At 41.2% G+C, this 115,343-nt stretch carries 87 protein-coding genes and 8 pseudogenes (1 of these 95 running past the window's edge); 62 read left to right on the top strand and 33 right to left on the bottom strand.

The features are described 5' to 3' along the window. Positions 1-5,755, top strand: the 3' portion of a protein-coding gene (locus AY606_RS13810; RefSeq protein WP_067869866.1) for an ESPR-type extended signal peptide-containing protein. 5,744 nt of this gene lie to the left of the window's left edge; the window shows 5,755 of its 11,499 coding nt (coding positions 5,745-11,499); the start codon falls outside the window, past its left edge; its stop codon occupies positions 5,753-5,755. Positions 5,756-6,409: 654 nt separating this feature from the next. After that, positions 6,410-6,845 (top strand): annotated as a pseudogene (locus AY606_RS16925) (IS3 family transposase); the annotation flags it as partial. 405 nt (positions 6,846-7,250) lie between these two features. Here the strand turns inward: AY606_RS16925 and AY606_RS13800 are convergent. Together AY606_RS13800 and paaZ are read right to left on the bottom strand one after the other, a co-directional pair. Then, positions 7,251-8,690 carry a spinster family MFS transporter gene (locus AY606_RS13800; RefSeq protein WP_067869863.1) on the bottom strand — a complete coding sequence of 480 codons (1,440 nt, stop codon included), beginning with the start codon at positions 8,688-8,690 and terminating at the stop codon, positions 7,251-7,253. 189 nt (positions 8,691-8,879) lie between these two features. Beyond that, positions 8,880-10,994: a phenylacetic acid degradation bifunctional protein PaaZ gene (gene paaZ, locus AY606_RS13795; protein ID WP_067869860.1), complete on the bottom strand. Its 2,115-nt coding sequence runs from the start codon at positions 10,992-10,994 to the stop codon at positions 8,880-8,882. Between the two features lie 261 nt (positions 10,995-11,255). Here paaZ and paaA point away from each other — a divergent pair, with 261 nt between their 5' ends. The 17 genes and pseudogenes from paaA to AY606_RS13710 all read left to right on the top strand — a co-directional run bounded on the left by paaA (position 11,256) and on the right by AY606_RS13710 (position 28,154). After that, entirely contained in the window at positions 11,256-12,200 is a 945-nt protein-coding gene (gene paaA / locus AY606_RS13790) for a 1,2-phenylacetyl-CoA epoxidase subunit PaaA (protein WP_067869857.1), read from the top strand. A gap of 31 nt (positions 12,201-12,231) precedes the next feature. Further along, positions 12,232-12,522: a 1,2-phenylacetyl-CoA epoxidase subunit PaaB gene (paaB, locus tag AY606_RS13785; RefSeq protein WP_067869854.1), complete on the top strand. Its 291-nt coding sequence runs from the start codon at positions 12,232-12,234 to the stop codon at positions 12,520-12,522. A 17-nt stretch (positions 12,523-12,539) separates the two neighbouring features. Beyond that, on the top strand, positions 12,540-13,295 hold the full coding sequence (gene paaC, locus AY606_RS13780) for a 1,2-phenylacetyl-CoA epoxidase subunit PaaC (RefSeq protein WP_067869851.1): 756 nt from the start codon (positions 12,540-12,542) through the stop codon (positions 13,293-13,295). 28 nt (positions 13,296-13,323) lie between these two features. Continuing rightward, positions 13,324-13,824 (top strand): 1,2-phenylacetyl-CoA epoxidase subunit PaaD, encoded by a 501-nt coding sequence (gene paaD / locus AY606_RS13775; RefSeq protein WP_067869848.1) that lies wholly within the window; start codon positions 13,324-13,326, stop codon positions 13,822-13,824. A gap of 75 nt (positions 13,825-13,899) precedes the next feature. After that, complete coding sequence (locus AY606_RS13770) at positions 13,900-14,958, top strand: 2Fe-2S iron-sulfur cluster-binding protein (protein ID WP_067869845.1); 1,059 nt, start codon at positions 13,900-13,902, stop codon at positions 14,956-14,958. Positions 14,959-14,998: 40 nt separating this feature from the next. Beyond that, the gene (locus AY606_RS13765) at positions 14,999-15,769 is read left to right on the top strand and encodes an enoyl-CoA hydratase-related protein (RefSeq protein WP_067869842.1); all 771 of its coding nucleotides are present in this window, start codon (positions 14,999-15,001) and stop codon (positions 15,767-15,769) included. Beyond that, positions 15,769-16,560: a 2-(1,2-epoxy-1,2-dihydrophenyl)acetyl-CoA isomerase PaaG gene (gene paaG, locus AY606_RS13760; protein WP_067869839.1), complete on the top strand. Its 792-nt coding sequence runs from the start codon at positions 15,769-15,771 to the stop codon at positions 16,558-16,560. The genes AY606_RS13765 and paaG overlap by 1 nt, the downstream gene beginning before the upstream one ends. Positions 16,561-16,581: 21 nt before the next feature. Then, positions 16,582-17,652: pseudogene (locus AY606_RS13755) on the top strand (acetyl-CoA C-acyltransferase); the annotation flags it as partial. Positions 17,653-17,712: 60 nt separating this feature from the next. Beyond that, positions 17,713-19,005: a phenylacetate--CoA ligase PaaK gene (gene paaK / locus AY606_RS13750; RefSeq protein WP_067869836.1), complete on the top strand. Its 1,293-nt coding sequence runs from the start codon at positions 17,713-17,715 to the stop codon at positions 19,003-19,005. Between the two features lie 62 nt (positions 19,006-19,067). Beyond that, on the top strand, positions 19,068-20,009 hold the full coding sequence (gene paaX / locus AY606_RS13745) for a phenylacetic acid degradation operon negative regulatory protein PaaX (RefSeq protein WP_067869833.1): 942 nt from the start codon (positions 19,068-19,070) through the stop codon (positions 20,007-20,009). Positions 20,010-20,069: 60 nt separating this feature from the next. Then, entirely contained in the window at positions 20,070-20,669 is a 600-nt protein-coding gene (locus tag AY606_RS13740; RefSeq protein ID WP_067869830.1) for a DapH/DapD/GlmU-related protein, read from the top strand. 707 nt (positions 20,670-21,376) lie between these two features. Continuing rightward, positions 21,377-22,372 (top strand): putative oxygenase MesX, encoded by a 996-nt coding sequence (locus AY606_RS13735; protein WP_067869826.1) that lies wholly within the window; start codon positions 21,377-21,379, stop codon positions 22,370-22,372. Positions 22,373-22,421: 49 nt separating this feature from the next. Continuing rightward, the gene (locus AY606_RS13730; RefSeq protein ID WP_067869823.1) at positions 22,422-23,450 is read left to right on the top strand and encodes a methionine synthase; all 1,029 of its coding nucleotides are present in this window, start codon (positions 22,422-22,424) and stop codon (positions 23,448-23,450) included. Between the two features lie 90 nt (positions 23,451-23,540). Further along, positions 23,541-24,035, top strand: a complete 495-nt coding sequence (locus tag AY606_RS13725; RefSeq protein ID WP_067869820.1) for a flavin reductase — start codon at positions 23,541-23,543, stop codon at positions 24,033-24,035. 975 nt (positions 24,036-25,010) lie between these two features. Beyond that, positions 25,011-26,234, top strand: a complete 1,224-nt coding sequence (locus AY606_RS13720; protein WP_067869817.1) for an efflux RND transporter periplasmic adaptor subunit — start codon at positions 25,011-25,013, stop codon at positions 26,232-26,234. Continuing rightward, positions 26,231-27,454: an ABC transporter permease gene (locus AY606_RS13715; RefSeq protein WP_081408415.1), complete on the top strand. Its 1,224-nt coding sequence runs from the start codon at positions 26,231-26,233 to the stop codon at positions 27,452-27,454. Before AY606_RS13720 ends, AY606_RS13715 begins: the two co-directional genes overlap by 4 nt. Then, the gene (locus tag AY606_RS13710; RefSeq protein WP_067869814.1) at positions 27,447-28,154 is read left to right on the top strand and encodes an ABC transporter ATP-binding protein; all 708 of its coding nucleotides are present in this window, start codon (positions 27,447-27,449) and stop codon (positions 28,152-28,154) included. The genes AY606_RS13715 and AY606_RS13710 overlap by 8 nt, the downstream gene beginning before the upstream one ends. A 579-nt stretch (positions 28,155-28,733) precedes the next feature. Here the strand turns inward: AY606_RS13710 and AY606_RS13705 are convergent. Then, positions 28,734-30,149 carry an aspartate ammonia-lyase gene (locus tag AY606_RS13705; RefSeq protein ID WP_067869811.1) on the bottom strand — a complete coding sequence of 472 codons (1,416 nt, stop codon included), beginning with the start codon at positions 30,147-30,149 and terminating at the stop codon, positions 28,734-28,736. Positions 30,150-30,283: 134 nt separating this feature from the next. Here AY606_RS13705 and AY606_RS13700 point away from each other — a divergent pair, with 134 nt between their 5' ends. After that, positions 30,284-31,180 carry a LysR substrate-binding domain-containing protein gene (locus AY606_RS13700; RefSeq protein WP_067869808.1) on the top strand — a complete coding sequence of 299 codons (897 nt, stop codon included), beginning with the start codon at positions 30,284-30,286 and terminating at the stop codon, positions 31,178-31,180. 277 nt (positions 31,181-31,457) lie between these two features. On the opposite strand, the gene AY606_RS13695 is transcribed toward AY606_RS13700, so the two are convergent. After that, entirely contained in the window at positions 31,458-32,756 is a 1,299-nt protein-coding gene (locus AY606_RS13695; RefSeq protein WP_067869805.1) for a dicarboxylate/amino acid:cation symporter, read from the bottom strand. 331 nt (positions 32,757-33,087) lie between these two features. Beyond that, a pseudogene (locus AY606_RS16920) lies at positions 33,088-33,399 on the bottom strand (epoxyqueuosine reductase QueH); the annotation flags it as partial. A gap of 379 nt (positions 33,400-33,778) precedes the next feature. On the opposite strand from AY606_RS16920, the gene AY606_RS13690 reads away from it, so the two are divergent. Next, a complete protein-coding gene (locus AY606_RS13690) occupies positions 33,779-34,621 on the top strand; it encodes an alpha/beta hydrolase (protein ID WP_249409260.1) in 843 nt (280 codons plus the stop codon). A 41-nt stretch (positions 34,622-34,662) separates the two neighbouring features. On the opposite strand, the gene AY606_RS16805 is transcribed toward AY606_RS13690, so the two are convergent. Beyond that, positions 34,663-34,971: a DUF202 domain-containing protein gene (locus AY606_RS16805; RefSeq protein ID WP_067870072.1), complete on the bottom strand. Its 309-nt coding sequence runs from the start codon at positions 34,969-34,971 to the stop codon at positions 34,663-34,665. An 8-nt stretch (positions 34,972-34,979) separates the two neighbouring features. After that, on the bottom strand, positions 34,980-35,336 hold the full coding sequence (locus tag AY606_RS13680) for a YidH family protein (protein WP_067869802.1): 357 nt from the start codon (positions 35,334-35,336) through the stop codon (positions 34,980-34,982). Between the two features lie 171 nt (positions 35,337-35,507). On the opposite strand from AY606_RS13680, the gene AY606_RS13675 reads away from it, so the two are divergent. The 3 genes from AY606_RS13675 (at position 35,508) to AY606_RS13665 (ending at position 38,758) form a co-directional block, all read left to right on the top strand. Beyond that, positions 35,508-35,999: a cupin domain-containing protein gene (locus tag AY606_RS13675; RefSeq protein WP_067869799.1), complete on the top strand. Its 492-nt coding sequence runs from the start codon at positions 35,508-35,510 to the stop codon at positions 35,997-35,999. Positions 36,000-36,248: 249 nt separating this feature from the next. Beyond that, entirely contained in the window at positions 36,249-37,325 is a 1,077-nt protein-coding gene (locus AY606_RS13670) for an MBL fold metallo-hydrolase (protein WP_067869795.1), read from the top strand. Continuing rightward, positions 37,322-38,758, top strand: a complete 1,437-nt coding sequence (locus tag AY606_RS13665) for an MFS transporter (protein WP_067869792.1) — start codon at positions 37,322-37,324, stop codon at positions 38,756-38,758. Before AY606_RS13670 ends, AY606_RS13665 begins: the two co-directional genes overlap by 4 nt. A 234-nt stretch (positions 38,759-38,992) precedes the next feature. On the opposite strand, the gene AY606_RS13660 is transcribed toward AY606_RS13665, so the two are convergent. After that, on the bottom strand, positions 38,993-39,976 hold the full coding sequence (locus AY606_RS13660; protein ID WP_067869790.1) for an AraC family transcriptional regulator: 984 nt from the start codon (positions 39,974-39,976) through the stop codon (positions 38,993-38,995). Positions 39,977-40,456: 480 nt separating this feature from the next. Between AY606_RS13660 and AY606_RS13655 the strand changes: the two genes are divergently transcribed. Beyond that, positions 40,457-41,455 carry an AraC family transcriptional regulator gene (locus tag AY606_RS13655; protein ID WP_067869787.1) on the top strand — a complete coding sequence of 333 codons (999 nt, stop codon included), beginning with the start codon at positions 40,457-40,459 and terminating at the stop codon, positions 41,453-41,455. Positions 41,456-41,526: 71 nt separating this feature from the next. Here AY606_RS13655 and AY606_RS13650 read toward each other — a convergent pair whose 3' ends face one another. The 7 genes and pseudogenes from AY606_RS13650 to antA form a co-directional block, all read right to left on the bottom strand. Continuing rightward, positions 41,527-42,870: an MFS transporter gene (locus AY606_RS13650; RefSeq protein ID WP_067869784.1), complete on the bottom strand. Its 1,344-nt coding sequence runs from the start codon at positions 42,868-42,870 to the stop codon at positions 41,527-41,529. Between the two features lie 19 nt (positions 42,871-42,889). Further along, positions 42,890-43,311: pseudogene (locus tag AY606_RS16915) on the bottom strand (OprD family outer membrane porin); the annotation flags it as partial. Further along, positions 43,304-43,543, bottom strand: a complete 240-nt coding sequence (locus AY606_RS16910) for a hypothetical protein (RefSeq protein ID WP_067869775.1) — start codon at positions 43,541-43,543, stop codon at positions 43,304-43,306. The pseudogene AY606_RS16915 and the gene AY606_RS16910, both read right to left, overlap by 8 nt. A 469-nt stretch (positions 43,544-44,012) precedes the next feature. After that, entirely contained in the window at positions 44,013-44,933 is a 921-nt protein-coding gene (catA, locus tag AY606_RS13635; RefSeq protein ID WP_067869772.1) for a catechol 1,2-dioxygenase, read from the bottom strand. A gap of 106 nt (positions 44,934-45,039) precedes the next feature. Beyond that, on the bottom strand, positions 45,040-46,071 hold the full coding sequence (antC, locus tag AY606_RS13630; protein WP_067869768.1) for an anthranilate 1,2-dioxygenase electron transfer component AntC: 1,032 nt from the start codon (positions 46,069-46,071) through the stop codon (positions 45,040-45,042). A gap of 11 nt (positions 46,072-46,082) precedes the next feature. Continuing rightward, a complete protein-coding gene (antB, locus tag AY606_RS13625) occupies positions 46,083-46,574 on the bottom strand; it encodes an anthranilate 1,2-dioxygenase small subunit (RefSeq protein ID WP_067869765.1) in 492 nt (163 codons plus the stop codon). A gap of 2 nt (positions 46,575-46,576) precedes the next feature. Then, on the bottom strand, positions 46,577-47,992 hold the full coding sequence (gene antA, locus AY606_RS13620) for an anthranilate 1,2-dioxygenase large subunit (protein WP_067869762.1): 1,416 nt from the start codon (positions 47,990-47,992) through the stop codon (positions 46,577-46,579). 1,027 nt (positions 47,993-49,019) lie between these two features. On the opposite strand from antA, the gene AY606_RS13615 reads away from it, so the two are divergent. The 6 genes from AY606_RS13615 to AY606_RS13590 all read left to right on the top strand — a co-directional run bounded on the left by AY606_RS13615 (position 49,020) and on the right by AY606_RS13590 (position 64,253). After that, entirely contained in the window at positions 49,020-49,499 is a 480-nt protein-coding gene (locus tag AY606_RS13615; protein ID WP_249409259.1) for a hypothetical protein, read from the top strand. Between the two features lie 42 nt (positions 49,500-49,541). Further along, complete coding sequence (locus AY606_RS13610; protein ID WP_067869759.1) at positions 49,542-52,379, top strand: DUF11 domain-containing protein; 2,838 nt, start codon at positions 49,542-49,544, stop codon at positions 52,377-52,379. Positions 52,380-52,495: 116 nt separating this feature from the next. Next, positions 52,496-58,486: an SdrD B-like domain-containing protein gene (locus AY606_RS13605; protein WP_502692130.1), complete on the top strand. Its 5,991-nt coding sequence runs from the start codon at positions 52,496-52,498 to the stop codon at positions 58,484-58,486. A gap of 3 nt (positions 58,487-58,489) precedes the next feature. Continuing rightward, complete coding sequence (locus AY606_RS13600) at positions 58,490-59,563, top strand: OmpA family protein (RefSeq protein WP_067869753.1); 1,074 nt, start codon at positions 58,490-58,492, stop codon at positions 59,561-59,563. Positions 59,564-59,567: 4 nt separating this feature from the next. Next, positions 59,568-62,471, top strand: a complete 2,904-nt coding sequence (locus tag AY606_RS13595; protein WP_067869750.1) for a DUF11 domain-containing protein — start codon at positions 59,568-59,570, stop codon at positions 62,469-62,471. A gap of 558 nt (positions 62,472-63,029) precedes the next feature. Continuing rightward, positions 63,030-64,253, top strand: a complete 1,224-nt coding sequence (locus AY606_RS13590; protein WP_067869747.1) for a tyrosine-type recombinase/integrase — start codon at positions 63,030-63,032, stop codon at positions 64,251-64,253. Between the two features lie 498 nt (positions 64,254-64,751). Here the strand turns inward: AY606_RS13590 and AY606_RS13585 are convergent, their stop codons facing one another. Continuing rightward, on the bottom strand, positions 64,752-64,973 hold the full coding sequence (locus AY606_RS13585) for a hypothetical protein (RefSeq protein ID WP_155858214.1): 222 nt from the start codon (positions 64,971-64,973) through the stop codon (positions 64,752-64,754). Positions 64,974-65,301: 328 nt separating this feature from the next. Here AY606_RS13585 and AY606_RS13580 point away from each other — a divergent pair, with 328 nt between their 5' ends. The 5 genes from AY606_RS13580 (at position 65,302) to AY606_RS13560 (ending at position 70,942) form a co-directional block, all read left to right on the top strand. Beyond that, the gene (locus AY606_RS13580) at positions 65,302-65,694 is read left to right on the top strand and encodes a DUF4440 domain-containing protein (RefSeq protein ID WP_067869741.1); all 393 of its coding nucleotides are present in this window, start codon (positions 65,302-65,304) and stop codon (positions 65,692-65,694) included. A gap of 603 nt (positions 65,695-66,297) precedes the next feature. Then, positions 66,298-67,650, top strand: coding sequence for a spinster family MFS transporter (locus AY606_RS13575; protein ID WP_067869738.1), 1,353 nt, complete (start codon positions 66,298-66,300; stop codon positions 67,648-67,650). A gap of 97 nt (positions 67,651-67,747) precedes the next feature. Continuing rightward, positions 67,748-68,737, top strand: a complete 990-nt coding sequence (locus AY606_RS13570) for an AraC family transcriptional regulator (RefSeq protein WP_067869735.1) — start codon at positions 67,748-67,750, stop codon at positions 68,735-68,737. A gap of 101 nt (positions 68,738-68,838) precedes the next feature. Further along, complete coding sequence (locus tag AY606_RS13565) at positions 68,839-69,945, top strand: NAD/NADP-dependent octopine/nopaline dehydrogenase family protein (protein WP_067869732.1); 1,107 nt, start codon at positions 68,839-68,841, stop codon at positions 69,943-69,945. Position 69,946: 1 nt separating this feature from the next. Then, complete coding sequence (locus AY606_RS13560) at positions 69,947-70,942, top strand: 3-hydroxybutyryl-CoA dehydrogenase (protein WP_067869729.1); 996 nt, start codon at positions 69,947-69,949, stop codon at positions 70,940-70,942. Between the two features lie 66 nt (positions 70,943-71,008). On the opposite strand, the gene AY606_RS13555 is transcribed toward AY606_RS13560, so the two are convergent. Beyond that, positions 71,009-71,476, bottom strand: coding sequence for a MarR family winged helix-turn-helix transcriptional regulator (locus tag AY606_RS13555; RefSeq protein WP_067870068.1), 468 nt, complete (start codon positions 71,474-71,476; stop codon positions 71,009-71,011). A gap of 145 nt (positions 71,477-71,621) precedes the next feature. Between AY606_RS13555 and AY606_RS13550 the strand changes: the two genes are divergently transcribed. The 8 genes from AY606_RS13550 (at position 71,622) to AY606_RS13515 (ending at position 79,052) form a co-directional block, all read left to right on the top strand. Further along, the gene (locus AY606_RS13550; RefSeq protein ID WP_067869726.1) at positions 71,622-72,734 is read left to right on the top strand and encodes an amidase; all 1,113 of its coding nucleotides are present in this window, start codon (positions 71,622-71,624) and stop codon (positions 72,732-72,734) included. 18 nt (positions 72,735-72,752) lie between these two features. Further along, positions 72,753-73,919, top strand: coding sequence for an acyl-CoA dehydrogenase family protein (locus tag AY606_RS13545; RefSeq protein WP_067869723.1), 1,167 nt, complete (start codon positions 72,753-72,755; stop codon positions 73,917-73,919). Positions 73,920-73,949: 30 nt separating this feature from the next. Further along, positions 73,950-74,477, top strand: coding sequence for a nuclear transport factor 2 family protein (locus tag AY606_RS13540; RefSeq protein ID WP_067869720.1), 528 nt, complete (start codon positions 73,950-73,952; stop codon positions 74,475-74,477). A 30-nt stretch (positions 74,478-74,507) separates the two neighbouring features. Continuing rightward, positions 74,508-75,785 carry an aromatic ring-hydroxylating oxygenase subunit alpha gene (locus AY606_RS13535; protein ID WP_067869717.1) on the top strand — a complete coding sequence of 426 codons (1,278 nt, stop codon included), beginning with the start codon at positions 74,508-74,510 and terminating at the stop codon, positions 75,783-75,785. Between the two features lie 10 nt (positions 75,786-75,795). Next, a complete protein-coding gene (locus AY606_RS13530; protein ID WP_067869714.1) occupies positions 75,796-76,281 on the top strand; it encodes an aromatic-ring-hydroxylating dioxygenase subunit beta in 486 nt (161 codons plus the stop codon). A gap of 9 nt (positions 76,282-76,290) precedes the next feature. Continuing rightward, the gene (locus AY606_RS13525) at positions 76,291-77,028 is read left to right on the top strand and encodes an SDR family NAD(P)-dependent oxidoreductase (RefSeq protein ID WP_067869711.1); all 738 of its coding nucleotides are present in this window, start codon (positions 76,291-76,293) and stop codon (positions 77,026-77,028) included. 34 nt (positions 77,029-77,062) lie between these two features. Beyond that, complete coding sequence (locus AY606_RS13520) at positions 77,063-78,019, top strand: PDR/VanB family oxidoreductase (protein WP_067869708.1); 957 nt, start codon at positions 77,063-77,065, stop codon at positions 78,017-78,019. A gap of 76 nt (positions 78,020-78,095) precedes the next feature. Beyond that, positions 78,096-79,052 carry a p-hydroxyphenylacetate 3-hydroxylase reductase component gene (locus AY606_RS13515; RefSeq protein ID WP_067869705.1) on the top strand — a complete coding sequence of 319 codons (957 nt, stop codon included), beginning with the start codon at positions 78,096-78,098 and terminating at the stop codon, positions 79,050-79,052. A gap of 116 nt (positions 79,053-79,168) precedes the next feature. On the opposite strand, the pseudogene AY606_RS16180 reads toward AY606_RS13515, so the two are convergent. Further along, positions 79,169-79,333: pseudogene (locus AY606_RS16180) on the bottom strand (penicillin acylase family protein); the annotation flags it as partial. A gap of 625 nt (positions 79,334-79,958) precedes the next feature. On the opposite strand from AY606_RS16180, the gene AY606_RS13510 reads away from it, so the two are divergent. From AY606_RS13510 to AY606_RS13485, 6 genes are all read left to right on the top strand, one after another. Then, on the top strand, positions 79,959-81,101 hold the full coding sequence (locus AY606_RS13510) for an ABC transporter substrate-binding protein (RefSeq protein WP_067869702.1): 1,143 nt from the start codon (positions 79,959-79,961) through the stop codon (positions 81,099-81,101). 95 nt (positions 81,102-81,196) lie between these two features. After that, positions 81,197-82,234, top strand: coding sequence for a branched-chain amino acid ABC transporter permease (locus AY606_RS13505; RefSeq protein WP_067869699.1), 1,038 nt, complete (start codon positions 81,197-81,199; stop codon positions 82,232-82,234). Beyond that, positions 82,231-84,033, top strand: coding sequence for a branched-chain amino acid ABC transporter ATP-binding protein/permease (locus tag AY606_RS13500; RefSeq protein WP_067869696.1), 1,803 nt, complete (start codon positions 82,231-82,233; stop codon positions 84,031-84,033). The genes AY606_RS13505 and AY606_RS13500 overlap by 4 nt, the downstream gene beginning before the upstream one ends. Continuing rightward, on the top strand, positions 84,030-84,803 hold the full coding sequence (locus AY606_RS13495; RefSeq protein ID WP_067869693.1) for an ABC transporter ATP-binding protein: 774 nt from the start codon (positions 84,030-84,032) through the stop codon (positions 84,801-84,803). Before AY606_RS13500 ends, AY606_RS13495 begins: the two co-directional genes overlap by 4 nt. Before the next feature lie 25 nt (positions 84,804-84,828). Further along, entirely contained in the window at positions 84,829-85,821 is a 993-nt protein-coding gene (locus AY606_RS13490) for a ketopantoate reductase family protein (RefSeq protein WP_067869690.1), read from the top strand. Positions 85,822-85,833: 12 nt separating this feature from the next. Beyond that, complete coding sequence (locus AY606_RS13485; protein WP_067869687.1) at positions 85,834-86,580, top strand: class II aldolase/adducin family protein; 747 nt, start codon at positions 85,834-85,836, stop codon at positions 86,578-86,580. Positions 86,581-86,866: 286 nt separating this feature from the next. Here the strand turns inward: AY606_RS13485 and AY606_RS13480 are convergent. The 4 genes and pseudogenes from AY606_RS13480 to AY606_RS13465 form a co-directional block, all read right to left on the bottom strand. Further along, positions 86,867-87,201: pseudogene (locus tag AY606_RS13480) on the bottom strand (alpha/beta hydrolase); the annotation flags it as partial. A gap of 119 nt (positions 87,202-87,320) precedes the next feature. Beyond that, entirely contained in the window at positions 87,321-88,241 is a 921-nt protein-coding gene (gene catA / locus AY606_RS13475) for a catechol 1,2-dioxygenase (protein WP_067869684.1), read from the bottom strand. Positions 88,242-88,365: 124 nt separating this feature from the next. Beyond that, positions 88,366-88,656 (bottom strand): muconolactone Delta-isomerase, encoded by a 291-nt coding sequence (catC, locus tag AY606_RS13470; protein ID WP_067869681.1) that lies wholly within the window; start codon positions 88,654-88,656, stop codon positions 88,366-88,368. 15 nt (positions 88,657-88,671) lie between these two features. After that, positions 88,672-89,781 carry a muconate/chloromuconate family cycloisomerase gene (locus tag AY606_RS13465; protein ID WP_067870066.1) on the bottom strand — a complete coding sequence of 370 codons (1,110 nt, stop codon included), beginning with the start codon at positions 89,779-89,781 and terminating at the stop codon, positions 88,672-88,674. Positions 89,782-89,886: 105 nt separating this feature from the next. On the opposite strand from AY606_RS13465, the gene AY606_RS13460 reads away from it, so the two are divergent. Next, complete coding sequence (locus AY606_RS13460; RefSeq protein ID WP_067869678.1) at positions 89,887-90,804, top strand: LysR family transcriptional regulator; 918 nt, start codon at positions 89,887-89,889, stop codon at positions 90,802-90,804. A 286-nt stretch (positions 90,805-91,090) separates the two neighbouring features. Continuing rightward, positions 91,091-92,356 carry an OprD family outer membrane porin gene (locus tag AY606_RS13455; protein WP_067869675.1) on the top strand — a complete coding sequence of 422 codons (1,266 nt, stop codon included), beginning with the start codon at positions 91,091-91,093 and terminating at the stop codon, positions 92,354-92,356. 751 nt (positions 92,357-93,107) lie between these two features. Here the strand turns inward: AY606_RS13455 and AY606_RS13450 are convergent. After that, a complete protein-coding gene (locus AY606_RS13450) occupies positions 93,108-93,785 on the bottom strand; it encodes a type 1 glutamine amidotransferase domain-containing protein (RefSeq protein ID WP_067869672.1) in 678 nt (225 codons plus the stop codon). Between the two features lie 184 nt (positions 93,786-93,969). Beyond that, the gene (locus AY606_RS13445) at positions 93,970-94,854 is read right to left on the bottom strand and encodes a LysR family transcriptional regulator (RefSeq protein ID WP_067869669.1); all 885 of its coding nucleotides are present in this window, start codon (positions 94,852-94,854) and stop codon (positions 93,970-93,972) included. A gap of 176 nt (positions 94,855-95,030) precedes the next feature. Here AY606_RS13445 and AY606_RS13440 point away from each other — a divergent pair, with 176 nt between their 5' ends. From AY606_RS13440 to AY606_RS13415, 6 genes are all read left to right on the top strand, one after another. Then, positions 95,031-96,560 (top strand): CoA-acylating methylmalonate-semialdehyde dehydrogenase, encoded by a 1,530-nt coding sequence (locus tag AY606_RS13440; protein ID WP_067869666.1) that lies wholly within the window; start codon positions 95,031-95,033, stop codon positions 96,558-96,560. A gap of 11 nt (positions 96,561-96,571) precedes the next feature. Next, the gene (mmsB, locus tag AY606_RS13435) at positions 96,572-97,462 is read left to right on the top strand and encodes a 3-hydroxyisobutyrate dehydrogenase (protein ID WP_067869663.1); all 891 of its coding nucleotides are present in this window, start codon (positions 96,572-96,574) and stop codon (positions 97,460-97,462) included. An 86-nt stretch (positions 97,463-97,548) separates the two neighbouring features. Then, the gene (locus AY606_RS13430) at positions 97,549-99,198 is read left to right on the top strand and encodes an AMP-binding protein (protein WP_067869660.1); all 1,650 of its coding nucleotides are present in this window, start codon (positions 97,549-97,551) and stop codon (positions 99,196-99,198) included. Positions 99,199-99,257: 59 nt separating this feature from the next. Further along, positions 99,258-100,385 (top strand): acyl-CoA dehydrogenase family protein, encoded by a 1,128-nt coding sequence (locus AY606_RS13425; RefSeq protein WP_067869657.1) that lies wholly within the window; start codon positions 99,258-99,260, stop codon positions 100,383-100,385. Positions 100,386-100,404: 19 nt separating this feature from the next. Next, the gene (locus tag AY606_RS13420; protein WP_067869654.1) at positions 100,405-101,178 is read left to right on the top strand and encodes an enoyl-CoA hydratase; all 774 of its coding nucleotides are present in this window, start codon (positions 100,405-100,407) and stop codon (positions 101,176-101,178) included. Between the two features lie 20 nt (positions 101,179-101,198). Continuing rightward, the gene (locus AY606_RS13415; protein WP_067869651.1) at positions 101,199-102,227 is read left to right on the top strand and encodes an enoyl-CoA hydratase/isomerase family protein; all 1,029 of its coding nucleotides are present in this window, start codon (positions 101,199-101,201) and stop codon (positions 102,225-102,227) included. 536 nt (positions 102,228-102,763) lie between these two features. On the opposite strand, the gene AY606_RS13410 is transcribed toward AY606_RS13415, so the two are convergent. Next, positions 102,764-103,549, bottom strand: a complete 786-nt coding sequence (locus tag AY606_RS13410; RefSeq protein ID WP_067869648.1) for a MipA/OmpV family protein — start codon at positions 103,547-103,549, stop codon at positions 102,764-102,766. A 53-nt stretch (positions 103,550-103,602) separates the two neighbouring features. Continuing rightward, positions 103,603-104,205 (bottom strand): GTP cyclohydrolase II, encoded by a 603-nt coding sequence (gene ribA / locus AY606_RS13405; RefSeq protein ID WP_171255421.1) that lies wholly within the window; start codon positions 104,203-104,205, stop codon positions 103,603-103,605. Between the two features lie 677 nt (positions 104,206-104,882). On the opposite strand from ribA, the gene AY606_RS13400 reads away from it, so the two are divergent. After that, the gene (locus AY606_RS13400; RefSeq protein WP_081408413.1) at positions 104,883-105,146 is read left to right on the top strand and encodes a TIGR03643 family protein; all 264 of its coding nucleotides are present in this window, start codon (positions 104,883-104,885) and stop codon (positions 105,144-105,146) included. A 334-nt stretch (positions 105,147-105,480) separates the two neighbouring features. On the opposite strand, the gene AY606_RS13395 is transcribed toward AY606_RS13400, so the two are convergent. Next, positions 105,481-107,883, bottom strand: a complete 2,403-nt coding sequence (locus AY606_RS13395; RefSeq protein ID WP_067869642.1) for a membrane-bound PQQ-dependent dehydrogenase, glucose/quinate/shikimate family — start codon at positions 107,881-107,883, stop codon at positions 105,481-105,483. 242 nt (positions 107,884-108,125) lie between these two features. Here AY606_RS13395 and AY606_RS13390 point away from each other — a divergent pair, with 242 nt between their 5' ends. Further along, positions 108,126-109,403, top strand: coding sequence for a carbohydrate porin (locus AY606_RS13390; RefSeq protein ID WP_067870062.1), 1,278 nt, complete (start codon positions 108,126-108,128; stop codon positions 109,401-109,403). 117 nt (positions 109,404-109,520) lie between these two features. On the opposite strand, the pseudogene AY606_RS16905 reads toward AY606_RS13390, so the two are convergent. From AY606_RS16905 to AY606_RS13380, 3 genes and pseudogenes are all read right to left on the bottom strand, one after another. Continuing rightward, positions 109,521-109,668: pseudogene (locus tag AY606_RS16905) on the bottom strand (IS5/IS1182 family transposase); the annotation flags it as partial. 217 nt (positions 109,669-109,885) lie between these two features. Further along, positions 109,886-111,265 carry a heavy metal sensor histidine kinase gene (locus AY606_RS13385; protein WP_067869638.1) on the bottom strand — a complete coding sequence of 460 codons (1,380 nt, stop codon included), beginning with the start codon at positions 111,263-111,265 and terminating at the stop codon, positions 109,886-109,888. After that, entirely contained in the window at positions 111,262-111,933 is a 672-nt protein-coding gene (locus AY606_RS13380; protein WP_067869635.1) for a heavy metal response regulator transcription factor, read from the bottom strand. The genes AY606_RS13385 and AY606_RS13380 overlap by 4 nt, the downstream gene beginning before the upstream one ends. Positions 111,934-112,052: 119 nt before the next feature. Between AY606_RS13380 and AY606_RS13375 the strand changes: the two genes are divergently transcribed. Both AY606_RS13375 and uraH read left to right on the top strand, forming a co-directional pair. Next, positions 112,053-112,550 (top strand): GlcG/HbpS family heme-binding protein, encoded by a 498-nt coding sequence (locus AY606_RS13375; protein ID WP_067869633.1) that lies wholly within the window; start codon positions 112,053-112,055, stop codon positions 112,548-112,550. A gap of 33 nt (positions 112,551-112,583) precedes the next feature. Further along, entirely contained in the window at positions 112,584-112,982 is a 399-nt protein-coding gene (gene uraH, locus AY606_RS13370) for a hydroxyisourate hydrolase (RefSeq protein ID WP_067869630.1), read from the top strand. Positions 112,983-114,222: 1,240 nt separating this feature from the next. On the opposite strand, the gene AY606_RS13365 is transcribed toward uraH, so the two are convergent. The 3 genes and pseudogenes from AY606_RS13365 to AY606_RS13355 form a co-directional block, all read right to left on the bottom strand. After that, the gene (locus AY606_RS13365; RefSeq protein ID WP_067869627.1) at positions 114,223-114,459 is read right to left on the bottom strand and encodes a VF530 family protein; all 237 of its coding nucleotides are present in this window, start codon (positions 114,457-114,459) and stop codon (positions 114,223-114,225) included. 263 nt (positions 114,460-114,722) lie between these two features. Then, on the bottom strand, positions 114,723-114,941 hold the full coding sequence (locus AY606_RS13360) for a hypothetical protein (RefSeq protein WP_067869624.1): 219 nt from the start codon (positions 114,939-114,941) through the stop codon (positions 114,723-114,725). A gap of 34 nt (positions 114,942-114,975) precedes the next feature. After that, positions 114,976-115,260: pseudogene (locus tag AY606_RS13355) on the bottom strand (phage/plasmid replication protein, II/X family); the annotation flags it as partial. Between the last annotated feature and the right edge of the window lie 83 nt (positions 115,261-115,343).

The following is a 115,343-nucleotide window of genomic DNA, read 5'->3' as shown; positions in this document are numbered from 1 at the left end:
TGTAGGAGGAGGTGGTGGTAGCGGTAATGTCGCTGGGAATGTCAGCGTAACGTCCACAAACGATATTGAAGCAGTTGATGATAAAGGTAATCTGCTGACAAGCATTTCAACACTTGGCAATTCATCACATGGTATAGCCGCTGAATCTATCGGTGGCGGTGGCGGTGACGGCGGCTTCTCAGGCAGTTTTGCGGTCAGCGGTTCTTTAAATAAATCTGCACCAGCAGTTGCATTGTCTATCGGCGGTCAAGCGGGTAATGGCAATAGATCTGGAGACGTGACTGTTAAATCTGTCGATAATATCTGGACGGAAGGTGTTGGCTCATCCGGCATTTTAGCGAAATCCATTGCTGGCGGCGGCGGTGATGGTGGTTTTGGACTGTCTGTATCAGCCAGTGCTAATGTATCTCAGGATAAAAACGCACTGGGTGCTTCATTGGCTGTAGGTGGATTTGGCGGATCAGGCAATGCGGCAGGCAAAGTCAATGTAGATTCAGAAGGCTTTATCACGTCTAAGGGTGACTACAGTAATGGCGTGCTGGCTCAATCGATTGGTGGTGGTGGCGGTAATGGCGGTATGGCTGTTTCAGTCAATGCAATGCTGGCGCAAAATGGCATGGGACTGTCTGCAAGTGTAGGTGGCTGGGGCGGTTCAGGAGGAACAGGCGGCACTGTGGATGTCCTGCGTATGGGTAACATCCATACAGAAGGCAACAGAGCGGCAGGCATTCTGGCTCAGTCTATTGGTGGCGGTGGCGGTAATGGTGGCAACAGTTACAGCGGCTCAGTGTTTTTGGATGGGGCAAAAGGGACAGATAAAACGACCAATATCACTGCATCTGTCGGCGGTTTTGGCGGCAGTGGTAATACCTCTGATATTGTGACTGTAAACAACATTGGCAATATTTATACGTCGGGCATGTTGTCCAGCGCGATTCAGGCTCAGTCCATTGGTGGTGGTGGCGGTAATGGCGGAAATGCCAGCACGACAACATTGAAGCTTGAATGCGGTGATTTATGTAAACCGGATAATTCAGGCAATACAAACACGTCATCAGGTACAAATAATTCGGGTGCAAATCCTGCTCCAGTTACGAAAAAAGATACCAATATTTCCTTCAGTGTTGGCGGCTGGGGTGGCACAGGCAATGACGCCGATGATGTCAAGGTGATCAGTTCCGGCTTGTTGGCAACTTCAGGTTTAGGCTCACATGGTATCTATGCTCAGTCCATTGGCGGTGGCGGTGGTGACGGCGGCAGTTCTGTTGTCGAATCAAAGAAATTTAATCTTTCAGATGCTGAACTGGTCAATAACAAGCTCACTTTTGCATTAGGTGTGGGGGGATATAAGGGTTCGGCCGGAAAATCTGGCGATGTGCATGTTGAGCATTCGGGTGTAATCGTTACAGAAAAGGACAATTCAAAAGGTATTTTTGCTCAAGCGATCGGCGGCGGCGGCGGTAATGGCGGTGATACATCAGGGGCAACGGTTGGCGTTGGTGGCGGTGCGCTTCAAGAAGAATTAGCTGTCGGTCTAAGCACACTGGCAGGTATATTCGGTCAAGAATGGGATACCACGAATTTGGAGGGTGCAGCAGGAAATGCTGGTTTAGTCAATGTCATCACTAAACAGACTCAATTGACTGGCGATATTCAAAATATTATCTACACCAAAGGTAGACGTGCGGATGCCATTTTCGCGCAATCTGTCGGCGGTGGCGGTGGCGTTGGCGGTACAGCATCTGCAAAACTTGCCATTGGTGGCGATGGCGGTGCAGCGGGCAATGGTGGCGTTGTTAATGTGACCAATGCCTTGTCGCTTGTTACTGAAGGTTTATTTTCACGCGGTATCTTTGCCCAGTCTATTGGTGGTGGCGGTGGTACTGGCGGAGATGTAGAAAATAAAGCTACAGTTGGTATTGGCGGTTCAGGTAAAAATGCAGGCAATGCGGATACAGTAACGGTCAATAATGATGCAGTGATTTTAACGCAGGGTGATGGTGCTCAAGGTATTCTTGCCCAGTCTATTGGCGGTGGTGGCGGTACAGGTGGCTCCGTTGAACAGGCAACAATTGCAATTGGTGGTGGTACTCTCACAAGTGTACTTGAGCAAATTAATGCCGCTAAATTGTTAGGCACAGAAGTCTTTGTAGCAGCCACGGGCGGTCATGGAGATACTGTAACTATAAATAACAGTATTAATGGCCATATTGTCACTAAAGGCAATAAAGCATCTGCAATTGTTGCACAGTCTATTGGTGGTGGCGGTGGTGTTGGCGGTAATGCGTCAGGTACGATTTCGATTGGCGGTTTTGGCTCGGCTGCGGGCAATGGCAATGATGTTGTATTAGACAACAAAGGTACTTTAGAAACTTACGGTAAAAATTCATCGGCGCTTGTTGCACAGTCCATTGGCGGTGGTGGCGGTGAAGGTGGTTCTAGTGACGGTGGTGTTGATAAAAAAGATAATACGACCATAATCAAAGAGGCTTATGTTGCAATTGGCGGCAATGGCGCACATGCTGGAAATGCAGGAAATATCACGATAACAAATGCTGCAGAGCTGATTTATACCGAAGAAGAAAATTCTAAAGGTATTTTAGCGCAGTCTATTGGTGGCGGCGGCGGTCAGGGGGGGGCAAGTTATGGTATTGATATCACTGGGACTATTGGTGGGGCTACAGATACAGTTAAGGAAAAACTAGGATCTTTAGGACTGGGTAGTGGAGCAACAGCAAGCGTCATTTCAGCAATGACATCTGTAACAGGTCTTGTACAGACTGCGCAAAATGTAATCTCAAGTCCATTACAAAGTTATTTTAATTCATTGAAAGGAAAAATAGCGGGTGGTGATGCATCGAGTGTAATTGTTAAAAATATGGATAAAGATAGCCGTATTGTGACCAAAGGAAATGGTGCAGATACCATCGTTGCTCAGTCCATCGGTGGTGGTGGTGGTACATCGGGCAGTGCTTCAGGAATTCTGGTGGCAGGTGCAGCACAGGGTGTTCAAGGGAATGCTGGAACAGTCCATGTTGAAAATAATGGTTGGCTTATTACAAAAGGTGAACATGCAGCTGCGATTGTTGCGCAATCGATTGGTGGTGGTGGTGGCTTGAGTAGCGGTCTGGATCAGACAGCGGCTTATACCGAATTGGGTGCTTCAGGTGCTTCAGGTCTTGGTGATACTGTATCTGTGAATAATGCCGGTACTATTTTGACTGCAGGACGCTTGTCACAGGCTATTGTTGTGCAGTCTATTTCTGGCGGCGGTGGTGCGGTCGGTTTAAGTGAGCAATTATCGCTGGGCGGAACCAATACATCACAAAGCAATGCTAAAGATGTATCTGTAAATAATTCTGGCTATATTGGAACTGAAACGGATGGGTCATCAGCGATTGTTGCGCAGTCAATCGGTGGCGGTGGCGGTTTTGCAGCGGGCACGCAACAGGTTTTAACTTCTGGGCAAGGCTCTGGACATAGCGGTAATATCTCGATTACGAATGTGGCTGCTTCTGGGGCTCCATCAACAGGAATATACACTGCAGGCAAATATGCACACGGTATTATGGTGCAGTCTATTGCTGGCGGTGGCGGTTATGCCAACCTGATGGATAAAAATGGAAATCTGACAGGTTTCTTTGCCGGTACCGCTGGCGGTAACGGCCAAGCAGGAAATGTAAATATTGTTCAACAAGGCAATATATCGACTTTAGGTGAAGGTTCATACGGCATTTTTGCTCAGAGTGTAGGTACTGAAAATGGTAATCTCAGTATTAATGTTGGACAAGACAGTGTTCTTGTTGGCGGTAAAGGTGCAGGTGCCGCTATTGGTATGTTTGATGGGCGAAGCAATCTGCTAACAAACGCTGGTTATTTGACGGGGTACGGGCAGATTGACGGACTTTATCTTGATAAAAACCTACAGCTTACGGCATCAGGATGGCTGGATGCTAATGCTGTGAATGCAGGTGTTGGCGATGATCAGGTGGTCAATAATTCATTTATGACCGGATCGATTTGGCTGGATGCTGGACAAAATAGTTTAACGAATTCATTAAATGCATGGCTGGTTACAGGACAGATGATCCAAATGAATCTTGCTGGCGCTTCAACTTTAGGTGATGTTGTTAACCAAGGTAATTGGGCTGTTGGCGGGATAAATCGTGTAGATGCAACATATTTAGACGGTAATTTCACTCAAGCCAATACGGGGGTAATGTACTGGGATTATAATTTGAATCGGTCTTCTGTTCAGCCAATAGCTACCTCGCAAGTGCGCAGTTTACTAAGTGGGTCATCATCTAGTCTGGGTGCATCGGATATTATGAATGTAACTGGAACGGCAACTTTAGGTGGAAGCGTCGCTGTTAATTTGCTGAACCCAAATCTAGTCACCCCAGGGACATTTGATCAAACTATTGTAAATGCCCAAAATGTTGTGGATACAGGATTCACAGTGGATGCTGTTCCATCTGCAGTTGCACTATTTAATAAAGTGGTGACCAATAATTCCTCCGCTATACGAGCAAACATTGATTTCGCACGGACTGCATTAAGTGAAAATGGTCAAAACTTAGGGCAAGCTATTAATGCAATTCAGTTAGATCAGACCAGTACAGCATTTGGACCAGTTGCAGCTGCATTATTATATCGCCCAGATATCACTGCTTTACAAACGGCTTATGATTCAATCAGTGGGGAAGGGAATGCTGCAATTCTGCAAACAGCATTTACCCATACCCAAGGGTTGATGAATGATATTTCGGTTCAATCGGATTACTGGCGTTCGCGCTCTAATTATGCAAAAAACAATAATGTATATACGGTAATTTGCGATAAAGCGACAGCAGATGGCGAGCAATGTATTGATGACAGTCAATGGCGCGTATGGATTACCGGTCAGAATGGCACAAATGAAATTTATCGTGATGATCATACTGGTGCTGCAGCTTATTCTGCAGATAGTTATAGAACGGTAGCTGGTTTGGATTATGCTTTAAATAAAAATATGCTGCTGGGATTGGCTTTTGGTTCATCAAAAACACAGTTTAATGTTGAAAACCGTGCAGCCAGTGGTTTAGTAGAAAGCAATAGTTTAGCTTTGTACGGCAGCCAAGATTTTGAAAAACTGTATTTAAAAGGCGCTTTAAGCTACGATTGGTTGGATGCAAATACCACACGTTTTGCCATGGTTGAGGGGGCAGCAGCGCCAATTGTTCCTGTAGCTGGTGTTTCTAATAATCTACAGGCCGATTTTGATGGCGAAGTGATGAATGGACGTTTAGAAGTTGGCTATAAAACCAATTGGAAAAAAATCAATATTACGCCGTTCGCAGGGGTTCAAGTTTCTTCAGTGAAAGTTGATGAGGCACGAGAAAAAGCAACGGAAACTGATGATTTACTAGCATTGGCATATAGTAAAAACGATGCATATTCTGTTCCAGTCTTTGTTGGAGCACAGTTTGATACGATGTTTATGTTTAGTGAAGGCAGTATTCAGCCATATGCAAAACTGAGTTTTGCGCATGATTTTTCGACCAGGCGTCAAATGGAAGCCAGTTTTGTTTCTGCGCCAGGGTATAAGTTTGAAGTACAAGGAGCTGTGCCTGATGCAAATACGATGGATATCAATCTTGGTTTTAAGATGACTTCTATTACCAACTTAGCATTTTATGGTCAGTTTAATGGGCAATATTCAGAAAATGGTGCTAAAAACGAAGGTGGTACTTTAGGTTTAGAGCTCCATTGGTAAACTTAGAATAAAGAATTGGTTAAAAAAGGCAGATGCTTAGACACCTGCCTTTTTATATTTATAACTTTTTAAGTAAATTCATCGAAAGATAGCTTTCATTTTTTATTAGAGGTGCTTCAAAAAATCATTCTTGAGGCAATTTTATGGGCAACAGAGATGAATCTGAATGTAATGATTTTTATAAAATGCTAAAAACAAATATTTTTGATCCTAAATATTGTATATTTTTGAAGTGTTATTCTTATCCATAGATCCAAGATATTTATGTGACATAACCCGAATCCTGTTTAAGCAATGCTTCTCTAATTTGAATAATTGGCTTATTCTGATGACAAAACTGATAAGCACATGTTGAACCAATTCATAAATGACTGTTTTGGCAATCTTTCCTCAAGGCAAAGTGTAAAGCATGTAATGCGAAGTGATGTAGAGCAATGAGATAAACCATCCCTTGGTAACAACGTAACTATCTAAAGAGATGACTTTGATTCTATTTTAATGAAAAGAAGAAAGCTATTGAAGTTATTGAAACATGAACATTTATACCAAATCGGAATAAACATAATTTCCGAAACTTTTAATGGAGAAGAGCATATTCTTAAACGTTTGTGGCTGTGTTTCAAAAACTCCCAATAGGTTGCTTCGAATTTTTGCAAAAGTCAGCTTAAACAGACTGAAGATGAACGGAACATCTTAAAGTGAAAGCACTGCTTTCACGCCGTTTTGCAAGCCTGCCTGAGTAAAGTATCAGTTTATCCTTCAATATAGATTAAAACGATGTGTCGGGTTCTTAAGATTGCTGTGCTGGCTGTTTACCTAGTTGCATGAACCCGAATCAGGCAGGACTATTGCAGACAAGCGTTTATTACCGCTTATACGTTCTTCTTAGGATGCCAGTTATGGCATCTACGGTTATCGTCGCATCACCCTGGATCTTAAAGAGCCAGAGGAAAGCTGCGGACCTAATCGTGTGCTGAAAATCATGAAGAACATTGGTATTGCTGCTGTTCGAGGCTATAAGCCGCATAAAAGCTATGGTCGTGGTCATCCTCAGATTGTGCCACCAAATCACTTAAATCGAGAGTTTGTTGCCTGATACCTATTGGGTGAGGCAGCGTCAAAATGAGGCTGTTTCATGTCTAGGATGCGGGGAGCATCCAGTAATTATTGCTGCAGGTGGTCACGCTTCTAGGGGAAGAAGATGCCAAGGTGTTAGAAGGGTATAAAGGATGGCATGACCTGAGAACTGAAGTGGCAGAGTTGATGTGGATAGGATGAGGGCTGAATGCTGAAGAAGCCTTTGGAATAGTATGGTTAGATTTGCTGCATTTAAACGAGTTATGGAGGTTTTTAGTTTTTGCACGAATCTAAACAAGGCCAGAACCAGGGGCTATTGAGAAGTAACTCTTGTTAATGCTCAACAGCCCCTAAAAATTTAATATTTAAGGCATCAAAATTGGAGCCAAGAAAGTTTCATTGACATTGATGCGGCATTTTATTCAGCCAGTTGCTCCACTTTCATACTCTCACGGTAATATTGACAGCCCTTATACAATAAGAAGGAACCAATAACTCCAGCCACTGCATTCACAATTGAAATAGAATTTCCCACCATTACGGTGTTTTGAAAGTATTTATCAGTAATTAAAGCAACCGCGGTGGTTCCTATTCCAAGGGCAATCATATTTGAGATAAGCAGGAATTTGGCAGAAACTTGTGCACGTAGTTGGTTTGGTGTCAGCATTTGAGTTGCGGCTGCAGAGGCCGGAATCGGGAAGGTTGAGAAGAACATAGCCACAGAGATCAGGGCAAATGATAAATACATGTTGTCGACCTGGGTAAACAATACACTTGGAACAATCAAGGCCGCACAGCCGATTGCACCGGCACGGATAGCAGCATCACTGTATCCACGTTTAGAGAAGAAGTCGATCAGCCAGCCACAGAACAAGGCACCCGAAGTATTGGCCACTAAAATGATGCTACCTAAGATATAACCGGTCTGGCTGGCATCAAGGCCGAAGTTACGCATGTAATAAGCAGGTGCCCAGCCCAGAAGTGAATACAACATCATGGTATAAAAAGAAAAACCAATAAAATGACAGAAAAAAGTCTTCTTATGGGTCTTGATAAAGCCAAGCGAGTTCTTGAAGGAAGCCTTAATCACCTGACCGTCTGCACCAACTTTCATCCCCTTACGCGCAGGTTCACGCACCGTCAGAACCATGAGGAGTGCAAGCAATACACCGGGTAAGCCCACAATCATAAAGGTGAGTTGCCAAGTCTTCACTTCACCAATCACCGGTAAGGCCACGAAACTGATATCTTTTAACAGTCCAATCACATAGCCGCCAATCAGGAAAGCTAAACCCGAACCAATAAAGGCGCCAATCGCATATACACCGAGTGCACGGCCCAATTTCTCCTTGGGAAATAAATCGGCGACAATCGAATAAAATGCTGGGGAAAGTGCGGCTTCACCTGCACCCACACTCAAACGTGCCAGAAACATTTGAATGAAGTTTTTACTGAGTCCGCAAGCAGCGGTTGCCAGACTCCAGAAAGCAATACCGGTTGCAATAATTTTAATCCGGGACTTTCGGTCAGCGAGCGCGGCAATCGGAAGACCCATAATGGCATAAAACAACGAGAAGGCGAGTCCTTGCAACAGGCTAAACTGAGTATCACTGATCATTAAGTCGACTTTAATAGGCTCAATCATTAACGATAAAATTTGACGGTCTACAAATGACAGAATGTAAGCCAGCATACAGATCACCACGACATACCATTGATAGGTACTGCTTTCTTTGGGTGGCTGAATCTGTTTAGAAACCGGCGATACTGTTTCTACCGAGCTAGGCTCAAAACTTTGATTTTCACATTCAAGCGTCCTTTCAACTATTTCTATTTCCATCGACTTATCATTCATCATGCAACATCCTATGTTGATTGTTTGAGATATTTTGATACTTGTAATATTGATATTGTTTTATTGTGTATCGTATTTTTTAATCTAGAGTTTAAATTTCTTTTCGTCAATCAATTTCTATAAAAGGATACATATAATTTAAACTAATAAAAAAAAGGAATCATAATGATTCCTTTTTAGCTAATTTAAAGTTTAGGCTTCACGTTCAACCAGGGTCAAAATATCATAAGTCGCGACCAGCTCATTGCGCTGATTTTTGACTTTAATATCCCAGACCACCACACCATGGGGCTTCTGTGCCGGATCACGCAATGTTTTAGGCGTTTTCTGCTTACAGGTCAGTTCAACCTGCAGGGTGTCGCCAATTTTCACCGGTTCGACAAAGCGCAGATTGTCCATGCCATAGTTGGCAATGACCGGACCTGGAGCCGCATCGACAAATAAGCCGGCTGCAGCAGAAACCACGAAATAGCCATGGGCGACACGTTCACCAAATAGCGATTCCGCAGCAGCGATTTTATCCATATGCGCATAGAAGAAGTCACCGCTCAGACAGCCAAAGTTGACCAGATCGGCTTCTGTAACGCTACGTCTTGCAGTCAGCAAACGTTCACCAATACGTAATTCATCAAATGATTTTTTGAAAGGATGTACTCGGTCTTCAAAGACTTGAGCGCCGGCAGTCCAGCTATGACCCACTTGGGTCATGGCATTTGGCGAGCCTTGAATCGCAGTACGTTGCATATAATGTTTGACTGCACGTAAACCGCCCAATTCCTCACCCCCACCGGCACGACCCGGTCCACCATGAACCAGTAAAGGTAATGGAGAACCATGTCCGGTACTTTCTTTGGCACTTTCTGCATCCATAATATGCACACGGCCATGCCAAGGCGCAATTTTGCTCAGCAGCTGTTCGATGTTTTCATCGGTATTTCTTACGATGGAGGCGACCAGACTACCTTCGCCACGTGCCACCAGCTCAGCAAGTTGAACCAGACCGCTATAAGGCATTAAGGTGACGACAGGGCCAAATGCTTCTACCTTATGAATATGCTGTGCCTGTTCGGGCGCTGTGCAGACTAAAACCGTAGGTGGGTAGCAGGCTGATTTTTCAGGATTTTCGACCTGAAGAATAAAGTCCTGCCGCAAGTGACTACCAAATACAATCTCTGCATCCTGGCTGAGCTGTTCAACTTTTGCAGCGACATCATGTTTCTGTTTAACGCTGGCCAAAGCGCCCATGCTGACGCCTTCTTGAGCGGGATCGCCCACCACGACTTTTTTTAGTTTTTCAATCAGTCTGGTCTGTACGGTATGCAAAAGTGCGGCGGGAACAAAGGCACGACGAATTGCGGTACATTTTTGTCCGGCTTTGCTGGTCATTTCCCGGAAGACTTCACGGACAAATAAATCAATGCTTTCGTCATTGGCCTGTTCGGTCAAAATCGCGCTGTTGACCGAGTCGGCTTCCATGGTGAACGGAATCGAGTAGGCATTTAAGTGTGGATGAGAACGCAGTTTTTGCCCGGTTGAAGCAGAACCGGTAAAGGTCACAGTATCTTGAGGATTTAAATGATCAAACAAATCATAGATCTGACCGCAAATGAGTTGCAGTGCGCCTTCCGGCAAGAAGCCGCTTTCATGAATGGCTTTGACCACGGCATGGGTCAGCTCGGCACCTTCAGTGGCCGGTTTAACAATACACGGCACGCCCGCTAAAAGAGCAGGTGCGATTTTCTCCAGCATGCCCCAGATTGGAAAGTTAAAGGCATTGATATGGACGGCGACACCGGCTTTGGGACTGAGAATATGTTTCGCGCCAAAGCTGCCTTGCTTGGACAGAGGAATCCATGCATCTTCAACCCATGCGGTTTCATCACTCAGTTCACGGCGCACCAAACTCGAATAGGCATATAAGGTCCCAATCCCGCCTTCAATATCAATCCAGGCATCTTTACGGGTACAGCCTGTCGCCTTGGCCAGCTGGTAAAACGCTTCTTTGCGTTGCATCAAATACTGTGCCACTTGCTTTAGTGCATCGGCACGTTGATGGAAAGTCCATGTGGCAATCGTTGCGCCTTTTTGTTTGGCATACTTCACCACGGCCTGGGTATCGATACCCTGACTACCGACCTGATAAACCGCTTCACCGCTAATGGCATGATAAACCGTACGTAAATCAGCTTGAGCTGTGTATTCCTGACCATAGATCAGTGAGCTTAAGCTTTTGATGGCAATAGGATTATTTTGTGACTCAGTATCTTGATCATCCATTGCGCTTGAGTAGCTATCTAACTCTAACATGGTAAAACTCCATTTATGATACGGTTTAAAAAGTATTTTAATTTTGATGTTTCATAATTTGTGATTAAAAAGCTGAAATGTCAATCACAAATATGTGTTTAAGCAGGATGAGTAATAAAATAAAAAATATATTTATATAATAAACAATGGCTTATACAAAATAGACTTTTAAAATTAAATGATACCAATAAATATATATTGATTTTAATTATGTATCGTTTTAATTTGAATGTATCAACACTTGGGATAAGTGAGGCAACAATGAATCATCAACAACAAATTTTTGATCAAAAGATTGTAAAGGATATTTCTATCGAGCCGAAGGACTGGATGCCGGATGCTTATCGTAAGACCTTGATTCGTCAGATTGGTCAGCACGCACACTCTGAAGTGGTGGGCATGTTGCCCGAAGGCAACTGGATTACTCGTGCACCGACCTTGAAACGTAAAGCAGTGCTGATGGCGAAAGTCCAGGATGAAGCCGGTCATGCTTTGTATCTCTATAGTGCTGCAGAAACTTTGGGTGCGGATCGTGACGACATGATGGATAAACTGATTGCCGGTCGCATGAAATATTCATCCATTTTTAACTATCCAACCCTGAGCTGGGCCGATGTTGCAGCGATTGGCTGGCTGGTGGATGGGGCAGCGATTGTTAATCAGGTTGCGCTGTGTCGGACTTCTTATGGTCCTTATGCACGTGCCATGGTGCGCGTCTGCAAGGAAGAGAGTTTCCATCAGCGTCAGGGCTTTGAGGCCATGATGCAATTGGCCAATGGTACGCCGGAACAAAAACAATTGGCACAGGATGCAGTGAATCGTTTCTGGTGGCCGGCACTGATGATGTTTGGTCCAAGCGACGATAATTCACCGAATAGTGCACAAAGTATGCAGTGGAAAGTGAAGTTGTTCAGCAACGACGAGCTCCGTCAGAAATTTGTCGATAACACCGTATCGCAAGTCTTGCAGCTGGGGTTAACGGTTCCCGATCCAGACCTCAAGTTTAATGAAGCAACTGGACATTACCAATTTGGTGAAATCAATTGGGATGAGTTTTTTGCGATTCTTGCAGGCAAGGGACCTTGTAACCACGAGCGTATTGAAGCACGCCGCAAAGCGTGGGAAGGCGGCAAATGGGTACGTGATTCAGCAGCAGTCTATGCGAAAAAGCAGCAGCAACAGTCAGCCGCACAAAAAGTTGCTTAAAACAGTTTGATCAATATAAGGAAATTTGCTCATGAATAACAAAAACAACTGGTCACTTTATGAAGTGTTTGTGCGTAGTAAACAGGGTCTGAGTCACCGTCATGTCGGCAGCCTGCGTGCATCGGATGAGGAAGTCGCATTACAAAATGCCCGCGATGTGTATACCCGCCGCAATGAAGGTATCAGTATCTGGGTGGTTAAATCAGAATTGATTACCTCTTCACAACCGGATGAAAAAGCAGAATTTTTCGAACCATCGATGGACAAGGTTTACCGTCATCCAACCTTTTATAACATTCCGTCTGGCATCGAGCACATGTAAAGGAAAAGGTGAAGATTATGACAAATCAAGTATTGGCAGAATTTCTTTTACATATGGGTGACAGTCAACTGATCCTGTCACATCGTTTGGCAGAGTGGTGTGGTCATGCACCTGAACTGGAACTGGATATTGCCTTGGCCAATATTGGACTGGATTTACTCGGTCAGGCACGTACTGCACTCAGTCTGGCGGGTGAAGTAGAAGGGCAGGGCCGTGATGAAGACAAGCTGGCTTATTTCCGTACTGAGCGTGAATACCGTAATTTGCTGCTGTGCGAACAGCCGAATGGTGACTTTGCCCAGACTTTGGTGCGCCAGTGGTTGATGGATCACTACCACGCTTTATTGTTTCGTGCCTTAAGTGAAAGCCAGCATGCTGAGTTGGCTGCCTTTGCAGTGAAGTCACTCAAAGAAGTGAAATATCACCAGCGTTTTTCTACCACTTGGATGGAGCGCTTAAGTTTGGGTACAGCAGAAGCGCATGAAAAAACCCAGCAAGGTTTAAACCAGTTATGGCGTTTTACCGCGGAACTTTTTGTATTGACGGCTGAGGAAAAACAGCTGGTCGAGACTGGAGTAATTCCAGAAATTGAAACCTTAAAAGCACAGTGGCTGCAGACGATTACAGCCGAATTAGCCCGATTTGAATTAAGCCTGCCAGAGCTGGGCGCTTATCGTAGTGGTGCTAAACAGGGTTTACATACAGAGCATCTTGGTTTTGTTTTGGCCGAACTGCAATACATGCAGCGTTCATATCCAAACATGAACTGGTAATTTGACACAATCACAGGGAGTGAGTCGCATGAATCTGATTCGACACGTAGAAGATCAATGTTGGGACGTTTTGCAGCAGGTTTCTGATCCAGAGATTCCAGTATTGTCAGTGATTGATCTGGGCATGATTCGTGGCGTCGAGCTGAATCAGCAGGATGAAATTGTGGTGCGACTCACGCCGACCTATAGCGGCTGTCCGGCCACCGATGTATTAAAGGCAGAAATTACCCAGGCTTTCGAGGCGAACGGTTTGACGCCAGTCAAAGTGATTGTGGACCTTTCTGAAGCTTGGACCACGGACTGGATGAGTGAATCGGGCAAACACAAATTACAGCAGTATGGTATTGCACCGCCGCAAGGCCAGTCACATAGCTGCGGTACGCATGTCGCTTTAACAGATGGCATCACCTGTCCACAGTGCTTAAGTCACAACAGCAAATTATTAAGTGAATTCGGTTCGACCGCCTGTAAAGCTTTATATCAATGTCGGGACTGCTTAGAAACTTTTGACTATTTCAAATGTATTTAATTGTAACGATTGCGCGGTGGGCAGGGTAAACCAATAACAAGCCTGAACACCGCCAGCTAAAAGAAGGATTTTGCCATGAGCCAATTTATACCGTTAACCATTAAATCGATTCAGCCACAAACCGAGCAGGCGATCTGCATTGCCTTTGATCTCGAGCCTGAGCAGAAAGATGCTTTTCAATATCAGCCGGGTCAGCACCTGACCATTCGTCATTTAACCGATGACGGCGAACTGCGCCGCTGTTACTCCATTTGTAGTGATACTCAGGAAGACATGAGTATTGCGATTAAAAAAATTGATCAGGGGCAGTTTTCAACCTGGGCCAATGCGCATCTCAAAGCGGGCGATGTTGTAGAAGTCATGCCACCACAAGGTGTGTTCTTCCAAAAAGCAGCCAAAACGGGTGGCCAGAATTATTTAGGCTTTGCAGCAGGCAGTGGCATTACGCCGATCTTGTCGATTGTAAAGTCGGTGCTGAACGGTCAAGCGGAAGCAACATTCACCCTAGTATATGGCAACCGTTCCTGGAAACAGACCATGTTTTCTGAGCAGATCATGGACCTGAAAGACCGTTTTAAGGAACGTCTGCAACTGGTGAATATTTTTTCCCGTGAACTGAATGACAGCGAGATCTTTAATGGTCGGATCAATGCGGATAAATTGCAGCAGCTGTTTCAGGCCAATCTGATTTCAGCCGACACTGATCACTGTTTTGCCTGTGGTCCTGAAGAAATGATGGCAGCGGTCGAAACGGTATTACCGACCTGGGGCATTCAGCCCAGCAAGATTCACACTGAACGCTTCAATACCGGTACTGCACCGCGAGCAAGTGCACAGCAAATTGAAAGCCGCAGTGAAGAACGCGTCAATATTATTCTGGATGGCCGTGAGCTGATGGTTGAAGTATCCAAACAGGATGACAGTATTTTAGATGCTGCGCTACGTGCCGGGGCAGACCTGCCATATGCCTGCAAGGGCGGGGTCTGTGCAACCTGTAAATGTAAGGTGTTAGAGGGTCAGGTTGAAATGGCTGTGAATTACAGTCTGGAGGAAGATGAACTCCAGAAAGGTTATGTGCTGAGCTGTCAGGCACGCCCGATTACAGCCAATGTACGCCTGAGTTTCGATGAATAAAAGCTGAATTTACAGCACTGAGAACAGCAGGAGTTCAAGGATGACCTACATTAAAACCAGCTCACCCAAGCCAGGTGTGGTGCTGATTGAGCTGAATCGCCCGGAAAAGCGCAATGCTTTAAACAATGCCACCTTGCAAGACATTGCAGCCTGTTTACAGAACTTGGAAACAGATGCTGCGGTGAAGGCCGTGGTCATCACCGGAAATACGCAATGCTTTGCAGCCGGCGCTGATTTAAATGAGCTGGCGCAGTTAGATGTGGTCAGCATCCAGCAGGATCAGCGCCCGCTGCTTTGGAAAAAAATTGATGAATTTTCCAAGCCTTTAATCATGGCCGTGAATGGCTATGCCTTGGGTGCCGGTTTTGAACTGGCTTTGCATGGCGACATGATCGTCACAGGTGAGAATGCCCAGTTTGCCTTGCCTGAAATAGCTTTGGGGATGCTGCCAGGTGCGGGTGGCACACAGCGTCTGGCCCGTCTGGTCGGGCAGCAATTGACGATGCGCTGGGCCATGACCGGTGAAATGATTTCGGCACAGAGCGCATTGCAACAAGGTATTAGCAGCCAGGTCTGTCCGCCAGCTTTAACCGTGCAATACGCACTGGAACTGGCAGGAAAAATTGCCAAGCAGGCACCGCTGGCCATTCGTGCCATCAAGCAATCTTTAAAGTCGATTCATGAAGTGACTTTAAGTCAGGGACTTAAATTAGAGCGTCAACATTTTGTCTGGCTGGCTGCAACCCAGGATCGCCAAGAAGGCATCAATGCATTTTTAGAAAAAAGAAAACCAGAATTTAGAGGTGTGTAATGGAATATCAAACAATTATTGTCGAAGAAAAAAATGCAGTGGGCTACCTGACCTTTAACCGTCCCAAACAGCTCAACAGCTTTAATGAAACCATGCATCAGGAAGTCTCCAAGGTCATCAAGACCTGGGCCAAAGACAGTCAGATTCGTACCGTGGTGATTTCAGCTGAAGGTCGCGGTTTCTGTGCCGGTCAGGATTTAAATGACCGTGTGGTTGATCCGAATGCTGAGGCACCGGATTTAGGCCTGTCGATTGAAAAATACTATAACCCTTTGATCAAGCTGATTACCGAAATGCCAAAACCGGTGATTTGTGCGGTGAATGGTGTGGCAGCAGGGGCCGGCGCCAACATTGCCTTGGCCTGTGACATTGTGATTGCAGCAAAATCAGCCTCGTTTATTCAAGCCTTTTGCCGGCTTGGTTTGGTACCTGATTCAGGCGGTACCTGGTTCCTGCCACGTCTGGTTGGCCGTGCCCAAGCGATGGGACTTGCCATGCTCGGCGATAAAATTCCGGCTGAGCGCGCAGTGCAACTGGGTATGATCTGGCAAGTGGTTGAAGATGAACAACTGCAAGCAGAAGCGAAAAAATTGGCAGAACATCTGGCACAGCAACCAACCTATGGTCTGTCACTGATTAAAAAAGCCATTCATGCTGCAGCTGACAATAATCTGGATCAGCAGCTCATTCTAGAGCGTGATTTACAGCGTTTGGCCGGTCGGTCGAGTGACTATAAAGAAGGTGTACAAGCCTTTATGCAGAAACGTACGCCTGAATATAAAGGATGCTAATTCATGCAACAGCTCAATTTAGAACAAATAAAAGTTGCTGTGGTCGGTGCTGGGACCATGGGGATTGGTATTGCGCAACTGGCAGCCATGCATGGGCATCCGACCTATGTGTTTGATGTCGATCTCAGCAAAGTTCAGCATGCCTTATGTGCCTCAGGTCTGGATGCGATTGGACTTGCAGCACGCGCTATTAAATCGGGCGAAGCACAATTTGTTTTGGCCGGTGGGGTAGAATCCATGAGCCGGGCGCCTTTTGTGCAATCCAAACCCACCACAGCCTTTAGTCGTAGCCCTGAAATTTATGACACAACAATCGGCTGGCGTTTTATCAACCCAAAATTTAAAGCACAGTTCGGGGTCGACAGCATGCCAGAAACGGCAGAAAACGTCGCTGAAAAATACCAGATTAGCCGTGCAGATCAAGACCTGTTTGCCTATCACAGCCAGCAGAAAACAGCAGTAGCACAGCAAAACGGTATTTTTGCCGAAGAAATTCTGCCGGTAGAAGTCAAAGGTGCGAAGAAAACTACGCTTATCATTTCGCAAGACGAGCACCCGCGAGCAGAAACCACCCTGGAAAATTTGGCAGCTTTAAAAACCCCATTTCGTAAACAAGGCGGTTCGGTCACCGCCGGCAATGCTTCGGGTGTCAATGACGGCGCAGCTTGCGTATTGCTCGGCAATCAGCAGTTTGCCGAGCAATATGGTTTGAGCCCGAAAGTCAAAGTGATCGGGATGGCCAGCGCCGGTGTTGAAGCCAAATATATGGGCATTGGGCCAGTGCCAGCCGTACAGAAAGTCTTAAAGCAGACCGGACTGAGCTTAGAGCAAATGGATGTAATCGAGCTAAATGAAGCTTTTGCTGCGCAGTCACTTGCCGTGATTCGTGAACTGGGTCTGCCAGATGATGATTCGAGAATCAACCCGAATGGGGGAGCCATTGCCTTGGGACATCCTTTAGGGATGAGTGGCACGCGTCTGGTGATCACAGCCATGCATGAACTGAAACGTCGTAAGGGTAAATATGCACTCTGCACCATGTGTGTGGGGGTAGGACAGGGCGTTGCCCTGATTCTAGAAAATATGGATTAAGCACATCATTCAATTAATGAAATAAATCGTGGTCAGGATGACTGCGTCAGGAGTAAGAAGATGAATAACAATGCAATGGAAAAAATTGAAACGGTATCGGTGGATGAGTTACGCAGTGTTCAGCTTCAGCGTATGAAAAAGACCCTACAGCATGCATATCAGAACAGTCCGGTTTATAAAAAGAAATTTGATGATGCGGGTGTGCATCCGGATGATTTCAAATCACTGGAAGACCTGGCTAAATTTCCGTTTACCACCAAACAGGATTTACGCGATAACTATCCCTTTGGCATGTTCGCTGTACCCCAGGAACAGATCGTACGTGTGCACGCATCTTCTGGCACCACCGGTCAGCCTACCGTAGTCGGTTATACCCAAAATGACATCAATACCTGGTCAGATGTGGTGGCACGTTCTCTGCGAGCCGCCGGTTTGACCCGCAAAGATATTATTCAGGTGTCTTATGGTTATGGGCTGTTTACTGGGGGTTTAGGTGCACATTATGGCGTTGAACGCCTGGGCGCAACCGTAATTCCGATGTCGGGTGGTCAAACTGAACGTCAGGCGCAGCTGATTCATGACTTTAAGCCAACTGCACTTATGGTCACGCCATCTTACTGCCTGAATATTATTGAGGCGCTTGAGAAAAAATTCGGCACGGCAAAAGACTGTTCAATCAAAACTGGCGTATTTGGTGCAGAACCATGGACCAATGAAATGCGTAAGGAAATTGAAGAGCGTCTTGGTATTGATGCTTTGGATATTTATGGTCTGTCAGAAGTCATGGGACCCGGCGTGGCGATGGAATGTCTGGAATCCAAAGATGGTCCGACCATCTGGGAAGATCATTTTTATCCGGAAATTATCAATCCTGAAACCGGTGAAGTGCTTGAAGATGCTGAACTGGGTGAGCTGGTCTTCACCACCATTACCAAAGAAGGTATGCCGGTGATCCGTTATCGTACCCGTGACCTGACCCGTTTATTGCCAGGCACAGCCCGAACCATGCGCCGAATGGATAAAATTGTGGGACGCAGTGATGACATGATGATCATCCGCGGTGTCAATGTATTCCCCTCGCAGATTGAAGAGCAGATTTTAAGAATCCAGCAGCTCATCCCGAACTACCAAATTCAGATTTGTAAACATGGACATATGGATACGTTGCATATCCGTACCGAAATGCGTAAAGATAGTAGCGATATTATGGCGCATCAACTGGCGACCCAGCTGAAGGGCCAGATTAAAACCATGGTGGGTATTAGTGTGAGTGTGGAAGTGCTACCAGAAGGCACCCTGCCACGCTCTGAAGGTAAGGCACAGCGTGTATTTGATATCCGAAAGTCTGCATAAGCTCTACTGGATGATCGGTCGATGACTTATCATCCAGTTTTTAAAAGGTAAAGTTAAACGAAATGAATCCGAAATTAAAACAAATCATCGATGACTTTATTGGTAATGAAGCATTGAGCGGGACTTCATTAATCATGACCATTTTTGGTGACTGTATTTTTCACCGCGGTGGTATTATCAGTCTGGCCAGTTTAATCCAGTTGATGGATGTATTTGGTTTTAACGAGAGATCCGTTCGTACTGCGGTATTTCGCCTGGTTCAAAATGGCTGGCTGGTCTCGGAGAAAATTGGCCGCACCAGTTATTATCGGGTGACTGAAAGCAGCCGTCAGCGCTTTATGATGGCAGATCAAAAAATTTACAGTTTTACTCATCAGGAATGGGATCAGAAATGGGATCTGGTGCTGCTGAGTTCGGTCGAACTGGAAAACAAACTGCTCCTAAAAAAAGAACTGGAATGGTTAGGTTTTGCCAATATTGCCAGCAATGTCATGGCCTATCCGGGCTGTGATCACAACAAACTGCAAAACTTGCTGTTAAATTTAAAAATGACAGAGCAGGTGGTGGTGTTTAAGGCAGAAACTTTACTGTTATGGCAGGAATCTTATCCAACCGTGAAACGCATGGTAGAGACGAATTGGCCGGTTCAGGAGTTGCATCAGCGTTATGAAAAATTCATCGGGGTGTTTAGGGAATTTTTTCATTTAGTGGAAAATGAAGATGAGCTCGATCCGGTACAGGCCTTTCAACTACGAATTTTACTGATTCATCAATATCGTCGCATTTTATTAAAAGATCCCAACCTGCCCTTTGAACTGTTACCCTCAAACTGGTTATCCATCAATGCCCGGAACTTGAGCAGTAACTTGTACCAAACCGTGGTGGCTGCGGGTGAAGAGTTTTTCATGGAGATTGCACGAACCTCAGAAGGCTCCATGCCGCCTGTACATCCGCAGTTCTATAAACGCTTTGGTGGTTTGCGTCAGCAAGAAATCAGCTATTAAAGCAATCATTTATTAAAGTAATCAGATTTTAAAGTAATCAGATTTTAAAGGAATAAAACGATGCCTTGCTATGCCATAGATGGGGTGATCCCTGTGGTCAGTCCTCAAGCTTATGTTCATCCGACTGCGGTGCTGATTGGTGATGTAGTGATTGAAGCGGGAGTCTATATTGGTCCTTTCGCGGCCTTAAGAGCCGATTTTGGCGGGATTCGTATTAAGAAAAATGCCAATGTTCAAGACTCGTGTACCATTCATGGTTTCCCAGACAGCGTGACCTTAGTGGAAGAATACGGTCATATTGGGCATGGCGCAATTTTACATGGCTGTATTATTCGCAAAAATGTGCTGGTGGGCATGAACAGCGTGATTCTGGATGAGGCTGAAATTGGCGAGAATACCATTATTGGTGCCAATAGCACGGTAAAAGCCAAGGCTCGGATTCCTGAAAACTCACTGGCATTCGGTAGCCCTGCCAAGGTGATCCGTAGCTTGGAAGCTAAAGAAATTGCCTGGAAAACCAAGGGTACCGAACAATATATTCACTTAACCCAGCGCTGTTTGTCTACCATGCAGGAAGTTTTACCCTTGTCGGAAGATTCAGCAGATCGGCTTACCTATCAACATTTCGCTGCAGAACATGTCATCAAATCTAACAGTTGATTTTTAACCACGGCGAAAACAACATTTCAACCGATACTTTTCAAGCTGTCCGGGTTAACTGACCACTTGGGTAGATTTATTCAGAACCCAAGCTTGATTAGCACGAAGCTGTATAATCAAGCTTGCTCTCACTTGAAAAGCGTTTTGTTGATCCGTCTAAATATATCCAGCATCCCTTATGTTGCATATCCATACCTGCTATCAAGCGATTTGAATAAAATTAACCAGGCTGAATATGCTGATGTTTTCTAAGTTTTAGATGAGGTAAATTCATTATTGAAGATTTTAACCGCTTTATAAGATTATGACTCTTGTGCGCAACGACCCAAATAAAAAAAGCCGATAAAGAAGTGTTTAAGTCAAAAACTGAATTTAATTGATGCTCTTAAAATCACTTTTACACACCTATCTTTTAGCTAAATTTAAAAATTAATATTTAATAAATTATTGTTTTTTATGATTTTTAAAAAATAAACCCAGCTTTATTCTCAACCATTTCATACTAGCTTAACGGCTTTATACAATTACATATTGGGTAATCCGCTTTTCTGCCTTGCATTGCTGCTTGCGAGAATAAAAATCCTTAACATGAATTTTACTCATCTTTGCATTAGATAAAATCATTTTCATTCATGTATTCGTTCGAGTATAAATCTCCTCATTCAGAAATTTATATTTTCTCTCAGAGATTAGGGTAGCGGATTATCATGAGTAATAAGTTTGCATGTTCAATTAAACGCATTCGTTTTGACGAAAATTATAAACCAGCTGACAATACACGTCAGACCACAAATTTCGCCAATTTAGCGCGTGGTGAAAGTCGCCAAGAAAACTTACGTAAAACTTTAGCGATGATCAACAACCGCTTTAATAGTCTGGCAACCGTCGATAACCCTAAAGGTGATCGTTATTCACTTGAAATTGACATTATCTCCGCTGAACTCGATATTGAAGGGAATGGAAATACTTTTCCATTCATTGAAACACTCAAAAGCACGATCATCGACCATCAAACTAATGAACGTATTGAAGGCATGATTGGTAACAGTTTTTCATCTTATGTACGTGATTATGACTTCAGTGTGGTATTGCCAACGCTTGGCTGCAAGTTTAATGAAAAGCCAGAAAATTTCGGTGATTTACATGGAAAATTATATAAACACCTTGTGAACTCAGAAGTATTCAAAGCTGAATTTAAAAAACAGCCTGTGATTTGCCTGAGCGTATCAACAACGAAAATATACTATCGCACAGCCAATGTACATCCAGTTTTAGGTGTGGAATACACCAACGATGACTATTCACGTACTGATGAATACTTTGCCAAAATGGGCTTAAGCGTTCGGTACTTTAAACCTGAAAATGCGAATGCACCTCTTGCATTTTACTGTGCTGGCGACTTGCTTCGTGACTACACAGATTTTGAATTAATCAGTGCCATCAGCACCATGGAAAGTTTCCAAAAGATTTATCGCCCTGAAATCTATAACACCAATTCACCTGCAGGTGTGGTGTATCAGCCAAGCTTGAGCTATAGCGACTATTCTTTAACTCGCATCGTGTATGACCGTGTAGAACGTGGCGAACTTGCAGTTAAACAAGGTAAATGGACAGAAGAAAACTTCATCAAGCCATATAAAGAAATTCTTGATGAATGGGCTACTAATTTTCAAGAAGACACTGCTCAGCAAAATGCTGCTTAAGACACTGAACTTATCTACAGATTTATGACTTACAGAAAGAAGATAAAACATGGCGATTTTACTCCCAACATCTACTGCAGGCAGCTTACCGAAACCATCTTGGTTAGCAGAACCAGAAAAGCTTTGGTCAGCATGGAAACTTGAAGGGGAAGAACTTCTTGAAGCTAAACGTGATGCTTTAAAACTATCATTACATGAGCAAGTTCGTGCGGGTATTGATATTGTCAGTGATGGTGAGCAAACTCGTCAGCACTTTGTCACCACGTTCATTGAGCATTTAGAAGGTGTTGATTTCGAAAAGCGTGAAACTATGCGTATTCGTAACCGTTATGATGCAAGCGTGCCATCCGTAGTGGGCGAAGTTTCTCGTAAACAAGCAGTGTTTGTTGAAGATGCAAAATTCTTACGTAGCCAGACCGACCAGCCGATTAAATGGGCATTACCTGGTCCAATGACTATGATTGACACTCTCTACGATGGTCATTACAAGAGCCGTGAAAAGTTGGCTTGGGAATTTGCGAAAATTCTCAACCAAGAAGCCTTAGAATTACAAGCTGCTGGTGTAGATATTATTCAATTTGATGAACCAGCGTTTAATGTCTTCTTTGATGAAGTGAATGATTGGGGTGTAGCGACTTTAGAACGTGCACTTGAAGGTCTTAAATGCGAAACGGCAGTACATATTTGTTACGGTTACGGTATTAAAGCCAATACAGATTGGAAAAAGACTTTAGGTAATGAATGGCGTCAATACGAGCAAGCATTCCCTAAACTGCAACAGTCAAAGCTCGATATCATTTCATTAGAATGCCAAAACTCGCGTGTGCCAATGGATTTGATTGAATTGATTCGTGGAAAGAAAGTCATGGTTGGCGCAATTGACGTGGCAACCAATCAAGTTGAAACGCCTGAAGAAGTCGCAAATACACTACGTAAGGTGCTTCAGTTCGTCGATGCAGACAAACTTTATCCTTCAACCAACTGCGGTATGACCCCTTTATCTCGTCAAGTCGCTCGCGGCAAACTCGAAGCATTAAGCGCTGGTGCTGCCATTGTTCGTCAAGAACTTGAGGCTTAATCCAACGTAGTCTAAAGCAAGGCAGGGTAAATGGCTGTTCATGAATTCTGCCTTAAGCATAAGCACGTTTATATATTTGAGATGAAAGAGATGATTGAAGCAACAGACTTTAGAAATGCAATGTCATTATTAACGACTGCAGTCAATGTAATTACCACAGAAGGTGTAGCAGGTATCCATGGTTTTACAGCATCTGCAGTATGTAGTGTCACCGATACACCACCGACATTATTGGTCTGTATGAATCAAACTTCCCGTTCGCATGCACACTTCGTTGAAAATAAAATTTTAAGTGTGAATGTGTTGGGTGCTCAACATGAACAGGTTTCAAATGCATTTGCTTCAAGTAAATTCAGTTCTGAAGATCGTTTTAAACTCGGTTCTTGGAATACTCTTGAAACAGGTTCACCTGTTTTAGAAGATGCTTTAGTCAGCTTCGATTGTGAGATTGAACAGATTCAAGAAGTTGGCACACATAGCGTATTTATGTGTCGCGTGGTTGCGATTAAACAAAGTCAGCAGGATGAAAGTTTGGTTTATTTCAATCGTTCTTACCATCAGGTGGGTCAAATCGAAATCGCTTAAGTCAATTGTCTAACGATCATCAAACCATAAAGTAAGTATTCTGTGGAATTGATCAGTTTTTATTTGTTGCTGCATTAGCCGGATTCGCTGCTGGGCTGCTTTCTGCAACAAATTTATAAAGGATTAATGGTTTTTTGTGTTCAGGGTTGCTTCTACGATGTTGGCAGGTTCAAAAAAGCGCGTAGGTCAGAAGCAAGTATTTCTATGAATGACTAAACAAATTTTTTCAGGTAGGGGATAGAGGGGGTGAACAGCCACCGATTTTTTAGACACTTTAAGTTAGATAAAATGACTAATTAACGAGGTGTTTATGAACAGCAGTACACGATATCCAGAAGAATTCTAAGTTGATGTAAAAGTGGTGCTGCGGTACATCGGTTCAAGTGAGCTAAAAGAAATTTAAAATTGATTTCTACAGGATTTTTTGTCCTTACAGCTAAAGATTATAAGGGTACAGAGGCATTTTATTATAGTCCTGTATTCTGATTAAATTAAAAAAATACTGCGAGTTGGATTCTGAATTAAAATTTCATAATTGAGAGATCAGGAAATAAGCACAGGGAATGAGTATATATTCGGAAAGCTGAAAAAATTTCAAAATATTTGCAGCATATGATCAAAAATGAAGGAAAAGATGGAAGCTTAGATTCAACTTCATGACCGGATTTATAATAGATGATGCAGTAAAATCGAGTTATGAAATAAGTTTAAGATGTAACCATCTTTCAGAAAAAAGCACGAATAGAGATGTATAAGATACTCTTTTCGTTTATCTTTAGAGGGGCATATTCGGACTAGAATTCAGATTATCATCAATCTATATCGGGTTTCTTCCGCCGCAGTTTAACTGCTTAGGTTTATGCGACCTTTCAATAGAGTTTGATAATTAACTAAAATGAAAAGATACAAATTGATGGGCTAACAATACTTTGCCATTTAAGGCCCTAAGCTTTTAATTCGAACTGGAGATGCTCCTTGCGTGCTAGCCGCTATAAATATTTGATCATCATATTGCTTGTACTTGCAGTAGGTTTTGCGCTATTTCGCTGGTGGCAGGGGCCAGTATTGCCAAGTTATACCGTACGCTCCATGCCTTTGGTGCAAAATGTCGTCGCGACCGGGCGAGTGGCCACGGTTTCGCGTGCTCAGGTCGGCAGTGAAATTAGCGGTGTGGTTCTTCAACGGCTGGTACAGGAAGGAGACCAGGTTTCACTGGGTGACCTGTTGGTGGTTCTGAAATCGGATGAGCTGCTTGCCCAGGTGCGGCAGGCTGAGCTTAAACTAACCGAATTGGCAACCAGCACACGGCCACAGGCAGTGGCAGAGTTGGCCAGTGCTAAAGCACAACTGGAACAGGCAAGTCGTGAAGCAGTACGTAGACGCAATGCAGCAGCAGGCATCCTGTCGGCTGAAGAAATAGAGCAGGCGCTAGAAGCAGAAAGAGTCGCGCGCAACAATTATGAAACGGCACGCTTAAAAGTGGCATCACTGGCACCGGGGCAAGTCGAAGAAGCTTCACTTCGTCAGCAACTTGCAGTGGCGCAGGCTCAATTGGCCAAGACAAAAATTCGGGCTGCGGTGACAGGCACTGTACTCACACGTGATGTGGAGCCGGGTGATTTAGTCCAACCTGGGAAAACCTTATTTACGATTGCATTGAAGGGTAATACAGAAATCCGGGTGCCGCTGGATGAGCGCAATTTACCCCAACTGGCCTTGCAGCAAAATGCAACGGTCATTACCGATGCTTATCCAGATCAATCTTTTCCGGCCCGTATCAATTTTATTGCACCGAGCATTGATCCTCAACGTGGCACAGTCGAGGTCAGATTAACTGTGAATCCCGTGCCTGATTTTTTACGTCAAGATATGACGGTATCGGTTAATGTCGAGACCGATAGACGAGCGCGAGCACTCACCGTTCCCAATGATGCTTTAAGCGCTATTAAGGGAAATAAGGCAGTGGTATTAAGGGTAAATGATGGAAAAATACAGCGTCAGCAGGTTCGTTTAGGCTTACGTGGTCTTGCCATGTCAGAAGTGGTGTCCGGTTTAAGTGCGGGTGATCAGGTACTGGCTGATGCAGAATCTTCATTAAAAGATGGAGCAAGAGTCCGTTTAAAGCCACAAAACACCTTATTGGTGAACCCTGCTGAGCATACCGACAACAAAAATGAATTACCGGTGAAATTCGATTGAAAAACTTTCTCGGACGGATTTGGACCGAATGGAAAATCGCGGTCAGTTTTTTGCGCGAGGGCCGTGCACAGTCCATTATGATTACTGTGGGTGTTGCAGTGGGCGTGGCTGTGATTGTTTTTATTAGTGCTTTGATTCATGGGTTGCAGTCGAATATTGTCGAACGTACTCTGGGCACCCAAGCCCATATCCGTTTGCTGTCACCGGATGAGGTGAACCAGATTGTACCGCCTCCTGCGGGGACTGTGCAATTGGTGCAGGAAGACAAGCGGGCACAGCGGCTGCGTTCGATCAATAACTGGCAGCAAATTACCGAAACCTTGGATCAGTTGCCTGTACTGACGGCGGTATCTCCCGTCGTGTCTGGACCGGCATTTGTCCAGCGGGGCGATGCAGTGGAATCGGTCGCATTGGTCGGTATCAATCTAGAGCGTTATCAACAGATCATTCCGCTGAAAAAATATCTGCTGAGTGGTCAGCTACGAGTGGGCGCCGACGATGTATTGATTGGCAGCCAGTTAGCCAAAGATCTGGGTGTACAGGTGGGTAGCAAGTTGCGCCTGGATACCGGTCAGCAAAATAGTGCATTGGTGAATGTTGCCGGAATCTTTGAACTGGGGGTACGGGAACTGGATGCACGCTATGTCTATCTGGACTTAAAACAGGCACAGTCCTTACTGGGTTTGCCAGGCGGGGTGACGGTCATTGACCTGACCATCGAAGATATTTTTGAGGCAGATCAAATTGCGGCACAGATAGGACGTTTGACCTCATTAAAAGCAGAAAGCTGGATCGAAACCAATGCGCAACTCATGAATGCGATTACAGCCCAAAGCCTGTCGACCAATATGATTATTGTCTTTGTCGCCATTTCAGTCGCCTTTGGCATTGCCAGTGTCATGTCGGTCAGTGTGGTACAACGCACCCGGGAAATTGGTATTTTACGTGCTACAGGTGCAACTCGATCACAAATTTTAAGAATTTTCCTGTTCCAGGGGGCAATATTTGGCTTGCTCGGTTCGGTGCTGGGCAGTGTGGTCAGTTATGGTCTGGTCTGGGTATTTAATAACTTTGGCCCGGGATTATTCTATATTCCGATTTCGATCGAGCTGGTGATGCTGGCATTGTTATTGGCCACAGTGACTGGCGTTCTGGCTGCAGCGGTGCCATCGCGCCGGGCAGCAGCGCTCGATCCGGTGGAGGCGATTCGTCATGTCTGATCAGTTGCAGGAAGTGCTGCGCCTAGAAGGGTTGCGTAAATCTTATAATATCGGCCAGCCCAATGAAGTTGAGGTTCTGCATGGCATTGATTTATGTATTGGTCGCAAGGACTTTGCTGCACTGATTGGTCCTTCCGGATCTGGCAAAAGTACCTTATTAAATATTTTGGGGCTGCTGGATAAACCTAGCAGCGGTGAACTTTATCTACTGGGACAACCGACCAGTGCGATGGAGGACAGCGGACGTACTGCACTGCGCGGCAACAGTATTGGGTTTGTATTTCAGTTTCATCATCTGATTCAAGCATTTACGGCATTGGACAATATCTTGATGCCGCTAATGATGACGCAGGGTAAACCGAATAAACAAGCGTTACAACGAGCGCGTGATTTGCTCGCTGCCGTTGGTTTGGAAAAGTTCGCTGACCGGAAACCGAATGAGCTTTCAGGGGGTCAGCAACAGCGGGTCGCAATTGCCCGGGCGCTGATCACTGAACCGGCCCTACTCTTGGCCGATGAACCTACAGGTAATCTGGATACCCAGACCGCTGCTGAAATGTTTGAACTGTTTCGTAAAGTACATCGTGAACGTGATTGCGCAGTGCTGCTGGTGACGCATGATCCACGGCTTTCAGCCACGTGTGATCGTACTATCAATCTGGTTGACGGTCGGATCGAAAGTGATTCAGCAAATGGCTAAGCAGAGCATTTATATTAAATGCCAGCTAATAAGAGCAAGAGTAAATATTTTATCAGACAGGTAAATTGTTGTTAACGAGCTTGGATTTAATCAAAGTGAGAAGATTGAAGGCATACATGAAGATTAGCAAACTTGCTTAGCACTTTTTCATCCATTAAAAAATAAACAACTTTTTGATTTATCAAAGAAAGGGGATACATTATTTATTTTGAGAAGTTAAGGACACGTGACCTCTCTCTAATCTTCTAGGCACACTAGGGAATTATCTAAACTGACCTAATCTACGGCCACATTTGGCAAGGATGAGGATATTGAAATTTCCTGCAATCGAATCAGGCAGCATTCGCATCTCGATAGGATGAGTGCAGAAGTATTTGAGGCAGCTCCAAAATAAGGATGTTCTTGTCTCAGTGACCGCGAGTCGATCAAAAAGTACTAGAAAACAAAGCTCTGATTTTTATCATGTGGATCATGCTGTTGATCTTCTCCTCCTGCCTCATGCTTTCAGGCTAAAAGGAACCTAATCATAGATGCCTTTTAGCTGAGATAACCATTAATACGAATAATACGCACCGATGATTAAGCGCATTGTTTAGGCTGTACCATATTGTTGATCGCTAGCACATCAGTCAAAACTTGATCTGACAGGAGATTTTCGGCTTTAATTAAAGCCAAAACGCTGTGACCCGATTCATTGGCTTGTTTCGCAATACGTGTTGTTGTTTCATACCCTAAATACGGATTCAGTGCGGTAATAATGCCAATTGAATTTTCAACATTTGCCTGACAATGTTCAGCATTTGCACGTATATTTTCAATACATTTATGTTGCAACATTTGCATAGCTTTGCCCAGCAAATCAATCGATTCGAACAGTTTGAAAGCAATCAAAGGCTCCATAGCGTTTAACTGTAACTGGCCTGCTTCTGCAGCCAAAGTAATGGCTAAATCATTAGCAATGACTTGATAACATACTAAATTCATGGCTTCTGGAATAACTGGATTAACCTTACCTGGCATAATTGAACTACCAGGTTGACGTGGTTCTAAATAAATTTCATTTATACCTGTGCGCGGGCCACTAGAGAGTAAACGCAAGTCATTGGCAATTTTTGATAGTTTGGTGGCTGTACGTTTTAATAAGCTGGATAATAAAACGAAATCGCCCATATCTGAAGTGGCTTCAATTAAATCAGGTGCGCTACTAATTTCTCGTTGGGTAATTTCCGATAATGCGGCAATCGCATACTCACGGTACTTGGCTTCGGTATTTATACCTGTTCCAATTGCAGTCCCGCCCAAATTCACGATACTTAAGGCATCCGGCATGATTTGATTAAGTTTGTTCAGATCATTTTGTAACGTGGTAGCAAAAGCGCCAAATTCTTGGCCTAAAGTCATCGGCACAGCATCTTGCAACTGAGTACGACCCATTTTTAGAATATGAGAAAACTCATCGGACTTATGTTTAAAACTTTGAATTAAGTTTAAAAATGGGGTGTTTAATTGATCTATTGCAGCAATTAAACCGATTTTAATAGCGGTAGGGTAAACATCATTTGTAGACTGGGACATATTAACATCATTATTTGGATGTAAATATTGATAGTCACCTTTTAAGTATTCCAAATACTCTAGACCAATATTAGCAAGAACTTCATTAATATTCATATTGGTTGAAGTACCTGCGCCGCCCTGAATCATATCTATCGGAAATTGATCATGATATTTATAATCAAAAATTTGTTGGCAAGCATATTGAATTGCATTATTTTTATTTTCGTCCAGCTTATTAAGTTTAAAGTTAGCATGTGCACATGCTGATTTAACCCTTGCAAGTGCATTAATAAAAACAGGAAACTGACTTAATTTGTTTTGACTTAAATTAAAATTTTCCACTGCTCTTAAAGTTTGGATACCATAATAACAATGAGCAGGAATTTCTTTATAGCCCAATAAATCTTTTTCAGTGCGTGTATTGATTTTAATGTTCATTTAAATAGACTCTAATTTCCAATAAATCCATATTAGAGTGCAGCGTATTTTTTTGCTAATGTAAAAAAATATTACTGCATGCATTTTTTGCATAATAGATTATAATTTATAAAAGTAGGTATTCAGGATTGATTATGACCTTGGAAATTCGATGGATTGAAGATTTACTTGCACTTGAGCAAGAACAATCGATCTCCCAAGCGGCAGAAATACGACATGTCACTCAATCTGCATTTACACGTAGGATTCAAAATATTGAAAACGCGTTGGGTTTCCAAATTTTAAAACGATATAGTAAAAATATTGATTTTACAGAAGCCGGACAAGTCTTATTGGCATCTTCAAAAAACATAAAAAATCAACTAGATACCACCCTTAAATATCTAGAGAGAAATGTGAAAAACAATGAATTAACGGTCAAGTTTGCAGTGTCTCACTCCCTAATTACACAGTTTTTCCCTCGCTTTATTCATGAATTATCCATCAACATGGAAGATTTAAAATTAGAAATTATTGCTGCTAATCTCAAACAAGGAATGCGCTTACTTAAAGACGGTTCGTGTGATTTTTTAATTAGTTATTGTGATCAAAAAACTTTACATCAACTTGATCTATCTTTTTTCGTATTCCATAAAATTTTTGAAATGGAAATACTGCCTATAACTGCATTAAATGAGAATGCTACTGCCCAATATTCATTTGAGCAGACCTTTCCCTTGTTGGCTTATAGTAAACAAGCCTACTTAAGAAACTGTGTTGATGAAGCGATTGAAAATAAATTAGATTATCGAACTTTATACGAAACAGATAATGCAAGTGATTTAAAAGAATTGGTTTTACAAGGTTTAGGTATCGCCTGGTTACCTAAATTATTGGTTGAAAAGGAGCTTGCTGAGAATAAATTAAAAATAATTGATTGTAATAAATATAATTTATTTCAAGATGTATATATTATTAGGCGTGAAATGGCATTCTCAAATAAAATTGATTATATTTGGAATACTTTAACAAGCCAGTCTAAGGAAATTTAAATTATTTGCTTGATGATTGCAGTCATCTAGATGATTTCGCTCTCTATTAAGGAATTTTTTCTGATACTTAATTTAACTAACCTAAATGATTTTAGATCTTTTTTAGAGTTATAAATATTTGCTTTTAAATATATCAAACTGGGTGTCCAAATCACCTATCCTTAATAATATCAGGTGATCTTAAAAACCTCTAGCACAATAAATCTATGCTCATTGTTTTTAAAATCACCTTTTAATATTATTTGCTAAAATTTTATAGATGCTTTATTGAAGTATCTTAACTATTATCGGCCAATCGATTTACAGGCATAAGCGTATCTACAACAACCTCTTCTTGTTCAGGAAGATCATGCTTATTTCCTTCAGTACGGGCAATCACCGCTGTAGCGATACTGTTCCCAATAACATTGGTGGCAGTACGTCCCATATCTAAAAATTGATCAACTGCCAAAATTAATAAAATACCCGCTTCAGGAAGTTTGAACATAGCAAGCGTTGAAGCAATCACCACAATAGATGCACGAGAAACACCAGCAATCCCTTTACTGGTGATCATCAATGTCAGTAATATCAAAGCCTGTTGGGCAAAACTTAAATCAATATTATAGGCTTGTGCGATAAACAATACGGCAAACGCCATATACATCATCGAGCCATCCAGATTAAATGAATAACCCAATGGAAGCACAAAACTGGTAATACGTTTGGGCACACCAAACTTAGCTAAAGCTTCCATGGTTTTTGGGTAAGCCGACTCACTACTGGCGGTTGCAAACGCCAACATGGTCGGTTCACGTACCATTCGCATTAATCTGAAAACATCTTTTTTCAAAAAGATATAACCGAAAGCAATTAAAATTGTCCATAGGATCAGCAATCCAACATAGAACTGTCCAATAAAAATACTGTAATCAAGAATTAACTTCGGTCCTTGAACAGTAATGGCGGAGGCAATTGCGGCAAAAACTGCAATAGGGGCAAAAGCCATCACATAATCGGTGATACGGAACATGACTTTACAAAGTTCGTCAATAATTCGGCCAATCACTGTAGCTTCATTATGGTGCTGAACATACGCCAGGGCTGAGCCAAAGAAAATTGAAAAAACTAAAATTTGTAATATTTCATTATTCGCCATCGCTTCTGCAAAACTGCGCGGGAAAATATGCGTAATAAATGTTTCTAAGCTTAGACTTGTAGCACTCACCCCGACATCTACCACCTCTTTCGGGATGCTGAGGTTCATACCCGATCCGGGCTGAAACAAATTTGCTAAGCCCATTCCAAGCAAAAGTGAGATAAACGATGCACCAATAAACCAACTCATCGCTTTTAGTGTAATTGATCCCAAAGAAGATGATTTTCCCATTGAGATTAAACCAGAAACAATCGTTGCAAAGACTAGCGGTGCAATAATCATTTTAATTAATCTTAAGAATACATCGGTAACGATTTTGAAGTAGGCTGCTATTTCCGTTACTTGAGCAGTCGTTAAAATATTATGAAAGGCCCAACCCACGAGTATTCCTGAGATCATTGCAAGCAGGATATATTTGAGCAATTTTTTCTGGTTCATGAAAATAGTTCCTTCTTTGCATCAAGTTGATTGCTTTCATAGCAAGGCATTGATGACATTCCATGTTGATCAATTTATATAGGTTTTGTTTTAACAAGCTGTATGCAAAATCATTGATTAAGCAATTAACTGCAGCAAGTGTCACTTTTTTTCGGCCAAAACGATAATGCAAAATTTAATTATGCTATGCAAAAAATGCATGGAATTATTATTTAATTTTAATTTATAAAGACGAATATTATTTTTGAACCAGAAGCAGTGTTCGAGTTTTTTCTTTTAATTTTGAATATTTAAGGAGTTTCATTCGGAGTCATAATTAAACGCTTACCGAGTCAAAACACAGAGTACAAGCAACCCTTTTTAGCTCTATTTCCCCTGTCTTAGGCACTTTCAAATCCGTTGTCTGTATCGGAGTCGCAATTGATAAAAGCGCTATGATGCTTTTGGCAAAGCGAGTTTTTTTCCTTGCGAATTAAAGATGCTTTAACAGGATAAATATTTGCATTCTAAATGAAAATTGAAACGTCGACACATGACTCAATCAGGGTGTGTATGACTTCGCCTAAATACGGCGCACAGCAGGCAGCAGTTTGTCATGACCTTGTGAGAGAATAAGTTTTTGACCTTCGAGTTTGTTTGACATAACAATAAGCTTTAACTCTAAACGCTATACTTTATCCTTTATAACAAAACACAAACTGCTGATAGGCTGATATTTTCTAAGGTTCAGCAGAGAGCAGTCATATTTGCTATAAATGTTCCAAATAAGAATTCTAAAAACAGATAGGGCTCTAATGAGCAACGTTCTCTATTAGCGGATAAGAAGTGCCTTCAAAAGATAGTTGTGTGTCTATAATTTTTGTGGCTATTCAAATTGTATGAGCGTGATGTGTGCAACTTTATTAGGCCACGACATTTGCTAAACTTAAAGAGAGTGAGAATTGCATAAAAATAAATAAATTTTTGAATATTTAAAGTCCAAATAAATATATTCAATAGCAGCTTAGGAAAACGAGAGAGTAATGGCTATGGATGCAAGTAAATTTGAAAATGACTACGTCACAGGACAGAAAAATAACAACTATAATGAAGTAATGGCTAGAATTGAGGAATTAAATCGGCTCGTACTGATCAGTAAAGAATGGAAAAAAGATTGCCATTACGGCTTTCATGCACGCGAATGCTTTGATGTCTGTTATGCAGTAGGTAAAGCAAAAGCAATTTTGGTTTATTTACATGCGGGATATTGGCAATCAAGAGATAAGAATCAATTTTATTTCATTGCCGATCAGCTCGCTGAACTGGGATATCATATCGCCATTATGAATTATCCTCTTTGTCCAGAAGTCAGTATTGAAAAAATAACAACCTCATTAAGTTATGGACTGTTAACGGTTAAAACCTACTTAAATGCTTCTTCTAACAACTTGCCTATGTATATTTGTGGTCATTCTGCCGGTGCTCACTTAACAACAGAGCTGGTATTAAATGCCAAAGAGAGAGTTCAAGATCAGTTAAATATTAAGGGGATTATTCCTATTAGTGGAATATATGATTTAGAGCCTCTAATATCTACCAGTTTAAACATCAATATTAAATTAAATCACATTCAGGCAAGAAATAATTCCCCGATATTAAGAGTAGCTAAAGACTTGGTGCCTGCCGAATTTTTTGTTGGCAATAATGAAACGCCTGCTTTTATTCAACAATCACAAGCAATGAAAAATCAATGGGAACTTAACGGAAATTCTGCAAATTTTACGATTCTTAAGAATAGCGATCATTTTAGCTTGCTGTTTCACTTCCTTAAAGATGGAGAAATCGTAGAATCGATTGAACGTTTGTATGGTTCTACAACTGTATGATTTTAGATAGTATACAAAAACCATTTTTCAAAATGGTTTTTTTATAAAAGAATAATATAGACAGATAAGATGGCTAAAATAATAGTGAAAACACTAGAAGACAATAATATAAAACGGTGAAGCAATGAATTTTTACACTTGCTACTAAGTGTGGTTATTTTTTTAAAATTGATCAAAATAGTCAAATAATAAAAATTAATGACCAAGGCAATAAAAACAGCAATATAAAATAGGCTAGAGGGTTTACTCATCAAAATTTTAAAGAAAGTAAAATTGATTATGATATAAGAAAATAAACTTCTTTCTAAGGATAAAAAAGTTCTTTCGGGTTGAAGTCCATTATCTTGCATTTTCATTGTTATTTCATATGAATAAAAATAAATATGATCAAAATCAAGCTAAAAATTGATAAGAATGGAGCCATAAAGGGATAGGGAAGTGACTGTTTTGTTCTAAGTGCATATTCAATTCTGAACCAACGAAAAATCGCACTTATGCTAAGAATAATTGAAAGTAAAATCAAAGCGATAAAAATCTGATCTGCGATGACTTTTTCAATCATTCCATTATTAAGGGTAATAAATGCAACCGCACCCACTAATATTGCAAGTGCTGTTCTATTCCATGCCAAAAACGTTCTTTCATTGGCGAGCGTAAAACGAGGATCCGGATCCTCACCGTCTGTTAATTTTAGAATTTTAAATAGATTTTTCATAAATTTTTTTGATCAATTAAAATTTTAAATATATAGAGATTAATAATCAGGAATATGCATTTTTTATTTTTGTGTATCTGTTTCATACATTTTTTTGCATACCTTGTCATGAAAAAATGCATAGTGAAAATGCCGAAAAATTGTTTGAATGATAAAAAAGGGAGAACCACAATGGAAATGCTAAATCAGAAAAATTTATCGTCTTTAGTGTTCAGTGAATCACGTTTAAGTAAAGAACTTAAAAATATTGAATGGAATATATTGGGTCATGTATATGAACCGATTATAGGCGGAGATCAACAGTCAAGTTTTGCCTGGATTTCGAATGACCCTGCGGGTACCTTTGTTCCGCCTCATATGCACCCCGTACAGGATGAACATGCTTATATTCTTGAGGGAGAGTATTCACTTTATCTCGATGGTGAATGGACAACCGCAAAAGCGGGTGATTACCTTTACTGGCCACGTGGCACTACACATGGTTATAAAGTCACTTCAGCAGGGCCTGCCAAAGGTATTTTTTGGGTAAGTCCAGGTAATGATTTAGCCAGTCTATTCTCGGAATTGCATAATTTAACCGATCCAGAAAAAGTGGTTCAGGTATCGGCGGCTCGTAATATTCGCTTTATTGATCCAGCACGGCTTCCGAATTGTGAGTTTTAAGCGCTGAAAATAGTATAGTTATATAAAAAGCTTTCAAAATTTTGAAAGCTTTTTTGTTTTTTTAGAAGGAATATTCGGGGCTTAATTTTATCTTTTAACAAGATGACCTTATTCTAAAAGACTTTTATTTTATTAAAAAAAATAATTTAAATTACGCATAGTGAATTTTTAAAAATTGCATATTGGCCAGTGAATCTACTCAATTATATTAATAACGTGTTATTAGCATAAATTAAAAAGGACGATTCAATGACAATTAATAATCAACAGGGAATGAAAATTATTGCTTTAGGTACCGGTGGTGGTCCAATCGTATCCCGTTCTAGAGCAGGTATTTCAACGGCCATCTGTGTCGATAGTGCGACTTATATTGTGGACTGTGGGATGGGCAGTATTCGCAATTACAGAAGTCATGCCACTTGGGGTGAGTTACGGGGTATTTTTCTCACCCATCATCATTCTGATCATATTTATGATCTAGGTTCTTACTTGTTCACGGGCTGGCAAGTTCCTGGCGAATCTTTCAGTCAACCTATTCAAATTTATGGTCCTGGCAAGCCCCTACAAAATCCAGCGATGCCTGCTCACTCACATCCTAAAATTAAAGGCTGTTGTGGTGGCGATCATCCGATGGTGGGTACAGCGGCTATGGTCGATGCTTTAATACATAATGTGTTTGCTTCCGATATTGCCATTCGAATGGCAGATGAAGGACGTTCAAGCCCAACAGAATGGATTAAAGCATTTGATATTCAAATTCCAGAAAAGGCCAAAGCCGATCCGGTTCATAACCGACATCCGGAAATGGAACCTTTTGTCATTTATGAAGATGAACTGGTCAAAATCAGCACAATCTTGGTTGATCATCGTTTATGTTTTCCTGCTTTTGGTTTCAGATTCGATTCTAAATATGGTTCTGTGGTCATTTCGGGTGATACGACTTATTCTAAAAACTGTATTTTATTGGCCAAAGATGCAGATGTGTTAATGCATGAGGTCATCGACCTGGATGCAATTTTAGCCACTTTCCCTGAAGGACCCACCCGAGATGGGATTGCTGTTCATCTTGAAGAATCTCATACCTCTTATGAAAAAGTAGGTCTGGTTGCTCAAGAAGCAAATGTTAAGGCACTTATTTTGCATCATATTGTACCGAATACCCCTGACTCAGCTGATGTTCAAAAAATGGTAAATGTCGCTCAAAATGATTTTGATGGCTTGGTATTGGCAGCAGAAGACAATGATACTTTCAATGTGATGGATATTGTTAAGTCTCGTTTAGAAGAGGGCAAGGCTCGTGAGTTAATTCGGGAGGCCAATATATGAAGAGCCAAAGCAAAAATTTCCCCACTTCACTGGTGCAGTCGCTTGAGACAGGGAAAATTACTAACCGGGCGTGGTTAATCACCGGAATGCTGATCATATTCCAGATGGTGAACTTTGCCGATAAAGCGGTATTAGGACTGGTGGCTGAACCGGCAATGCGTGAACTGGGGATGTCGAGTAGTCAATTTGGTTTTATTGGAAGTTCTTTTTTCTTCCTGTTTGCCATTTCCTCTATTGTCGTGGGATTACTGGCGGCAAAAATACAAACCCGCTGGATCCTTCTGATTATGGGAATTGCCTGGGCCGTTTTACAATTTCCCATGCTCCTGGGAGGGGGCATAACGCTCTTATTGGTGACACGAATTATTTTAGGTGCTGCAGAAGGGCCTGCGACGCCTATTACTTTGCAACATATTCATGGATGGTACGAGCCCAAGGAACGTGGCTTGCCAAGTAGTTTGGTTGCCATAGGATCGACCTTAGGCCCGATTATTGCTGCACCCATTCTCGCGGCTATTATTGCTCATCCGTCTTATGGATGGAGATGGGCATTCGGTTTTTTAGGAATGTTCGGTCTGGTCTGGAGCCTGTTATGGTTTTTAATTGCAAAAGAAGGACCCTATAGTCATCTCAAGGCGAAACAGCAACTGACTCAACCTAAGCCATTGGTTCATCCAAATACAAGTTATATCAGTAATAAAAGTATTGCCGAATTTGCAGACTCATTAAAAGTAGTCCCTTTATTTAAAATCTTTTTCTCACCCATGTTTATCTCTGCTTTCTTAGCCGGTGCTGGATGTTTCTGGGCAATGGGCTTTTTAACAACTTGGGCACCTCGTTATTTGTCGGCAGTACTCAACACTTCTCCACAGATGATCGGAATGATTTCGACATTTCCCTGGATATTTGGTGCTTTGACCTTGCTGGTGGCAGGTTATCTGTCGAAAATTTTAATGAAAAAAGGCAGTTCGGTACATATATCGATGGGTTGCGTATTCGGATCCTTAATTTTGATGTCAGGTATTTTCTTTCTAATATTACCTTATGCTACGGGAGTTACAGCTGTTTTAGTTCTGACTATTGCAGCAGGTTTGGCAATGACATTCCCACTAGCCCCTATTACTTTAGCCTATAGTATCTGCTCTAAACAACGAGCAGCCGTTATGGCGACAGTCACCGCATTGGCATCGTTAGGGGGAATGATTTCACCTACCATGGTGGGAATGTTTATGGAATCGGCAGGCTATATTCAGCCTATGAAAGGAATACTTCCAGATGCTGCAATGTTAGGCAAACTGGTTACAGGAATGAATCTAAGTTTTTCATATATTGGGATCTATTTGTTAATTGTAGGATTAGCTGCAATTCTATTTCTTAATCCAGATAAAACTGCAAAAAAATTGCAAAAAGATATCGAAGTCAATAATGATTAAATAATCTGGCTAAGTCAGTTTTCAAAATCTTGCATAAACCAATAAAAAGAGTACTTGATTGATAAAGTGCTCTTTTTATTTGAATTAATTTTAAAATATGTTTATGAAAATAGGAAGCTCGCTAAAGAATAAATATTTAAAATAAAACAAATTATATTAATTTTAATTCATATGATTATTTCTCATCTGTAAACCAACTGTATTCTTAAAACAGTTGGTTTAAAACGCATTATATTATTTATTGTTTTTCAGTGTTTCAGACGGAAATTCGCCAAAACGGGTTTTATATTCTTGGGAGAATCGTCCTAATTGCTGGAAACCGCAGTCCATGGCAATACTTGAAACATTTTCCCAGGGCTTGATTTCTTTTAAACGCTTATAGGTTTCTTCAAAGCGTAAATTACGCAAATAAGCCACTGGGGATTGGCCAAAATAGGTATGAAAATCACGATATAATCTTTCACGAGAAATTCCCAGAATTTTCTCAAGTTCGCTTAATTTCAAAGGTTGCGATAAATTTTCTTTAAATAAACTTTCAATATAATTTAAATAAGAAGGTTTTCCCTGTAAGCGGCGTTCAAGTTCTAAACTGTAATTGTGTGGTTGAGAAGTGAGTAAAAGAGCAATCAGATTAATTTCAAAATTATTCCAAATCCCTTGTAAATCTATAACAGAATCATATTCTAATAAAAATTCTTGCAAACTCATGGCCAAATTAAACCATTGTTTAATTGAACCTTGCATGGGGGCTTGGATATCAAAAATTAACGGTCGATTAATTTTATAGCCTAACATCCGCATAAGATGGTTTTCCATATTCTTTTTAGAAATACGAATCATTTGCTTTTGGCAGTTTGGTTCTAAAACCATCGAAAAGGGTTGATCAGGTGAAAATATCGCAGCAACATCATTACTAGAATATATCGTTGAAGATTTAATTTTAATTTCTTGTATGCCCTCAATCGGCACATTAAAAATATAACAATGCTGCAAATTATCAATATTAATATTTACAAGTGTTGAGTACTGAATTTTACCAAAAGTGGTTTCACCAATTTGGATGCCTTCATGTAAAAAATCAATTTGTTGTGGATTTGGAATATGTAAATGGTGAGGGCCATTTGCTTTGATTGTCCAGTCTAAAACTTCCTGAGATTGATGAAAATGAGCAAAAAATTTTCTAGGCAGCCAATTTTCACTTTTTCCTAACTCAATCATTTCTATATCCTTATATCTTGATCAGAGAGAACTATTATTTTAGTATCTTAAATAATATTTTTTTTAAGTTATATTAAAAAAAGTATAAGAGCAATGAGTATATATAACAAAAAAATTGTTTCATACAAGAAGTATAAGGTAAGAAAAAAATTATAAAAAATATATTTGATTGATATAACTGTTTAAAAAAGAATCCAAAAAAAATATGCTTTATTGATAGGGGTATAATAATTTTTTAGTATAAACAGGTGGTTAAGATTAATCAGATATTGTTTAATTTTAAAATGAAGAAAAAATAATTTTTAGAATAAGTATAGATTGTCTAGATGATTATTAATCCTGCAATAAATAATTTTACCAAATCATAAATTACCCAGATAAGTTGATTTTAAAAATCTAAAAAGGAGATAAATCTATTCAGTAGGAGTATTTAGCTGATATATTGATACAGATAATAAATTTTAGCTAGGTGAAAATGGAATGCAATCACTAAGCCAACAAGATATTGAATTAAATCACTACTCTAATAAAGCTGATTTTGCTCAAAACTTGATGTCAACCATTTGTGGTGAACATCGTTTGGATACCAGCTGTCGGGACACTTTGAATTTCCATTATGATGGCATGCGCTTACCCCATAAACGAATGACGATTGGTACTATTTCTTATGGTGCTAATGTTGCAATTAATACCTCTAATCTTAAAGCGTATAGTATTAGTCTTCCTTTGATGGGCAAACAAATTTTGAATATGCGAGGGGAACGCTATTTGTCAGATCAAAAAAATGGCCTGATTCTCTCCAATGCAGATTTACAAGATTTAACTATTGATAAAGATTGCAAGAAGCTACAAGTAGTGGTTCCTGAACAAAGTTTACAAATCGTTTTAGCTGATTTGCTTCATCAACCGGTGGAAAAGCCGGTTGTTTTTAATCCGGCAATGCATTTTGACTCAGAATATTTAATTACCGCATGGTGGAAGAATATTCAGAATTTCTTACAGTTTAAATCACAATATACTGGGTTTTATGGATTGCCTTTACTGGCTGAAGATTATGAAAATTTTATAATTAAAGCTCTATTGTTATCTCAAGAAAATAACTATTCAGAACAGCTTAAACAATTATCTACTCAAGCCCAGCCTGCTTATATCCAAAGAGTACACAAATTTCTCCTTAGCCATGCCCAAGAAGAGATTTGTGCTGATAATTTACACGACTTGGCAGGTGTTTCAAAATCAAAACTGTATGAAGAGTTTCAGTATTACTATGGGACTAGTCCGATGGCGTATTTAAAAAAACATCGGTTACAGCAAATTTATAAAGTGTTAAGTACAGCTGGTCTCAATCGAAAAATATCGATTTCCCATTTGGCTTCTCAATGGGGATTCAACCATTTAAGTCGATTTTCTCAAGAGTACCGCGAGGAATTTGGTGAAAAACCAAGTGAAACTAAAAACAAATGTATCAACATCAATTAATTTTTTAAAAAGCAAAGAATAAACCACCTAATTTAAATCATTTAAATTAGGTGGTTTTATTTAAAATTAGCCTAAGCTAATTCTTGAATTTTAGCTTGATTTTGGGCTTTAGATTTTTCACTTCGCACTTTTAAACTTAGCGCAATAAATGAAACAAAAGTAGGGATCGCAAGAATATAGAATAAACCACTTAAACTTAGCTCAAATGTGAAAATCAGGGAGCCAAAGAAAGCCCCTAAAATTGCTCCAATTCGACCAATTCCATGCATCCATGAAACGCCTACCGCTCGACAGGTTGAAGGGTAGGAAATAGCGGCTAAAGGCAGTAAGGATGATTGGGCACCTGCCAGCAAGGCACCAATTAAGAAGATGGTAATGCCAAAAAATAACAGATCTGAGCTTAGAAAGCCCGCTACAATAAACAAGCCAAAAGCAATCAGATAAGAATAGCGAATGACTTTGGTTGGGTTGGTTTTATCCATATACCAACCCATAATTATGGCACCGATTACGCCCCCAAAAGGGAAGATAGCGGCAATTAAGCTAAATTGCTGAGTGGTGAAACCTGCGGTTTTTAAAATGGTTGGCATCCAACTGGTTAAAAGGTAAAACACCAGTAAGCTCATGAAACAGCAAAGCCACAACATACTCGAGCTGACTAAATATTTCCCCAATACTTGTTTAACCGGACTTTGGGCAGATTCAACTTCAGTGTGAGCAATTTTGAGGGTGACTGCTTCGGCAAAAGGTTGACCTTGAATGCTTTCTAAAATACGCTGAGCTTTTAAAGATTGATTATTTTTAATTAAATATTGGGTAGATTCAGGTAATTTAAGAAGCAGTATGATGACCAGAATAAGTGGAATAATGCCCCCAATAATAATGACTTTAGCCCAACCCAGATTTTCCAATAAATAAGCAGATAACAGCCCGCCACATGAAATCCCGAGCATAAAGCCACAACCTGCTAGTCCGGTTAAGAATGCTTTACGTTTAGCAGGCATATATTCTGAAACAATAGTACTGATATTCGGCATGGCAGCACCCAAGCCAATACCGGTAATGAATCGGAAAATCATCAGCTCTTGTGTAGACGTGGCAAAACCACAAAGTACGGTAAATGTTGCGAAAAGCAAGGTAGTGGAAGTAATGACTTTCTTGCGCCCCAATTTATCGGCAAGCGGGCCAGACAGAATTGCGCCAATCGACATACCCACTAAAGCCGCACTGAGTACGGGTGCAAGTTGAGGTTTGCTGATGCCCCAATCATCCAGTAATGCAGGCGCAATAAAACCGATAATGCCGGTATCCAATCCATCACAAAAAAACACCAAGAAGCCAAGTGCAAATACCAGCCATTGTAACGGCGATAGTTTTTCGCGGTCTATCACCGTATTGATCTCAATTGTTTTCATTTTTATTCCTTTAAAAATTTTAGAATTTTTTACCGTAATTTATGAAAAAACTATTTTCAGTAAAATCAGTAACATAATTGATGTTGTAGTCAATTAACAGGTATTGCAAAGCCAGTCCTTTAAGATAGGGCTGTTGAAATGCATAGTTGCCAAGAATATTTGCCTCAATTTCTTTGTTTTCGCGACCATCAGCGTTAATAAAATAAGTTTCTGGTCAAAACCATCTGGCAAAGGATAGGCAGATTCACCAATAATCTGCTGATATCCCATATGGATACTGTGAGTGCTGATTTTTACAGTTTCAAGCCCACCCATATTTTGCGTATCAATATTGAATTGGTCATTGTCCTCTGGCGCATTAAAATATTTTAGTCTTGAATTTAAAGAGAAATCATCGGCTTTCCAGTTATGCTCAATTCCTAAGTAATGTTTGTTATAAAGGCGGAGTTTCTCTCATTTTAGAGGTATAAAAAAGTGACGCTGACGGCGACCAACTGCCGAAATTTTTTACTCCAGAAGAGTCAAAATCTTGTTCAATATAGGCATTTTTGAGAGTGAATTTCCATTCTGGCTCTGCTGTCTGGGCCTGACTCGATAAGCTTATTTCGCTTAAAGTACTCAATAATATAAATGATTTTCTTGATTCTACTTTTGACCCTGTCCGATATGTCATCTCGTGCCTTCCTTTGAGAAATTACTTATTTTCTGTTTTTAATGTATTAACTTTAAGAACTATTCCATAGTTTTGATTGAACTCTTTTTAGTGCTTTTAAACTATCCAGAAATTCCTGAAATTCATCCATTTTTTCCAAATTGGATTAATAGCCATAAGATCTAAGCGAGTGAAATCAGGATTTAAATTTGAATGATTTTTTAAGATTTTTTAGGGATTTTTGAGTCAATGGTTAACTGAGAAGACGATTAGCTTTCATTAATAAATCACTCTGCTTTAATCAAAATATGCTGGGACATAGCCTGGATTTAAAAATATTAGAAGAATAAATGAGTATTAAAATCACTGATTTTTAACTATTTTTTAGAGAAATAATGATAAGGGGGTAATTAAAATGGAGTTTTTTGAGCGCAAATATCCTTGAACCAAGATAAATCAGTAGTTCAAGGATAGTTTTAGCAAAAGAAGATTATGCACATAAGCGACGACGTTCAACTTCTGCTGAAGGTGCTGCAACACTGTCTTTGACCAGGACAATATTAAAGGTAATGTGTTTAAACGCTTTATCTAAGCCATAGCGTTCAATTTCGCGTGGATCGGTAACGTCCACTGCAGTTGCGACTAAACCATCACGTGTTGCGAAAGCAAAGTCATCCCATAAATATTGATCACCTTCAATATTAAATTGGGTGGTGAGCTTGCGGAAATCAGGGGCAGAGGCAAAGTAATGGACATGCGATGGACGATTACCATGACGACCTAACTTGTTCAGCAAGGCTTGAGTGGTACCTTCTGGAGGACAACCATAACCGACCGGCATGGTGGTTAATGCGGTATATTTCCCATTTTTATCGGCAAAAATTGTACGGCGTAAATTGAATTCGGATTGAGCTTTATCAAAGAAAGAATAGTTTCCTAAGCTGTTTGCATGCCATATTTCCACCTTGGCATTTTCAATCAGGTTGCCTTGTGTATCGGTTACTGTACCTTCAATAACGAGGGTATCAATTTGGTCAGATTCAGAACCATCATCCATACGGGCAAAACCCACAGACTCCGGTGCACCCGCTACATACAGAGGACCTTCAATGGTACGTGGCGTTCCTCCGCTAATGCCTGATTTAAGGTCAGTTTCATCGGCACGCAGATCCAGAAAATGTTCCAGCCCCAAACCTGCCGCTAATAAACCCAGTTCATTGGCTTGACCTGCATCAGTAAAATACTCGAGTCCTTTCCAAACTTCAGAAGGCTGGATATCGAGTTCATCAATGGCCTGAAATAAGTCAGTCACTAAACGTACAACAATTTCCTGTACCCGTGGATCTACAGGTCCGGTTGCTGTATCTATATTCATTTGTTTGACGAGGGCGCTAATTTGTTGGCGGTTCATACTACGTTCCTTAAGTATATTGTTTTAGAGTGATTTAAAACTGCGCATATCATGATGAAGAGTTTCAGTACTACAAAATTCAAGCCTTGAATGCCCAGGCTTGTTGTTAAATGCGGCTGGTATTGCTTTGCAAGAATTTTTCACTGTAAATACGATAATTTTGCAAGGCCTGATCACCTAACCAGCTTTTCACTGCTTCAATCATTGGCGGTGGGCCACACAAATACATATCGAAAGCTTGTTCTGCCAGTTGATCTTTATTTAAATGATCCTGAATGAAACCTGTTTTACCTGTCCAGTTGTCTGAAGCCTGGCTAATAATCGGTTGATAATTAAAATTAGGCATCCGTTCGCTATAGGCATGTAAACGTTGTTGCTCACACAAATCGGCTTCTTGGCTTACGCCATAATACAGATGCACTGCTGGGGCGTTGGGTTGTTCAGCGATATTATCCAGCATGCCTAAAAAGGCAGATAATCCCGTACCACCGGCAATAAACACCAAGGGACGCTCGACTTCGCGCAAGTAGAAACTGCCTAAAGGGGCTTCCATGTAAATGGTCTGTCCGACTTCACAGCATTCACGTAAGTAATTACTCATTACACCGTTTGGCAGTAGGCGAATTAAGAATTGCAGCTGGTTGCTTGCATTGGGCCGGTTGGCAAAAGAATACGAGCGCCAGTCCTCAGAATTTGGAATTTGCAGGCGTGCATATTGACCAGGTAAAAAGTGTAAGGGCTGCTTATAACTGCTGGCATCAACATGCAAAATGGCAGTGGTTTCAGAAACCAGTTCTACCGCAGTCACGGTGGTAGCAATTTTTAAAGACTCGCCGGCATTACAAATATCTGAATTATGATCGAAATAAAAGGCAGCATTGGATTTCACCCGGGTTTGGCAAGCCAATATTTTTCGCTCTGCCAAATCACGTTCACTGAGTGCCTCTTCATCGACATATTCCTGCTCATAAGAGCCGCTTTCGCATTGGCCTTGGCAGGTTCCACATACCCCTTCACGACAATCCAAAGGCAGGGTAATCCCTTGACGAATGGCTGCATTGAGCAGCAATTCGTCATTATGTACAGCAATGAAAAAGGTTTTACCATCAGCAAAATTGAGCGCTACTGAATGAGTCATACGATTGATCCTTAAACATGGTAAAAGTCTAAGACCGAGTCAATTTTGTCATTCAGTAATACTGTATGTTGACGACGGATGCGGAAGCTCTCTTCCTCTTTGCGTAAGGTATAAGTGGCATGACCATAAAAACTGCTTTCCAACCCTTGACGGTTATACAAGGTGTGCCATGCTACTTTTGCTTCAATTAAACCATCGTCGAGCTCTTTTACACGCACATTTTTAATCATGTGCAAAGTGCGTGGTAAGGGGGTGGCAGAAGCTGCCTTACCGGTACGGATACGAAAAATTCGGTCTTCCAATCCTGTACGGTCTTCATAATAAATATAAGACAAGCCCTGATTTGGATCCTCAACATAGTTATGGTCATCGATCCACTGCGGAATATGGTATTCACTATCTTCATCATACAGTTCAAGATAGGCATCCCAATCATAGGTGTCACAGAGTTCAGCTTTTTTAATGAGAAACTGAGAAACAGCGAAATTAAGTTCAGCAGTCATGATTACACCTCTTCCTTGGCAATGGGTTGCTCAAAAGTCACATCTTGCATTTTTAAGGATTTTTTATTTAAGCCGTTGAGCATTAAACGCTGCCATTGACCGTGTTGGTTTACATATAAGCCTTCATGGGTAAATTCACGCCCCGTAATGACCGGCTTAATGTTTAAATCCTGAGCATTTTCGGTGGTGCCATATTCCCAGGTATGGTGACCTCGAGAAATATCACTCCAGCGTTCAAGACGCGCTTGAAAGCCTTTTTGTTGTTCACGAAATTCTACCAAGTCATCAGGGGTGCCTAAACCAGACACGTTAAAGAAGTCTTCAAACTGGCGAATACGGTTACGGCGTGCTTCGGCAGACTCACCTTTAACGCCAATACACTGGCTAATAACTTCTGTTTTATTCCAAGCTACAGGACGGATAATGCGTAATTGCGAACTGATTTGATCCATAAAGAACAGGCTAGGATACAAATTCAGGTTTCTTAAACGATGCATGGCCCATTTCGCATGTTTTTCTCCGTATTTTTCTAAAAGGTATGGCATGACGGTGCTATAACCTGGACGCACCGCTGGATTGGGCATATCACTAAACAGTACGCTATGACCATTTTTAAAGCTGAACCAGCCGTCATCCGTCTCAGCATCACCGGCGCCTAATTTGCTGTAATCCAGCGTATCTAACTCAGCCCCTTTTTCGATATTCACTTGCTGACGATGTTGAACAGTCGATACATAGTTATAGTGCACTGTACTGACATGATAACCATCTAAACCATTTTCATTTTGGAGTTTCCAGTTGCCTGCAAAAGTATAGGCGGACTTACCTTGTAATACTTCAAGTTCACCTGTAGGTGACTGGTCAACCATTAAATCAAGGAAGACTTTGGCGTCACCTAAGAAATCTTCTAAAGAATCGGTAGCCTGGCTGTCTAAACTAACAAATACGAAACCGCGATAACTGGCAATACGACCTTGTTTAAGGCCACGCGTGGTTTTATCGAAGTGTTCGCAATATTCACCTGGCGCTTTGACTTTAATCAAGCGACCATCTGACTTATAGGTCCAAGCGTGGAATGGACAGGTGAAAGTAGACTGGTTTCCTTTGCTGACACGTGTCAAGGTTGCACCACGGTGCTCACATGCATTGACCATGGCATGAAGCTCACCCTGACTATCACGACTGATAATCAGGGGTTGTCGGCCAATTTGAACCGTCACAAAATCGTTATTATTCTGAACTTCACTTTCATGACAGGCGTAAATCCAAACTTTTTCGAAAATTTGCTCCATCTCTAAATCGAACAGCTCAGCTTCAGTGAACATTTCTCGAGCAATACGATATACGCCATCGTGCGGGCGAAAATCAATACAGTTCTTAACGAAGTCTTGCCATTCTGTAATGCTGCGTGAGGTCATTGTTTTATCCTCTAGTCCATTAGGGTATTTCCCTCATTGAAGCGAAATTTACCCTTCATTGCTATCCGAATTCTCCAGATCTTTATCCGTTTTTTAATGTTGTAAGTCTTTATCTTCAATACGGTGAATAGCATTGATTTTATAGATCCTTCCTAGATAGATAAAATGGCTCATTCATAAGCTGTCTAATGAACCACTTTTAATAACCGGAAGTCTTCAAAATGTTGCACATTTTTAGAAGCCCTAGACTTGAAGCAGCCTAACTTGTAGCAACATGAGATAGCGTCCAATATTTCTACCCAGGGCTCAGACAGTGATAAACCTGATTGTGCCAGCTTAATTTAAATGGTCTGCATTTGCGGGGAATGCGCTCAAACCTCCACTAACTAGACTTTTAACCGGATATTTTATAAGCGCACAGGTTTACTGTGCAGAAATAATATGTCTCTGCTTGGGCTTACATTATTTTTCGCATAATAGCCCTTATATTTATTAAGGTGGTTTTATACTGGATGTTTAAAAAATGGCGAGAAAGCAAAATTTAATTTCCCCACTAAATCTACCTCGCTATATCTCGAATCATCCTGACTGATTAAAGCAAAAAAATTTACCGAGCAAGGCTGTTTATCCATAACTTGGTATTTAGCTCAAATCTGAACATTTAATGACTCCACAAGTAAACTTTCATATTGAAACTATGCTCTATTGAATTGAACAGGCTGTCCTGGGAATGATTTACCGGAAATCTTGGGTAAACCCAACTCTTTCCTTAAGAAGTTCAAGCGATTTTTACTAGACAATCACATTTCTAGACATATTTATCCATTCTTTTAATCTTTTGGCCATTAACTTTATTTTTTTACTTTTTTTTATGACAAAGAATGTCAATAAATGCAAATTTTTCTAATAAAAAGACAACAATGTTGATATTAATAATAAAAGTGTGAAATAAGTCATATTATTTATTTATTTATTTGTTTTTTAATGTAAGAATGCAATGACATTATGTTTAAAATTGTATCCAATGATGATTAAATCTGAAAAAAAACCGATTTTGATACCTTTATTACTGCTAGTAACAGCTGGGTTTACAACTCCTGCTTTCGCAAATAGCCCAGCTTTAGTTGCGGATATGAAAGTGTTTCAGCTAGAGGCAAACCAAAAACTAACAAAAGAATTAAAAACAACCGATCAAGTAAAGCCCAAGGCATTGCTTGAGTACAAAGTTGAATATTCAAATGTATCTAGTCAAAATCTGAAAAATTTAAAGCTGAATCTTCCACTTCCTGCCGATGTAACTTACACAGGGCAAAGCTTACCCACAGATGCCTATGCTTCCTTAGACGGTAAAAGTTTTGCTAAAGCCCCATTAACCCGTATGGAAAATGGCAAAAAAGTAAATGTCCCACTGACTGAATATCGCGTTTTGCAATGGAATGTGACTGAGTTAAAGCCAAAACAGAAAATTATTGTTTCTGCTCAAGTCCAAGTTAATACATCTAAATAAAATTTTTAATTGGTCAATATCGACTTTTTTGTTGGGTTCTTTATGAAAAATAATTTTCAATTAAGTAAAATTGCTGCATCACTGGCAGTAATTGGTGGGATATCGTTATTGGGTAGTTCTGCGATGGCGGCAAAACTACCGTCTGCAGGTGCGAGCATCAGTAACGTAGCGACAGCATCGTATACTGATTCAACGGGTTCAGAACGTACCGTAACCTCTAACTTGGTTAAAACCTTAATTGCACAAGTAGGTGGTTTTACTCTTGTAGCTGACCGTGAAGGACAAACTGCTGCAAACAGTAATATTAGCTTCTCGCATATCTTGACCAACACAGGTAATGGTACAGATACTTTTAATCTTGAGCTTAAAAATCTTACTCCAACTGGTGCTGTTTTTAATTTCACAGAAATAAAAGTGTATATGGATAAGAACTCAGATGGTACACCGGATGGTGAACCGATTATTACGTATTCGTCTGGTAAATACACTACACAGAGCGCAATCCAGTTAGATGCCAATGAATCTACAGGGATTCTAGTTGTTGCAACGACTCCAAGCAATGCGACAGTAGATCAGATTGATAAATTAAGTTTAACTGCAACATCAGTTGGATATGCTGCTACTGCACCAGCAGTTATAAATACTGATACAGCCTATATTAAAACGGGTGCTATTATTCAGGTTGAAAAATCAGCGAGTGTCAGTACCTCTAATGTTAATGGCGACATTATTTATACCTTAAAGTTTTATAACAAAGGTACAGCAGCAACAGTTGACCCTGTAACTATTTACGATACTCTGCCAAAAAATGTTGAGTTGAAAACTGTTACATATAATGGCGTGACTTATAACAATACTCCCATTGGTGGTCAGACTGATGGTAAATACCAATATGGAAAACAGTCTGATACAGAAGTGTTTTTGCTTAATGTTGGTGTATTAACTGCTGGGCAAACCGGTCAATTGACTTTAACAGTTAAGGTTAAAGATACGGTCAGCGGTACATCTACCAAGGTTGTGGATGGTGATAAAATCATCAACACAGCATATGCTGATACCGATGGTAAAACGAATGGCCCGAGCTCTGTTCCATTAACCCCTGGAAATGTGCCTTTAACGCCACCAACATCAACCACAGATAAAACGGTTGTTCCATCTAACCCGAATACAGTAACAGTTGTTGGCCTATTCAATGGTTCCATTAACGATTCTGTAGTTGATGCGTGGAAAGATACGGATACTAAACCAGTAGGTGCAGATGACATCGCTAACACAGCAGCAAAACAGGGTGAAGCGATAGTCTTTGGCGGTTCAGCGGCTGGTGTAGGTGACAAAATTTATATCCATAACTCGGGGAATACCGCTGACAGCTACAACTTGAGTTTAGATAAAACAGTCTTTGGCAGTGGCAGTATTGTGGAGTTCCTGCAATCAGATGGCAAGACACCACTGATCAGTAATAACACAGGTTCAATTGAGCCAGGTGCAACAGTTGAGATTGTAGTGCGGGTAACTCTCGCTTCTGGTCAAAAACTGACTATACCTGCTACTCCTGGTTATTTAGAATCTCTATTGACCAGTACTTCTGTAAAAAATGCGACAAACACAGATACTATCAAGTTACATTTGACTGCATTTACAGAAAGTAAAGTTGATTTGGTGAATAAACAGGGAACAGCTGAATATGGTCAAGGTATAGACACTAAAGATGTTCCGTTAACGATTGTTCAACCAGGTTCCCCAAAAACACTGGATGTGACGATCAAAAATACCGGTAGTACACCAGATAACTACGTCATTACATTACCAACCATTCCAGATGGTTGGACAGTAGAGATTTTCAAAAAAGTGAATGGTGCCTGTACAACTGAGAAAGCACCTAGCTCTGGTAATATTGCAGCAGGTACTGATGCGAGCTTCTGCTTAACTGTGACTGCACCAGCAGGTACACCAGCAACAGATCCAACTGCTCCTATTAAAATTCCAGTAGTGATTCATTCACCATCTACAGGTGTTAAAGATACTATTGAATATCCGGTAGTGGTTGATCAAGTTCGCTCCTTGAAATTGACTCAAGATCGTTCTGGTCAGGTTGCTGTGGGTGGCAGTATCATTTATACCCACACTTTAACCAACTACGGTAACGTGACTGAAGGTCTAGATGCGACTACAAAACTAGAATTTAATCTTAGCGCAGCATCAGCAAAAGGGGAGATTGTTACCGTTTACGTTGATACAAACAATGATGGTGCAATTGATCCTGTTACAGAACTATGGACTGGTACAAATCTTGACGCTTTATTAAAAGCAACTCAAGGTGCAGGCACCACTGCCAAAGCAGATGGTTTAAGTCCAAAAGAGTCAGTGACTGTGTTTGTAAAAGTTGAGGCACCAAAAACTGCAGCGATTGGTGATTCGTATACATCAACTGTAACTGTTGTTCCAAATGATGCAACGAAGTTTGATAAGACCAATAGCATATTTGCAATCACTGACTTGACCACTGTGATTGAAGAGGGTCTGGTTACTCTAGTGAAGTCACAGGCGGTATCTTCTGATTGTGTAACGATTCCAGCTGTATTCGGAGAAAGTGAAACTAAAGCTAAGCCGGGTGAGTGTGTTTACTATCGCATTGTAGCAACCAACCAAAGTAAATCGGATGCAAACAATGTGACGATTTATGATGCGGTGCCAACTTATACCAAATATTTAACTGGTTCTGCAAAAGGTATTGAGAATGGCACAGCAGCAACAGCTGATGCAGTTAAACTTAATACTGAAAAAACTCAAGTCAGCTATAGGCTTGCTAACAAGTTGCCAACAACAAAAACAGCAACTTTAGAATTTGCTGTAAAAGTTGATGGTAGCGTCACTCCATAACTCTTTCTAAATCCGTAACCTCCCTTTTTCGAAAGGGAGGAACTCATTTTTATTGTTTGTATTTTAATATTTTTTTGTTTTGGGGCGTTGCAATGAAAAAAGCAAGGAATAAAAAAGTGGAGACATTATCTTTCTCTGCACTTGCTTCAGCTTTGTTCTTTGCACAGCAAAGTCATGCTGCAATGCCGATTGCTGGACAAATGATTCAGAACATTGCCTATGCAAGTTATGAAGTCAGTGATTCCAATGGTGGGCAATTACTGCGAACAACGCAATCCAATGCAGTCAATGTTGAAATTGCAAAGTTTTATGGTCTGGAACTATTTCCAGATCAGCTGCAACAGGTAGAAGCAGGTTCAAAAGTCATCTGGTTAAATCAGGTGACCAATACCAGTAATACTCATGCATGGTTTGATTTTCAAACCGCGCCTGCTAACCATTTATCCAATTTAAAAATCTATTTAGATGCCAATCAAGATGGTGTCTTTGATATGTCTGATACACTGCTTAAAGATGGATTGCAATTACAACCTAATCAAACCGTTCATTTTTGGGTCGTGGCAGATACCTCATTACAGACTCCCGATCAGTCCAAGTTAGAGCTTCCTTTAACGGCGCAAATTCGTGAAGAGCCGCAACAACAAAAAACAGTGCAAGACCCTGTACAGGTCTTTGAAGCAAAAGTAAAAATAGAAAAAGCTGTAGACCAACAACTGCTGACCATGAATCAGCAGGCACAGACCCTGAATTATACTTTGACTGTAACCAACTCGGCCTCATTAGCTTTATCTCCCACAACAGTCACGGTGGATGGACAGAAACAATCCTGGGTGATTGTTGAAGATCCTTTGCCGGCAAATACTGTGTTTGAAGATATTCAAGTTTCAGATCCGGCTTCTACTACGCTAGTTTTGCATAAATTGGCACAAGGACAATATTCAAGCCATTTGCCTCAGGATAAAAACCAGATTGGCTATGCCGTGGTGGCCTATAAGCAGCCGTTTGCAGCCGGTCAAAAAAGCGAGATTAAGTTAAAGCTTAAAACTCAACCGAGCATTAGCTATACCACATTGGTGAATGGGGCGTATGTTCTACATCAGAAAGGGCAAATGGAACAAAAAACCTTGTCCAATAAAGTTGAAACCAAGGTGGTGGGTCAGTCAACTTTAGATAGCACCACAAATGATTTTAAAATCAGCTTGTATAGCGGCAAGGTCAATGAACCGATCTATTTAAAAACCAATGCTGCGCTTTGTAATGCCAACCGTTTTAGCAAAGAGCAGATACGCATTCGTATTCAGTCTAAATTGACGGGGGATATGGTTATTGTTTCTGCCCTGGAAAGTGCTGAAAATACCGGACTGTTCCAATTTAGTTTAGAGACTAAAGAAAATGCAGAAAAAAATCTGAATGATGCTGTCTTACAAACGCTTAAACGTGATGAAGTCACAGCGAGTCTGGTTGAATGTGTAGACGAGCAAGGTCAGGCCACTGCACCGATTAATGATATTTCAACGCAGATATTGATTGATCCATACGGCATTATTTTTGATGCAAAAACTAAAAAGCCTGTTGCGGGGGCAACAGTAATATTGGTTGATGAAAATGATCAACCTGTAGGTAATAATGTTGCTTTTGAAGTTGACCGTAGCACAGGGGCTTTACGCTCAATTCCTGCAAAACAGGTCACATCTGCGACAGGCGAGTTTGTTTATCCGCAGGTGATTCCTGGTAACTATAAATTATTGGTCGATACCTCAACAATTTCGACTCATCAATATAGTTTTGTCAGTGATCAGGTGCTTTATCCGATAAATTCATTTAACGGCATGGCGGTAGATTCGCAATATTCTTATGGTGGCGTATTTACCCTGGCGTCCAGCAGTCCGGCATTGAATATCGATATTCCGATTGATCCGCTATTAAGCCAATCAGGTTTGATGGTACAAAAAACTGCACGTGATAGCAGTATCGAATTGGGTGATTTTACCAACTACAGCATTACCGTGAGTAATCAAGGGGATGTACTTGCACGTGAGGTCAAATTGCAAGACAGTTTGCCGCGTGGTTTTAGCTATGTACCGAATACCATGCGTATTGATGGCAAGCCAGTGGCAGACCCGGAAGGTGGCAAAGGTCCTTATTTAACGCTGGGTTTGGGTGATCTTGCAGTCAATGCCAGCGCTAAAATTGAATATCGTGTTTTAGTTGGACCCAATGCTTTAAATGGGGATGGGATTAATCGGGCTCGTGCAGTGGATGGTTTTGGTCTCAGTTCAAATGAAGCACAGGCCAAAGTTAAAGTCCGTCCGGGTGTGTTTAGTGCCGATGCATTTGTAGTGGGTAAAGTTTATAGCGACTGTAACCGTAATGGCATACAGGATAAAGGCGAGTTGGGTGTGCCGGGTGTCCGTATCTACATGGAAGATGGCAGCTATGTCATCACTGACCGTGAAGGTAAATATGACTTTTACGGCGTGTCGGCAAAAACCCATGTGCTTAAAATTGACCGCACCACTTTACCTGCCGGAGTAGAGTTACTGACTCAGTCCAACCGCAATGCAGGCGATCCATCCAGCCGTTTTGTCGATGTCAAACGGGGTGAATTGCATCGTGCCGATTTCGCCATGGCAGATCAAGCAGATACATGTTCTGCACCCTTAACGGATGCAATAAAACAGCGTCAGGAAAAAATTAACAGCAGCAATTTAAATCTTGAAAAAGCGATTAACAAGCAACTTGCTATTGATGCACCGAGCTATCTAGAACGCAGTACCCGTTCAGAAAATACCCAAGGCTGTTTGGCAAATGAGAATGATCAGAATTGCTTATTGAATCGGGGTGGTTTTGCTGCACAAAAACAACCGCAATTATTGATTGATCCGGTAAAACCGCCTGTTTTAGTGAGTCTGGAAGAATATTTAAAGCGTAGCGACAGCAATGCTTTAGAAATTTTAAACTTAACAGAAGGACAGGTTCTGCCTTACGCACAAACGACGATTCAAGTTCAAGGTGCAGCGGGCGCGACACAGCGTATTTTAGTCAATGACGTGGTGGTGACAGATAAACAACGGGGTAAATTAGCCATTCTGGATGAGCAGCGTAAACAAGCTGTTGAATATGTTGGAGTGGCCTTAAAAACCGGTAAAAATAGCATTCGTGCTGAACAATTGGATTTTGCGGGTAACGTCCGAGAAAGCCAACACATTCAGGTCATTGTTCCAGATGAAATTCATCAGCTGAAATTACAGCATGCGCCAATCCCGGTCATGGCCAATGGCCGTGATGTGATGCAGTTGCGAGTTCAGTTGCAAGACAAGCAAGGGATCAGGGTTGCCACACGCACATCACTGACCTTGGAAAGTGATATCGGGATTATTGATCTTCAAGATTTAAATCCCAATGAACCGGGCATTCAAACCTTCATTGAGGGGGGGGAGATGATTATTCCGATTCTTGCACCGAATGCACCGGCACGTGGAAAACTGCGCGTCAGCAGTGGATTACTCAAAGAAGAAATCGATATTCAGTTTCAGGCAGATTTACGTCCGCTGATTGCCGTGGGTTTAATTGAAGGTTCAATTAACTTTAATAATTTTGATAACACACAGCTGCACAGTGTAAATGGCAATGACGGTTTTGAAGATGAACTGAATGAAATTGCGCAGTGGGGTAATGCCACCTCATTGACTGGACGTACTGCAATGTTCCTGAAAGGAAAAGTCAGAGGCGATTATCTGTTAACCCTGGCGTATGATTCTAATAAAAGTTCCAAGCAACGCCTGTTCCGAGATATTCAACCCGATGAATATTATCCAGTTTATGGTGATGCAGCGGCAAAAGGCTTTGAAGCCCAATCGACTGGAAAATTGTACGTACGCTTAGACAAAGGGCGTTCATATGCAATGTATGGCGACTATGTGACCCGTACGGAGAAAGATGAAGGTCTTGCTTTAGGTCAATACAACCGTTCACTGACCGGACTTAAAGTTGGGCATGAAGGTGATAAATTCCAAGCATCAGCATTTATGGCTGAAACCAAATCTCGTCAAGTGGTCACAGAAAATCGTGCTCTGGGTATTTCTGGTCCCTACAGTCTGGGTGCAATTTCAAATGATCTGATTTTAGACAATAGTGAAAAAGTTGAAGTTTTGACCCGTGATCGCAATAACCCAGGTTTGATTATTGCCAAACAGAGCCTCACCCGTTTTACCGATTATGAAGTCGATACCTATAGCAACAGCATTTACTTAAAACAGGCTGTCGCTAGCGTGGATCAAGACCTGAATCCAAACTTTATTCGTATTACGGTGGAAGCGGATGAAATTGGTGAAGAGTATCAAGTTGGTGGTCTCAGCCTTAGTTATGCCATGAAGAGCCATCTAAAAATTGGCGGTTCATTTGTACAAAGTAACGATCCATTAAATCAGGAACAGATTGCCAGTTTAAATACCGTGGTGAAAGTGGGGCAATACGGTAAATTAATTGCCGAAGTGGCACAGTCTAAAAATACCGACTCTACGGCAGATCAGATTACTCAGATCAATAGTGATTCAACCCGCGACAAAAACCAAGGTACCGCTGCTCGGGTCGAATTTGAATATGCACCGAGCTTTGCCCATGTTCGTGCCTATCACCAGCAAGCCGAACAAGGTTTCCAGAATGATGCAGCCACCATTAGTGCAGGGCGTAAGGAAAGTGGTGTGAAAGCTTCAGCACCGGTTGCAAAACTGGGTTTGGCACGTATTGAAGCCATTCGTACCGAAGACCAAGACAATAATGGTGTTCGTACCGGATTATCTGCCAGTCTGGAACGTAATTTCTTTAAAATTCTCGCGGTTGAATTAGGCTTACGTCATTATGATGAAACCCGTGCTGCGGCAACTTTAGCCACAGAAAATCTGGGTCCATATAATGGCACAACTGGGCGTATCAAATTTACCGGTAATCTGCCTTGGAAAGGTGCATCAACCTTTATTGAATATGAACAGGATTTATCGAACTCAGATAAAAAAGTCTTGTCTGTAGGGGGAACGGCTAAAGTCCTGCCAAATACAGAAGTCTATGCCCGTCATCAAGTGATTTCTGCTATTGACGGTTTGTATTCCCTGAATAGCACGGAAGAAACCAACAGTACGGTGTTTGGTGTTTCCAGTAACTATATGAAAGATGGTTCAGCATTTAGTGAATACCGTGTTGCAGATGGCATCAGCAACCGTGAGGCTGAGGCAGCATTGGGTTTACGTAACCGCTGGCAATTAAAACCGCGTGTATATGTCAGCAGCAGTTTTGAACGTATTCAGTCTTTATCTAAAAATGAAGACAATACCAAGAATGATGCTACTGCATTAAGCCTGGGGCTTGAATATTTAGTTCATGAGAACTGGAAAGCGACCACCCGTTTGGAAGGTCGCCGTTCGGATACTTCAGATACTCTTATCAATACCATTGGCTATGCTTATAAGCTATCTGATGATGCAACCGTGCTGACTAAAAACACGCTGAACTTTGTCGATAATAAACAGGCCGATCAGGGTGATCATTTACGCAACCGTTTCCAGCTCGGTTATGCATGGCGCGATTATGATCAAAATAAACTCGATATCTTGTCGAAAATTGAATATTACTATGAAAATAATGCCACTGATTTAGAAGCGGAATTTAAACGTGAAGCCTATGTAACGTCTATTCATACTAACTATCATCCACAGCGCCGTCTGACTGTATCGGGTCAATATGCGGCAAAGTGGTCTGAACTGGATGAAGATCATATTTCTAGCAATGCTTTAACGCAACTGTTCAGTGGTCGTGTAATTTATGACATCAATGAACGTTGGGATATGAGTGTACAGACAGGCACTTTATGGGCCAACCGCGGTGCAGGAACGCGTTATTTGGTCGGGGCAGAATTGGGGTATTTAGTTGCAACCAATCTGTGGGTTTCAGCAGGTTATAACTTCATGGGTTATCAAGATGATGAACTGGCAAATACCAGCTCAACCGGTGAAGGGGCTTATTTAAGATTCAGATTCAAGTTTGATGAAGATCTGTTTGGTCGCCGTTCGGCAAATACAAACTTTGCTTTAGAGCCAGAACAGGGACGATAGAACATGAAACAACTTACTGGACTACTTGCAGCTTTATTTTTAGCGAATAGCTGGGTTTATGCTGAACCCTTCTCAGCTGTTGATGCTCAGCGTCAAATGAATACCTTATCCCATACTTTGCAACAATATTCAAATACTGATGCACTAACTCGATATCATGCTTACAAAGCAAAAATGTGGTTAAGTTATGCGGTCAATCAACAATCAGAACAAAGTTTAACTGTTGCCGGGCAGGAAGCCTTGCAACAAGCCCAAATCATTGTCGATGGATTGCAGTCCAGGAAAAATTTGAGTTTAACCACTCCAGTGTTAGGTGTGTCACAAGTGATGCGCCGTGATTTATGGTGGCAAGTAGAGTACTTAAAACAGCATGGGGCCATTGATAAAGCACCAGAAAGTTTGGCACATGCAGAAGTGATGCTGGTTTGGGCGGCAGCAGAATATTGCGAGTTAGGCTGGAGGCATTCCCAAGAACCTTTTAATGCTGCACAACAGGCTTTATATCAGGTGGTTGAATCTACAGGATTGCAGTATACCGATATCAGCTGGCAGCCAGAACAGTTGCCTTCATTGCAGCAGCTCAATGGAGAGGGCTGTCATGGCATCAAGCCTGAATTTTGGCCTCTAGCCAAAGTACAATTAAATCAACAGTCTAATAGTTTAAAGATCGATAATATTGTACATTTTGCCCAGGACAGTGCAGATTTAAGCCCAGCCAGTCAAATGGTGCTGCAACAATGGGGAATTCTGGGGAATCAATATCCACAATTGTCTGTTATTTTAAAGGGTTATACCGATATTCATGCAAGTCCGGCCTATAATATTCAGCTTGCGCAGCGCCGTGTTCAGGCGGTGCAAGATTATCTGGTGTTACAAGGAATGGACATTACCCATATTGTGACTGAAGCCAAGGGTGCAGTTGATTTTCAAACCGATACAGAGATGAAAATAGCGGAAGCCAAAAGCCGTCGGGTGGTTCTGCAAGTTGCGGATGCACATGGAATTGAAATTGAATATTTGCCCCAGTGGCAAGATTTACAAATAGAGTCAAAACAGCAGAAAGTGCAGGTGAAATAACATTATGATCAAGCGATATTTACCTCATGTTTTGGCATCTTCAGTTTTAATGGTAGGTGGTATAGCTGAGGTCAATGCGGCAGATGCTGCAGCGGATACCAATAAAGTGAAAATTCAGCGCAGTTTTATTAATTTAAGTTTTAACCAACCCACGTTGAGCAGCAGTTATCAGCAGTTTGCTGAAACGGCAGTGGAAGGTTGGAAAACTACTCACAAAACCCCTAAATTAATTGAAATTTGGCGCGGTAAAGGGCCAGATGGCAATGCAACGGCGGATTGGGGGACAGCAAATACCAATAACCAATATGCTGAACTTAATGCTGAGGATGCATCGGCACTGTATCAGCCCGTATGTTTGATAAAAGGCGAAGAGTTTGAGTGGAATTTCAGGCATGCAGCCCGATTAAGCAGTACGGAAGAGGCTACTTTTTATATCGGGAACGTAAAGGCAGATCGTCTAGGTTTTACTCAGTTACAGACAATTGGCGCACAGCAGTCTACTAAACTCTGGACATGGGTAGATGCCAACCCTAGCGGAGCTAAAGCCACTGTTTCAGTTGATAGCGGTATCTATGACTTTATCTTCGCTGCAACAAAATATAGTAATGTAACCTTCGGTAATTTTATTGATGATATTTCATTAAAATTAAAACCTGCAGTCGAATTTAGTGCGGCTTCGGGGCGTTTTTACGAAGGTGAGGATGCAACAGGAAAGACTCATTCTGTACCTTTTAATATTGTGGGACAAATTTTAAGTCAGAGTGATATGCCTACCCTGCAATTTAAAATTGAATATCCGGCGGCTTATGCTCAGACTAAAGCGGTATATGGCAAAAATTACAGATTATATAAGCAAACTGCATCAGGCTTGGTTGAATTGGGTTCAGCAGATAGTTTGGTGACCGCAAATCCAGACAAAGTAACTTTTAATTACACCCCAGTCTATAACGCTACCTTGGATTATACCAAAGGGGTTCAGGTCAATGATTTGGTAATTAAAATTTTTGGCAATACCCAAACCAATACTGATATCAATCTACCGTTTGAATTTGCGCTGGATGCGAACAGTAAAGCTGTTTCCACTAATTTGAGTACTTGCGGCAATGTAAGTGCAGATGTCAAATTTGATCTCAAGATCCAAGAAGATGATATTGATTTGGCGGTCGTCAAAAGCTTAACACCAGAATCGGTGGTTCAAAAAGATAACCTGATTTCTTATAAACTGAATATTACTAACAATACTGCCGTGCAGGCAGATGGTGTGATTCTGCGAGATAATTTCAAAAATTTACTCAGAGTGACGAGCGGGAATGCTGCAAATCAAACCAGTCTGATCTGTGAAGATTTAACCAATGGTACCAGTAAGGCTTGTCCTTCGACTTGGACCGATGCCAATGCACTAACTGCACTGTTGAGCAGTACTGTAGGGAGTGGTTTAAGTTTAGGTGATATTCCCGCCAATGCGAAATACACCTTTACGGTTAAAAATTTAAAAGTCACCGATACAGATACTACAAGTACGGGTTTTGTAGAAAATACAGCCATTATTGAAACCACGAAGATGCAGGATCTGATTCCTGGAAATAATACATCCACTGTAAAAACAATGATGGCTACTAAAACTGATCTGTCCAATAACAAAACCGGTGCACCTGTAACAGAAACAGGTATTGGCATGTTTATCATTGCAAAAGAGGGTAGAACAGGTTCTACACCTCTCTGGACTCAAGTATCAGACAGTAACAGCAAAGTTTATTTTCCGCTCAATATTCAAAATTACGGCGGTTTGGCACAGGATTATCAGCTGTATGCATCCAGTAGCAAAATTGAGCCAACACTGGCGACGGGTGAGTATTCAAGCTTGGTTAAAAATAGTATTATGCCCTTTACTGCTGGTTTAAAAATTGAATTTTATAAAGCGGATCTTGCGCAGTGTAAAACGGGGGTAAGTAGTCAGCAAATTACTCAACTGAATGTTGCAGCAAATACAACAGCGCAAGTTTGTGCAGTGATTACAGTCTATCCATCTACGACGGCTAAAACCAATATTTGGTTTGCAATTGAATCGCTTCAATCCGGCTTAGGTGACGTTATTCTTGATGCGGTTACTCCCTCACCATCAAAACGATTACTTGAACTTACCAATAATCAGGTTGCACAAGTTGGTGTGGGTGGAACATATGTATTTTTGCACCGTTTAACCAACTATGGGGTAGAAAATGAAACTAAAGCAAAAATCAGCATCAATCCTGTAAATGGCAATGATGGCTTCTTATATTCATTATTTCTAGATAAAAATGGTAATGATACGCTAGATGCGGGAGATACCTTACTCTCTGGGGTAGAGACAGAATTAAGCAATATTATCGAGCCAAACAAATCAGTGACTTTATTGATAAAAGCTGAAGCGCCTGCAACAGCAACTAACGGCATGAATAGTCAGGTTAAATTGACAGTTAAACCGGATAATATAGCGAAAGAAATATCATTAGTTGATTTAAATAATACCGACTTGATTACGGTCAGTCCCAATCAGTTAAAAATTCTGAAATCTCAGGTCAAAGTTGAAAATTGCAGTATGACAAATGTTTCAGCAGTGATAAATGCGACGTATACTGTACAAAATGAAAATTTAAAGCCTAATCAGTGTCTAATTTATCGAATTATGGTGAAAAATACCGGAAGTGCAGCCTTAAGTAATGTGGTGATTAACGATATGTACCCGGCTTATACCAAGCAGTGGGCACTTGCTAAAATATTGCCCATCGTGGGTAGTAATGGTCAAGACATTACCGACAGTAGCAACAATAAAATTGAAGATGATGGAACGGCAAAAATTAAGGCAATTTTAAAAGAACTATTATCGCAACAGGAAAAATCACTGTACTTCGGAATTAAAATGCAATGATGGGTTAATTTTTTAGTCGATTACTCATCCTCCCTTATACTAGATTCGAGGCAGCTGTATTGTTAAGCTGCCTCACCCACATCTGCAATAGCCATTTCTTCTGTCTATCCAGTCGCTGCTTTCATTATCTCTTATCAAAACTACTTAATATTTACAGTGAGTGATCTGGCCTAAGTCTGGACATGGCCGTTTAACTGCCTCATTTGTATATATGAATCTTCATTGATTAAATATCCACTCATTCCAGACACTCTTCGCCTATAAATTTAGAAAAATTTCATATCTGAAATTTATTTTTGATCTATGCAAAAATGACTATAAAAGTCAGGGTTCAAATAAAAAATGAATTAGATCCCGAGTCAGCACTTCCTCAGATTATTTTCAGGGTTGCTAAGCTGGTTACTAGCTTGGTTACTAAAACTATTTAAATCTAAATAAAACCATTAAATAACAATAAATTATACTTTTATATGATGCGTATCATACGCATCATATAAAAGTATGTTTATTTTGATATAATCCAACTCTCTAGTGTCATTAGTGGTTCCATGCAATTTTATGAGTCTTACAGAATTTAAGGTTCGCCAAGCCAAACCGAAGGATAAAATCTACTTTTTAGCAGATGATGAAGGCCTGAGCCTGAAAATTGAACCGAATGGACGTAAGTCATGGAGCTATCGATATTCTGTAGAAGGATCAAGCAAGCGATCAAGAATAAAACTGGGTATGTATCCTTCAATGTTATTAAAAGATGCAAGGTTTGCACGAGACGAATTTAAATTAAACAATTACACTCTTAAAAGTATAAGTAATAAAAAAATAAAATCTTTCCAAGATATTTGTGAGGAATGGTTAGAATTTAAAATAAGAAATTCTTTTAGTGATGAGCCACGTTGTGGGGTTATTCAATTAGCAAGAAAATGTTTATCTAATGATATATATCCAGAATTAGGTGATATAGCATTTGAAGAAGTGAAGCGATATGATTTAGTAACAGTAATAAAAAAAATTGAATTTAGAGAAGTAAAAGAACCGGTTAAAAAAGCTTACAGTTATTTAAATCAAATTTATGATTATGCTGTAGCGATGGGATATTGTGAATATAATATCGCAAATGGTTTAAATAAAATATTGGTAAATAATAAGATTAAGAGAAACTATCCTTATTTAAAATCGCATGATATTCCAAAATTCATAAATAAATTAAATCAAGTAAATACCCATACCCTTATTAAAAAAGCCTTATGGCTTAAATTATATACAGGAGTCCGGGGCACTGAATTACTTCTTAGTGAGCCACATCACTTTGATATAGAAAATAAAATATGGAGAATCCCGGCATTACATATTAAGCAGTTTAGACGTAAAGTCATTTTAGGTCATGAGATTCCTGATTTTTTGGTGCCTTTATCAGATCAGGCTATTTGTATTATAAAATCAGCACTTGAGTGGTCTCATGGTGAAAAGTATGTATTTTCAAGCCCGCGATATAAAGACAAACCGATTCATTTTAATACGCTAAATACAGTAATACGTAAAATGGGATATAGTAAGAATGAACTGTCATCTCATGGTTTAAGATCGACATTTAGTACTATATTAAATGAATCGGGTTTATTTCAACAAAATTGGATTGAAGCGCAGTTGTCGCATACAGATAAAAATAAAACCCGCGCAAGTTATAATCATGCTGAGTATATGAACCAGCGTAGAGAAATGATGCAGTGGTGGGGGAGTTATATACATGAATATACAGAAAGACCAGGGATGAATTTTGGATAGATTATATTAAAATTCTTTAATCAATCATTTTTTTTATTCGTTAAGTGTTATGAATTGCAGCAATTAAATTGAATCTTAAAATAATTTTTACCTCTATTTCAATCATGCTCTTCGAAGGATTTTGAAGGTTTTCAGACTGCCAAATACCTATTCAACTCCTATTCTTGTTTTATTGACTTTCTGATTGCCTTTATCAGTTGAAATAAAGGAATTTTAATGTTTTAGCTTTAAATTTCGTTAAAATAACTCACCACCATGTACAACACTACGACCGGTACATAAACTCGGTACTTGCTGAGTTTTATAATAAATTAAGGTCTGTATTTTGAAGGTATGAGTCTTCTTTTTCTGGTCGCGATAGCTTTTTTGTCTTTCTAGGCCTTTGAATTGGAATTTCTGTGATCTCTATGATCATAACATTGTTTTATAATAAATTAAGGTCTGTATTTTGAAGGTATGAGTCTTCTTTTTCTGGTCGCGATAGCTTTTTATGTCTTTCTAGTTTCTAGGCCTTTGAATTGGAATTTCTATGATCTCTATGATCATAACATTCCAGCCAATCCCTTTACCGTCAGACAAACTCGTCGCAATAGAAATAAAGTTCTCAATTCCCGCCACTAGCTCAGACAAAGCAGAACTTGATTTTCCCAGTTTATCCGTATTGATCACCCGTGGAATTTGCCACTTCTTCACATGATTTAAATTTTTCCAAGAAAACACTAGGCTAAATCCCCCCACGTTCGACAAGCATTGCCTCAAGTTCACGATAGCTGATGCCATAGTTACAATAACAGCGCACAGCCCAAAGGATGATCTCACCCTGAAAATTGCTGACCCTGGACGGGATACATATGCTGAACCTTGAGCTAAAAACTATTGAGCTTACCATCAGCGGCTATTTGCAACAGTGCCGTAAATTTTTGGTATAGAAAGTAGTCAGAAAAAATGCTCATCTTTTGATTTATAAAATATGCCTAATAAATATATTGAATTTTACATGTAATTTTGTTTTATTGTACGGGTCAACATTAAATATAAGGAAATTGATATGACACTTTCTGCAGAGAAAGCCATTGAAAGCATTCATACCATGCATGTACTGATTGAAAAAATTTTCAGCGGGGTAAATAGCGCTGAAGATTTACCTTTATTAATTAAACATTTTTCTGAAGATTTTGAAATGGTGGGGGCGGCTGGTAAAAAATTTAAATTTGAAGAAGTGAAGCAGCTGTTCGCCAACAATCAAGGAAAAATGCCTGATATCAAAATTGAAATCTATGATGAAGAAATTATTTCACATAATGAACATACAATCGTTTTGACCTATACAGAGAAGCATACCAAAGAATCCGGGATATTAATTCGTCGTTCTTGTGCATTGATTGAGGAAATTCAGGACCAAATGCATTGGCGCTTTCTGCAGGAAACATTTACAGCTTAAAATTTATTTTAATTTTTTAAAAAGCATAGGCTTATGTTGTTTTACCTTTTTAAACTACATAAGTCTAGCTTTGAAGTTCTGGAATTAATGCATCGAATTGAGTCAAGCTGATTAGACCTGCCATCTCTCCTATTTTATTATTGGCAACTTAGCTGGAAATAACAGGTTTTATATACGCAAATTAAAAATACCAGTCCGTCTAACCGCAATAAAGCAGCAGGCTTAAGGTTTGCTTTAGCTGACTTAAGGCTACAGTGCGGTAATTTAAGTGCTGAATTAATCAATTTTCTAATTTGATTGAACAGTGATTTTTTTAACTGATTTATATTAAATTTCTCCGCAAAAATCGACAGGGAGTTATCTAAAGGTATAAGTTTATACTTAAAAAGTTATGGAATATTACACGTAAAAGTAAATATAATTAAATTAAGAATGTAAAAAAATTTGCAGGATTCTAATCGAAAAATAAGCTTGAATAGAAGCAAAATTTGGCTAGAAGTAAAAGATTTCTGATAATAGTGATCAAGAAATATTTTCCCTGTCAAGGGTGTAGGAAATAGGGGCTTATGAGGAATATAAGCCGTCGTACAAGGATTAAGTGACATGAATAGTTCTATCAATGATCAGGCTGCCGCGGTCAGTAAAAAATCAAATGTATATGCATGGTATGTGGTATTGCTATGCATGCTGGCTTATATTTTTTCGTTTATTGACCGTCAAATTTTGGCATTGATGATTGAGCCGATTAAAGCCGATTTAAATTTATCAGATACCCAGTTCAGCTTATTGCATGGTTTAGCATTTTCATTGTTTTATGCATTTATGGGATTGCCTTTAGCTTATCTGGCAGACCGTTTTTCACGTCCTAAAATTATTGCTGTTGGAATTGTATTTTGGAGTATTGCTACTGCAATTTGCGGATTAAGTAAGAGCTTCATTCAACTTTTCTTCAGTCGGATGGGGGTGGGCGTGGGAGAAGCAGCATTATCACCAGCCGCATATTCGATGTTCAGTGATATGTTCAGCAAGGATAAACTAGGGCGTGCTGTCGCTGTTTATTCCAGCGGGTCATTCGTTGGTGGAGGGATTGCCTTTTTGGTTGGCGGCTATGTGATTGGCTTATTGAAAAATATGAGCTTGATCGAAGTACCACTGTTAGGTGCAATCAAAGCATGGCAAATGGCATTTATTCTTGTGGGTTTGCCAGGTGTTTTCATTGGCTTGCTGTTTATTTTAACGGTACGGGATCCGCAACGTAGAGGTCAGCGTTTAAATGCGCAAGGCCAAGTTGAAAAAACCAGCATGAAAAAAGCGTTTAAGTTTATTAAAAAACATCGCACTACTTTTGGCTGTCATTATTTTGGTTTTACCTTTTATGCCATGGCGCTGTACTGTCTCATCAGTTGGACACCAGCGTTTTATATGCGCAAATATGGCTTAACTCCAACAGAAGCTGGCTATATGCTAGGGACGGTCATGCTGGTGGCAAATACCTTGGGCGTATTTTGTGCAGGCTGGTTAAATGACTGGTTTATTCAAAAAGGTAGAAAAGATTCGCCAATGATCACCGGTGTTATCGGCATTGTAGGTTTAATCATCCCGATGATTGCTTTTACCCAAGTGTCTGAACTGTGGCTGTCTGTGACGTTATTGGTTCCAGCGATGTTTTTTGCATCTTTTCCCATGCCAATTTCCACCACAGCCATGCAAATGCTGGCACCTAACCAGCTGCGTGCGCAGATTTCGGCGGTATTTCTGCTGATCAGTAATTTAGTCGCTGTTGGAATCGGGACGACTTTGGTGGCATTAATTACAGATAAAATCTTTGCAAACCCGCTGATGATGGGGATGTCATTGTCGATTGTTGGTGCTTGCGCATGTGTATTGGCCTTTATTTTATTGAAAAAAGGGTGCAAAGCCTTTAGCGCAAGTATGCAGCAGGAACACTCTGTTTAAGCCCAGCCCTTAGAAGTTAACAGTCAAGCAAGAGCTGATTCGGTCTAGTGAGCTCTTGCCTTTTAATTCTGAAGAATGGAATCAATGGAGTGCAGAGATGAATCAGCGTTTAAATTTGAGCCATTTGCATTATCTGGATAAGTTTTTACTTTTTAATTCAGATGACTATCACATCATTAAGGATAAAATCAGTCATTATTTGTGCCCCCATCAATTTGATGTAGAGGCAGATTCCAGTTTGAATACTCGCCTGAATGGATTTAGCTTTGGAAATTCGGCTTTATATGATCTTAAATACAGCGCGGCTGTGGTAATCACGATCGATGAAACATCTCCTCATTATTTGTTTCGCATCAATCTTGAAGGACAATGTAAAGTTGAACATGAACAAAATCAGGTGCTGCAGTCACATGGCATGATGACGGTGACACATCCGCATATCCAAAACCGAATCATGACCAATCACCGCTGCCGCAATATTATTCTCAAACTGACACAGCAGGATGTTGAAACACAGCTGTGTAAAATGTTGGGCTATACCGGTACAGAATCCTTAGTATTTGATAGCGGCTTATCATGTACAACAGAAGCTCTAAACTCAATTGTTGAAACACTGAATTACCTCTGTCACGCATATTATAATATTCAAAACTGGAGCTTTATTTCAGCCAGTTTTACCCAGTATTTGATTGAATTAATTTTACTGAAAGTTCCTAATAATTACAGTCATCAACTCAATGAACGCAGACAAGAAGTCATGCCCAGCTATATGCGAAAAGCACAGCAATATATACAGCAACATCTTCAATCACAGATTTCACTTGCTGAACTGAGTATTTTTTGCGGGGTTAGCAGCCGTACTTTGCAAAAAAGCTTTAATCAGTACTGTCAACAAACGCCGCTGGAATATATTCGAGATCAGCGTCTGCAAGGGGTGCATCAAGCCTTACTGAACAGCCAATTCAGCGATACCGTGACGGATATTCTTTTTCAAAACGGCATTCAAAGCTTGGGCCATTTTTCCAGTCGGTATAAAAAACGCTATGGTTGCCTACCGTCGCAAACCTTGAAAATGAAAGTGGTCTAAATTCTAAAAGTATTCGTATATCGAACAGCCTATTCGCATACGGAGAGGTGAGCTTCATTTTAATCTTCTAAAGTTAATTCAGTTAATCAGGAGGATTCAAAATGAAAATTACAGTACTGGGTGGGGGGCATGGATGTTATGCAGCAGCCGTGGAAATGGCAGAAAATGGTCATGAGGTGGTGTTATGGCGCCGGGATGCCGATGCATTAAAAGAATTAGCAGAAACGGGTGAACTGTTCATTTTGGATTATCAAGGTGAGCGTTCTGTGACGGTTGGCTGGAATAACAGCCAGATCAATTTACAGGAGTCTTTAGCGCAGGCAATTGCAGGCGCTGAGCTGGTTATTATTCCTTTGCCGGCGACCACGCATCTGGATTTGGCGCAGCACACGGCACCTTATTTCAAAGATGGGCAAGTGATTTATTTACCGCCAGGCACTTTTGGCAGCTTTGTCTTTGCTCAAGCCATGAAAGATGCTGGAAATCATGTACAGGTCGCCTTCGCTGAAACCGGCACATTGCCGTATTTAGTGCGCAAACATGGGTTAAACCGCATTGTAGTGAGCGGGTATGCGACTCGTTTACCTACCGGTGTTTTCCCCAGCAATTTATCTGAACATGCATTCCAGGTTTTACAGCAAGCCTATCCGAGTGTAGAGCCGATAGAGGACAGCTTAAGCGGGGCATTGATGAATGCAGGCCCCATTATTCATCCACCGTTAATTATGATGAATGCCGGCCCGCTAGAGCACTTCGATACGTGGGATATTCACAACGAAGGCACCCAGCCATCCATCCGCAGTGTCACCTCTCAATTGGATGCCGAACGGATGCAAGTGCGTGAAGCCTTGGGTTATGCAGCTCCACATTTTCCGCTGGCTGATCATTATAATAAAGCAGACGAAGGCAATGAGTGGATGTATGGCCGAGGTGCTCATGGCAAACTCACAGATAGCGGTGACTGGCGCGAGGACATTGATTTGCAGTCACATCGCTATATGCTTGAAGACACCCGTTTAGGTTTATCCTTAATTGTTTCTGCAGGCCGTTGGGCTGGCGTCAAAACCCCTGTGGCTGAAGGCTTGCTGAATATTGCCTCTGCTGTTGTAGGCAAAGATTTATATGCCGAAGGCCGGACATTTGAAAGCTTAGGTTTGGCAGATAAATCCAAACATGAATTACAAATGATCTTGCATCAAGGAGTCTAAGATGCCCAAAATTCAGCACACTGCGGTGGTAGGGGCCGGGCGAATGGGCAAAGCGATTGCCATTGCTTTTGCCTATGCGGGACTGCAAGTCAAACTGATTGATGCTAAAGAGCGTTCAATTCATGATTTTGTACAATATCAGCGGCAAGTAGAGCAGGGCATTGCGCAAGAACTGATGCTGTTAAGTCAAATTCAATTCATACAACCGGAGCAAATTTCAGCGATTCAAGCCAATATACAGCTAAGCGACAAATCAGCCTCCATTGAATATTTAAAACAATGTGATTTAGTTTTGGAGGGGGTACCTGAGAAACTACAGGTGAAGCAGGATATTTTTACTTGGCTGGATCAACATATTGCACCTGATTGTATAGTGGCTTCAACCACATCCACCTTTTTAGTGACAGAGATCGCCAAGATGCTTTCCTATCCTGAACGTGTGGTCAATGCACATTGGCTCAATCCGGCTTATTTAATTCCATTGGTTGAATTAAGCCGCTCAGAACAAACTTCAGATCAAACAGTGCTGGCGCTTAAATCTTTTTTGACTTCGATGGGCAAAGTAGCTGTGGTATGCAATGCCAAAGCGGGCTATATCGTACCCAGAATTCAAGCTTTGGCGATGAATGAAGCGGCACGAATGGTAGAAGAAGGGGTTGCATCGGCAGAAGATATTGATATTGCCATCCGCACCGGTTTTGGGCTGCGGTTCTCGGTCTTGGGTCTGCTTGAGTTTATTGATTGGGGTGGAGGTGATATTTTGTATTATGCGTCGCAGTATTTAGAGCGGGAGCTGGGCGAAAGGTACAGTACCCCAGAAATTGTGGCAGAAAATATGCGCAATGGTCGAAATGGCTTAAGAGAGCAGCAAGGTTTCTATCAATATGAAGATGTAGATATTTCGTCCTATAAACAACACGTGCTGCGAACTTTTTTGAACAGAATAGAGGCAGCCGGCTTAAAGCCTAGATTTAATATGATTTCTTCTAGAAGGTAAAATGTATTCAGCAATAAGCCCATTCGAATGTATGGGCTTTTTGTTTAATGGCTAATTTTTTAGTTTTCAGCTGGAGGGCATAAGATCGAATATTTTTTTCATCTGGGCATTCAGCTGAATCAATTCCTCATCATTAAAAGCATTTAAAATCCCTGAAAGAGTGACTTGGCTGATTTGATTAATCTGCTCAACCAGTTTCTTTCCTTTATCTGTCAGCTTGACCATTGAAATACGTTCGTCGAATTCAGAAGAAAAAACCTGAACAATGTCATCTTCCACCAAGCGGTAAATGGCTTTGGTTGCAGTGGTCAATTTGAGTGTAGATAAATTGGCAATCTCGGTAATACTGGCTTGCCCCAATGCATTCGTACTTAAGATAATTTTGCGGCGGGTGTTATCTATTCCTAGTTTTTTTATAGACTTCTCAATCAGCTGCGTGTATTTCCCGTTGACTTGGGAGACCCAGAAAAAAGGGTAGCTTTGTAGACTGCTAGGTTCATTGTTAGGCAGAAAATTTTCTAAATGAGTAAGCATGGCAAAGTGATAACTTTGTGAAAATGGATAGTCCATTATACAAAAATTAAAAATATTTTCTTCGTTCTCTGTTAGGAAAAACACTTGACAATTACATGGCTTTTTCAGATATTAGTCTTAGTTATAAAAATACATGGAAAAGTGAATGAATATTGTGGCACAGGATGTTCATCTAGGCTCAGGAAAACTCACCGTCATGGTGAAAGACTCTATCGATATTCAAGGTTTTCAAACTGTCTCGGGAAGCAAGGCGCTCGAGGGTATCCCTGCGGCAGAACAAAATGCCGTTGTGGTTGAGCGTATTTTGGCTGCGGATTGTCAAATTACCGCAAAAACAAATTTGCATGAATTGGCTTTTGGCATTACGGGCATTAACCGTGCATTCGGTACGGCGCTTAATCCCAAATATCCAGCGCTGATTCCTGGCGGATCATCGAGCGGCTCGGCTGCGGCTATTGCAGCCAAACTGGCCGATTTTACTTTAGGAACAGATACCGGTGGCTCAATCCGCATGCCTGCTGCCTGTTGTGGAATTTTTGGTTTAAAGCCGACTTTTGGCCGTGTGAGCCGCGAAGGGGTACATCCGGAAAATAGTTCATTGGATTGTGTTGGCCCCTTTGCCAATTCGGTCAGCATGATTGAAACCGCTATGCAGATTATTGATCCGAGTTTTCATCCTGCAAAAGCCCTGGAGCAAACGCCTAAGCTTGCGGTGCTGAATGTAGAGGCGAGTGATGACGTGAATCAATGTATTGCTGAATACCTTGCAAAAGCTGGGTTGGTTTTGACCCAAGTAGAGATTGCATCTTTTGAAGATGCATTTGATGCCGGTATGCAAATTATTAATTTCGAAAACTGGCAGGCGTATGGCGCTTTAACTGAAACAGGATTGTTGGGTGCCGATGTCAATACGCGTTTGCTGAAAGCCTCAGAAACTACACGCCAGCAGGTTGCAGAAGCAGAAAATGTAAAAGAAAGGTTTACCCAAGAAGTAGATGCTTTATTGAATCAATATGATGCATTGCTGTTGCCGACCCTGCCGCAGATTCCACCACAAGTTGCGGATGCAGAAAATACAGCCGCATTTTTAAATTTAACAGGATTGGTCCGTCCCTTTAATTTGTCTGGGCATCCGGCAATATCAGTGCCATTAGAGACAAAAGAGGGCTTACCTGTGGGCTTGCAGATTGTTGCCAAAAAAAATGCAGATGAACAGCTCTGTGCAATTGCAAAATTTGTCGTGAAGGCGGCGCAGTAAGTTACAAGGAGTTAACGAATGAATCATTTATCTGCAAAGGATTTTGTCATGGATAATACCGCAGTGGACTTGACTGCTTTGTGTCAGGAAATCCGGGAACGCGCATGTACTGGAGAATTTGATAATCAGGCCTATGTCAGTCAAGACATCATTGAAAAATTAAAAAAACTGGGTGTATATCGGGCATTTGTTCCAAAGCGTTTTGGTGGTTCGGAAGTTTCACCGCGTGAATTTTGCGAGCTGATTGAAAAATTATCGATGGCGGATGGCTCTGTGGGATGGGTGGCCAGCTTTGGCATGAGTCCAGCTTATTTAGGCAGCTTGCCGGAAGAAACCCTGAAAGAGCTGTATAAAAATTCACCGGACATTGTGTTTGCGGGCGGCATTTTTCCGCCGCAACCCGCAGAAATCACCGATGAAGGGGTTGTGGTTACAGGGCGCTGGAAATTTTCCAGTGGCTGCATGGGTGCAGATATTGTGGGTGTCGGTATTGCGCCGCAAAAGGGTAATGAAGCGCAGGGTTTGCCACGGATGGCAGTCATGCCTGCAAAACAAGTAAAAATTGAAATGACTTGGGATACCGTGGGCTTAAAAGGAACGGGAAGCCATGATTTAGTTGTTGAAAATGTTTTGGTGGCTAAAGAGTGGACATTTGTACGCGGAGAGCCGTCTAAGCTTCCAGAGCCATTTTTTAAATATCCTTCCTTATCACTTGCAACACAGGTTTTGACGGTGGTGGGTATAGGGGTGGCGGCAGCGGCTTTAAACGAATTCAAGCTCCTTGCGCCAGGCAAGGCTTCTATAACTGGCGGTTCCGAAATTGCAAACCGTCCAGTCACACAATATCAATTTGCGCAAACTGAAGCAGAGTTTAAAGCGGCGCGTACCTGGTTTTATGAAACGATGGATGCCGTTTGGAGCGAGGTTACTGCAGGCCGTACACCGACAGCAGAACAAATCAGTGATATGCGTCTGTCTTGTACACATGCTGCCCGCATTGCTGCCCGTGTTGCCCGCAAAATGCAAATGCTGGCAGGTATGACAGCCATTTATACCAACAATGTGTTCAGCCGCTTTGTGAACGATACCAATGTGGTGACACAGCATGCCTTTATGGGGGATGCCACCTTACAGAATGCAGGTTTAATCAGCTTTGGCTTAAAACCGGCACCAGGTTATTTATAAGCAGATTGACTTCAGGCGTGAGTATTAAGAATGAAGGACAAAATGGATTTGAGTGCAATTCTACAGCGTTTGGCACAGTTGGAAGCGCAAGCCGCAATTCGAAACTGCATTAACCGCTACATGGAAATTTGTGATGCTTTAGATGCCAATACTGACTTGAATGAATTAATGAATTTGTTTGATGAAGACAGTATTTGGGAAGGCATAGGCGAAAAATATGCACAGTCTTTTGGTCACTTCAGCTCACGGCAGGCGATTCACGACATGTTCAAGGGGTATACCCAAAAAGCATCGCATTTCGTGATGAATGCGCATTTTGTCAGTTCAGAACAAATTTATGTTGAGGACATGCACGCAAAAGCATCTTGGTTGATGTTGCAAACTTCAACTTTTCAAGATGGCCGCAGCCATATGAATGCAGCCAAACTCACAGTGACATTTAAACGGCAGCAGGACGATAGCTGGAAAATCAAGCATTTTCAAACGGAAAATATTTTCAGTCGTCCAGTCTCTCATTGGCACAGTACAGCAGAATTGCCAGTACCGTCTCAGACATAACCCAAGGATAAATTTAAAAGGATAGTTGACATGAATAGTATCATTCCACTTCAAAATATTGATATTGACTACAATGAGTTAGTTCAATCAGACCGTGCGCATACTTCACTTTATAAAGATGAAAAAATCTTTGAAGATGAAATGGAAAAAATCTATTACAGCAATTGGGTCTGGGTGGCGCATGCCAGCGAAATTCCAGAAGGCGGCAGCTATAAGACCATGAATATCGGCAAGCAGCCAGTGGTTGCGGTGCGTGACCGTAAAAAGAAAGTTCATGTCCTGCTTAACCGTTGCCGTCATCGCGCTGCAACACTGTGTGAACATAAAAAGGGCAAAACCAACAGCTTTGTATGTCCTTACCACGGCTGGAGCTATGCTTTGGATGGCAGTTTACGCGGTGTGCCATCTCCTGAAAGCTATGGCGAATGCCTGGATAAATCTGAATTCCCTTTGGTCAGCCTGCGCGTTGAAGAATACAACGGTATGATTTTCGCCTCTTTTAATCATGAGGTTGAACCGTTGGAAGATTTTCTCGGTGCGGCGAAAAAATGGATTGACCTGTTCATGAAACAGGGTGCGGGCTATCCAGTGAAAGTTCTGGGTGAGCACCGTTTTACCTTCCCCGGTAACTGGAAAATCCAGCTGGAAAATACTACAGATGCCTATCACTTCCCATTGGTGCATAAATCATTCTTAAGTTCAGTCGATGAAAAAACCGAAGAATTATTTAATTTTGATAACCAGCCGGGCTATGTCGAAGATTTAGGCAATGGCCATAGTGTCATGGTGATGATTCCTGAACTGGTCGATTTGGAAGAAGAATTGATGGAACGTCCCATTCAGGAACGTTTTGAAGATTTGGCTCAGGCATTGCGTGATGAAGGCCATGCAGAATTGGAAGTGCGCCGTATTGTCCGCGCTGTAGGCGGTTCTGGTTTTAATTTAAACTTGTTCCCCAATATTGCCTGTTCAATGGCTTTCTTCCGTGTCATGCAGCCGATCTCTGTAAATAAAACAGAAATTCATCACTCGGTTATTACTATGGATGGTGGCCCGCAAATTGCCAATCAGTACCGCTTGCGTTTGCATGAGCATTTCCAGGGCCCATTTGGTTTTGGTACACCGGATGATGCAGAAGCATGGGAACGGGTACAAAAAGGGGCAGATGCAGGCAATGATTTATGGATCATGCTCAACCGCGGTTTACCGGGCGAAGTAAAAACTGCAGATGGCTTAAAAAGTGATGTAAGTGCTGAAACTGGCATGCGGGCTGCGTATCAGCAGTGGAAAAAGTTGATGACGGCTTAAGGAGAGAGCAATGAAAATCGATTTAAATTTATTGAATGAAGTGACTGCTTTTATTTGGGCTGAAGCGGACATGCTGGATCATTACGAACATGCAGAATGGTTAAAGCTGTGGAATGAAACTGGCGTTTATATTATTCCGATTGATCCAGCATTAACGGATTATGAAAATAATTTGAATTATGCCTATGACAATCATCACATGCGTCAATTACGGGTAAACCGTTTAGACAATGGCGAGGCCATCTCCACTTCTCCAAAAGCAAATACAGTGCGCAGCGTATCGCGTGTGCGGATTGTCAAAGATGACGGTGATGAAATTATTTTACGTTGTGCGCAAAACCTGCGCGAATTCCGTAAAGAAAGTCTGAAGCATTATACCGCAGATGTCACGTTTCACTTGATCCGCGATGCTGAACAAGGTTTTAAAATTAATCGTAAAATTATTAACTTGGTCAACTCTACCGATACGTTAGCGGGTATCAGTTACATTCTTTAGGAGCAAAAAATGAAACAGATTGTTTTAGTGACGGGTGCCGCATCGGGTTTAGGTAATGTTGTTGCAGAATACTTTGCCAGCCAAGGTCATCAAGTTATTTTATCTGCAAGCACACTGGAAAAAGCTGAAGCTGCAAAAGTGCGCAGTGTAAATGCGAATAATATGTTTCCTCTGAAGCTGGATATTTCTGTTGAAGCAGATTTTCATGCCGCTGTGCAATGGATTGAAGAGAAGTTTTCAAAACTGGATGTACTGATAAATAACGCGACGGTCACCAAAGCAACGCCTGTTTTAGAGATTACCGCGGCTGATTTTGACTGGATTACCCAAGTCAATCAGCGCGGTACATTTCAGTCATGTCAGATTATCGGCAAGTATATGGCTGACAAAGGTTTTGGCCGTATTGTCAATATGGCGTCCTTGGCAGGGCAAAATGGCGGCACAGCAACGGGCGCGCACTATGCTGCGACCAAAGGTGCCATTGTGACCCTGACGAAAATTTTTGCCAAGGAATTTGCTGCGAAAGGTGTCACGGTTAATGCGGTTGCACCAGGGCCCATGGAATCACCGATTGTGCACAGCGTGGTATCTGAGGAAAAGATGGCACAATTTATTCAGAATATCCCTGTCAAAGCTTTGGGCAGTATGCAGTTTATTGCTGAAACGTGTGCGTTATTGGCAAGTCCAAATGCCGGTTTTGTGACGGGTGCAACGTGGGATATCAACGGCGGATTATTTATGCGTTAAGCCGCGGGCTTGCTGCATAACAGGGAGATGAATTATGACTGCACTTTATAATGTTGTTGTCAAAAACCGCCATGTAGAAGGCGAAAATATTGCAGTCATGGAATTTGAATCTGCTACCTCTACTACAATCCTGCCTAAAATCGAAGCAGGTGCACATATTGATGTGCATTTACCCAACGGTATGGTACGTCAGTATTCACTTTGTCAAAATCCAGCTGAAACGGGTATTTTTCGTTTAGGAATTTTACGTGATCCTGAATCCAGAGGTGGCTCTATATCCGCTTTTGATGAATTAAAGGATGGTATGCAGATTCAAGTCAGCGCGCCGAAAAATCTTTTTTCTTTGGTGAAAGCCAAGCATTCGGTATTGATCGGTGGCGGTATCGGCATTACGCCACTTATTACCATGGCGTATCAGTTGGCTGATCAAGGCGAGTCTTTTGAGTTGCATTACTGTGGGGCAAGTGCAGAACGTTGCGCCTTTGTAGATGAAATTAAAAAGGGTGCGCTGGCTCAATTCACCACCTTTCATTTTAAATCGGAAGGCGCGAGCCACCGTGAATTTTTTCAATCTGCGATACAGAATATTGATGCCGAAAGCCATATTTATACCTGTGGTCCAAATGGATTTATGGATTGGGTCATTAATCTAGCGCAAACCCAGCATTTTCCCGAACATCAGATTCACAAAGAATATTTTCAGGTCGAGGTGGAAACGGGTGGCGATGCTTTTGAAGTGGTGGCGGAACGCAGCGGCAAAATCATTATGGTGAATGCCGAGGAAACCATTTTACAGGCTTTGGCACGTGAAGGCATTGAGATAGAAATGTCGTGTGAGCAAGGGGTTTGTGGGACATGCATGTGTGATGTGCTTGAAGGTGAGCCGGATCATCGCGATGTGTATTTCACCGATGAAGAGAAAGCCAGCAATGAGCAAATACTGGTGTGCTGTTCTCGCGCTAAATCGGCACGCTTAGTGTTAGATATTTAAATAAACACCAGTCACATTGAAATTGCACACTATTGGGTCCGCACAGGAATAGGACTTTAAAATTCAGGAGAGAAGCATGAACGCATTACATACGATGGATACCATAAAAATTGATCCAATCAAATTTAGACGCGCATTAGGCAATTTTGCTACAGGCGTCACCATTATGACTGCGCAAAATGAACATGGCGAAAAAGTTGGAGTCACAGCAAACAGTTTTAACTCTGTTTCTTTAGATCCCGCTTTAATTCTCTGGAGTATCGATAAGAACTCTTCAAGCTTTCATGTATTCGAGCAAGCCACACATTTTGCAGTCAATATTTTGTCCGGTTCGCAAATTGAACTTTCCAATAAGTTTTCACGCCGTAATATCGATAAATATGAAGGCACCAGTTTTCAGGAAGGCGCAGGACTAGCACCAGTTTTAGACCACTGCTCGGCTGTTTTTGAATGTGAGCGCCATCAGATCATTGAAGGTGGAGATCACTGGATTATTATCGGCAAAGTGGTAAATTTTCATGATGAAGGCCGCAGTCCGCTGGTTTACCATCAAGGGGCTTATTCAGGTGTGACACCGCATCCTTTATTGCAGGTGAAAGAGTCTGCTGAAGTTGAAGATGTCGGTGAGATGCATCACGGGCATTTACATGGCAATGTCTGCTATTTGATGAGTCGCGCCTTTAAATTCTATCAAAATGATTATATTCCTAAGCAGCTGGTGACGGGTTTTCGTACCAGTGAAGCACGGCTTTTACTGGTTCTAGGCAGTGGTACGGCTTCAAGCAAAGCGGATTTACCGCGTGATATTGCTATGCCAATGCGGGAAGTAGAACGATCCGCTGCAATTCTGGAAAAAGACGGCTTGCTGATTGAGACCGACGGCTTCTATAAATTGACAGAGAAAGGCAAGAAAACCGCGCATTATTTGTTTGATATTGCAGACAGCCATCAGAATGAAGTATTAGAAAAATATTCAGACAGTGAAAAAGACAGTTTCATTAAAATTTTAAGAGATATTGCGGGTATTAACTAAATAATATGGAGAGGCAACTAGTGCAAAATAAGCAATAGTTGCCTAATACTTTTTGTTTTTCACCCTGATTTTTGACCGCTAGTAGTCACTGACTATTAGCATTTTTAAATAAAAGATTAATAGTTCAAAGTCATACTATGTTTGCTGCTTTGGTCAATTTTCTTTTGATCGACTGCATCTTCTTTACATTCATAGTTTTCAAACAAGGCTAGTTGATCGGCAAACTGAGCATCGGGTTTACCATTTTTATCAATAAAACCACTTTGACCTGGGGCTAAAATTATCGCGTTTAATGGTGACCTGTTTTTGAGTGGATACTGGCTCTAAAGTTGAGGATGAGTTGCAACCTGCGAGAAACATGCAGCTTCAACCCAAAACGCGGTATCGAATCAATACATTTTTAGACTGATTATTGAGCATATGGCTTTTCACTTTAGATCTCCTTGCTTTCATTATGATTTAGAAGTGAATTCATTAACTGGCAACCACGTATTCAAGGTGGTTAACTTCACTTATGAACATGCCTTGTTCATTGTTTTAAATTATTACTATTTATCCATGTAATTTTCTACTTCTAGCAAGGTATATCGTTATACTTTCTTTAATCTAAGCAAGCAAAAAATATAGATGTTGTAATAAATTTAGCCAAAGAGGGTGTTTAAAAATATATTAAATCTTTGTATTTAAATATAATTATAAAATTAAAAGAGATAAAATCAGACTGGCTGAAATTTTTTGCTAAAACTTCTTATTTCAGCTTCGCTATTGTTGAATAAAATACACTCACAGGATTAATTTTCAAAATAAATGATATTTTTTTAAAATTAACAAGAAAATTACATGTATTTATGTTATAAAAAATAAAGTCGTGAGACTCATCAATGAATGATAAATGGAGTTTGTCATATGGAAATCAATAAAATATTGCTTGTTTCTGCTCTAGCCGCAGGTTCAGTCACCAGTCATGCCGATGTACGCATTGGAGTGGTTAGCTCATCTACAGGCCCCGTGGCGATGGTGGGAATTCCGCAGAAGAATACAGTTGCGTTACTTCCTAAAACCATCGGTGGTGAAAAAGTCACTTATATTTCCTTGGATGATGCCAGTGACCCAACAGCAAGCGTAAAAGCAATTAATAAATTGATCAGTGAAAGTAATGTAGATGCCATTATTGGGCCTTCTGGATCGCCAAATGCCAGTGCAGTCATTGGTATTATTGCTAAGGCTCAGGTTCCTTTACTGGCGCCTGTTGGAACATCCACTGTTGTTTTGCCAATGAATCTGCAAAAAAAATGGGTATTCAAAACCACACAAAATGATGATTTGATCGCCCAAGCCTTAGTTGAGGACATGGTGAAGCGCAAGATTAAAACGTTAGGCTTTATTGGTACAGCAGACCCTTATGGAGAGAACTGGAGTAAAGTCGTTGCTCATTTAGCAGCCAGCAAGGGCATTAAAATTACACAAAAAGAGTCTTTTCAGCGTCAGGATACCTCATTGACTGGGCAGGCCCTGAAACTGATTGCCGGCAAGCCACAAGCCATTTTAATTGCAGCCCCGGGCGGTGCCGCAGTAACACCGCAAGTTGCTTTATATGATCGCGGTTATCGTGGACAAATTTATCAAACCCATGGTGCGGCCTTAGATCAGTTTTTAAAGTTAGGGGGCAAAAAAGTAGATAACACGATTTTGGCGGCTAGCTTGATGCTGGTCATTAATGAAATTGACAATAAGCATCCTTCCAAAGCCATTGCTTTGAAATACATGAACAATTACAAAAAAATGTATGGTGAATACCCCGCGACATTTGGTGCGAATGTCTATGATGCTGGACTGCTGTTAGAAAAGGCGATTCCGGTAGCATTAAAGCAGGCGAAACCAGGAAGTGTGCAATTCCGCCAAGCATTGCGCACAGCATTGGAACAAACCAAAGAAGTGGCAGGGACACAGGGTGTTTATAATATGACGCCAATGGATCATAGCGGTTTTGACAAGCGCGGACGGGTTATGGTCACTGTAAAAAATGGACAATGGAAATTGCTGAAGTAATAAATTTTTTAAATTAATTAATCTGCTATTCAATTCAGTGTGCAATGGCTCTTAGAGAGCTTTTGCCTCTGAAAAATAGCGAGGATCTGGCGGTCATGGATTTAGACATCGCATTAATTCTTGGGCAGGATGGCATTACCAGTGGGGCAATCTATGCATTGCTCGCCTTATGTATTTTATTGGTTTTTACTGTCACCCGAATTTTACTCATTCCCTTAGGTGAATTTAGTGTTTTTGCTGCACTGACACTTGCCTCTATTCAAGCTGGAACACCAAGCCGTATTGTATGGCTGTTGGTAGTATTCTTTGCTGTTCAATTGCTTCTGGATCTTTATGCGAGTTTTAAAAATAAGACTCCATTTAATTTAAGAAGCCATAGTCTGTGGGCGATTTACATTGCGTTAATTGTTGGAGCGATGTATTTACTGCCCTTGGCAAGCCTGCCGATGTTTATTCAAATTTTATTTGCTTTGGCTGTTATTACACCGCTTGGCCCGCAAATCTACCGTTTATTCTTTCAGCCTTTGGTGGCTGCCAAATCATTAGTGCTACTGATTGTTTCTATTGCAGTGCATGTGGCTTTGGTGGGGATTGGTCTGTTAGTTTTTGGCCCAGATGGTGCGCAAACTCAACCATTCAGTGATGCTGTATATCAATGGGGGAGTTTAGCTGTTAATAGCCAGACCCTTTATATCATTGCTGCGTTTTTCAGCATGATTCTTGTACTGTGGTATTTCTTTGGAAAGACACTTTACGGCAAGGCATTAAGAGCCACTGCGGTGAATCGGGTTGGGGCACAGCTGATGGGAATTTCTCCCATTTTTGCAGGCAAAATCACCTTTGCAATGGCGGCTTTTATGGGAGCATTTGCGGGTATTTTAATTGCACCAATTACCACGCTGTATTATGACTCTGGTTTTATTATCAGCCTTAAAGGCTTTGTTGGCGCAATTATTGGCGGCTTAGCAAGTTTTCCAGTGGCAGCAGCAGGTTCGGTGGCCGTTGGCATTATTGAAGCATTTTCTATGTTTTGGGCCAGCGACTATAAAGAAATTATCGTCTTTACCCTCATTATTCCATTTTTGCTTTGGAAATCTTTAACGTCTCGTCACATTGAGGAGGACCATGAATGAAGTCTAAATATTTATTTCTGGGCTTTGCTGCGCTTATGGCCCTTAGCCCTTTGATTTTACCTGCTTATCAAGTCACGCTACTTAATTATATTGGGCTGAATGCTTTAGTCGTTTTAGGTTTAGTGTTATTGACAGGTGTGGGCGGAATGACCAGTTTTGGTCAAGCGGCATTGGTGGGAATTGGCGCTTACTCGACAGCTTATTTAACAGTGACCGAACAGCTGCCCCAGTTCTTGATGTGGACAGGCGGCAGCCCATGGGCAGGGCTACTTTTAGGTATTGTTTTAACGGTTACTTCTGCATTTCTTGTGGGTGGCCTCACCTTAAAACTGTCTGGACATTATTTGCCTTTAGGCACCATCGCTTGGGGTATATCGCTCTATTATTTCTTCTCCACCATTGAAAGTTTAGGCGGTCATTCAGGTATTTCCAATATTCCGAGCATTTCTATTGCGAGCTATGCCTTAGACAGCAGCAATAAAATGTTTTATCTCATTTGGCTGATTTTATTTGTGGCCATTATTTTGACCAAAAATATTTTGAATTCTAGAGAAGGCCGAGCGATACGGGCACTCAAAGGCGGACAAGTCATGGCGGAGTCTATGGGGGTAAATACCTTTAGATCCAAAATGGTGGTCTTTGTTATTTCCTCTGTTTTTGCCTCTATTTCGGGCTGGTTATATGCGCATAATCAATCGTTTATTAACCCGACACCTTTTGGTTTACAAATGGGGATTGATTATTTGTTCATGGCTTTGCTGGGCGGTGTAGGCAGTATTTGGGGCGCAATATTTGGAGCAGGCATATTCACGATGCTGCGCCAATGGCTGCAAGACTTAATGCCGGTTATTTTTGGCAATAATGGACAGTATGAAACTATTGTTTTTGGTTTAATGATTGTATTGTTGATGCAAAAAGCCCCTTCTGGTTTATGGCCAATGCTGGTCAAGCTGATACCGCCGCGTTTTAAAGCTAATGATTTGCATACAGAGTTGACCGCACCCACACAAGCGCTTCCTACTCTGGCGTTGCCCCCAAAAGGAACGCTTATTCTAGAAGCGAAGAATGTGACGAAAAAGTTTGGCGGTTTGGTCGCCAATAACAACATGAATTTAAAAATTCATGCAGGCGAAATTTTGGCACTGATTGGCCCGAATGGCGCAGGCAAGAGCACCATGTTTAACCAGTTGTCCGGTGTCGATGTTCCAACCAGCGGTGAAGTCATCTTTTTAGGTGAAAAAATCAATGGCATGTTATCGCGTGAGATTGCTAAAAAAGGACTGAGCCGAACCTTTCAGCACGTCAAAATTTTGCCAGAAATGACGGTGTTGGAAAATGTGGTGATTGGCGCACATTTACGCGGTAAAAAAGGCGTTTGGGCCTCGCTGTTCAGGCTGGATCGTGAGGAAGAAAACAATTTATTGAATGAAGCTAAATTTCAGTTAGAGCGGGTCGGTCTAGGGGAATATCTCTATACCGAAGCTGGAAATCTGGCACTAGGGCAGCAGCGAATATTGGAAATTGCGCGTGCTTTATGTGCCCACCCAAGCTTATTGTTATTGGATGAACCTGCTGCCGGCCTACGTTTAAAAGAAAAGCAGGCTTTGGCTGAGCTTTTAATGAAGCTGAAGGCAGAGGGTATGGCGACTTTATTGGTTGAGCATGATATGGACTTTGTGATGAATTTGGTCGATCACGTTGTAGTAATGGAGTTCGGTGAAAAAATCGCAGAAGGCCTGCCAGAAGATATACAAAAAAACGAAGCTGTTCTAGAAGCCTATTTAGGAGGTGCAGCATGAGTACAATCACAGAAAATACGCAAGGCAAATGCTTATTAGAAGTCAGTAATTTAAGCGTGGCTTATGGCAAAGTTGATGCACTGATGAATTTCAATATGCGGGTAAATGAGGGGCAGATTGTTTCTGTCGTTGGCCCCAATGGTGCAGGCAAGACCACCTTGCTTTCTGCAATCATGGGAGTTCTTGCTTCAAAAGGTGATGTGGAATTTGATGGCAGTGTAGAGCAGTGCCCGCCCATAGAGCGAATGGTTGTACGTGGACTAGGTTTAGTACCTGAAAAAAGGGAATTGTTCGGCAGCATGAGTATTGAAGATAATCTCATGCTGGGTGGCTTTCAGCGTTATAGGCATGGCGACCGCAGTCTAAAAGAAACGCTGGATGAAGTTTATAGTATTTTCCCGCGTTTAAAAGAACGCCGGATTCAGGAAGCGGGCACGTTGTCTGGTGGTGAGCGGCAAATGCTTGCTGTTGGGCGTGCGCTAATGGCAAAGCCTAAACTGTTGATGCTGGATGAACCGAGTCTCGGTTTAGCACCTTTAATTACCCGGGAGATTTTTAAAATTATTGATCAGCTTCGCGGTCAGGGCGTGTCTATTTTATTGGTAGAACAAAATGCACGTGCAGCCTTGAAGTTGGCAGACTATGCCTATGTGTTGGAAATGGGTGAATTGTCTATGCAAGGCACTGGTCAAGATTTAGTGGAAGATCCAAGAATTATTGAAAGCTATTTAGGGATTAACAGTAAGCATCAGGACATTCTTTCTATTTAATTTTCCTTTTAAGCGGGAGCGCCTTATGAAAAAAGAGACCAAAATTTCTATTTTAGGCGCCGGTGCAATTGGCTGTACCTTGGCAGCTCGCCTGATTTTAGCAGGCTGTGAACAAGTCAGTTTAATTGCACGTGGGGAGAATTTTCAGGTGTTGTCCACTCAAGGTATTCAGCTAACCGATTTAACAGGCGAATATCAGTTGACCCCCTATCGTGTTGTGCAAGACCTCACTGAACTTGATCCGCAAGATATTATTTTTATTGCGACAAAATCAAATGCCCTTCATCAGATCACTGCTGTCGTTCAAGATGCAATACATGCTGAAACCGTGATTATTCCACTGATGAACGGCATTCCATTTTGGTATTTTTATCAAGGGCAAAGTAACGATGATATACAGGCCATTAAGTGCCTAGATAAAGATAGGCAATTGATTGAGCGCTTTCCTTTGACACATTTAATTGGTTCTGTGGTGTTTATCACAGCAAAATTGAAGGCCTATGGCAAAGTGGAGTCGGATAATCCATATCTGCTGATTTTAGGTGAACCAAATAATCAAATCACAGAGCGTATACAGGCAGTTCAAGCCCTTTTTGCAGATACCGGTATTGAGTTAAGGGTTACCGACCAGATTCGAGATCAGATTTGGACCAAAGTGATTGCTAACTTAAGCTCGAACCCACTTTCTGTAGTCACGGGTGCTCCTTTAAAAGACATCTATGCACATCCGCACTTACATGAAATGGCGCTGCAAATTACCCAAGAAGTCCGGCAGGTGGCGGCCAGTTATGGTGCCCGAATTTCTATTGATCCCCTAACCTTTTTACAGTTAGGCACCAATATGGGAAACGTGTACACCTCCATGTGGAATGACTATCAAAAGAAACAACCTTTAGAAATGGCAGGAATAGCAGAAGCTGTTTTTGAGCTGGCCGAGCAATTTAATTGTCATATGCCAGTCACAAAGCATATTTGCAATTTAACCGCATATTTGAGTGAGCAATCACGGAAGATTTAAAAAAGGATTCTTATGAACACCAGCATTCAACCTTTGAATTTCAGTCAGCAGGAATGGGAACTGCGTGTAAAGTTGGCGGATTGTTATCATTTAGTGGATTATTTTGGTTGGACTGAAACAATCTTTAATCATATTTCAGCACGGTTGCCAGGTGATGAACAGCATTATTTGGTCAATCCTTTTGGATTAAATTATACTGAAGTCACGCCAGAAAATTTATTGAAAGTTGATTTAGCCGGAAATAAGGTAGAACCTTCCGAATATGAGGCGAATCCTGCGGGTTTTGCATTGCACAGTGCCGTTCATGGCGCAAGGCATGATATCCGCTGTTTGATTCACACCCATACCACACCAATCAGTGCTGTGGTACAGAAAAAAAATGGTTTCTCGTATGATAGCTTCTATGGTGCACAGCTCTATGGGCGAGTGGCTTATCATGCTTTTGAGGGCATCACACTTTTTCCAGAAGAAAAGCTGCGGATGATTCAACATCTTGCAGATAAACATATTTTAGTATTGCGAAATCATGGCATTGCGGTAGGAGAAAGCAGTATTGAAAAAGCATTTTTTTTACTGTGGACTGTGCAGCGTGCTGCTGAAATTCAGTGCCAAGCGGGTGCTTTGGGCGGCGAAGATTTTCCGCTCAGTGAAGAGGTTAAGCAAAAATGCACAGATTTAACCGCAATGCTGATTGGTGACAGCGGATTTGCAGATAAATTCTTTAATGCAATGGTGCGTAAAATGCATGAAGCGGATTAAAAATACACCATTTTCATGCATTTTTTGAATTTCCAGCAGGAATGGCCGTGTAGTGAAAGCCAGTTAAACCGGCAGTCTTTTGAACAGTCATAATAAATTGACGGTTAGGACTTACGGTATCATGTTTATTCCTTTGGATCTGCTGATGCAACTCAGCGGAGTGGGCAGTGATTTTATTGAGGGTCATTGTTAACCTTGATTTTCTCTGTCCGTGACCAAAATATAAAATGAGTACTTAAAAAAAAGATGCAATACGCGCGTATTGCATCTAAAGAGGAACACTCAATTAATTACAAGCAGTACCTAAAACATGTATAAATTCTTTTGGACATTCAATATTTGAAATATGCGAGGCATTAATTTCAAACATATTAGCATTCGGAATACGCTCTACCATAAATTGATCCTCTGCAACTGTCGTTACAGGATCTTGTATTCCTGCCACAATAAGAACAGGAATATCTTTTAACTGTTCATCCAGGTCCGCTTTAGCCCAAGCTTCACAACAACTTGCATAACCTCAGCGCTGCCAGGCCATTTTGCAAATTTTCAACTTCTGCTGCATTGCCTTGAATTAAATTTATCCGTAAACCAGAGCCCGGCTGCAGTTGAAGCGATAGGGCTGTAAACCTTTAATGAGCAATAAGCAAATTTTTAACGTTAAATTAATGGAAAATTTAACGCTAAAAATCTGAAGTGCCGCAAGGCATTAGTAATGCTATGCAGCACAGATAAATGCGTTAAGCGCTGACGCGGCGACGGTCAATTTCTGTTGTTGGCGCCTGTGCAGACTCTTTGACCAGTTCAACATTAAAGGTAATCTGTTTGAATGGTTTATCGACATTGTGTTTAGCCATTGCTTCTGTATCATTCACCTCTGTTGCAGTGGCGACCAGACCTTCGCGTGTTGCAAAAGCAAAGTCATCCCAAAGGTATTGATCGCCTTCAATATTAAATTGAGTCGTCAGTTTGCGGTAACCTGGTGCTGAAACAAAATAATGCACATGAGAAGGACGGTTGCCATGACGGCCAAGTTTGTTTAATACAGCTTGGGTTGTGCCTTCTGGAGGACAGCCATAACCGACGGGCATTGTGGTTTGAGCAACATAATGGCCGGCATTATCGGCAATGATGGTACGGCGTAAATTAAAATCAGACTGAGATTTATCAAAGAATGAGTAATTACCTAAACTGTTGGCATGCCAAACTTCCACTTTAGCGCCTTGAATTACATTGCCGTCAGTATCAGTGACTGTACCTTCAATGAATAACGTATCGATTTTGTCTGATTCAGTTCCATCATCCATTCGCGCAAAACCCACCGATTCTGGCGCGCCTGCAACATAGAGCGGACCTTCAATGGTTCGCGGTGTGCCGCCAGTAATGCCTGCTTCGGCATCTGCTTCATCTGCACGGAGATCTAAATAGTGCTCAAGTCCAAGACCCGCTGCTAAAAGGCCTAATTCATTGGCCTGACCTGCGTCGGTAAAATACTCTAAACCTTTCCAGAGTTCAGTTTGAGAGATATCCAAATCCTCAATGGCCTGGAATAGATCTCCCATTAAACGGACAACAATTTGTTGTACGCGTGCATCAACTGGCCCTGTAGCTGTATCCACGTTCATGTGTTTTACTAATTGATCAATCTCTTGACGGTTCATACTTTTGCTCCTTGAGTATGCAGTGCTATTTGTGATTTTAAGGCTTAGGTTCAGCTAGCACTTAATTGACCACATTTCTTGTTTACGCAACCTAATTTTTTTGGGCTGCGGGTATGATTAAAGGTCAGCTATCGTCTTCACGAATGGAAGACGGGTGGCGATTTAATGCCATTACTTCAATATTCATATAGGGATAAAGCGGTAGACCTTGCAAAAGAGTGTGCAGTTCTTCATTGCTTTCTACATCAAAAATGCTGATGTTTGAATACTGTCCTGTTACACGCCAAATATGGCGCCATTTGCCTTGATGCTGTAAGTCCTCTGAATAGGCTTTTTCAACAGTTTTGATTTCATTGGCTTGCTCGCTTGGCAGATCCAAAGGGATATGCACATCCATACGGACTTGGAAAAGCATTCTCAGCTCCTTTAATTACAGACGACGTAAGTGATCAATTTTGTTTTCATCTACCTCAATACCAAGTCCAGCACTTTGAGGGATTTGTAATTCAAAATTTTGATATTGAAGCGGGGTTTTTAAAATTTCTTCTGTCAGCAGCAATGGGCCGAACAGCTCGGTTCCGTAAGCCAGATTGTCAAAGGTTGAAAAGACATGTGCAGATGCAATTGTCCCAACAGGACCTTCCAGCATCGTGCCACCGTATAAATCAATGCCAGCAAGTTTGGCAATTTTTCCAACTTCACAGCCTTCAAGCAGCCCGCCGGATTGCGCCACCTTAACGGCAAAAACAGAGGCAGCATTTTTCTTCGCAAGGCGATATGCACTATCAGGGCCCATCAATGATTCATCTGCCATAATGGCAATATCAAACCTGCGGCTAAGGCGCTGCATGGCATCAATATTATCAATCGCACAAGGCTGTTCAATCAGGTCAACGCCGCCATCTTGGAGCATTTGAATTCCTTTAATTGCTTGCAGTTCAGACCATGCACGGTTGACATCTACACGAATTGAAATATCTGGTCCTAGTGCTTTTTTAATGGCGAGTACATGTTCAACATCTGCTTCAACTGCATGAGAGCCAATTTTAAGTTTGAAAATATTATGCCGTTTCACTTCAATCATTTTCTGTGCCTCAGCAATATCTTTGTCTGTATTGCCGGATGCCAGTACCCAAAGGACCGGAATACTGTCACGCAAGCGTCCGCCTAAAATTTCACTTAGCGGTAAACCTAAACGCTGGGCATGAATATCGAATAAGGCAGTCTGTATGGCGCACTTGGCAAAACGATTGCCGTTAATATTTCTTTTTATCGTCTGCATGGTTTTGGCCATATTGAGCCCGTACAGTGATTTCAATAACGGACTAAAGTATGTCTCAATATTGGTTTTAATACTTTCAGGACTTTCTTCCCCATAACCTAAACCGCCAATAGTGGTCGCTTCGCCCCATCCGATGAGACCATCACTGGTGGTGATTTTGACCAAAACCAAGGTCTGTGTCTGCATTGTCGCCACCGCCATTTTATGGGGCCGGATGGTGGGGATTTCGACAAGTATCGTTTCTATTGACTGGTACATAATCATTTTAATGGAAAAATACATATAATTTTAAACTATATTATTTTTTATGTTTATACTATGACTGAAAAGGTATTTTTAAATACCAAAAAGGAATATTAAAATATGGAACTAAAACATCTACGTTATTTTGTTACGGTGGTAGAAGAGCAGAGCATTACCAAAGCTGCAGATAAATTATGCATTGCACAGCCGCCGTTAAGCCGACAAATTCAAAAGTTAGAAGAAGAATTAGGCATTACTTTATTTGAACGTGGTTCTCGGCCCATCAAAATGACTGAAGCAGGTCAGTTCTTTTATGAACATTCTGTGCAAATTTTGACCCATACCGCACAAGCAACTTCTATGGCACAGCGGATCAATGCGGTGGATCAGACCGTCCGCATTGGTTATGTCAGTTCCCTGCTTTATGCTTTACTGCCACAAATTATTTATTTATTTAGACAGCGTAATCCGGATATGCATGTTGAATTAATTGAATACGGAACGTGTGATCAAATTGAAGCACTTAAAGCAGGAAAAATAGATCTAGGTTTTGGCCGGCTTCGACTCATTGATCCGTCTATTAAGCGCCTCCTCCTCAGAAAAGAACGTTTATTGCTGGCCATTCATAAGAATCACCATCTCGCCGAATTTATTGAATCTGGTCTTTATCTGTCACAAATTTTAGAGGAAGCTATTTTTTCCTATCCCAAAACACCCAAACCCAATTTTGCTACGGCAGTACAAAGCATCTTCACCGAATTAGGTTTAGTACCTAAAAAACTGATAGAAGTACGAGAAATTCATATGGCACTTGGCTTGGTATCTTCAGGAGAGGGTATTTGCCTGATTCCAGAAACAGCCAGTGATATCGGTATGAAAAATTTGGCTTATATCCCGATTCTGGATGTGGAAGCCCACAGCGCAATTTCTTTATCTGTGCGTAATATGGATCAGAGTAGCTACATTCCAAAAATTCTAGATTGTATTCAAGACGTTTTTAAAAATGAAAATATTGATCTTCATATGGACAATATATAAGTCGATTGAATAATCCAGGAAAATTCAGTGCCATTTTTTCTTTAACCCTCTCAAACAATTTTAAAATGATAGAAAAGGTATGATTATATACTTAATTAGATATGGAAAATTACATTAATAATTCAAATAATGCCAGGTATTCTAATTTTCCTTTTTAGTTCTGAAATTATCTTAAATTTTAATATTAAAAAGTTTCTATTGGGAAATCAGCATTCAGATCAAACAGGCAGATCATGATGTTTGCATCGTGGATGAGAAAACAATACCGATGTAGGAAAGGATTTCCATGTATAACTTATCTTCAAAACGTACTGCTCAAAAAGCAGTGCTATTTTCATTTTTTAGTATTGCAGGGTTGAATGCGGCGCATGCCAATTTTTTCGAGGACAGTCAAAAGTCTGTTTACCTCAGAAATTTTTATGTTGAACGCGACTTTGAAGGAACAAATCAGGATTTAGGCAGCTGGTCTCAAGCTATCAGTGGCCGTTTTGAATCCGGCTATAGCGATACGCCGCTTCAGGTTGGTCTAGACTTAGGATTTCAATATGCTGTGAGATTGAATGATCATAATGAAGAGCGTTTAGATACAGTCTTTAAGTATGATCAAGCCGCAAAGCGTCAGGAACGGGATTATTTAAAACTGGGCGCGACCTTAAAGTTGAAATATCAGAATACTGAACTCAAAGTCGGTGAATTGTTGCCTAAAACGCCGGTGCTATTTATTGATGATTCCCGTCAGCTGCTCACCACCTTTGCAGGTGCAATGCTGGAAAGTAAAGAAATTAAAAATTTAAAAGTCTCCGCAGGGCGCTTTACGCATATTAATGCACGTGACGACGATGAATTTAGAAAAATGAGTCTGGGTGGTAATAAAGATCCGAATAAAGAAAGTGACGGAATGAATTTTATTGGGCTAGATTATAATTTCACTCCGAAAGTGTCAGGATCGTATTGGTTTGGCCAGCTGGAAGATATTTACCAGCAGCACTATGTAAATGCCACTTATTCAGAGCAGATCAATACCACTAAACTAAAAGTGGATGCCCGCTATTTTAACTATACAGAAGATGGCGATGCTTATTTCGGCAGTATTGATGCGCAGTCCGCGGGATTGCAGGTGACAGTTCAAAATGGGGGCAGCTCATTCACTGCCGGTCTCCAAAAAAATATGGGAGGCGATGCGATTCCTTTATTGGTGGGTTATGTACCACAAGCTTATTTGCAAACCTGGTCAAACTTGGCATTTTATAAACCGAAAGAGTTGACATGGCATGCGCTATACAGCTATGACTTTAAAAATGCGGGTGTGCCAGGTCTGAAATTAGGATTGCGCTATTTAAACGGCAGTGAAATATACCGCCCGGGCTTGAAAGACAATCAGGAAACTGAAAAAAACGTGATTGTAAATTACACCGTTCCTGAAGGAAAACTGAAAGGTTTAGGTCTGGAATGGCGTCACATTCGTGCGGATATTAAATATGGCGTAGGAGATACTGCTGGAAAAGATTTTGTAGAAAACCGTATTATTACGAGTTATACCTTTAAATTTTGATTTTATTCAAACTCAAGAAAAATATCAGGTAGTTTTGCTGTAAAAAGTTATGTGATGATCTTCATCTTAAAGCTTCAGCCAAGTGCTTATTATAGATGCTGAATGCTAGATTAAATCATCTTCGACATTTAGACCTGTGCAAAACTTTGATAATTCCATTAAAGTTTTGCACAGGTCTCTTGTAGCTAAATTTAATCTATCAATTGCTGGGGTTTTAATTTCTTGCTTTTAAATTTCTCATTGCTTTAATCAAACCGTTAACTGTAATAGTTAATTTTTTCTTCAAAAACCCCTATCTAATTTAGAGTTTAAGTAAAACGATAACTAAAAAATGAAATAAGACTTAGTAAATAATCTGGCTAAAAGATCAATTTTATAAATCATTTTTACTCAATTCGAGATTGTAAATTCTAGCAATGAATTAAATCTTCAACCGAATGCTTGGTGTAGATTCTTGTTTTATTTATTTTTTGATTATAAATTTTAAGTTCAGACTTCAGTGTACAACGGCTTCTCGTTTTTTAACGGCACTAGACGGTTACGATACTCTGCATCCACTCCCTGAGCCTGTATCTATGACGATAAAAACATCTTAATGTTTCAGATTCAAGTTTCGTTGGCATAACTTAAACCATGCATACCAGCATAACTGTTACATAAACCCAGAATGCACTGAGTTTATGTAGTGAATCAGTCCTTGTGCGCTAAAAGACAGTTTCTAACGAAGACTTCTTTCTATACCCATAGCTACTTATTTTAGTGATTTTAACAGCGCTTCTGCTGTAGCAGCAGAAGATGCCGGGTTTTGTCCGGTAATCAGTAAGCCATCTTGCTGTACATGAACCTGCCAATCATCAGCTTTATAATACTGGCCACCGTTTTCCTTGAGCATGTCTTCGACCAAAAAGGGAACAATTTCGGTCAGGCCTACAGCATTTTCTTCCGTATTGCTAAAGCCTGTGACTGATTTGCCTTTTACAATGGCTTGCTCATCACTGCCTTTCACATGACGTAGTACGCCCGGTGCATGACAAACCAAAGCAACGGGTTTATTTGCTTGCAGGGTTTGCTCAATCAAGGAAATCGAGGTCTGATCTTCGGCCAGATCCCATAATGGACCATGACCCCCCGGATAAAATACTGCATCAAAATCGGCAATCGAGACTGCACTTAATTTCTTGGTATTCGCCAGTGCTTGCATGGCCGATGCATCCGCTTCGAAACGGTGTGTGGTTTCGGTTTGAGCATCTTTTTCATTACTTTTCGGATCTAACGGTGGTTGACCACCTTGAGGAGAAGCCAAGGTGACTTCTGCACCGGCATCGATAAACGTATAATAAGGGGCTGCAAGTTCTTCCAGCCAGAAGCCGGTTTTTTTGCCAGTTTCACCTAACTCGCTATGTGAAGTCAGTACCATCAAGATTTTCATATTATTTTCCTGTATCTGATTAAATATTGTGAATGATCGAATGTTAATTTAACAAGTCGCGAGCGGCAGAAATGTTGTGATACGTTCGTTTGCTGTATCGATACGTTGTGGTTTAATTTTCAAGTTAATTTAACTAAAGTGCCTAACTCCGCCAAGTGAACAGCCTGTTCACAAGTAAGATCATTCATTCACCCATTAACAGCGCTTGCTGAATATCCGCCTGTTTACGCAAAAAATCCCAAACCAGTTTAATCCGGGGTTCATGTTGTAAATCAACTAAGGTTAGCATCCAGAAAGTGTGTGCAAAATTTACCTGATCACTGAGGACCTCTTCAAGTTCAGGTTTATCCTGGGCAATAAAGCGCGGTAAAATCGCCAGTCCGGCACCTGCACTGACCGCAATTTGCTGGGCCAGAATACTGTTACTGCGAAAACAGGCAGTCAATTGCAGCGGCAAACGTTCCAGCGAATACAGCGCTGAGCTATAGACCAGATCATCAATATAATCGACAAAACGGTGCTGGGCTAAATCTTCTACCCGATGAATTTGGGGGTTTCGTTGTAAATAATTTTTACTGCCATACAACTTTAAACAGTAATTTGATAGACGGGTAATGATATAGGGGCCAGATTTGGGCCGGTCAATCGCGATTACAATATCGGCTTCACGATGTGACAATTTAATAGTCTTCGGAACAGGAATCAAATCGATGGTTAAGGAGGGATAATGCTGAGAAAACTCGGCCAGTAACCGCGCTAAAAATGCAGTGCCAAAGCCTTCTGGTGCACCTATCCGGACCCGACCATGCAAGGGATCGTGGCGTTTGTCAATCTGGATAAAGGACTGTTCCATTTGTTCCACACGCGGCACCAGTGCCAAACCTTCCGAGGTCAGCTCATAACCTGTCGCTTCTCGCTTAAACAGTTGCGTACCCAAGGTATTTTCCAGAGCCTGAATCCGCCGTGCCACGGTACTGTGTTCAACGCCAATCAAGCGTGCTGCATTGGTGAGCGTTTTAGCACGCGCCAAAACCAAAAAGAAACGTAAATGATCCCAATCCACTTTCATCTTCTATTTAACATCCTGTTAAATTCCTGTGCAAATTTGCACAATCATCGTGCACCAATTTCTATTGGTGGTCAAAGTGTTCTTTGTTAGTCTGCTGAAACAGCGTAAAAATAATCCGCTGAATAAAGCCAGTAAAGGCAGATACAACGACAATAACAAACCAGCACGGAGCGATCATGAACGCCATTTCTCATCCCCAGCAAAGTACCGGATTCACCACCGCAAAACTCCTCATTAATGGTGAATTTGTCGAATCAAAAACCAGCCAGTGGCAGGATATTGTCAATCCTGCCACTCAGGAAGTTTTGGCTCAGGTGCCCTTTGCTACCGCAGAAGAAGTCAATGCCGCCATTGCTGCCGCACAAAATGCCTTTGCCAGCTGGCGCCAAACCCCGATTCAGGCACGGATGCGGATTATGCTGAAACTGCAGGATCTGATTCGTACTAATTTAAAAAACATTGCCCAAGTATTAACGGCAGAACAGGGCAAGACCCTGGCCGATGCCGAAGGTGACATTCAGCGTGGTTTAGAAGTGGTGGAACATGCCTGTTCTATCGGTTCACTACAAATGGGTGAGTATATTGAAGGGGTGGCACGCGGTGTCGATACCTATACCATGCAGCAACCGCTGGGGGTCTGTGCAGGAATTACACCGTTTAACTTCCCGGCAATGATTCCACTGTGGATGTTTCCGATGGCGATTGTTTGCGGCAATACTTTTGTCTTAAAACCTTCGGAACAGGACCCGTTGTCGACCATGATGCTGGTGGAGCTGGCAATTGAGGCAGGAGTGCCTGCAGGCGTACTAAATGTAGTGCATGGTGGTAAAGAAGTGGTGGATATGTTGTGTACGCATTCAGATATCAAGGCAATTTCTTTTGTCGGTTCGACCGCTGTGGGCACGCATGTTTACAACCTGGCGGGACAACATGGCAAACGTGTGCAGTCGATGATGGGAGCCAAAAATCACGTTGTCGTCATGCCGGATGCCAATAAAGAACAGACCTTAAATGCGTTAGTGGGTGCAGCTTTTGGCGCAGCCGGTCAGCGTTGTATGGCGCTTTCGGTGGCCGTGATGGTCGGTGATACCAAACACTGGGTTGATGAACTGGTCAATAAAACCAAAACGTTGAAAGTCAATGCAGGCCATGAAGCAAATACTGATGTTGGCCCGGTGATTTCAAGCCGCGCCAAAGCCCGTGTCATAGATTTAATTAACAGTGGCGTTGAACAAGGCGCTGAGATGCTGCTGGATGGCCGTGATGTACAGGTTCCAGGTTATGAAAAAGGCAATTTTGTCGGGCCAACGATTTTTAACCAGGTCACGATCGATATGCGCATTTATCAAGAAGAAATATTTGGTCCGGTACTGGCGATCATGCATGTCGATACTTTAGAACAAGCCATTGCACTGATTAATGCCAATCCATTGGGCAATGGTGTCGGATTATTTACCCAGAATGGCAATACTGCACGTACCTTCCAGAACCAGATTGATATCGGTCAGGTGGGTATCAACATTCCCATTCCTGTACCTGTACCTTTCTTCAGCTTTACGGGGTCACGTGGTTCAAAACTCGGTGATTTAGGTCCGTATGGCAAACAGGCGGTGCAGTTTTATACCCAGACCAAAACCATTACCAGCCGCTGGTTTGAAGATGATCAGGAAACCACAGGTGTAAATACCACGATCAGTCTGCGATAAGGAGCATCAGCATGAAGATTGCATTTATTGGTTTAGGCAACATGGGCGGCTCCATGGCACAAAACTTACTCAAGTCCGATCATCAGGTGTTTGGTTATGACTTGAGTGCAGTGGCTTTACAGCATTTTGCACAAGCAGGCGGCGTGGTTTGCGACAGTCCACAAGCTGCCGCGAAGCAGGCGGATATCGTGGTCAGCATGTTGCCCGCAGCCAAACATGTGCGTGAAGTCTATTTAGGTGAACACGGTATTCTGGAGGTACTTCAAGCGGGCAGTTTGTGTATTGATAGCAGTACCATTGACCCGCAAACCATTCAGGATATTGCCGCAGCAGCTCAGGCCAAACAGATTCGCGTCTGTGATGCACCGGTATCCGGCGGCACTTTAGGTGCCAAAGACGGAACCTTAACCTTTATGGTGGGCGCAGATGCAGCGACCTTTGAGGCGGTAAAACCGGTACTCAGCTGTATGGGTAAAAATCTGGTGCATTGTGGTGCTGTGGGAACAGGACAGGTGGCAAAAATCTGTAATAACCTGATTCTGGGTATTTCCATGACTGCCGTGGCAGAAGGGATGGCACTCGGTGCCAAGCTGGGCATTGATCCTCAGGCCTTAGCTGGGGTGATCAATAGTTCAACCGGACGTTGCTGGAGTTCGGAAATTTATAATCCCTGGCCGGATATTTGCGAAAATGCGCCGTCATCACGAGGTTATACCGACGGTTTTGCAGCACAACTGATGCTCAAAGATTTGGGTTTGGCCGTCGATGCAGCGCAACAGGTTGACCAGCCGATTGTTCTCGGCAGCATGGTACAGAAACTCTATCAACAGCTCTGTCAGGAAGGGGATGCCCATCTGGATTTTTCCAGCATCATGCATCAATACACCACGCCACCTGCTTAAAACTTAAAACATCCAGATGGAGCAAGGAGAGGCTCCATCAAAAACACCTTGTCAGTAATAACGATAAATTCAGGCTGAGGTTTAACATGTTCAATTATGAAAAAACGGTTCAAGATTTTGATTTAAATACGGTTGCAAGTCAGTTTCTATCCGGCTCCATGCAGGCACTGAATGCCTGTTATGAGTGTTGTGATCGCCATGCAGACTCAGCTCAGATCGCCTTGTTCTGGTACGGTAAAGATGGCCGCAAAGAACAGTATAGCTTTACCGAGCTAAAAAAATATTCCAGCCAGTTTGCAAATTTCCTAAAGTCTCAAGGCATTGGCAAAGGCGACCGCGTTTCCGGATTATTACCGCGTACGCCTGAACTGATCATGACCATTTTGGCAACCTGGCGCATTGGTGCGGTCTATCAACCCTTATTCACCGCCTTTGGTCCCAAAGCCATCGAGCATCGTATTCAACTTGCCCAGAGCAAACTGGTGGTGACTGATCTGGCGAATCGGGACAAACTCTCTGATCTGCTTGACTGTCCAAGCATTGTCACTGTACATGCCGAAACCGAGGCAGAACGCTATCCGCAGGATCTCAGTTTTTGGACGGTGCTCAACCGTCAGGCTGAAGCTTGTGAGATGGAGATGCTGAATATTGATGATCCTTTTTTATTGATGTTTACCTCGGGCACGACCGGACCGGCAAAGCCGCTCAAAGTACCGCTGAAAGCCCTGATTGCTTTTGCCAGCTATATGCAAAATGCCATTGGTTTAACCCCTGAAGACGCTTTCTGGAATATTGCTGATCCCGGCTGGGCTTATGGTTTGTATTACGGTATTACCGGTCCCTTAATGCTCGGACACTCGACCTTATTTTATGAAGGGGGCTTTAATGCTGAAAGTGTCTGCGAAATTGTCAAGCAATATGGTATTACCAATCTGGCTGGCGCACCAACCGCTTACCGCATGATGATGGCAGCCGACCCTGCTCAAATGGCACAGCTGCGCGGTAAATTACGCGTCGTTAGCAGCGCGGGCGAACCTTTGAATCCGGAAGTGATCCGCTGGTTTAAAGAGGCGCTGGATGTACCGATTTATGACCATTATGGCCAAACTGAAGTTGGCATGGTGGTGTGCAATCATCATGCACTGGAGCATCCGGTTCATGCAGGTTCGGCCGGCTTTGCCAGTCCAGGTTACCGAGTTGCAGCCGTTGACGAACAGGGCAAGGAACTGCCTGCCGATACCCCGGGGATTCTGGCGGTCGATATCAGCCAGTCCCCAATGATGTGGTTTTCAGGTTATGAAGAAAGCCGCAAATCTCCTTTTGTCGGACATTATTATTTAACGGGGGATACCGCAGAAATTCATGCCGATGGCAGTATGAGTTTTGTCGGACGTAGTGATGATGTCATTACAACGTCCGGCTATCGGGTCGGCCCATTCGATGTAGAAAGTGCCTTGCTGGAACATGATGCCGTCATTGAAGCGGCAGTGATTGGCGTACCTGATCCCGAGCGTACCGAAGTCATCAAAGCCTTTGTGATTCTGGCGAATAATTTTGCAGCTTCGACCCATCTCGAAGAAGAACTGGGTCAATTTGTGAAAAAGCGTTTGTCTGCGCATGCCTATCCGCGCCTGATTGAATTTGTCACCGAACTGCCCAAAACTCCAAGCGGCAAGATTCAACGCTTTTTACTGCGCAATCAGGAAATCAACAAGCAGCAAGCGAAGACCGCATAACCCGCCACAGCCAGCAGCTTGAATAAAAATATCGCATAAAGAGATTGAAGGAGGAATCAATGCAATTAACGCAAGAGCAACAACTGATTCAGGATATGGCCAAAAGCTTCGCCCAGGAACAAATTAAACCCTTTGCCGGCGAGTGGGATCAAAAAGGCATCTTTCCTAAACAGGCCTTGGCCCAAATGGGAGAGCTGGGTTTTCTAGGCATGCTGATTCCGGAAGAGTGGGGCGGCTCTGGCACCGGCACGTTGGCTTATGTGCTGGCTCTAGAAGAGGTGGCCGCAGCCGATGGTGCAACATCCGCCATCATGAGCGTACACAACTCGGTCGGTTGTGTGCCAATTTTCAAGTTTGGTACTGAGCAGCAAAAGCAGCAATTTTTAACGCCTTTGGCTCAAGGAAAAATGATCGGTGCCTTTGCATTAACCGAACCGCATACCGGATCGGATGCCGCAGCGATTAAAACCCGTGCAGTCAAAGATGGCGACCATTACATTCTCAATGGCTCGAAACAGTTTATTACTTCAGGCCACAATGCCGGGATGATTATTGTGTTTGCCGTGACCGATCCCAGCGCAGGCAAAAAAGGCATGAGTGCATTTTTAGTGCCGCGAGATACCCCGGGTTATGAAGTGATCCGGGTCGAAGAAAAACTGGGCTTACATGCTTCGGATACCTGCCAAATTGCCTTAACCGATGTCCGCATTCATGAAAGCTTAAGATTAGGGGCAGAAGGCGAAGGTTTGAAAATTGCCTTGGCCAATCTGGAAGGTGGACGGATCGGCATTGCGGCACAAGCGGTTGGACTGGCGCGTGCTGCGTTGCAAGAAGCGAGTGCTTATGCGCATGATCGGATCGCCTTTGGCAAAGCTATTTTTGAACAGCAAGCGATTTCTTTCAGGCTGGCCAGTATGGCAACTGAAATTGAAGCGGCGCGTCAACTGGTCCATTTTGCAGCACGCAAGAAAGAAGCCGGTGAAGCCTGTTTAACCGAAGCGTCCATGGCCAAACTCTTTGCTTCAGAAATGGCAGAACGCGTCTGTTCTAAAGCTTTACAGATTTTTGGAGGCTATGGTTATCTGAAAGACTTCCCGATTGAACGGATTTATCGCGATGCGCGTATTTGCCAGATTTATGAAGGCACCAGCGATATTCAGCGCCTGGTAATTGCACGCAGCCTCTAATTTTAAAAGGACTTATCTTATGCAGTGGCAAACAATTTTACTCGAACAGCGTAACGGGGTCGGGCTGATCACTTTAAACCGTCCGCAAGCTTTAAATGCATTGAATAATCAACTGATTATTGAAGTGAATCTGGCACTGGATCAGCTGGAAAAGGACCCGGAGATTGGATGTATTGTGATTGCCGGTTCGGAAAAAGCCTTTGCCGCCGGTGCCGATATTAAAGAAATGGCAGATCTCAATTTTCCGCAAATTTATCTGGATGATTTTTTTAGTCTGGCCGATCGAATTGCCCAGCGCCGTAAACCCTTAATTGCCGCGGTCAGTGGCTATGCCTTGGGCGGTGGTTGTGAGCTGGCATTGATGTGCGACTTTATTTACTGCGCCGATAATGCAAAATTTGGTTTGCCTGAAGTCACTTTAGGCGTATTGCCCGGCATAGGCGGAACCCAGCGTTTGACTCTGGCCATCGGCAAAGCCAAAGCCATGGAAATGTGCCTGACCGCACGACAAATGGGGGCACAGGAAGCGGAACAAAGTGGTTTGGTGGCTCGGGTATTTGCCCAAGAAGAGTTGCTGGAGCACACCCTGCAAGCCGCCGAAAAAATTGCTGAAAAGTCGCTTACTGCCGTGATGATGATTAAAGAATCGATTAATCGGGCCTTTGAAGGGAGTCTGGCCGAAGGCTTGCGCTTTGAACGACGGGTATTTCATGCCATTTTTGCAAGTTGTGATCAAAAAGAAGGCATGCAGGCCTTTGTGGAAAAACGCCCGGCCAAATTTACCCATCAATAAAACAAGAATAGGAAAATAAAATGAGCGATGAAAATAATTTAGCGATGAGCCTGCAAGGAAGTTTAGGCATCATCAGTCTGGATCGTATCAGCCATTTAAACGCCTTAACCCTGCCGATGATTCAAGGTATTCAGTCGCAGTTAGATGAATGGTGCCATGAGCCCAAGGTACAAGCCATTCTGATCAATTCTACCAGTCAGAAAGCTTTCTGTGCTGGAGGCGATATTCGCTATCTTTATGACAGCTATAAAGCCGGAAATACCGGATATCAGCAATATTTTGCCACTGAATATGCGATGCTGAGCAGCCTACGCAACAGTCCTAAACCGGTAATCGTTTTAATGGACGGCTATGTATTGGGTGGCGGCTTCGGACTAGCTCAAGCGTGTCATATCAAAGTGAGTAGTGAAAAATCACGTTTTGCCATGCCAGAAACCGCGATTGGATTTTTCCCCGATGTCGGAGCGACCCATTTTCTCTCCAGACTGGATGAAATTGGGGTATATTTGGCGTTGACGGGCGAACAAATCAGCAGCAGTGATGCGCTTTATTTAGATTTGGTCGATTATCATGTTCCAAGTGAGCGCTTTGCTGAATTACAGGCTGCATTGATTGCTGCACCTGCTTTAACCAGTACGGAAATCAGAAAAATGATTAGCGCTTTTATTACTCATCCTGTAGAAAGTGAGTTACAAAAACGCGCAGATCATATTCATAAGCATTTTGCCTATCAAAACCTGGATGAAATTGAACAAAGTCTGGCGCATGAAACCGATTCTACCGATCAGGCTTGGGCGGATAAAACGCTCGCCATCTTGCAACAACGTCCTTTAATGGCGAAACAAGCCAGTCTGAAATTACAGCAAGTAGGTCAGAATTTATCCCTGGAAAAATCTATGCAGCTGGAACGGGATTTACAAGACATCTGGTTGGACCAAGGTGATTTTATCGAGGGCGTGCGGGCATTGATTATTGATAAAGACAAGAAGCCGCAGTGGCAGACAGATCATTCAAAATTCGAGAAAATTTTGCAAAAGCTGTCCTCATGAGTTAACCACCTCAAATTTAAGAAATTCTAATCTTAATTTGGCACCTTTGAACTAGATAGAACAATAAAGGTGCTTTTTTATTTACTTTAAGAAATCTTTTTCAAAGTCTAAAACAGTGAAACTTTCATTAATGCTCATCACCCCTAAAATAATAGCAACTACAAGTAGAATTTTCTCTTAAAGTAGAGGCAGGACAATTTAAAATTATGCTGATCTTCATCAGAGTACAGCTAGAATAAGGATGCCCTCAATAAGGTTTTTTGTTGCAGATACAAATTTTTCACAACCCTATTGCATCATCGAAGTTAAATAAGTCGGAGCTGGGTTAAGCATTGATCACCGACTTCTTGTAATACGGATCATCGTTTAAGTTCTTTATTCGACATAAAGCTCAATCTATTAAACCGCCCGCGAAGAAAATCTCTAATTGAGTATTCTAAAAGCGGACATTTTTACTTTCGAGAAACCGAACATTTCTATTTTGGGCTCGTATTTGGTCTTCTGATCTGCTGTGTGCTATTAATTTTTAGATAAATTTAGAATTTATAGGTAATTCCCATAAAAAAGTTGGTCATTGAATCTTTATCAATTAAGGGACCATCTACTATTTTATCAGGTAAAAATTTATGCGTTACGGCCGAAGTTACTTTTACTTTTTGATTCAATGAGTAACTTGCCCCTAAGGAGACATGAGGAATAATGAGGTTATTCGGTCTATATTTTTCTACGCCCTTAGCCACTTCGCTATCTAGTGTCCCGTAATAATAATTGGCTCGGCTATCTGATAACCATTCCAGGCCCACATTTGGCATAAGCGTCCATTGATTATTTAAGCGCCAAAAATACTGATAATTAGCTTTTACTTCTGCCCCCTCACTGGCATTGCCAATATCATTGAGTGCTTGCACTGAAATAATACCGTAAGGTGCTTTCACTATCGCTTCTAATCCAACATCAGCACTGATATCGCGATCTTCTAATTGCATTCTAGTTAAGTTTTTTGCAGCCAATTTCGATTCATTTAAATCATCAACATCCAGTTTATTCAGATTGACGCTTACGATGCCATTCAATGTGAGTAACTCGTTTTTATAGAATTTCATTCCTCCATAGAGCCCACGTAAAAAGAAGCGCTCTCCTTCATAAGATAAGATGGGAACTGGCGTAAGATTGGTATCTTCACCAATATATAGACCTGTGCTTCCCACAATACCTAAGCCTGTGCTCAAGCCTGTTGATCTTTTGAGGGTAGGCTGATTTTCATCTGCAATTGCACTTAAGGGAACAAGAAAACATGATAGTAATAAAATTTTATTGAGCATTTTTAATCCAGCATCTTAATTTAAGAAATTAATGAAATTTAAATCCGCGTCTACTAAAAGTCACATTTTTTATACATATGTGACATGCGTTCTTGTTTTGTTTGCAAATAATTTTCATTAAATATATTTAAACCTACTGTAATAGCAACACGATCCATTACATTTACACCTAGAGCTTTTAAGGCATTAATCTTCAAAGGATTGTTAGTAATTAAACTCACTTCTTTAATGTTTAAATAATCAAGCATAATAGTACACATATCATAGTGACGTGCATCTGCGGGTAAGTTTAAGAGCAGATTTGCATCAACAGTATCATGTCCTTGATCTTGAAGTGCATAGGCGCGAATTTTATTGGTCAAACCTATCCCACGACCTTCTTGGCGTAAATATAAAATAACCCCCTGACCTTTATCGCTGATCATTTTCATGGTGGAATGTAATTGGGGACCACAATCACATTTTAATGAACCAAAAGCATCTCCAGTTAAACATTCGGAATGTATTCTGACTAATACGGGTTCCGCTGAAATGGCATCCAATCCTTGAGAAAGGGCAACATGTTCTTCGCCTGTATCTGGATCTTGAAACACAATAAGGTCAAAATCACCAAAAGCGGTCGGTAATTTAGCTTTAGCCACAAATTTTATAGTCACGGATTCATCCATTTATATTTAAAAAGCCAGTACAATAATTAACCTTCAAATCTACGATAATAAAAAATTCAGCAATCACAATATCTATTTGGGAGTCCAAAAAATAAAATAATTAATCTGACCTTATATTTAATTGACAAGCATTAAAAATAGATCAAATAAAATGCTTACTCCATGTAAATGGAGTAAGCATGGCCGTAATTAATCCGGCTAAGCGTGACTGGAAAATATCTTTGATCACTTAAATTTCAATTATAATAATAGGTCTGTTAGGGTGAATTTTTTGTGAAGCTCTATAACTATAATAAAGTAATTAAAGACATTTACAGCAGTAGCAAATAGTGAATAGCCACTAATGTTGTATACCCCTGTTAGTTCGATAAAATGGCTAATTAATCAGGTATCTACAAAATATAATCCTATATATTCAAGACTGATGATCCGCTATATAAAACACTTAAAAGTGATAGGTGTGCTACACGTGAATAGCATTGAATAAGAAAATGGAATAAGAAAAATGCAGCGCAGTCTAAAAAATCACAAATTCTTCATCTTCCTTTTCATAAGATGACCTCGGTCAGTTTGATCTGATCAGGTGCGATAAATAGATATTGGTTTGAACTGAATCAATCAACTTTCTATATTTTTATACAAATTAAAGCAATAAGGGGCATGTTGTGCATCATCTAACTGAATATCTAGGAGCAGATCTGTCACGGATTATTGAAATGGCTTGGGAGGATAGAACACCTTTTGAAGCCATTCAGCGTGAGTTTGGTTTAAATGAATCTGCAGTGATTCGCTTAATGCGTCAGAATATGAAACCAGGTAGTTTTAAACTCTGGCGTGAACGAGTGACAGGACGTAAAACTAAACATTTGCAACTGCGTTCACCGGATGTGATTCGGGCCTATTGTTCGCGGCAATATAAACGCTTCTAGCAGCGTCACTTTATGATAGGCGCTATTTAGACTGGCGCCTGCATCTTTCTGAGTAGTATCTGACCTCATACCAGCTCCCTCGCTATTTTTTAGCTAAAAATGTCCACACACCCGAGTATAAAAGTAATATTCAATACTGAATAGCCACCTTTTTGTTGGATCCTATATAACCCGAATTAAAACCAGCATGTCCCCATTTTGAATAAAAAAACAGACTAAACAATAGACTGTGGCCACTCTCCTAGACAAATGTTGTTTGTTCTTTTTGCATAGGAGAGAACAATATGACCTTATATGATGGCTATAAAGTTAATCCCTTATACCCATCCTCAAATTATTTGACTTTATAAGCAATCACACTATCACCCAATTGAGTTCCTAATGAGCCATGACCACCTGCTGCAAGAACGACGTATTGAGTTTTATCTTTACCCATGAAAGTCGCTGGAGTTGCTTGACCCCCTGCAGGAAGTTCAGTTTGCCATAGCTTTTCGCCGGTATTAATCTCATAAGCACGGAAAAAATTATCTGCAGTTGCTGCTTGGAACACAATGCCACCTTTGGTTGTTAAGGTACCGCCATGCGCCAACATCCCCATATTGAATCCAATCGGGAATCGTCCCGGCAAGAAAGTTGTTTTCAAGTTTTTAGTATTACCAACGCGACGTATCCATTCAGTTTTACCTGTTTTAAGATTCACTGCGGCTAAACGCCCCCAGGGTGGAGCGATACAGGGAATACCTAAATTAGATGCAAACTGTTTAATTTGAGTGGCGTAATGACCTTCAAAGTTTTCATTCCAGTAAGGGGTGTTTGCTTGGGTAAATAAACGTTTTTCTTCAGTTTCTGGTGTGCGTTTAATTAACTTATACAGATAAGCTAAACGCACAGGAGAACCAATTAAAATTTGACGCTCTGGATCAATAGAAACTGAACCCCAGTTAAATACTCCAATGTTACCGGGGAAAATAATCGAGCCTTTTTCGGTAGAAGGTGTCCAGGGATTGCCATCATAACGATTTTTATTGAAGTCAATGCGACATTGAATCTGGTCAAACGGGGTAATTCCCCACATTGAAGCTTCAGTCAACATTTCAGGTATAAAGTTCAAGCTTGATTTAGGTTGAGTCGGTGCATATTTTTCACCAATATCACCTTGAGTAGATACCTTGACTTGTTCAATCGGATAGACGGGCTTACCTGTTAAGCGGTTGAGAACAAAGATGTTGCCCACTTTAGTCGGTAAAATAATGGCAGGTGATTTTTGACCTGTGTAATCAATATCCAATAATGACGGTTGTGCAGGATTGTCACGATCCCATAAATCGTGATATGAGGTTTGGAAACTCCATTTCAACTTACCTGTATTTAAGTCAAGTGCGACCAAAGCATCCCGGAACTTTTCAGAATTGCTTGCCGGATCACGATCCAGGCCTAATAAATCGGGTGAAGCATTGCCAAAGGGTATATAGACTAAACCATTTTTAATATCAGCCGTAAATGTAGACCAAGCCACTATTGTGTCATAGGGGTATTGTTGACCCTCTGCAAGTGGCTGAGTTAGCTCTGGATTTGCAGGATCAAAATTCCAGACCAATTGACCAGTGACCGCATCATAAGCACGGATTACCCCAGATGGATTACCCGAATTGTAACCATTGTCCATGACTGATCCGCCAATAATAATCAGATTATTGGCTACCAGAGGAACAGCGGTTTGCATATAAACATGCGGTAAAATTTTCCCCATGTTTTTAGTCAAATCGACTTCGCCATTGTCCCCAAAAGATGAACATAATTTACCTGTATCCGCATCCAAGGCGATCAGTTTTGGAGCAGTTGCAGTGGTAGTAATAATACGTTTACTGCACTCTTGTGGTGCAGCTGCAGCAGGGGATACATTATTTACCGATGCTTTCACTGCCTTAGTATCGAAATAACTCACCCCACGACAGGTTTGATGTTGCTGTAGATACGAACCTTCCCGTGGAGGAATATATTTCCATTTCAACTGGCCTGTTTCCGGTATTAAAGCGTGAATTTGATTATGAGCGGTACACAAGTAAAGCGTATCATTTACTTTTAGCGGCGTGGCTTCAAAGGTATATTCAGACGCATCAATTTTAGAATCACGTAGATCACCCGTGTGATATTCCCAAGCTACTTTAAGGTTTTTTACATTTTTTGAATTAATTTGAGCTAATTTTGAATAGCGTAAAGCATCAGAATTGCCACCATAGGCTGTCCATTCTTGGTCAGCAACAGCTGCATCAGTCGCTTCAGCCGGATTTTCAATATTTCCTTTTTCACGAACTGGATCGTAAAAAAGAAGAGCTATTACCATTAAAATCATAACCCCTACAGTTCCACCTAAAAAGGGATGAAACTTTTGGCGCTCAGATTCAGGAGTCGTAGCAGCTGCTTTATATAAAGGCTTAACCACAAAGGGCATGGCCAACCAGAAGCCGATAAGAGCAAATAATGCACCACGTGGGATCCATTGCCATTTATCTAGTCCGACTTCAGCAACAATCCAAATCAGAATTGCCCACATCAGAAAAGCATAAACTGTCAGTGCAATTTTTTTTTGAAGAAAAAGTAATCCCGCTGTTGCCAGTAAAACCAGTGCTATAAGGAAATAGGCAGCACTGCCTCCCACCATCAGTAGCTTAATGCCCATGTATAACAAAGCAATTGCCAGTAAAGCCATTACAATACTCGTAATTTTATTGAGCATACTGGATTCCTTTTTATTATATATTGGTTAAATACTAACCCCTTTTAAAGTAAAAAACTCAGGCCGAAACCAATAATGAATAAATAATTGAGACTAATTGTCACGAAGTGTATGCAAATAAAATTAATCTCAAACATTGACCGACCTTGCAATTAATTTATCAAGGTTGAATAAATCCTTAAGAATGCATTCTTCAAAAAAGGATCAACACAATGGTTCTCTCAACTTATTTCAAAATCACCATGTTTAGTAGCAGCCTATTATTGTGTCACTTAGCTATGGCGGCCAATCAAGCATGGTCTCCAGACCGTCAATGGCTATTAGGCGACTGGAATGGTCAACGACCACAGCTTGAAGACCAAGGGTATAAATTCGTTACGTCTATAATCACGGAAAGCGCATCTAATATTGATGGTGGCTATAATGAAAATAATAAAACCTTACATGCTTATACTCTCACTTTAGGCACCACTTTCGACTTAGAAAAGCTGGCTGGCTGGAAGGATACCGAAGCCAGTGTGCAAATTACCAAACGCGATGGTCAATCCCTGTCTGCCGAGCGCATTGCAGACCCGCGTGCTGGCCAATTTAGTAATACGCAGGAAACCTATGGGCGTGGTCAAAAATGGCGTCTGACTCAGGCTTGGATTAAAAAAGGCTTTATGGACAATAACCTGCAATTTAAACTAGGTCGTATGGGACTCAATGAGGATTTTAATGGGGCTCAATGTGAGTTCCAAAACTTAATCCTTTGCGGTAACCAAATTGGTAAAAGTAATGGCAGTATTTGGTACAACAGCCCAGTGTCGGGTTGGGGCGCCAATGTGAAATATCAGTTTGCTTCAGATTGGTCTATTGCAACCGGTATTTATGAAATTAATCCAGAAAACCTGTTGGAAAATGGCGGCTTTAATCTCAGCCTGGATCAGACCGAAGGTGCAATTATTCCAGTTGAATTAGCCTGGAAACCTAAACTTCAGGGTTTAGCAGGTGAATACAAAATTGGTGGTTATTACGCCAACGTTGATGTTAAAGATGTAAAGACCAATGAAATGCATGATAGTAAGCATAGTTTCTGGCTCAATAGCCAGCAACAATTGACCTCATATGCAAGCAATGACAAACGTGGTTTATTTGCAGCCGGGAATTTTGTATGGAATGACAAGCAAACGGCTCAAGTTGAATCAACGCAACAAATTTCTTTTTGGTACAAAGGTCCCTTTGATCGACGTCCAAATGACTCTATTGGTTTAGGTGTCGCACGTTTCAATGTGAATAATCGTGTACGTGATGCACAAAACTTACAAAATGATTCGAATGGCTTAACAGTTTCCGATTATAGCAATACCTTATATCAACCAATTCAGTATGATGAAGTAAATGTTGAATTAAACTACAGTTACAATTGGTCATCTGCTGTGATGTTTCGTCCTAATATTCAGTATATTCACCAGCCGGGTGGAGTAAAACAAGTAGATGATGCATGGGTTGCGGGCTTAACCATGCGTCTTAATTTCTAATTAAATTACCAAGACATTCGCTTAAATAAATTTCAATTTTTTTCGCATAGAAAATTAGGCTCTGTTGAACTGCTTTAACCTATAAAACCTATTTTCAACTCAATGCCTGATCTTCTATAAAGACCCGTCCCTATGATCATTGTTCGATTGGCTCTTTATTTTCTTGAAGATGTTCGCGTTTGTTCCTATTTTTCTTGATCGGTTCATGTCATGGCTGTGAATCATAGCCCTGATCTGCGCATAGCACTTCTGTCTCTTTCAAATCTCATGTTGATCTTAAGCCACTTTGAGGTAATGTGTAGTTTCAAAAGAATAGCTTTCAACTTTTGCCCGTGTTGATCTGTCAGCACGGTACGAGGCAGAGCGAAGAGTAAAATTGGCTTTGGCGATTTGATTTTACTATTTCGCTATTGTTAAGCTCAAAGTGTCAACACACCCTAATTTATTGTTTTTGAAATAAAAGAGGGCGGTTGGTATTTGAGCTATCTTTTCTTATTGGGTAATGACAGACTAAATACGATTCCCTCTTCAGTATTTTCAGCGCTTGCTTGCCCACCATGCAATTGCATAATGGACTTTACGATGGCTAAGCCTAATCCACCCGTGTGTGCTTTTTCATGCCGGCTATCATCGACTTGATAAAATCGTTCAAACAAATGCGAAAGATGTTGCTCTGGAATCCAGATGTTTGGTGTTAATACTTCAATTCGAATGAAGTCACTACACTGCTGCGCTCGCAGTATAATTTTGCTATTTGCTTCACCATGTGTAATTGAATTGCTGAGCAGGTTTGCCAACGCACGTTCTATTAATAATTGATTTGCAATCAGTTCTAACTCTGGTGCCACTTCAAGTTTAAAATGGATGTTTTTTTCATCAGCGAGAAAGCTAAAGTATTCCAGCAAGCCTTGCAGCATGCTATATACATTAAAATTTTGTTTTTCAACCAAATAGTCACCGTGTTCTACGCGAGCAATAAACAGCATACTTTCGATCATTTGGTTCAGGCGTTCATACTCTTCTAAATTTGAATACAGTAAGTTTTCTAATTCATGCAGCTCTCGTGGTTGAGAGAGTAAAATTTGTGTTTGTCCCATCAAATTATTTAATGGCGTTCTCAGTTCATGTGAAATGTCTTCAGAAAAACGTGCCAGTTGTTGATAAGCAGATTGAATTCTTGCCAGCATTGCATTCATGGCTTGACTGAGTTCATGCACTTCAAGGGTGTTAGTTTTAATTTCAATACGTTGATTAGACTGCGTTATACCGATTTTTGTCGTGGCATGTATCAGTTGTCGCATCGAATTTAGGATATAGCGGCCGGCAACCCAAGCCATCAGTGTAGAGAATAAGATACCCAGAACGCTATATAAAGTCAGCTTTGACTGATATTCAGCCAGGGTATTTTGCCCTTCAGCCAGTTGTTTGCCTGCAATAATTTGATATTGATCACCATTAAATTCTAATTGCTTGAAGGCTAATCGTGTCGAAGCATCATTGCTTTGATTATCTTGAAACTGGAGTGAAGATGAAAATGCTAAGGCGGGAATATGGACTTTTAATGGATTAATTTGTATGAGTTTGCCATTTTGGTTTCGTAAAAGAAGTAAGTTGTCTTCTTGCCCAAGCATGTTTTCGTAGAGCTTAGGATTTTTGACCAATAGCTCAAAACTTTGCGCATCTTCCAGAAAAATTTCAATCCGTTCAATCCGTGCGGCTAATGCCTGATCCTGCTGGGTCTGGATCATGTTTTTCATATTATGATAGGACAATAGAGCAACGCTACAAAATACCACGCAAGATACCAGACAAAAAGCGATGCTTAAACGGATGGTTAGGGTTAATCGGATGGGTTTTTTCATGGTCGCTCATCAAGTTTATATCCCATACCACGTACCGTATGAATCAGTCTGGGACTAAAATGATCATCAATCTTGCTGCGTAATCTGCGAATAGCAACGTCTACTACATTAGTATCTGTATTAAAATTAATATTCCATACCATGGAGGCAATTTGACTGCGGGTCATGACTTGACCCTGATGCTCCATCAACAATTGCAATAGCGCAAATTCTTTCTGACTCAGCTCAATTTTTTGTCCATCACGCTGTACTTCATGTTTTAAGCGGTTCAAGAGCAAATTAGACACTTGATAAGCCTCTTGTTCCATTCGTGGAGTACGCCGCAGTAGACTTTTGATCCTTGCCAGTAATTCAATATAAGAAAAAGGTTTGCTGAGATAGTCATCTGCACCAAGCTCAAGCCCTTTGACGCGATCCAATACATGATCACGTGCAGTGAGCATGAGTACAGGAATTTGACTAAATGTTCTGAGTGTTTGCAGAACTTGCCATCCATCTAGGTCAGGCAACATTACATCCAGTAAGGCAAGGTCAAACTGCTGTTGTTGTAGAAAGGACAATGCTTCAACCCCATTTCTTGCGATAGTGGTACTGTAACCCGATTCATTCAGTCCTTTTGCTAGATAGTCAGCAATTTTGACTTCATCTTCAATAATTAAGATATGCATCGCAGTAGATTAACTTCTTTTAAACATATTTAGATTACAAATTGGTAATCTAATTGTCATGCCGAATTGCATCATTTCTTTTAAGATATGTCTAAGATTAATTGAAACATATTGCCATAATGAACTCTTTATTTATACAAAAGTCTCTCGCTGTACTGAGTGTCGCATTTTTAACCAACACTTTTGCACATGCCGAGTTAAAAACAGGCTACATCATGCCACTCGAAACCGCAGAGTTGATGGCTAAAAATGTCATGCATGCTTGTCAGGTAGATGCGAAACCTGCTGCTGTGGTTGTGCTCGATCAGGGAGGCAATATACTCACTAGTCAGCGTCATGAATCTGTTGGCATTCATAATTTGATAGCGGCAGAACGTAAGGCATTTACGGCGTATTCGACTAAAACCAATAGCCTGGACTTTATGCGTAATGCGCAGAAGAACCCGGATGCGCAGAACTTGAATAGTCTACCCGAATTGCTCTTGCTCGGCGGTGGCGTACCGGTAATTTATAAAGATCAGCTTTTAGGTGCAGTCGGTGTCGCAGGTGCCGGTGGCTCAGTGCAAGACCACCAATGTGCGAAAAAAGGCATAGAAACCACTTTAAAAACCCTTTAATTCAGTCCTTTCTATTTGTTGGAGTCAATTGTTATGAAAAAGTCACTTATATTTGTGGGTAGTTTGTTGATCTCAGGTTGGGCAATGGCTCAAAACCCGTTGAGTGTGCATGTCCTGAACTTGGAAAACGGTTTGCCATCCTCCAATGTCCAAGTTACTTTGGAAGAACAGAGAAATGGGAAATGGGTTCAGATTTCAGAAGCTAAAACCAATCAACAGGGGCGTATCACCGAATTATTTCCAGAAAACAAACCCTTCAAAACTGCAATATATAAAGTTACATTTAAAACAGGCGACTGGTTTAAGCAAAACAACCAAAAGTCTTTCTTTCCTGAAGTACCTGTGATTTTTCAAGCTGATGGTTCAGTCAAACATTACCATATTCCACTTTTGTTGAGCCCTTATGGTTACTCAACTTATCGTGGAAATTAAATGACTTATAGCGCAGAGCTAATGTTATGAAGCTATAGCTCTTAGAGCTTTGATATTCTAAGAGCTATAAACAGCCACCAATTTTCTAAACACTGTTTAGTGAGATAAAATGGCAAATTAATGAGCTTTGCCTGTTTCATTACCCTTATGAGCCGCGGAATAAAGTAAATCTTACTGCTAAAAGCGAATGCAATAAAACCCGGATGTACGGTTTAATTGCGGTGTTATTGAGGGGGATGAAACGCAGCAGAAAGCTGTACGCTTGGAAATTTTGGAGCCAGCTGCATTTCATATCAAAAATAATCAATATCTGGCAAGTTAGCCGTGGACTTTTTCAAGCAAGCTGATTTTCTTTGGAGAAACCGTACATTTCTATTTGGGGCTTATAGACTGATTTCGTATAACCGTCATTATGTTAAATGGACAAGTAGATTTCCTTTTATAAAGTACATCACCACTTATAAATGAGTACCTATCTTTTAAATTTTGAATAAATTATGATCTAACTGCTAAATTAAATTTTTTGGAATATTAGGAATTTAATTTAAATTTTTATCAGGAAATATTTATGGAATTGTTGGTAACAATCATTCTTCAAATTTTGAATGGTTTAGGAATATATTCAACATACTCTGACCGTCCGACTAAAAAAATAAATATATTTTTAGTCGTTATATTTCTGGTAACTATTTTTTAATAGCATTAACAGCTTTTTTGAAAAAATTCTTTTGATCAAATAAACTGAATAATTTAATCAGCACGATTTAGTCGTATATTTACTTGTTAAGTGTACGACTTACTATCGCATGATAGCTTGTATAGATTTTATAAAATCTAAAAAACGCCTAGAAACGCACAATATAGCTATCTTTCAAAGTCGTTCCCATTGTTCGATTTATTATTTTCTCTTATATATTAAAACAACTTCTAATTATAAAATTCCATTAAATTTAACTTATATTTACCTAAATTTTAGTTCATATTTTAAATTGTATTTAATTAACAATAATTTTAATAACTTAGACGATTAAATTACTAGTTTATAAAATCCTTTGTTCATGAACCTAGTTAAATACATATATTTTTCGACTAAAAATGTCTTAAGAATAGACTAAATTTGTCTAGGAGAGTGGTGGCAGTCCACCACTAATCAAAAGGTGTCTACAAAATTGATGGCTATTCAATAAGTGTAGTTTACTATTTGCTATAAAATATTATGTTGAAGCTAGGGTTTTGATAGCTACGATTTCTGTTTGGCTTTTTGGCGTAAGACATACAAATATAAGCTTTCTACTTTTTCACGCGCCCATGGTGTGGTACGTAAGAATCGCAATGATGATTTAACACTTGGATCTATACAAAAACATCTAATTTCAATTTTACGATTTAAGCCTTCAAAGCCACCGTAGTAATCCAATAATTCATCCAAAATGTCAGCAAGTTTTTTGCTGTGTAAAGGGTCATTGGAGGTGTTCATAATAGATTAACCATATTTTGGGAGGCCATTATTATAACCTGAGTTAGTTAGAAAATGAGAGGGTGGGAATTTAAACGTAATTAACATAGAAAATTACAGCTTATATGCCTATTTACAACAGTGCTGATGAATAAAATATTTCAAATAATTAATAATTCAAATAATGCTTTTTAATATATGCTACCTTTGAAAAGCTATAAGAAAACGAACTCTTTGAAGTGCACACCATTTAACATAATCTATATTATACGAAATAACTTGTTTTAAGCCTTTGAATCTAAATTATTTTGTTGTTGGATTGGCTTAATATCTTTTAGTACAGGTCTTGGCGGTGTGCGCGTGAAATCAAATTCAAACTCAAGATCAAACATTGCAGGTAAATCTACTGACATTGAAATTTCCTTATTTTTTCCGTTTTCAGGTGTAAATTTACCCTTAGACATAAATAGACCTTGAACAAGAATAGTTTGGATTTGTGACATTTTTTAGCTCCTAAGCTATTTTGTAGTTGAATTGCTAGTTTGGTTCTTCGTACCATTCTGGCAACTGTTGGTTAAAGTCGATTGCAACGAGCTTCATAAATGGAATGATATTGTTAGCCTTTTCAGTGTAGAGATTCTGAAGATAGGCCTTTGAGAAACCACATAAACAAAGATCTGCAACCAATCTATGAAATGAAGTTTTTGAATATGTTGTTTTAAGTTCGACACTGCCTTTTTCTCTGATTAAACAGTATATTGCGAATAAGTTGTGTACTTTGATATGTGATACCTTGCCCAATTTAGTCAAGACTATTTCTGATGGCACTGTTGCAAATAGCCTGACATGCTAAGCTAAATATCTTGTTTGTCAGAGATACAGTTGATGAATCCATTTCATGGTCG

The organism is Acinetobacter sp. SFB (assembly GCF_001647545.1).
Lineage (GTDB): Bacteria > Pseudomonadota > Gammaproteobacteria > Pseudomonadales > Moraxellaceae > Acinetobacter.
The sequence above is the reverse complement of the archived record's forward strand: the minus strand, read 5'-3'. Positions and strand labels throughout refer to the sequence as shown.

What these genes read in the sequence shown, in the direction of transcription:
- AY606_RS13430 (WP_067869660.1), top strand. Translation starts at nt 97,549, where the DNA reads ATGTTCAATTATGAAAAAACGGTTCAAGATTTTGATTTAAATACGGTT.
- AY606_RS13560 (WP_067869729.1), top strand. Translation starts at nt 69,947, where the DNA reads ATGCCCAAAATTCAGCACACTGCGGTGGTAGGGGCCGGGCGAATGGGC.
- paaA (WP_067869857.1), top strand. Translation starts at nt 11,256, where the DNA reads ATGAATCATCAACAACAAATTTTTGATCAAAAGATTGTAAAGGATATT.
- AY606_RS13500 (WP_067869696.1), top strand. Translation starts at nt 82,231, where the DNA reads ATGAAGTCTAAATATTTATTTCTGGGCTTTGCTGCGCTTATGGCCCTT.
- AY606_RS13505 (WP_067869699.1), top strand. Translation starts at nt 81,197, where the DNA reads ATGGATTTAGACATCGCATTAATTCTTGGGCAGGATGGCATTACCAGT.
- AY606_RS13565 (WP_067869732.1), top strand. Translation starts at nt 68,839, where the DNA reads ATGAAAATTACAGTACTGGGTGGGGGGCATGGATGTTATGCAGCAGCC.
- AY606_RS13380 (WP_067869635.1), bottom strand. Translation starts at nt 111,933, where the DNA reads ATGCATATCTTAATTATTGAAGATGAAGTCAAAATTGCTGACTATCTA.
- paaC (WP_067869851.1), top strand. Translation starts at nt 12,540, where the DNA reads ATGACAAATCAAGTATTGGCAGAATTTCTTTTACATATGGGTGACAGT.
- AY606_RS13375 (WP_067869633.1), top strand. Translation starts at nt 112,053, where the DNA reads ATGAACTCTTTATTTATACAAAAGTCTCTCGCTGTACTGAGTGTCGCA.
- AY606_RS13450 (WP_067869672.1), bottom strand. Translation starts at nt 93,785, where the DNA reads ATGAAAATCTTGATGGTACTGACTTCACATAGCGAGTTAGGTGAAACT.
- AY606_RS16805 (WP_067870072.1), bottom strand. Translation starts at nt 34,971, where the DNA reads ATGCAAGATAATGGACTTCAACCCGAAAGAACTTTTTTATCCTTAGAA.
- AY606_RS13770 (WP_067869845.1), top strand. Translation starts at nt 13,900, where the DNA reads ATGAGCCAATTTATACCGTTAACCATTAAATCGATTCAGCCACAAACC.
- AY606_RS13420 (WP_067869654.1), top strand. Translation starts at nt 100,405, where the DNA reads ATGCAGTGGCAAACAATTTTACTCGAACAGCGTAACGGGGTCGGGCTG.
- AY606_RS13595 (WP_067869750.1), top strand. Translation starts at nt 59,568, where the DNA reads ATGATCAAGCGATATTTACCTCATGTTTTGGCATCTTCAGTTTTAATG.
- AY606_RS13710 (WP_067869814.1), top strand. Translation starts at nt 27,447, where the DNA reads ATGTCTGATCAGTTGCAGGAAGTGCTGCGCCTAGAAGGGTTGCGTAAA.
- AY606_RS13530 (WP_067869714.1), top strand. Translation starts at nt 75,796, where the DNA reads ATGAAAATCGATTTAAATTTATTGAATGAAGTGACTGCTTTTATTTGG.
- antA (WP_067869762.1), bottom strand. Translation starts at nt 47,992, where the DNA reads ATGACCTCACGCAGCATTACAGAATGGCAAGACTTCGTTAAGAACTGT.
- catC (WP_067869681.1), bottom strand. Translation starts at nt 88,656, where the DNA reads ATGCTTTTCCAAGTCCGTATGGATGTGCATATCCCTTTGGATCTGCCA.
- AY606_RS13390 (WP_067870062.1), top strand. Translation starts at nt 108,126, where the DNA reads ATGTTTAGTAGCAGCCTATTATTGTGTCACTTAGCTATGGCGGCCAAT.
- AY606_RS13765 (WP_067869842.1), top strand. Translation starts at nt 14,999, where the DNA reads ATGACCTACATTAAAACCAGCTCACCCAAGCCAGGTGTGGTGCTGATT.
- paaB (WP_067869854.1), top strand. Translation starts at nt 12,232, where the DNA reads ATGAATAACAAAAACAACTGGTCACTTTATGAAGTGTTTGTGCGTAGT.
- uraH (WP_067869630.1), top strand. Translation starts at nt 112,584, where the DNA reads ATGAAAAAGTCACTTATATTTGTGGGTAGTTTGTTGATCTCAGGTTGG.
- catA (WP_067869772.1), bottom strand. Translation starts at nt 44,933, where the DNA reads ATGAACCGCCAACAAATTAGCGCCCTCGTCAAACAAATGAATATAGAT.
- AY606_RS13570 (WP_067869735.1), top strand. Translation starts at nt 67,748, where the DNA reads ATGAATCAGCGTTTAAATTTGAGCCATTTGCATTATCTGGATAAGTTT.
- AY606_RS13555 (WP_067870068.1), bottom strand. Translation starts at nt 71,476, where the DNA reads ATGCTTACTCATTTAGAAAATTTTCTGCCTAACAATGAACCTAGCAGT.
- AY606_RS13490 (WP_067869690.1), top strand. Translation starts at nt 84,829, where the DNA reads ATGAAAAAAGAGACCAAAATTTCTATTTTAGGCGCCGGTGCAATTGGC.
- AY606_RS13395 (WP_067869642.1), bottom strand. Translation starts at nt 107,883, where the DNA reads ATGCTCAATAAAATTACGAGTATTGTAATGGCTTTACTGGCAATTGCT.
- AY606_RS13440 (WP_067869666.1), top strand. Translation starts at nt 95,031, where the DNA reads ATGAACGCCATTTCTCATCCCCAGCAAAGTACCGGATTCACCACCGCA.
- catA (WP_067869684.1), bottom strand. Translation starts at nt 88,241, where the DNA reads ATGAACCGTCAAGAGATTGATCAATTAGTAAAACACATGAACGTGGAT.
- AY606_RS13580 (WP_067869741.1), top strand. Translation starts at nt 65,302, where the DNA reads ATGACACTTTCTGCAGAGAAAGCCATTGAAAGCATTCATACCATGCAT.
- AY606_RS13600 (WP_067869753.1), top strand. Translation starts at nt 58,490, where the DNA reads ATGAAACAACTTACTGGACTACTTGCAGCTTTATTTTTAGCGAATAGC.
- AY606_RS13520 (WP_067869708.1), top strand. Translation starts at nt 77,063, where the DNA reads ATGACTGCACTTTATAATGTTGTTGTCAAAAACCGCCATGTAGAAGGC.
- AY606_RS13540 (WP_067869720.1), top strand. Translation starts at nt 73,950, where the DNA reads ATGAAGGACAAAATGGATTTGAGTGCAATTCTACAGCGTTTGGCACAG.
- AY606_RS13535 (WP_067869717.1), top strand. Translation starts at nt 74,508, where the DNA reads ATGAATAGTATCATTCCACTTCAAAATATTGATATTGACTACAATGAG.
- AY606_RS13385 (WP_067869638.1), bottom strand. Translation starts at nt 111,265, where the DNA reads ATGAAAAAACCCATCCGATTAACCCTAACCATCCGTTTAAGCATCGCT.
- AY606_RS13410 (WP_067869648.1), bottom strand. Translation starts at nt 103,549, where the DNA reads ATGCTCAATAAAATTTTATTACTATCATGTTTTCTTGTTCCCTTAAGT.
- antB (WP_067869765.1), bottom strand. Translation starts at nt 46,574, where the DNA reads ATGACTGCTGAACTTAATTTCGCTGTTTCTCAGTTTCTCATTAAAAAA.
- AY606_RS13740 (WP_067869830.1), top strand. Translation starts at nt 20,070, where the DNA reads ATGCCTTGCTATGCCATAGATGGGGTGATCCCTGTGGTCAGTCCTCAA.
- AY606_RS13660 (WP_067869790.1), bottom strand. Translation starts at nt 39,976, where the DNA reads ATGATTGAGTTAGGAAAAAGTGAAAATTGGCTGCCTAGAAAATTTTTT.
- AY606_RS13655 (WP_067869787.1), top strand. Translation starts at nt 40,457, where the DNA reads ATGCAATCACTAAGCCAACAAGATATTGAATTAAATCACTACTCTAAT.
- AY606_RS13705 (WP_067869811.1), bottom strand. Translation starts at nt 30,149, where the DNA reads ATGAACATTAAAATCAATACACGCACTGAAAAAGATTTATTGGGCTAT.
- AY606_RS13425 (WP_067869657.1), top strand. Translation starts at nt 99,258, where the DNA reads ATGCAATTAACGCAAGAGCAACAACTGATTCAGGATATGGCCAAAAGC.
- AY606_RS13670 (WP_067869795.1), top strand. Translation starts at nt 36,249, where the DNA reads ATGACAATTAATAATCAACAGGGAATGAAAATTATTGCTTTAGGTACC.
- AY606_RS13550 (WP_067869726.1), top strand. Translation starts at nt 71,622, where the DNA reads ATGAATATTGTGGCACAGGATGTTCATCTAGGCTCAGGAAAACTCACC.
- AY606_RS13680 (WP_067869802.1), bottom strand. Translation starts at nt 35,336, where the DNA reads ATGAAAAATCTATTTAAAATTCTAAAATTAACAGACGGTGAGGATCCG.
- AY606_RS13690 (WP_249409260.1), top strand. Translation starts at nt 33,779, where the DNA reads ATGGCTATGGATGCAAGTAAATTTGAAAATGACTACGTCACAGGACAG.
- AY606_RS13360 (WP_067869624.1), bottom strand. Translation starts at nt 114,941, where the DNA reads ATGTCACAAATCCAAACTATTCTTGTTCAAGGTCTATTTATGTCTAAG.
- AY606_RS13365 (WP_067869627.1), bottom strand. Translation starts at nt 114,459, where the DNA reads ATGAACACCTCCAATGACCCTTTACACAGCAAAAAACTTGCTGACATT.
- AY606_RS13510 (WP_067869702.1), top strand. Translation starts at nt 79,959, where the DNA reads ATGGAAATCAATAAAATATTGCTTGTTTCTGCTCTAGCCGCAGGTTCA.
- paaG (WP_067869839.1), top strand. Translation starts at nt 15,769, where the DNA reads ATGGAATATCAAACAATTATTGTCGAAGAAAAAAATGCAGTGGGCTAC.
- AY606_RS13575 (WP_067869738.1), top strand. Translation starts at nt 66,298, where the DNA reads ATGAATAGTTCTATCAATGATCAGGCTGCCGCGGTCAGTAAAAAATCA.
- AY606_RS13460 (WP_067869678.1), top strand. Translation starts at nt 89,887, where the DNA reads ATGGAACTAAAACATCTACGTTATTTTGTTACGGTGGTAGAAGAGCAG.
- antC (WP_067869768.1), bottom strand. Translation starts at nt 46,071, where the DNA reads ATGACTCATTCAGTAGCGCTCAATTTTGCTGATGGTAAAACCTTTTTC.
- AY606_RS13700 (WP_067869808.1), top strand. Translation starts at nt 30,284, where the DNA reads ATGACCTTGGAAATTCGATGGATTGAAGATTTACTTGCACTTGAGCAA.
- AY606_RS13675 (WP_067869799.1), top strand. Translation starts at nt 35,508, where the DNA reads ATGGAAATGCTAAATCAGAAAAATTTATCGTCTTTAGTGTTCAGTGAA.
- paaZ (WP_067869860.1), bottom strand. Translation starts at nt 10,994, where the DNA reads ATGTTAGAGTTAGATAGCTACTCAAGCGCAATGGATGATCAAGATACT.
- AY606_RS13465 (WP_067870066.1), bottom strand. Translation starts at nt 89,781, where the DNA reads ATGTACCAGTCAATAGAAACGATACTTGTCGAAATCCCCACCATCCGG.
- AY606_RS13800 (WP_067869863.1), bottom strand. Translation starts at nt 8,690, where the DNA reads ATGATGAATGATAAGTCGATGGAAATAGAAATAGTTGAAAGGACGCTT.
- AY606_RS13445 (WP_067869669.1), bottom strand. Translation starts at nt 94,854, where the DNA reads ATGAAAGTGGATTGGGATCATTTACGTTTCTTTTTGGTTTTGGCGCGT.
- AY606_RS13590 (WP_067869747.1), top strand. Translation starts at nt 63,030, where the DNA reads ATGAGTCTTACAGAATTTAAGGTTCGCCAAGCCAAACCGAAGGATAAA.
- AY606_RS13495 (WP_067869693.1), top strand. Translation starts at nt 84,030, where the DNA reads ATGAGTACAATCACAGAAAATACGCAAGGCAAATGCTTATTAGAAGTC.
- AY606_RS13725 (WP_067869820.1), top strand. Translation starts at nt 23,541, where the DNA reads ATGATTGAAGCAACAGACTTTAGAAATGCAATGTCATTATTAACGACT.
- AY606_RS13615 (WP_249409259.1), top strand. Translation starts at nt 49,020, where the DNA reads ATGATTAAATCTGAAAAAAAACCGATTTTGATACCTTTATTACTGCTA.
- AY606_RS13515 (WP_067869705.1), top strand. Translation starts at nt 78,096, where the DNA reads ATGAACGCATTACATACGATGGATACCATAAAAATTGATCCAATCAAA.
- AY606_RS13415 (WP_067869651.1), top strand. Translation starts at nt 101,199, where the DNA reads ATGAGCGATGAAAATAATTTAGCGATGAGCCTGCAAGGAAGTTTAGGC.
- AY606_RS13455 (WP_067869675.1), top strand. Translation starts at nt 91,091, where the DNA reads ATGTATAACTTATCTTCAAAACGTACTGCTCAAAAAGCAGTGCTATTT.
- paaX (WP_067869833.1), top strand. Translation starts at nt 19,068, where the DNA reads ATGAATCCGAAATTAAAACAAATCATCGATGACTTTATTGGTAATGAA.
- mmsB (WP_067869663.1), top strand. Translation starts at nt 96,572, where the DNA reads ATGAAGATTGCATTTATTGGTTTAGGCAACATGGGCGGCTCCATGGCA.
- paaK (WP_067869836.1), top strand. Translation starts at nt 17,713, where the DNA reads ATGAATAACAATGCAATGGAAAAAATTGAAACGGTATCGGTGGATGAG.
- paaD (WP_067869848.1), top strand. Translation starts at nt 13,324, where the DNA reads ATGAATCTGATTCGACACGTAGAAGATCAATGTTGGGACGTTTTGCAG.
- AY606_RS13695 (WP_067869805.1), bottom strand. Translation starts at nt 32,756, where the DNA reads ATGAACCAGAAAAAATTGCTCAAATATATCCTGCTTGCAATGATCTCA.
- AY606_RS13650 (WP_067869784.1), bottom strand. Translation starts at nt 42,870, where the DNA reads ATGAAAACAATTGAGATCAATACGGTGATAGACCGCGAAAAACTATCG.
- AY606_RS13665 (WP_067869792.1), top strand. Translation starts at nt 37,322, where the DNA reads ATGAAGAGCCAAAGCAAAAATTTCCCCACTTCACTGGTGCAGTCGCTT.
- AY606_RS13610 (WP_067869759.1), top strand. Translation starts at nt 49,542, where the DNA reads ATGAAAAATAATTTTCAATTAAGTAAAATTGCTGCATCACTGGCAGTA.
- AY606_RS13525 (WP_067869711.1), top strand. Translation starts at nt 76,291, where the DNA reads ATGAAACAGATTGTTTTAGTGACGGGTGCCGCATCGGGTTTAGGTAAT.
- AY606_RS13545 (WP_067869723.1), top strand. Translation starts at nt 72,753, where the DNA reads ATGAATCATTTATCTGCAAAGGATTTTGTCATGGATAATACCGCAGTG.
- AY606_RS13730 (WP_067869823.1), top strand. Translation starts at nt 22,422, where the DNA reads ATGGCGATTTTACTCCCAACATCTACTGCAGGCAGCTTACCGAAACCA.
- AY606_RS13735 (WP_067869826.1), top strand. Translation starts at nt 21,377, where the DNA reads ATGAGTAATAAGTTTGCATGTTCAATTAAACGCATTCGTTTTGACGAA.
- AY606_RS16910 (WP_067869775.1), bottom strand. Translation starts at nt 43,543, where the DNA reads ATGACATATCGGACAGGGTCAAAAGTAGAATCAAGAAAATCATTTATA.
- AY606_RS13485 (WP_067869687.1), top strand. Translation starts at nt 85,834, where the DNA reads ATGAACACCAGCATTCAACCTTTGAATTTCAGTCAGCAGGAATGGGAA.